Genomic DNA, 115343 nt, shown 5'->3' on the forward strand with positions numbered 1-115343 from the left:
AAACGAGCGACCTCAGCGATCATGAAGCCACCGGCACGGTTGTCCAGCGCACGACCTACATAGTAGCGGTTATTTAATACGGTGAACTCATCTTCATAAGTGATCACACAGCCTACGTGGATGCCCATGGCCTCCACTTCATCCTTACTGGTGCAGCCGCAATCTAAAAAGATGTTCTTTAAGGTAGGAGATTCTTCCTTTTCTCCGCCTGACCGGGTGTGAATGGCAGGCCAGCCAAATACGGCTTTAACCACACCTTTATCGGTATGAATATTCACCCGTTTTGATGGAGCGATCTGGTGGTCGGATCCACCGTTACGGATCACATAGATCAAACCATCATTGGTAATGTAATTCACGAACCACGAGATCTCGTCGGCGTGGGCCTCGATCACCACTTTGTACTCGGCTTTTGGGTTGATAATGCCCACCGCGGTACCGTAGTTATCTACATAATGCGTGTCGATGTAAGGGCGCAGGTAGTCGAGCCAAAGCTTTTGACCTTCCCACTCAAAACCGGTGGGAGAGGGGTTGTTGATATATTTTTCGAAGAAGGATAACGACTCTTCGGTCACCACGCTGATGTGCTGTGGTTTTTCGTCGGTGTTTTCGGCCATGTTTATGGTATATGTAAAGGCAAATATAGAAAAAGATGTCCCCCGCCCAAATCTTATGGCAGTGTGTCACCGAATGGTCGCGTTCAGTTGCGGTATGATGGAGTCAAAGTTCTTACAGAGTTAATATCAAGTTCACAGCAGCGCGGTTACTTTGCCCTGAGTAAAATTTCAGGAGTTAATAGTTTCAAAGACCGGACGGTGCAAGGCCATCCGGTCTTTTTTTATGGTATCGGTCGTTCCAGTATCTCGTAGTCGAAACCATTTTTGGAGAAGAACCGGCCGGTATGAGCAAACCCGGCTTTAAGGTAGAAACCCGTAGCACTCAGCCGGGCATTGCACCACAGGGTGTGCCCGCCGCCTGTAACGGCAAAGTTGATCAGGTGCTTCAGCATCATATCTCCCACCTTTTGCCCCTGCATATCAGCCCTTACCGCGAATTTGCGGAATTGAAAACTATCTCCATCCTGAAACAGTGATACCACGCCAATAAGCTGGTCATGGTAAAAAGCACCAAAGTGCCACCCGTCCAGATCTTCCTCCATTTGCATGGCCGACAGGTGCTCAGTAGGGTACAGGACATCGCGGCGTAGCTGCCAGGTAAGTTGGGGGCGTATCTGCTCTATGGAGACGTCGTTCAGCATTAAAGTGATGTTAAAGAAAAGTAAAGCTTTGTAATTATACTAAATTGCCATCATCGTAGTTCAATAAAAAACGGTATTTTTGTATAGATGAAACTACGGACCTACAAACTATTGGTATGCCTGCTGTTCATGATGATCTTTGTTGCAAAGATGATCATTTCAGTAGCGCCCGTGTTTCTATCGCTCAATAACAAAACGGTAGCTGCGGTGATCATGCAGTTGGAGAACGAGAACAAGAACGATAAGGATGACCTTGAAAAAGAGGCCGCCAAAGAGAAAAAGTTCTTCGACGAGGATATCCAGCACATCTACGAGCCCGTTCTGGTATTGATATCCATCGATAATAAGCTACATATTCAGTTTGGGCATGGCATCTATCAGCCAGGTTATCACTCTACAGTGCCCACCCCTCCTCCCGACGTTGTGCTGGCGTAAGCCGTTCCCGGTCATTTAGTATGTCCATTTAGGTACAGGTGCATCTCGCGCTTTATGCTAAAGTATGCCATATTACTTTGCTCGTCATACCTACAAAACATAGTATGCCCTGTTAGCTTTGACCAAGACAAAGGCCTTTATGAGGCTTGAAGCTTAGTTTATGGCATACGTATGAGACTTGCTCATTGGTGCTTATTGGCAACATATTATTGACCGACACAACTAACGGCTATATGGCTTCCCGGCCTGTCCTGCGTACTCAATTATCCTTAACGGTATAGTGTATCGGGTATTTATAAAAATATTATCATCCCCGCAAACAATTATAATAACATCAATGTCCATAAGCTTTGGAAAACACACCCGAAGTAATTTGAACAAGCGATAGACAATGAAAAAAGAACATCATAAAGGGGTGCTCACGCCATGGCAACGCCTGGTGCGCATACTGCGCTACGAGAGCTCCACTATCAACTATATATTTATTTACGCGATCTTTATTGGCCTTATTGGCCTCACCCTGCCGCTGGGTACCACCGCGGTGTTCAACCTTTTATCTAACGGAGCCATGTACAGCTCCACTTACGTGCTCATAGGTGTGATCCTGATGGGTATAGTGGTGGGTGGTTTGTTGCTCATTGGGCAACTCTCATTAGTGGAGGTGATCGAACAAAAGATATTCGCCAAAATGGCCATCGAGTTCGCCTATCGCTTACCTCGCATTAAAAGAGAGGCTATGGAAGGAGAAAATCCTGCCGAGCTGCTCAATCGTTTCTTTGATATATTGACCATTCAAAAAGGACTGACCAAACTACTGGTAGACATTGTTGCCGCAGCGGTACAGATCTTTTTCAGTGCCATTTTGCTGTCGTTCTATCATCCATTCTTTATCGCTTTCGGTATACTAGTGATCTTGGCCGTGGTGATCATCCTAGCGCTGTATTTCAGGTCAGGTGTCGAGACCAGTATCGAAGAATCAGAATACAAGTATGAACTGGTGGCATACCTGGAAGAGGTGGCTTATGATCTTGAAGCATACCGTTCATCAAGCGCTAAACGCGATGAAGTGATCGAAAATACTGATGAGATCACTTCACGCTACCTGCATGCCCGTAATGATCACTTCTCTATCCTGAAGCGCTTTTTTGCAAGTGCTGTGGCCATCCGTACACTTTTGATGGGCGGCTTATTGTTATTAGGATCTTACTTTGTGGTCACCCGTCAAATGTCATTCGGTCAGTTCGTGGCTGCCGAGGTGATCATCGTGCAGATCAGCTATGCTATCGAAAAGCTGATGACCAATATGAATACCGTGTTCGATATGGTGACCGGCGCCGAGAAACTGGCCGTGGTGACCGATCTGGAACTGGAGGAAGGAGCTATAGATCATGAATAAGGAAGCAAAGCTCTTAGAGAAATTAGAGAACTGGCAGGATATGTCGACAAGGTCGGCAAAAATGGTGATGACCGTGAACGGTGCACGCCGGTTCGGCCGCATATTGATCGGGGTTTTGATCGGCATACTGATCATTTTGATGCTGCCTTGGAGGCAGACCATCCCCGGCCGTGGAACAGTGACCGCCTTAAGACCTGAGGATCGCCCGCAAACGGTGCAGAACCAGATCGGTGGCCGTATCGAGAAATGGGCCGTGCGCGAAGGACAGGAAGTCAAAAGGGGTGATACTATATTGGTAATATCAGAGACAAGCCAATCATACTTTGACCCTGAACTGCCTATCCGTTTAAAGGAACAGCTTGATGCCAAAAAAGGCAGCGAACAAGCCAACGCACGTAAGATCGAGGCTACTAACGCCCAGATAGCCGCGTTGACAAATGGTTTGCGTTTCCAGCTTAGCGCGGCGGAGAACAAAGTTAAACAGGCACAGAACTATGTGGACATTGACCAGGCCGACCTGGTAGCCGTACAGAACTTTTACGATGTAAGTAAAGCACGTTTAGAGCGTTACGAAGCCGGTTACCGTAACGGGTTGTTCTCCCTAACAGATATCGAATCGCGCAGGTTAAAGTTGCAGGAAGACAGGGCCAAGGTGATCAGCCAACAGAACAAGCTGAACAACTCGAAGCAAAATTTGCTGAACGCCCGCATCGACCTGGATAACATTAAAGCCAAATACCAGGAAACGCTTGCCAAGGCACAGTCTGATCTGGGGTCGGCCATATCCAGCCGCGCTGGCGTACAGGGCGAGATCGCCAAACTGCGTAACGACATCGCCAATATCGATGTGCGCCGTGGATTATACGTTGTACGTGCCCCGCAAAGCGGCTTCGTTGTCAAAACGTTGAAGGCCGGTATAGGCGAGAACATCAAAGAGGGCGAATCTATCGCTACGCTGCAACCAAAGAATCCGCAGGTCGCTGCCGAGATCTATGTAAGCGCTATGGACGTGCCCCTGATCCTGGATACCAGCGATGTAAGGTTACAATTTGAAGGTTGGCCTTCTATTCAATTCTCAGGCTGGCCATCGGTAGCCGTGGGAACATTTGCCGGTAAGGTATTCTCCATAGACAAGGTGAGCAGTTCGGGTGGTAAGTACCGTTTGCTGGTGAAACAGGCTAACCCTGTACCTAAGAACGATGAGCCATGGCCACCGCAACTGCGTCAGGGCTCGGGTGTTTACGGCCGCGTGATCCTACGCTCGGTACCGGTATGGTATGAGATCTGGCGACAGCTGAACGGTTTTCCGCCAAGCCTGGAGAAAGAACCCGATGCTGAAAAAGTAAAGGAGAAGGACAAAGAGTCGAAAAGTGATAAAGAAAAGTAAGGACACAGCAGTATATGAAGATACAACAGATAAAGTATTGCGTAGCTGTGTTGTTTTGGTTGATCTTATTTTGCACCACGGCAACGCGCGCGCAAAACCAAATAAAAGCCGATACTGGTAAAGTATTCTCCATTAATGATCTGCAAGTGATGGTATTCAGATATCATCCGATCATTAAGCAGGCCGCATTACTGACCGATGCGGCACGGGCCAATGTATTGCAGTCGTTGGGGTATTTTGACCCTAACTTAAAGGCCGGATTTGCCCGCAAAGCGTTTGGCGGTACAGATTATTATAACGATTGGACCAGCGAACTGAAAGTGCCTTTATGGCTGGCCGGTGCCGACCTTAAAGTAGGCTACGATCGCAACGTGGGTACATATACTAATCCGCAGACCACCACCGGCACATCGGGCCTTAGTGGTGTAGGGTTGAGCATACCACTCGGCCAGGGCCTGATCATTGATGCTCGCAGGAACACGTTGAGGCAGTCGAGGATCATGGTGCGCTATGCCGAGGCCGAAAGGGTGAAGCAGATCAACGCCACCTGGTACGAGATAGCCAAAGACTACTGGAACTGGTACTACACCTACCGACAGTACGTACTTAACCGCGAGGGTGTCGACCTGGCGCAGCAGCGTTTCAACGCCGTAAGCAAGCAGACCATCATTGGCGACAAGGCCCCGATCGATTCGGTAGAGGCCTACGTGACCGTTCAGGAACGGCAGATCCAACTGGAAAAGAACAGGATCGAGTTACAGAACGCCCGGCTGGTTCTTTCCAACCATTTATGGAACGAGCAGGGCAATCCCCTCGAACTTCCGGAAGATGCCATACCTCAACGCCTGAACGGCATGGTAGATCATGTGGCCAAGAACGTGTTGGATACCCTGGTAGGGCAGGCCGCTCAGCAACACCCCGAACTGGTGAAGCTGCGCACCAAAGGCGCCCAGTTGGATGTAGAGCGTTTATATAGGCAGGAAATGCTCAAGCCCAAGATCAACGTGAGTGGTACGCTGATATCGAACCGGCGCGACTTTAACGGTTACGTGAGCGATAAGTACGATTTCAATTGGAACAATAACAAGGTAGGTCTCGAGTTCGCCTTCCCATTGTTCCTGCGTGCTGAGCGTGGTAAGTTGCGCGAGGTAAAGATCAAACAGCTGGAGCTTGACCTGGACATTAAACAGTCGGGCCGCGAGATCCGCAACAACATCCTGACCTCGTACAATGATCTTCAGGCGTATGAGAAACAGTTGTCGATCCAAACGCAGAGCGTGAATAATCAGAACCTGCTACTTCAGGGTGAGAATCAGAAATTCAGCCTGGGTGAAAGTACCCTGTTCCTCATCAACAGCCGCGAGACCAAACTTATTGATATGCGTATCAAACTAGAAAGCATGATATCGGGTTATCAAAAGACACTGGCCGAGTTATACTACAAAGCTGGTACGCGTCAGGCTTTAGCGGGCCAAAATTAGTATCTGACGTAACGATCACTATATTTGCGCACATCATTTATTAGAATATCATGAGTAAACAAGCCAGTTTAGCTATTCACGATACCAGCCACATCACTTACGAAAGTTTGTTGGAAGGTAACGAAAAGTTCATTGAGGAGGCTTTAAGCGAAGATCCTCAGTTCTTCCAAAAGCTTGCTAATGGCCAAAAGCCACCGGTGCTTTGGATAGGTTGCGCTGATAGCCGTGTGCCTGCCGATAGGATCACCCGCACTAATCCGGGCGAGATATTCGTTCATCGCAATATCGCCAACGTAGTGGTGCATACCGATCTTAACCTGTTATCGGTGCTCGATTATGCCGTTAACGTGCTTAAAGTTAAACACGTGATCGTGGTAGGTCATTACGGTTGTGGTGGTGTGCAGGCCGCAATGGGTAACAAGCAGTTCGGCCTGATCGATAACTGGTTGCGCAACATTAAAGATGTTTACAGCAAACATGCCGAGGAATTAAAAAGCATCACCGATGAGAAACAGAAGTTCGACCGTATGGTGGAGCTTAATGTGATCGAAGGGGTGAACAACCTTTGCAAGACCACCATCGTACAGGGTGCATGGGCCGAGGGTCAGGAGCTGCAGGTACATGGTTGGGTATACGCGCTTGATAGTGGCAAGATCACCGACCTAAAGGTAGATGCTGCCGATCCATCACGTATGGATAGCGTTTACAAGTTCGAATAACTGGTGCGAAACGCACTTGAAAAGCAGGCCAATATTGGCCTGCTTTTTTTATGGGATATTATCGTATCTTTGTAGCAGACACCGACTTAATCTATTCAGCGGTCGTCCACCAACTCATCATGACACTGTACCATCTGTACAGCTTTACAAATACGATACTCATTAAATGTTATTTTCAGAATTAAATTTGATCGGGCCTATCCTTAAAGCGCTTGAAACTGAAGGATATACTCAGCCCACCCCTATACAACAGCAGGCCATTCCCATCGTGCTGCAACGCAAAGACCTTTTAGGTTGCGCGCAAACCGGTACCGGTAAAACGGCCGCCTTCTCGATCCCCTTGTTGCAGATCCTTTACCAGGAGCGTAGCCAGCATAAAGAGCAAAAGACCATCAAGGCGTTGATCCTTACACCTACCCGCGAGCTGGCCATCCAGATCGACGAGAGCCTGGAAGCCTACGGCCGTAACACCGGCCTGAAGCATATGGTGATCTTTGGCGGTGTATCACAAAACCCACAGGTCGACGCCCTGAGACGCGGCATCGACATTCTGGTAGCCACTCCAGGTCGTTTGCTCGACCTGATGAACCAGGGCTACATCAAGCTTGATCATATCAAGTTCCTGGTGTTGGACGAGGCCGACCGCATGCTGGACATGGGTTTTGTGCACGATGTGAAACGCATTATTGCCAAGGTGCCGGTGAAACGCCAAACGTTATTCTTTTCGGCCACCATGCCTAAAGAGATCCAGCAACTGGCCGATACCATTTTGAACAAGCCCGAAAAGGTAGAGGTAACGCCGGTGTCATCAACCGCCGACACTATCCAGCAAGAAGTATATTTTGTTGACAAAAACGACAAAAAAGCACTTTTAGCACACATTCTTCAAGATAAGACCATCGAAACGGTACTGGTATTCACCCGTACCAAGCATGGTGCCGATAAAGTGGTAAAAGATCTGAGCCGCGCCGGTATCACCGCCGAAGCCATCCACGGTAACAAATCCCAGAACGCCCGCCAGCGTGCGCTAAGCAACTTTAAGGACCGCACCACCCGCGTATTGGTAGCCACCGACATCGCTGCCCGCGGTATCGACGTGGATGATCTGACCCACGTGATCAACTTCGAATTGCCTAACATCCCTGAAACGTATGTACACCGCATTGGCCGTACCGGCAGGGCAGGAGCAAGCGGTATAGCTTACTCGTTCTGCGATCAAGAGGAAAAGGAATACCTGAAAGATATCCATAAGCTGATAGCCAAGACCATCCCGGTGAACGAGGCTCATCCTTACCCGATGAAACAGTTGACCGATGTAGAGCGTTTACGTGAAGAATTGAAAGGCAAACCTGCCGGTCAGCAACAAGGCAACCGTTCGGGCGGTGGGCATCGCAACGGCAAACGCCGCAGTGGTAACGGCAACAGCCGTGGCGGTAACCGTGGCAGGGCTACGGCAAAAAGTTAAGATAAGGTATTGACCAATTGCGTTTTAAGCTATAGATTTATCATGAATTTCAAGCCGAACTTTGATATGAAACGTTTGTTGGACCTCGTACGGAATAAGTTCTTCCTCGTGACCGTCGTATTTGTAGTATGGATGCTGTTTTTTGACAAGAACGACCTTTACACGCAGTACGAACACAGGCAACAACTGGCCAAGCTGGAGCAGGAGCGCGACTTTTACACCAAAGAGACCGCCAAGGTGGCCAAGGACCTTGACGAACTCAGTTCCAACCCGGCCAAACTGGAGAAATTTGCCCGCGAAAAGTACCTGATGAAAAAAGCCAACGAAGACGTTTTTGTGATCGTTAAGAAGAGCAAAGACAAAGAATAAAAACATCAGAATATAAGAAAGGCCGCGTGATCATCTCATGCGGCCTTTTTTGTTTGATAAGCATGGCTGTTTACCTCAGCAACGTGATCTGTCCTTGCTGGTTAGCACGTTTGCCGTTGTTGTCTATATAGGTGCTCACCCAGTAATATACGCCCACCGGCATCGGCTTGCCCTGGTACTGGCCATCCCAGCCAAATTTGATATCCTTTGAAACGAATAGCTGTGAACCATTCCGATTGAAGATGCTAAGCTGATATTGCGTGGCCCGGCTATCCTGATTAGGCCTGAACATGTCATTCATGCCATCTCCATTAGGGGTAAAGGCGTTGGGGAATGTGAGCGGATGGCATGGCTGCAGGTTCAGCTTCACGGTCAGTTCGTTAGCTATACAACCATCTTTTTTCAAGATACGAAAGTAATAGCTTCCCGGTATCAGGTCAGTAAAGGTATGCTCATATGAATAGGTATGACCTTTATATTCAATGTCATACAAGGCTGGATCAGTAGTTACTGCCACCCGTATACTACCCAGCAGATCACAAACAGGGTCAACGGTCGATACAAAGTATTTAGGCCTGAGCAGGTCATAATCGGGCACTTCAAGTTCGATCTCTTTTGGTGTGTTACCGCCCGAAGCGGTCACTTTCACCAAATACTTGCCCGGTGCAAGCATATCAAAACGACCGGTGCTGTTAGGGCTACCTCCGTTCAGGTAATAGGTGTACTGTTCAGGTATTGGCCGACCGGTCACCTGGATCACACCTTTACCTAAAACATTACATTCCTGGTTAACGCTGGTGCTTTCTACCTCAATGATACAAGGTTGGTAAGTGAGATCTACAGATACCGAATCGAGTACGCAGCCCGATGGTTTATAGATCACAAAATCATGCTTGCCTGCGGTAAGGTAGTCGAATGCCTTACTGAACGGATACAGAACTCCATCATATTTGACCTGATAGCCGGCAGAACTCACCGGTATGGTAAAGTTAACAACACCTTTATCGGCACAGTAGGGGTCGGTGCTTTTGGTGGTCAAAGCTGGCTCAGTAAGCGTATAGTCAGGTATCACCGCTACCAGGTCCTTCTGGTCTTCTGATGAGGTGATCCTAATGTTGTAAGTGCCCGGCTTTAACGCGCTGAAAACTCCGGTGGTATTGCTTTGCGTGCCATTAAGCGTGTAGGTGTACAGATCAAAATGCGTATTGGTAAGCACCTTGATATTTCCTTTACGGATCATGGCACATTCCTGCGTGATCTGCATGCCCGCATATTGGATCTCGCATTTTTTCTTGTCCAGGGTTATGCCTATCGTGTCGACCACGCAACCCGCCAGGTTCACCACATCAAAATGGTAGTGGCCCGGTGTAAGCAGGTCATACTTGCGGTTAAGGTCAAAAAGCTGACTGCCCTGCTTTACCTTAAAGTTATCATCAGGAGTGGCGGTCATGGTGATGCTACCCGGTTGCGAGCAGGTAGGATCCACCTTTACAGTGGTGATGGTCGGTTTTAACACGGTGAATTTTGAGACGGTAAAGGTCGTATCCTTTTTTTGTGTGGGCGATGTCACACTGATCGCATAGGTGCCAGGGTCGAGTCCAGTGAATACGCCTGTGGTATTGGTCACGCCGTTCAGCGTATATTTATAATCGATCAGCGCATTCTCACAGATCACCTGTACGGTGCCTTTACCAATAAAAGGACAATCGGCCGATTGCTTGATCTGATCGATCTTCATCTCGGCCACACCACCACTTTCTACGTCACTTGCCGCATCGGCTACACTAAAAGGCAGGTTGAACGCGGTACTCACCACTTTGTCATTTTCCAGGTCAAGCTCCAGTACCCGGGTACCCGAACTTATATTATCAAATGCATATATCTTATTCTCGGTACTGCTGTAAGCTATGCTGGCCATACCGAACAAAGAGCCCGACACTGGGATAGCTAACTTGCTCTTGCTTAGGTCAGTGATGTCAATGCGTGCTATACCACCGTTAAGCGAAGCCATGTATAACAAGCCTTTATAGAATACCATGTCTCCTGAGGTGGTAAAGTTGATCCTGCCAAGGTTAGTGCTTGTTTTACCCACAGGGTCGATCTTGTACAACTGGTAATTGGATTCGAGATAAAGCATGCCATCCGTGTTAACCGTGAGGCCGGCTGATGAAGGCACGTTCATGACGAACTGGCAATTAGTAACGGAGTTGCCGATCAGGTCGCCTTTATAAAGACCAAAGCCGTTGCTGTAATACATGACCTTTTTATATACAGCAATGGTGTACAGCCCGGCCAAGTTGCAAGTAGCAAGATCTTGCACTTTATAGGTGCTGGGTCCCGTAACGGTGACCCGTTTGATCAGTGATCCAGAGGTGGTATAAAATTGTTGGGCGAATGACCGAGCTGTTGACAACACGATCAGTAAACATAATAATAGCGGTCTCATTAATTAGGATAAGGCCTTTCGGTAGCTAAAGATAAGCACCAAGAGCCATACCCTAAAATTTATTTTACCCGTCAGATCACGCCATGCAGGCTGCCACCGCTTTCGGCCAACTTATCCACTGATCTTTCGGTGGATGGATCCTTTTCCAATACCGGAGCATGATGCGGCTTGATACGGGCGTTTATGATCATTGGTCCATGGCAGCCCCAATGCTTATGCTCAATAAAACTGTTGATGCCATAAATGTCATGCGATGGATTGCTGCGGGTGAAGGTGACCCATACCAGGTTGTTGATATTTTGAGCAGTGAAGCCGGCATCATCGCAAAGCACCATTAAAGGCAAGCCATTGAGGTCGGTATCGGCCAAGTAGCTCTCTAAAATGCTGATCGCCTGCACCAGGTCATCGTTGTGTACAAATTTAGGTATCTCGATCGCCAGCACGCCGGGCATAGCCATCTTGAAGATGTTGAACGGTCGGGGCAGTTCAAAACCCGCTGGTAGTTCGTGCCAAAGGTCACGTTTTTTTTCACCCGCTGCAGCTATGGCCACCTTGCTGCCGCTGTTAAGTCCGCTGCCGCTGTAATCGAGCGTGTCAATGGTGGTCTTGGTGTAAAAATGCAGGTCGCGGGTAAGGTCTATGCGTTCCAGTACATGCCGCAAAAAGCCTTCTATGTTATTGATATTTAGTGAAGGGTCATCCTCTTTGGCGGCAATGAACAGATATTTGGCCAGGCTTAGCTGATTCTTGCCCAATATGTGATTCGCAATGGTGAGGATCTCTTGCGGGCGGCGTTCTTTTAAGTATGGGGTATAGCGCTCGCTGCCAATAGCAAATAATAGCGGATGCACGCCCGCGGCGTCTACCGCGTTCACCGCATGCAGTCCGGGTATCTCAGCAGGCAGGGCCGACCCGGTGATCTCATGAATGAGCGCTCCAAAACTGGTATCTTCCTGAGGTGGGCGGCCTACCACGGTGAACGACCAAACGGCATCTTTACGATGATAAACGTTATGCACCTTCATGAGCGGGAAGGGATGGGTAAGGCTGTAATAGCCCAGGTGGTCACCAAATGGTCCTTCGGGCTTATTATCATGGGGCATTACCGTACCGGTGATCACAAAGTCGGCATCGGCCGATAAGCAAAAGCCTTCGGCATCGTAAAAATACCGGAAGCGGCGGTTACCCAGTGCGCCGGCAAAGGTCATTTCAGATAATCCTTCGGGTAAGGGCATCACGGCGGCAACAGGGTGCGATGGTGGACCACCCACAAAAATGCTTACCTTGAGTGGCTGGCCTTTGGCGTTAGCCTTGGTTTGGTGTACGCCAATGCCCCTATGCAATTGGTAATGCAGGCCGATCTCGCGGTCGGTCACATATTCATTGCCCGCCAACTGTATACGGTACATACCCAGGTTGGCGTTCATGATACCAGGTTTGTCGGCATCTTCGGTATATACCTGTGGCATGGTCACAAAAGGGCCGCCATCCATAGGCCAGTTCACGATCTGTGGCAAGGCGCTGATATGCGTACGTCCAAAGCTGACCGGTGCGCGCTTGCCTACCTTCATGGGCAAAGCCGATAGCGCATTGAGTGCAACGTTAGCATACTTGAACGGGTTCCTGATCGCACGCATAGGATCGGTCTTGATGTCCACCAAGGTCTTTACCTTTTCCAATGTATCTCTAAAGATAAATTTTGAGCGGTCGAGCGTGCCGAAAAGGTTGGAGAGCGCCGGGAATTTACTGCCCTTCACGTTCTCGAATAAAATGGCAGGGCCCTCATGCTCGAACACCCGCAAGTGGATGGCCGCCATTTGCAGGTAAGGGTCTACCTCTTCTTTGATGCGTATAAGGTGTCCGTGTTTTTCGAGGTCGTTAATGCAGGCGCTTAAACTTGGGTATCCCATTACCGGTATAAATAAAATGCGTGGTCAAAATTACTTAAATAATGTTTATACCGCTATTTTGTTGGTTCAGCTGCACATGAAACAATAAAGTGATATTTTAGACGGTTCAACATATATACTATGCATCAATATCATAAAATAGGCTTACTGGCGGCAATGGCATTAACGGCTACGGTCACGGTGTTCGGCCAGCGTGCTGGTGCCGATGGCGCTAACCTGATCAAGGCCGATAGCTATTGCCGGTATGTAAAGGAGCTAGCCTCCGACGACCTTAAAGGCCGTATGCCATTTACCGACGGCGAAACGCGCACCATCGCTTATCTTGAGAAGCAATTTAAGGACCTTGACCTGTTGCCCGGCAACAAAGGTAGCTATGTGCAGCAGGTGCCCATGGTGGCCATTACCTGCGATCCACAGGAGCGAATGACCATTAATGCGCCTGATAATAGCTTTTCGTTAGATGGTTTCAAGGACTATGTGCTTTGGACCCGCCGTACCGATGCCAATATCGATGTGCAGAACGAGGAACTCGTTTTCGCCGGCTTTGGGATCACTGCACCCGAGTTCAAGCATGATGATTACGCCGGATTGGATGTCAAAGATAAGATCGTGGTGGTATTGGTGAACGACCCTGGATTTTATGATCCCAAACAGTTCAAAGGCAAGACCATGACCTATTATGGTCGGTGGACCTACAAATACGACGAAGCTGCGCGTCACGGCGCCAAGGGTTGCCTCATCATCCATGACACGGCCCCGGCCGCTTACGGCTTTGGTGTGGTGCAGAACAGTTGGAAGACCACCAAGCTATATCTTGACAGCCGCGGTAAGGAAAGCTATAAATGCGCCTTTGAAGGCTGGCTGTCAATGCCCGGTGCCGAAAAGTTGTTACAGGCTACAGGTACCAATTATCAAACGCTTTTGAAGGCAGCTTTGAGACCGGGCTTCAAACCCATTCCTATGGGACTGCGGGCCTCTACCGGCTTAAAGGTGACGCCGGTCTACAAAACATCGAAGAACGTGGCGGCCATGATCAGGGGTGCCTGGCGGCCCGAAGAGTGTGTGATCTATTCGGCGCATTGGGACCATTTCGGCATATCTAAACCTAACGCCAAAGGTGACAGCATTTATAACGGCGCTGTTGATAATGCCAGCGGTACCGCCGCCCTGTTGGAGTTGGCCAAGGCATTTAAAGAAAGCAAAAGCCGCCCTGCCCGCAGCATACTGTTCCTGGCGGTCACTGCCGAGGAACAGGGTTTGTGGGGCTCGGCATATTATGCCGAGAAACCGATCTTTGCCAAAGAGAAGACCGTAGCCGATATCAATATGGATATGCTTTACCCCTATGGCAAGACCAAGGATATTGGTTTGGTAGGATACGGGCAATCAGAACTGGAAGACCTTTTACAGGACGAAGCCGAATCGCAAGGACGATATGTAGCACCAGAAGCTGATCCATCCAAAGGAATGTACTTCCGGTCTGACCATTTCAATTTCGCTAAGATCGGTATACCGGCATTGTATATTGAAAGTGGCATCGACCTGGTAGGCAAAGGGAAGGAGTCAGGCCGTAAACTGCACGAAGAATTTAACAGCAAGCGCTACCACACACCCGATGACCAGTATGATGCTGCCACCTGGGATGTGAGCGGTACTGTTCAGGACCTTCAATTACTCTATAAAGTGGGTTATCGGTTATCATCTACCACCAACTTGTGGCCGCAATGGAAACCGAGGTCGGAGTTCAGAGCGGTACGCGAGAAGTATATGAAGCCGTAATAGCTGCTGGCCGGGACATTGTTCCGGCCTTTTTTTGTTTATCGCTCACACATGACCGCAGGTAAAAAAATATTCCCACCCATATCAACCCCTTGATCAGGAAGAACAGAAAGCCGGCAACGCCTATTCGTTTAAGCCATTTGATCATGCATGGCAAAAGTAATCTTTTACCGTAACCAATTTACAGGTTTAATTAAAGTAAGCTGGTCAATGATATATCATGGCAATATCATTGTATGGTTTTGGCCAAACTGCAACGATTGTAGCCTGTTACTCGCATAAGGTCGAACTACCTGCATTTATAATCAATATGGCGCGACTATTTTCACCACTTCAACTCAAAGATATTCAACTCAAGAACCGCATCACGGTATCGCCCATGTGCCAGTACAGCAGTGACGACGGTTTCGCTAACGACTGGCATTTGGCTCATTTAGGCTCGTTCGCTACCGGAGGCGCAGCATTGATCATTACCGAGGCTGCCGCGGTATCACCCGAAGGGCGCATCACTTACGCCGATCTGGGTATTTGGAAGGACGAACACATCGAAAAGCTGAAGCAGATCACCAGTTTCATTATCCAGCAAGGCGCTGTGCCGGGCATTCAATTGGCGCATGCTGGTCGTAAGGCCAGTCACGAAAAGCCCTGGCTGGGCGGCAAGCAGTTCCCTGCCGGGCACGAAAAAGGTTGGGCTACCGTAGCACCAAGTGCGTTGGCCTTTACCGATAGTGAGGAAGCACCGTTGGAGCTGGATCAGGCAGGTATCGATAAGGTGAAGGCCGATTTCAACGCTGGGGCTAAACGTGCTTTGGAGGCAGGCTTTCAGGTGGCCGAGATACATGCGGCGCATGGCTACCTGTTGCATCAGTTCTACTCCCCATTAAGCAACGAGCGCAAAGATGACTATGGCGGCTCGTTCGAGAACCGTATCCGTTTGACGATTGAGGTGGTTGAGGCCGTACAAGAAGTATGGCCGGCTGACCACCCGCTGTTCGTGCGCATCTCGGCCACCGATTGGACCGACGGCGGCTGGACGATCGAAGATTCGGTTAAGCTTGCCGAAGTTTTAAAGCAAAAAGGTGTAGATTTGGTGGATACGTCCTCAGGCGGTAACGTGCCTAAGGCCGCTATCCCTAACACGCCAGGTTACCAGGTAGGGTTCGCAGCGCAGATCAAAAAGGAAACCGGTATCATGACCGGAGCGGTCGGGCTGATCACTAGCGCGGCACAGGCCAACGCGATCATTGAGCAGGAACAGGCCGATCTGGTATTAATGGCGCGAGAGATGCTGCGCGATCCGCATTTTGCTTTACGGGCAGCGCATGAGCTGGGGCAAAATATTTCGTGGCCGGCACAATATGAACGTGCTAAATGGCATTAATAGTAAAGAGCAAATTATTCAACCTCAAATATTGTAAAACTTAGAAATTATGAAACGTACCGCAACCGCACACTGGAACGGAACATTAAAAGATGGTAACGGCGAACTGACCACGCAAAGCACCACCCTTAACAAGACACAATATTCATTCAAGACCCGTTTTGAGCAAGGTGTAGGCACTAACCCAGAGGAGTTATTGGCCGCTGCACATGCAGGCTGTTTTACCATGGCTGTAAGCGCAGCCCTTACCCAACAAGGCTTCACTCCGGGTAACCTGGATACTGCCGCTATCCTTGACCTGGATATGGCTAACCTGGCCGTTACTGGTATTCACCTCGAGATCAAAGCAAGCACTATCGATGGTGTGAGCGAAGAGGTGTTCAGGACCGTGGCCGAGGATGCCAAAAAGAACTGTATCATCTCTAAAGCACTGAGTGTGCCTTTCACTCTTAACGTGATCTACGGAGCCTAAGCGTAAATTAAACCTTAGGTAAATTAATAACTCTAAGAGCAGACATTATCGGTCTGCTCTTGTTGTTTTACAGGAGTTCCATTTAAAAATATATATGCCGCGTTTACGTACATCGTTATCCTTTATATTTTTCCTGGTCATCATTGGCCTGCTCATAGGTGGATTTTTTTACATGAAGCACGAGTTCAATACCGTGCGCACCGAGGTGAATGAGGATGTGATGGTAGAAAAGATCACCAGTATGGGTAAGCTTGAACTGGTGAAGTACAGTATGAAGGATGTATTGGAGAAGAAACAGATCCACCCCATATTGCCTGACGACCGTATTCTTTTCGTGGCGGTAGGCGAGGTGACCGCCTGCATCGATCTTACCCGTGTGCGTAAGCAGGACATTACTCGTACCGATAGTTTAGTGACCGTTACCCTTCCTCAGCCCGAGATCTGTTACGCCAAGTTGGATCACCAGCGATCCAAGGTGTATGATGTAAGCGGGGTGCTGCTGCCCAGTACCACCAGGGCTATGGTAGAAGATGTTTACAAGATGGCCGAAAAGCGCCTGCTGGACAATGCCCGCCAACAAGACATCACCGGTAAGGCGCGTGAAAATGCGCAGGTAATATTCAAACCATTATTGGAGGGTATCTCTGGTAAGAAGGTGGCTCTGCAATTCAAATAAAATATCGTTTATCGGCTACTTGGCCGTCCACAAAGTGTATTCGCCCGAGAGCTTTCGAGGTGTGAAATCCTTGTATCCTTTAAAGCTGTTCATGATAAAATTGGCGCGGCCATTGGTCGTATAATCGGCCGGTAGTAGGATGTGCAGGGGACCGGCATGGCCCTGGTACACATAATCGGCCGGGTCCATCTTTACATCAAGACCGATCGGTTCGATAGTGATGAAGCGGTTATGTTGTATCTCTAAACCCAGATCGGCGCTTACAAAAACAAATATGGCATCGCGCTCGGTGTCGTCCATATGCATAATGGTATCAAGCGTAGGCTGATCGGCAAATTGCTGTGTGATGCCGGTACGACCATGCACCCCTTCATTTTTGTTGTAATTGTATTCATTATGAATACGCTCGATACTTTTATAAGCGATAAAGATCCAAATCAGCCCGAATGCCACTCGAAAAGCAGGCTTGCTTTTGGCCACGAGGTAGAGTGTGCCGGGAATGATGAGTAGTCCGATGGTGCGGAAATGCCTTGCCTCATAGGAGATAGCCAGTTGTTTAAAGAAAGCATAGCTAAAGAACCCGACCATAATAAGGTAATAAACTATTAAGGCAAGCTTATAAGGTTGATATGGCACGAACCGCAAAATGGCCCAGATCAGCGATAAGCTCAATGCTGCCAATGCGATCAGGATAAGTACCACGCCCGTATGGCTGAAGATCGCACCATCGGGTGAGTACACCAGGCCCTTGGTGAGGTCATCTATTGAGAAGCCCGCTAATAGGGGCGACGCTAACGGAAAGGTGAACGTTTCCCAGATAACACGCCAACCTAACTGGTGGTCGGCGGCAGGGTTATCGCCCTTGCTCAAATAGAACAGGTATATACCGGCAACGGACAGCAAGAACGGGATACCGATGGCCACGCCGTTCTTGATCCAGGCGGCAATGTCTTTACGGGGAAGGGATATATTGATCCACAGGCATAACAGTCCGGCGGCGTAGATCAGCATCATAGATGATTTGCTGAAGAACCCGGCCCAACCGGCCAGCAGTACGAACAGCATCATGCCCGCGCTTATTCGCTTGAACGAGAAACACCCATAAAGGAACCACCCTACAAACGCGAACATGAGTACCTCGCCGCCATTATAAAAGGCATAAGGAATGAAGTAGAACTGCTGACAGGCTATAAAGGCTACGCTTGCGGCAGAGAGGAGCGGGGTAAAACCCAGCCTTTTAAACAAGGCAAAAAAGCCGATCACGCCTATGAGTTCGCAGATCACGCTGGTAAGTACGGCAGCGTGCCCTGTATTCACATGTAAGATGGATCTAAAGAAGTAGGGCATCAGATACTGCCCAGGCGACCACCACGTAAGGAACTGGGCCGAATCTTTGGCGATATCCAACTGGTCGGGACCGATGAGGAGGTTGAACCCGCCACCCTTTTCCATGCTGTGCATTACCTGGAAGCCCCAACTTGGATCAGGGAATATGGCCGGTGGCGCTATATAGCTGAATATGCCGGTAATAACGGTGATCAGCAGGATCATACCGATAATAATGTTAGCCGGCGTGCGATCATTCATCATATGTGGCAAAAATACATATAAAGTTTTAGAGGCATGAGGAGTAACGCCCTTATCGGCTTTTTTGTGTTGGCATGGAGCGTTGATGGTAGCTCGAATCGATGCGATACGCAGCAGTAAAAGTCTACCGACATGCTTGTTGGAAACCATTAATTGGAAGGGCGGTCTTTCGGTTGCCCTCAAATTGCATTACCTTTGGGGCGGCTATTGATCATGATGGTACAGGTTCACCGATTTCTTTTTCGCGCCATTATCAAGGTGTTATTGTTACTCCCTTTGTTAGGTGCCGGAAGATCTGCGTTCGCCCAAACCGATACCGCAGATGCCGTTACCACAGCAGATACCGTTCCGGTAAGGCGTTATTATCAGCCACCATCGGCCGCGGCAACCCTGCTCGATTCGGTAGCCAATGCGCTGGCCAATCGCCAATATCTCATCGGCGATTCCTTGTCCAAGATCTACATTAATAAACCCGACCCCGAACGGCATAACCAGTTCGTGGATACCATGTTCAAGTACAATTTGTACAAAGAGTATGGTTTTTATAAACAGCCTGGCCGTTTCAAGAGCATGTTGCGCGAGGGTAGTGTAAGGCGTACACGTGATCAGTGGGTCATGGTGATCATCGTATCGTTGCTGGTATATATGGGGCTGCTCAACCGGGCCTTGAGCCATGATATCAAGAACGTGGTGCAGTCGTTTTACAACACCCGAATCTTGTCGCAGGTTAGTAAGGAAGAGAACCTCCTTAACTCATGGACCTTTATTGGCCTGTTCGTGCTTTTTGGTTTCACGTTCGGGCTGTTCTTGTACCAGGTCACCAACTATTATGAGATGTTCTACAGCATTAGTGGGGTGCAGCTTTTCGGCTTCTTTTCACTGCTGGTATTCGGCCTTTTTGCGGTCAAATTACTGATCTTGCGCTTCCTTGGTTTCGTATTCAAAGTGGATCGCTTAGTGCGCGAATATATCTCGGTATTGTACCTTACTTATTTCAATATCACGTTCGTTTTTATACCAGTGTCGCTTTGCTTTAGCTTATTGGCAGCCAGATATATACCTTTTATACTGATGCTGGCACTGATCACGGTAGTGGTCATATTTGTTTGGCAATATTTGCGTAGCAGTGTGAATATCATATCCAACTTTAAATTTCATAAATTCTATTTGTTTACGTATCTTTGTGCCCTCGAAATTTGCCCGATATTGATACTGGTAAAGGCGTTGAATAATTAAGGAACTTAGGTAGTTAAAAAAGGCTGACATTGGAAGATAGAAAGAAAAAGGTCAAGAGTATATTGGTTACCTTGCCTAAACCTGAGAACGACAAGAACCCTTACGCCGAACTGGCTAAGAAGCTTAATCTGAAGATAGATTTCAGGTCGTTCATCCATGTGGAGGGTGTTCCGGCACGCGAGTTCCGCAAGGAGCGTATCAACCTGCCCGATTTTACCGCTGTTATTTTCACCAGCCGCAACTCGGCCGATCATTTCTTCCGCATTTGCGAAGAGATGCGTTACGAGGTGCCTGTTGATCTTAAATACTTCTGCCTTTCTGAGACCATCGCGCTTTACCTTCAAAAATACATTCAGTACCGTAAACGCAAGATATTTTTTGGCAAGCAAACCGCTGCCGACCTTGCCGAGGTATTGAAAAAGCATTCTGGCGAGAAATTTCTTTACCCTTGCTCGGATGTAGCGGCCGAAGAGACCCAGCGTTTCCTGGCCGAGAACGGTTATGACTTCACCCCTGCGGTATTGTTCCGTACCGTATGCAGCGACCTGAGCGATCTGGCCGAGGTGTTCTATGATGTTATTGCGTTCTTTAGTCCGTCGAGCATCGTCTCGTTATATCAGAACTTTCCTGACTTTAAACAAAATAATACCCGTATAGCTGCCTTTGGTGCCACCACGCACAAGGCTGTTTTAGAGGCGGGCCTCATCCTTGATATCCCTGCGCCTACGCCTGGTGCGCCATCCATGACGATGGCCATTGAGCAGTATGTGAAACAGGCCAACAAATAATACCCCTTATTTCATTTTTTTGATCCTTAGCGTAACCTTATTGCGCTTTTGAGCGTATAACGCCTTATACTTTGATAATCTACTGTTTATTAGTACATTAGGCAGGGTTAAAGCGTTCTTGATAGGCTGAACTTATAGGCAATATAATGGTCTTATAGTTAATATTGTGTTGTATGCTAAATAGTTACAACTCATCTATTATATTAGCACGCTTATAAACGAAAAAAACTGAGAAGGATCATATAAATGAAGACACGGTACTTTCTTTTATTATTGTTGGTTGGGGGGATATTGAGCAGTTGTAACACAAGCGATAGAGGAGAGGTGCTTGGGGTTCGTGCCCGGTCTTTCAAAGCTGAGTTGCCCGCAGGTATGGTTTATGTACCGGGCGGAACTTTCTTGATGGGACAGACCGATCAGGACGTTACTTTCGCGCAGATCGCGCAAACTAAGCAGGTAACGGTGTCGCCGTTCTTTATGGACCAGACCGAGACCACCAATAGCCAGTATCATCAATTTGTGAACTGGGTGCGCGACTCGATCGCCATCAGCAATTATCTTAATGATGATAAGTATTACGTGAAGCCTAAAGAGGCTTCATCCAACGGTCGTAAGTTCATTAATTGGGAGTACGTGAAACGTAACCCGATCTGGAGAGGTGCATCTAAAAAAGGTCAGTCATCTAACCTGAGCAAACTGGATGGTATGTACTACCAGGGTGACGACCGAGTTTTTGACCGCAATGAGGTAGACGTGCGTATGTTGAAATACAACTATGCTACACTTGATCTGCGTGAGGCCTCTAACCAGCGTTTCGACAAGACCAAAAAACGTGCGGACTTCATCTTCCGTGATACGGTAGCCATTTATCCTGATACCCTGTCATGGCTTAACGATTTCTCATATGCGGCTAACGAGCCAATGGTCGAAAGCTATTTCTCACACCCATCGTATTTAAATTATCCTGTGGTAGGCGTTACCTGGCGTCAGGCTAAAGCTTACGCTATATGGCGTTCACGTTATAACGATGCTTATAAAGATGCGCACAGCATGCCACACCGTGCTATGTACAGCCTGCCTACCGAGGCAGAATTTGAATATGCTTCGCGCGGTGGCCGTTTGGGTACCGATTATCCATGGGGTGGCCCTTACATCAAGAATGCAAAAGGCTGCTTAATGGCCAACTTCAAACCAGGCCGTGGCGATTATGCTGCCGATGGTGGCCCTCAAACGGTGAACGTGCGTTCATACTTCCCTAATGACTATGGTCTGTACAATATGGCCGGTAACGTATCAGAGTGGACCATGTCGGCCTTTGATGAGGCAGCTACTACATTTGTACATGACATGAACCCTACGTTTAACTACAACGCAAAAGAGACCGACCCTCAGGTGATGAAACGCAAGGTGGTACGCGGCGGGTCATGGAAGGATATTGGCTACTTTTTACAGAACTCTACCCGCAGTTATGAGTACCAGGACACTGCCAAGTCATATATAGGCTTCCGCTGTGTAACTCACTTTGTTGGCCGCGACTTTAGAGATAAGCGATAATATCGCAAACAAATCATCAAACTCTCAATTAATATTACATTCATCTAAACACTACTTAAAAAAATCATTAATTATGGCTGGCAAAAGAAAAGGAAAATTCGGCATCGGCAATATCGTGTCATTTGGTGCTACTATTGTGATCATTGGTCTGTTGTTCAAAATTCAACACTGGGCTTATGCTGAATGGTTCATCACTATTGGTTTATTAACTGAGGCTTTCTTATTTTTCTTATTAGGTCTGCAACCAGAAGCAGTTGAGGTCGATTGGACAAAAGCTTATCCGGAACTGGCCGACGATTACGTTGGTGAGCCTGTAAAACGTGTTGCTCCAACTGCACCTGTTGGCATCGGCAGCACCGCTGCATTAGACAAAATGTTGGCTGACGCTAAGATCAACCCTGAACTGATCGGTACCTTAGGCGAAGGTTTGAAGACCTTTGGTGACAAAGTTGCCTCTATCTCTAAAGTGGCTGACGCAGGTGCTGCTACTACTGAGTTCGCAGGTAAAGTTAAAGCTGCGAGTGCAAGCTACGATGGCTTGAGCGTTGCGTTCAGCAAAGCATCAGCTAACCTTGCCGAAATGGCTAACTCAGGTGTTGATTCAAAAGCTTATCACGAGCAAGTGAACAACCTGGCCAAAAACCTGTCGGCCCTTAACGCCGTTTACGAGTTGGAATTGCAAGATTCAAGCGCTCACTTGAAAGCCATGAACAAATTCTACCAGAACCTTTCATCGACAATGAACAACTTCAACGAGTCGTTGGAAGATTCAAGATCATTCAAAGAAGAAGTTGGTCGCTTAGCTAAGAACTTAGGTTCATTGAACGCGATATATGGTAACATGCTTGCGGCTATGAACCAGCCACGTGCCTAATCATCATATTGACCTTATTTCAATCATCTAAGTTAATATAGCAAAGACACATGGCAGGAGGTAAAGAAACCCCAAGGCAGCGGATGATAGGCATCCTCTACCTGGTCCTTTTAGGTTTGGTGGCACTTAACGTGCCCGATAACCTGTTGGACGCATTCAAAAATATCAGCGACAGTTTAAGTTCATCAAAATCTAACGTACAGACCGGTATCGATAATACCTTTGACGCTTTTGAGAAGACCAAATTGAAGGAACAGCCTGATAGGGCTAAGCCGATCTACGACAAGGCTAAACAGGCCAGCGCCGTAGCCAACGAATTGGCTCAATACGTTGAAGCCATCAAGACCGAACTTGCTGAGAAAGCAGGCGGCATTGATGAGAACATCAACGACTATAAGAAACGTGATAACCTTGACCTTTCGGCCCAGATCATGATCAACGGCAAAAAAGGTGAGGAGTTGCGCAAAAAGATCGACGAGACCCGCAATAAGTTGATGTCATTACTGACCGATAAGGAAAAAGTTGGCGTTAACCTTTCCCTGTCTACCGTGGCACCTAAGCCTAAAAAAGGCAAGCCGCAATTGAGCTGGGAAGAAGCTTACTTTGGTGATGGTATCCCGATGGGCGCTGCCATGACCTCATTGATCAAGGTACAGTCTGACGTGAAGAACGCCGAATCAGAAGTAGTGAAAAAGATCCTGGGCGAAGTTGATCAGGCAGTGGTTAACTTGGATAAGTTCGCGGCGGTAGCCGTGGCACCAAGCAGCTACATCATCGCCGGCCAGCCTTACAAAGCCGAGGTGTTCCTTACCGCGTCTGATTCAAAATCAAGCCCTGACGTTAGCGTTAATGGCTCGAAACTGCAAGTGGTTGATGGCCGTGGCCAATACACCACCGGCACCAGCGGCGAAGGTGTACGCACCTGGGTAGGTACTATCCGCGTTCGTCAGAACGATGGTACTATCAAAGAGTACAAAACCCCTGAGCAAAAGTACCAAGTGGCTAAACCATCAGCTGTAGTAGCTGCTGAGAAAATGAACGTATTATACATCGGTGTACCTAACCCATTAGCGGTATCAGCGCCGGGCATCCCTAAAGATAAATTGAAGATCAGCATGAGCGGTGGCTCTATCTCTGGTTCAGGTGGTTCTTTCGTGGCCCGCGTATCATCACCGGGTAAAGTGAACATCACCGTATCAGGTGAGGCTTCTCCAGGCAAAACACAAGTATTGGGTTCAACCGAGTTCCGCGTGAAACGTATCCCTGATCCAGTAGTGATGTTCGCTGGTGTTAGCGGTGGCGCCACTTCTACAGCCAACTTAAAAGGCCAGGACCGCGTGTTCGCTAAGTTAGAGAACTTTGACTTTGATGCCAGCTTCGCCATTAAACGCTTTAACCTGGTGATCTTAAAACCTCGTCAGGATGCGATCGTGATACCTGGTACAGGCGGTAACAGCCTTAACGGTCAAATGCATGCTGCTATGGGTACTATCGTACCGGGCACTAAAGTGATCTTCACTAACGTGGTGGCCGATGGTCCGGGTAATGACACTCGTGTATTAAAAGATATCATCATCAGTGCTAACTAATGCCAGTTCGTTAACGTATAACGTGCAAATTCAATAATATGAGAAGTAAGATAATCGTGATCGTGGGACTATTGAGTTTGGTATACGTGAATACGCATGCTCAACGCAGAAGCGCTGGACGTAAGCGTACCACTAAGCAGGCCACCACCAACAGGCGTAACGAACCGGTGAACACTACGTTCAACGCTCAGTCGGCCGCTGCGGATACAGCAAAGAAGGCTAAGCCTTTTGAACGCCCATTGGATGGCTATTATAAAAAAGCCAATATCCTGAGTGCAAAGGTGACACCGCTGGCCAATCTGCGTGAAGCTGATGTGGTATATTCTAAACGTATATGGCGCGAGATCGATCTGCGCGAGAAGATGAATCAGTACCTTTCGTCGCCTAAATCGAGACTGATCGATGTGCTGATGGAAGCCGTACAGGCCGGTGAGCTGACCGCTTACGACCCTAACCCAAGCAAGGAAGACCCGAACGGCGATGCCTTTGGTGTTCCACTTGATCCGGGTAAGGCCAAGGCACGTATGGCCGATAGCGTTGCGGTAGATAAATTTGACGCGAACGGTAATAAGATCGGTACTTCATTCTCGGCCGGCGATTTCAACCCTGACAGCGTGGTACGTTTCCGTATCAAGGAAGACTGGGTATTTGACAAGCAACGGTCGGTGTTCGAACCACGCATTATTGGCATAGCACCAATGATGAAGATCAAGGCCGCTAACGTAGAGACCGATTACCAGCCGGTGTTTTGGCTGTACTTCCCTGAGGCACGCCAGGTTTTGGCCACCAAAGAGGCAGTAAGCCGTAACAATGATGCCACAGGCCTGAGTTTCGACGACGTATTTATGAAACGGTTATTTGCCAGCGTGATCGTAAAAGTGTCGAATTCGAAGGACGAACGTATAAAGGATTACGCCCAAGGTATTGATAAACTTTACGAATCGGAGAAGGTCAAAAAGTCGCTCCTGGATTGGGAGTTAGGCTTATGGCAATATTGATCCTACACAAGTTATAATGAAAAGGCCTCGCAAACTGCGAGGCCTTTTCTATTTTATGTAGAGATAGCTTTTAATGGTGCCACGTGGTCACCCTTCTTTTTAGCTATTCGCTCCACTAGGTCAGCTAACCGGCTGCTGTAGCCCATTTCATTATCATACCAACCTACTACTTTCACCATATCACCAACAATAGAGGTTAGCTGTGCATCAAATATGCAACTGTGCGGGTTGTCTAATATATCTGTAGATACGATCGGGTCTTCTGTATATTCCAGTATACTCTCAAGCTCCCCGGCTGCTGCTGCTCTGAAGGCTGCATTGATCTCTTCTACGGTCGTGGGCTTGTTTAATAAGCAAGTAAGGTCGGTAAGAGAACCATTGAGCACGGGGACCCTGATACCAGCACCACCGAGTTTACCTTCCAGATGTGGAAAGATGGAAGTGATCGCCTTGGCGGCACCTGTAGTAGTAGGAATTATCGAAGCGGATGCTGCCCTTGCCCGTCGCAGATCTTTGTGCGGTGCATCATGCAGGTTTTGATCACCGGTCATGGAGTGAACGGTGGTAATGTAGCCTTCGGTAACGCCCCAATTGTCTTCAAGCACCTTCACCATAGCGGCCACATTGTTGGTAGTGCATGAGGCATTGGATATCACGGGAGCGGTAAGGTCGATATCCTGGTCATTAACACCCAGCACCACGGTAGGCACCGCTTTGCCGCCAGCAGGGGCCGATATGATCACTTGCTTAGCGCCGGCGTCCAGATGTTGCTGCGCACCACTCATAGAAGCGAACTTACCGGTGGACTCGATCACTAGGTCAATGCCTAACTCTGCCCACGGCAGGTTCACAGGGATGTTTTGAGCCAGCACCTTGATGCTGCGGTCATTGATGTACAGATGACCTTCATCGGCCGTTACGGTGCCTTTAAAGCCTCTGTGCACACTATCGTATTTGAACAAGTGTGCCAGCGTAGCGGTGTCAGTTATATCGTTGATGGCCACTACCTCGATACCGGGGCGGTTGATGATGTTACGCAGAAATATACGGCCTATACGGCCAAAGCCATTGATCGCTATCCTCATGTAGTTTCGGATGAATTAATGGTGCAAAACTATAAATAATAACCGTGAGCCCTTACACCGCAGGGTCATAAATGGAAAGCGCTATGGCAAGCTCTTAAGCGATGGCTTCTCCGTTCGATGAACAATAAGCTATCACTTACATCACGATCGAGGGAGTTAAAAGGCGGTCAGCTTTGCTCAACTACTTCCTCTGGGGCGTCCCCTTGTGTCGCCTGCGGAGCAAAATATGCCTTTACGGCCTGTGCCTGTTTCAGGTTAACTACTTCCTGCAACTCCTCTACTGATGCTTCCCTGATCTTTTTGACCGACTTGAAGTATTTTAATAGCTTCTCGGCCGATAGACGGCCTACGCCGGGTACCAACTCCAATTCGGTAGCTAAAGTTCCCTTATCGCGCTTTTTACGGTGAGCAGTGATGCCAAAGCGGTGAGCCTCATCACGTAACTGTTGTATGATCTTCAGCGTTTCTGAGCGTTTATCAAGATATAACGGGTACTGATCGCCAGGGTAAAAAAGCTCCTCTAAACGTTTGGCGATACCGATCACGGTCATCTGTTTCTCGATACCAAGTAACTTCAAGCTTTTCATGGCGGCAGATAGCTGTCCTTTGCCACCGTCAATAATGATCAGCTGAGGCAGGGGAGTGCCTTCGTCAAGCATACGGCGGTAGCGGCGGTGTACGGCCTCTTCCATGGTGGCAAAGTCGTTGGGGCCTTCCACGGTCTTTACGTTGAAATAGCGGTAATCCCTCTTGCTCGGCTTGGCATCCTTGAACACCACAATTGCCGATACGGGGTATTTACCCTGAAAGTTGGAGTTATCAAAACACTCGATGTGCTGCGGTAGTTGGTTCATGCGCAGGTCTTTCATCATCTGTGTGAGCAAACGTTCCACCCGTACATCAGGGTTCAGCTTTTCATACTGTTCCATCTTTTCACGACGGAAGAAATGCACGTTCTTTTGCGACAGGTCAAGCAGCTTTTTCTTTTCGCCCAGCTTAGGTACTGTGAACTTGATCTTTTCGTCGTCAACCTCTATCTCGAAAGGCACGATGATCTCTTTGGAGTGACTTTTAAAACGGGTACGGAACTCGGATATGGCGAAGGTCAGGATCTCGGTGTCGCTTTCATCCAGCCGCTTCTTGATCTCAAGTGTTTGCGTCTGAATGATCGTACCGTTCATCACCTTCAAATAGTTCACAAAAGCGTGTTTTTCGTCAGAAGCGATGCTGAACACATCCACCTCGGTGATCGATGAGTTCACGACGGTAGACTTATGCTGATAGTTCTCCAGCAGATCGAACTTGCGTTTCAGACGATGAGCTTGTTCAAAGTCAAGGTTCATAGCGGCCGATTCCATGTCGGCTTTCAACCCGCGTACTACGTTCCCGATCTTACCGTTCAGGATGTCCTGGATCTCGTTGATGCTACGGTCGTAATCTTCCTCGGTCTGGTAGTTTTGGCATGGACCTTTGCAGTTGCCCAACTGATACTCGAGGCAAACCTTGAACTTGCCCGCATTGATATTTTGTGGGGTCAAGGCCAGGCTACATGTACGCAACGGATAGGTTTCGCGGATAAGGCCTAAGATGGTATGCATCATGCTTACCGAAGGATAGGGACCGAGGTATTTCGAACCGTCCTTGATGATATTGCGGGTCCAATATATGCGCGGATAGTGCTCCTTTTTGATCACGATCCACGGGTAGGTCTTATCGTCCTTAAGGTCGATATTGTAGCGGGGCTTATGCTTTTTGATCAGGCTGTTCTCGAGCAGCCAGGCATCCACCTCGGTATCAACAATGGTGAAAGTGATGTTACGTATCTTGGATACCAGTACGCGTGTTTTAGCGTTCAGCTGGTTATCCTTCACAAAGTAGGAGGAGACCCGGTTACGCAGGTCCTTGGCTTTGCCAATGTACATCAACTGGTTCTGGTCGTCCCAGTACTGGTATACACCTGGCTTATGTGGTATTTTCTTTAAAGCTTCGCGATAATCGAACATAGAAACCCTCAGAGTCTCCCTAAACAGGGATATTTAATTAAATTAATGTTGAAGGTGATGGTTTTGTTTGTGGGCAGCCCGAGCAATAGTGCGGTCAGGCCGAATTATTTAATACACCTCAGGGGCTACACCAGTGATGATGATAACTTTACTCGCAACCCCTAAAGCGTAACAAGCTTCGCATGACATCGTATTGCCATCATGCCAAACTTGTAAAATATCTGAGCCCACAAACTGATCAAAGCAAAGAGCGCTGCAAACTAACTTAGAGCTCGGTCTTGGCTCTTATCTATTGCCCCTAAAAGCCCAGCTTCTCGTCTACCTCAGTGGCACCCTGTTGCTGCTGGTTGTAAGCGTTGCAATCGAGCGTTATGCCTACACCATTTTTAGGTTGTGCAAAGTCCACGTTCTGCTTAATGCCTAACGAGGCATTGGCGTACACCTTCTTCATGTATAACGCAAATATGGGCAGCGCGGTATTGGCACCCTCACCCAAATTGGTACTGCGGAAGTGTATGGCGCGATCTTCGCAGCCGGTCCAAACGCCGGTCACCAATTGTGGAGTAATGCCAATGAACCAGCCATCGGAGTTATTTTGCGTGGTGCCTGTTTTACCACCGATCGGGTTACGCAGGCCGTATTTGGCACGCAAGCGCCAGCCGGTACCTTCGTCAACCACACCTTTAAGCATATAGGTCATTACGTAGGCAGCCTGCGGGTTCATGGCCTGTACCACACGTGGTTTATTATCATATAGAAGGTTACCGTTCTTGTCCTCTATGCGAAGCAGGTAGGTCGGCTCGGTCCATAAGCCTTCGTTAGCAAAAGCGCTGTAGGCGCCCGTCATGTCATATACCGATGCATCGAACACGCCTAAACAAATGGTAGGATACGGCGGCACCGGCGAAGTGATACCCATTTTTTTGATCAGCTGCATTACCGGGGTAGGCGTCACCTCTTTCATCACGTGAGCGGTCACCCAGTTCTGTGAACGGGCCAGCGCTTTGCGCAAGGTGATCATGCCTGATACCGTCTCCGAAGGATTAGATCCCGGGCACCAAGGCTTGCCGTAACCATAAATGGTATCGGGCACGTTGTTGATCTTCATACAAGGCGACAGGCCCAGATCTTGTATAGCCACAGCATAAGTGAACGGCTTAGCCGTTGAACCCACCTGGCGGGTACCCATCTTTACCTGATCGTATTTAAAATGCTCGTAGTCAATACCACCTACCCAGGCCTTCACATATCCTGTGCTGGGGTCCATACTCATCATGGCATTACGCAGTAACAACTTGCAATAAACGATCGAGTCGATCGGTTTCATGGTAGTGTCAATGTCGCCGTGCCAGGTGAACAGGTTCATCTGTGCAGGTGTATTGAAGTCCTCGCGGATCTCTTCGTCGCTCTTGCCTTGCTGCACTAACGAGCGGTAACGGTCAGACCGTTTCATGCCCTGATCCAGCAGCAATTTAAAATCTGGGATGCTTTTCCATAAGCTGCGGCCGCGCCAATGCTGGTTGAACTGGATCTGCAGCTGCTTCATGTATTCCTTTTGTGCTTCCTCAGCGTAGCGCTGCATCGTATAGTTGATGGTGGTGTATATCTTGAGGCCGTCGCGGTCAAGGTCGTACGGCGTACCGTCAGATTTATGGATGTCGAGCGAGTTAAGCTTTTGCTGAATGTCCTTCTTTAACACGAAGCGGAAGTAAGTGGCCAATCCTTCGTTGTGGTCGGTAGGATGGAAATTCAAGCCAAGCGGTTTAGCTTTAAATTCCTCGGCCTGGCCCTCGCTCAGGTAATCCTCCTCAGCCATACGGCGCAATACGAAATTACGACGAGCGATCGCGCGGTCAGGGTGACGAATAGGTGAATAAAGCCCCGGACCATTGATCATGCCCACTAATAAGGCGGCTTGGTCAGGCGTAAGGTCGGCAGGTTTAGCATTAAAATAAGTTGCCGCTGCCGAGCTGATGCCGAAAGTATTGTACGCGCCAAAATCCACCGTGTTGAGGTACATGGTCAGGATCTCTTCCTTGGTGTAATTGCGCTCCAAGCGTACGGCGATCACCCACTCCTGTAACTTTTGCTTGATCCGGGTAAAACGGTCATGCGAACGCTCAGAGAAAAGATTAAGCGCCAACTGCTGGGTGATGGTACTACCGCCCTGTTTTTTACCGATCAGGTTATAAAAAATGATGGTGAACGCACGACCAAAATCGATACCTGAGTGAGCACGGAAGCGGTTATCTTCGGTAGCGATAAGGGCATTGATCACATTGGGTGATATCTGGCTGTAGGTAACGTTCGACCGGTTCTGCACAAAGTATTTTCCCAGTACCTGTTTATCTGACGAAAGCACCTCTGAGGCCTGATTGCTCTTAGGGTTCTCCAGGTCGCGAAATGACGGTAGCGTGCCGAACACCCCAAATGCGGTGAGCGCGAACACCAGTACGATGAAAACGAAGACGCTTATCGCGACCTTCCAGATCATCCAATTATATCTTTTTATCTCGTGTTGTGTAAGTTTAACGAACATACTTTAAGTTAAAAGTTCTTCTGATAATACTCAATGTAAGCATCAAGTAGTTTTCGATCGGCTAATTTATCCAGATTTTCTTGAGTGCTGATAAAAAAGCTGTATTTATCGGCGGGCACCTTCATGATCTGCGGCATCAGCGGGATGATCTTGCGGGCATACTCTTTGACCTCATCACGGTTCATGAAGCGGCCTACGTAGATAAGCTGGTTATCGGCACCTACCGGTTTAAGCTGATGTTTGATCGGACTGCCCTGGTAAGTGGTACGGTTGAACTGCCCCACACCAAAACGCGACGACGACAGGTTTACCGTTCCCGTACTCACATTGATCACAAAGTAATAATTAGTACTATCGCGCTCACTGAATAAGGATGGAGCCGGTTTAGCCGCCTGAATTGGTTGTGCGACAGGTGCTGGTTTAGGTTCTTGCTTTGTTTCCGGCTTTTTGGTTTCTAGTTTAGTAGCAACGGGTTTTTCCGGTTGTTTCACAGTAGGTGTTGTAACGGCTACTTGCTGCTGTCGTTGCGAAGGTAGTGGCTGTATCACAGGCTGTGGTATGAACGAAGCGGTGTTAGGGTCACTATCAATGATGGCGAAACGGCGCTGGGCCATTTCGGCCTGGTTAGCATCAATGTACGCCAAGTGTTGCCTGATCAACGGAGTGATCAAACCATCGGCCGGGTAACGCTCAGCGATCTGCACCAATTCCGACCTGAATGGAACGATCTTTTCCTGATGGCCTGACGCCAATGCCCGTAGATAGGCTAACTGTGCCGCCAGTTTGCTGTCAGGATACTGCTTCACCAATTCATCGGCACGGGTGATAACCTGCGGATATTGGCGATGCACATACAGATTGTATATCTGGTCATAAAAGGCGTTCAATTCGGCATCCTTATCGTTAATGCGTTGTGCGTACTCAGGGTCGTTGATCACCTTGGCAAAGGTGCTGTTGGGATACTTGCTCAATATCAGTGCACGATAATCATCGCTCTCGGCCTTATCCAGATCAGCATACAAACGGTACAGGTTGTAATAGCTCGATGCCTGGTTAATATCGTTAGGGAAACGCCTGACCAGTTCAAGGTACATTTTGATGGCCTCTTCCTTATCGTTCAACACGTCACGGTAAAAGGTGGCCAGGTCCATGTAAGCATTATAGATGCGCAGGTTGGATCGGGCCAGTAATTCAGGCGTGGTAGGCACATCCTGCAACAATTGTTGTTTATACTCAGTGGCCACCACATCGGCGGTGCTTTTTTGTACGTTGGCGGGGAGCACGCCCGGGTCAACGTTCTGTGTAGTATTGAGTGTATTAATGGCCAGATCGCTGTTGCTGCGCAGATTACGGCGCCAGTTGTCTTCCAGTACCCGGTTACCCCAACGGCGTTTAAAATCTGTATAACCCTGGCTTATGGCCACAGCATTATCGAAGTAAAAACCACTACCGCTATTATTGTTGTTATTGCCCGTGGTAGGTGCACTGATATTGGTAAGCTGGTCAGTGGCGTTAACGGCGGGCGTTGCTACAGATGCTGCAGGCGGAGTGGCGGCTTGTTGCTGACCTGCGCTCAATAAAGCGATGCGTGCAGCGCGGTCGGCTTCGGGAAGCTTGGCGATGGCTTGCAAGGTATCCTCACGCGCAATGATATTCAACCGATCGGACAGTAGTTGAAGGTTGTCGGCCTTGGTGCGGATCAGCTGGTAACCCGGATAATTAGGCGATAGGGTAGTGAGCGTACTGTCGTAATACCGTTTGGCTAAGAGAGGGTCGCCATTGGTCCGGAAGCTTATATCGGCCAGACGCAGGTAACTCAAGCCTTTTTGATTCTGGTTCTTCAGGCTGTTCTTTATGGAGAGCTGATAGTTCTTGATCGCTTCTTCGGTCTTACCATCGGTAAGGGCCAGTTCGCCCAGTTGGTAATAGATCTGATCAATGAACTCGGCGTTATTCTCATTACGTAAAAGGCTGCGCAAACGGTCAGCCCGGCTCATGTGCCGACCATTGGCGTTGTCTTCGATCCGAATACGGTTAAGCTCGGCGTTAAAGGCCATTACAAAAGGGGCATTGCTTTTTACCACCTTTGTGTAACTATCGTAAGCTTCCTGTTTTTTACGGTCAAGTTCCTGCAGTTGCGCTAAGATGAAGGTCCAACGGGCTTTGAGCTGACCATCATGAGCCAGCGGGATGGCCTTTTGAGCCATGTCGATCGCGCTGGCATAATTCTTTGCGTCGATGTAGTACTGCATACCCGCCGCATACACGTGTCCGGCCTCTGTCTTTTCTTTGGGGGTGATGTTGGCAATAGCCGTGTCCAGCACCGCTTTAGCCATACGCAGGTCACCGGCATATAGCAACGACCGGACCTGCCATGACCGCGCCTCCTGCACCATCTTAGGCTCCTTATTAAATGAGCGTATCACATAACCAAAATATTCAATGGCCGTGTAGTGGTCACCGTTGAGGTGAGCGGCTTTACCCAGCAGCATGTATGCATCATCTATATAGTTGCTTTGCTCTTTGATGCTGATAATGGTATTGGCCTTGGTCACTACAGCTTCCAGGTCCTTGTCTGGGCCTTCGAGGTGTGAGGCCGTGTCTTGGTAAACGTTCAGCAGGCGATCGTAATCATCAATAAAAGTGGAAGCGTAGCTCTCCTGCTTCTGGCGTAGCAACTCGTTGGCATTGAACAGGATGTTATACCGTGCGGTGAGGTTTTGCAAGCCCCGGTTAACGGCGCTCTCCTTTTCGAGCGAGCAGCCTGCCAGGAGGAAAAGCAGGATAAGGTAGCGTTCACCGGTTCTAAAAACTTGCGTCAAAATATACGGGTTATAAAAGCATGGCTAATTTACTAAATACTATGCAAGCCGTTTCATAAATTTGCAGCTTATAACTATACCAACAGTTGTATCAGTTATATGGTTGTGTATTAATGAACAAACCCGTAAACAACTATATCAAATATACCGGCATCGCGTTTCAAATGATCGCGATCATTGGCGTGTTCAGCTTTGCCGGTTATTATATAGATCAAAAAGCCCGGCATGATGTGCAGTGGGTAACGGCTATCCTTTCACTGACCGGGGTATTGATATCGCTTTACCTGGTGATCAGATCACTTAAAGATTGAAACGTTTTTTTATAGCTTTTGGCATATGCACTATCGCGATCGCCATCTTGCCGGCACTGGCCGATAATTTGGGCAAGAGTGAATGGCTGGTGCCTGGCTTCTGGCTGTTGTTCCAGTTCTTTTCGTCGCTTACTTTTTTAATTAGCCTTGCGGTAATATGGGCGCAACAAAAGAACGGTACATTAGGTGGACAAGTGTTCCTTGGGGCCACCACTCTGAAGTTGCTTTTGTGCATGACCATTGCCCTGATATATACGCACAGGTACAAGGTAAATGACGTTGTTTTTGTACTCGATTATTTTTATCTGTATTTCTTATACACGGTATTTGAAATTTACGTATTGTTGACTAACTTGCGCGTCCAAAATAAAAAGTAAAAATCTCGTCATAAATGGATTTTAGGCACATTTTGAACTCAAAAAAAAATCTCCTCGGCTTAATTTTAGGTGTCTTTTTTACACTAACTGCGTGTAAAAGTTTCGCTATACAACACGAAACAGGCCCTGCTGAGGTCAAAAACGCAGAACAGGAAGCCTTCAATCCCACAGTTGCGATATTAGAACACATTGCCGACTCACATTACTGGCATGTAGGCGGCGAAGTATCGGTACCGCTGCCGGTGATCTTATTCACTGATAAGGGTACTGAATTTTTCAGCGCTTCGGTGTTTCATCATGGTCACGAAGCTTACCAGGGCAAGTACTATACTTACAAGCTTTGGGAAGACAAGATCCGCGTAGTGAACGCTGCCGGCGAGATCGACAAAGAGGCATCATCACACATCTACGATTTCTCGATCACCAAGAACGTAATGGCCATGTGGATCGCTGGTATCCTGTTGTTCATCATCTTTTTCTCGGTAGCTTCGGCTTACAAGAAACGTGTGGGTAAAGCACCTAAAGGTCTGCAATCGCTGATCGAACCGGTGATCATGTTCGTACGTGATGAGATCGCCCGTCCAAATATCGGTTACCGCTATCAGCGTTATATGCCGATATTATTGACCATATTTTTCTTTATATGGATCAACAACCTGATGGGTCTGATCCCGATCTTCCCGGGTGGTGCTAACGTTACCGGTAACATCCTGCTTACCTTCGTCATGGCGTTCATCGTATTGCTGGTGGTTAACTTTAGCGCCAATAAATATTATTGGAAACACATCTTTATGCCACCGGTACCGGTTTGGTTATATCCGATCATGATCCCTGTGGAGCTTATCGGTGTGATCTCTCGTCCGTTCGCATTAATGATCCGTTTATATGCTAACATCTCGGCCGGTCACATTATCGTATTGAGCTTGATCGCACTGATCTTTATCTTCAAGACCTTGTGGATCGCTCCGGTGTCGATCTTGTTCGTATTGTTCATGGATGTATTGGAATTGCTGGTAGCTTTCCTGCAGGCCTTCATTTTCACGATGCTTACTGCGCTGTTCATCGGCACTGCGGTTGAGGAGCATCACCACTAATAAGTAAATAATTATACACTATATTTAACTTTAAATTCAAACAAACATGACTGGAAGTATCGCTGCATTAGGTGCAGGTTTAGCAGTTATCGGTGCCGGTATCGGTATCGGTCAGGTAGGTGGCAAAGCCATGGAAGGTATCGCTCGTCAGCCTGAGGCTTCTTCGAAGATCCAAACTGCAATGATCATTGCTGCCGCTCTTATCGAGGGTGTGGCTCTGTTCGGTGTGGTAGTTGCTCTGTTGGGTAAATAATTATCCTTCGCAACAAAAAAACAGGGACCTTACTTGCAGCGGTTGGCGGCACGTAAGGTCCTTTAACTCCTGAACCTCTCAACAGTGGCAGGCGTAAGGAAGATAAGATGTATAGTTAAAATAAGTGTTGGTTAAGCTAACGATATTAATAAATGGAAGAATTATTTGAAGGTTTATTGAATGACCATTTAGGGTTTGTGGTTTGGGCCGCAGTAGCGTTCATTATCCTGTTGATCCTGTTAGGTAAGTTTGCCTGGAAACCGATCATGGCAGCTATCGCTGATCGTGAGCGTTCTATCGAGGATGCGTTGTTGAAAGCAGAGGCCGCTAAAGAAGAGATGGCCCGTTTGACCAACGAGAACGAGCAATTGCTTAAAGAGGCTCGCAAAGAGCGCGACCAGATCCTGAACGAGGCTCGTCATTTAAAAGATCAGATCATTAACGAGGCCAAAACAGCAGCTAATGTTGAAGGTGCCCGTATGATCGAGCATGCCAAACTGGAGATCAATAACCTGAAAGCCATTGCCATGGCCGACGTGAAGAACCAGGTAGCTACCTTGTCTATCGAGATCGCCGAGAAAGTATTGCGTAAGCAATTTGCTGATCAGGCCGCACAAGACGAACTGGTAGCCGATCTATTAAAGGAAGTTAAGATAAAATAGTGAATGGTTAAATGGTGAACAGTGAGTTGTTGTTAAGGCCCCTCATTATTCACCGAACACTACTCACCACTCAACAATATGTCTGAATTAACAGTAGCATACCGGTACGCTAAATCGCTGATCGATCTGGCCCAGGAACAAAATTCTTTGGAAGCCATTAAGGATGATATGACGTTCTTTGTGCAAACATTGAAAAGCAACAGCCAGTTAGCGGCTGTATTGCGTAACCCGATCATAGCGCACAACAAAAAAGTGAATATCCTTGACGGTCTGTTCGCTGGTAAAGTGAACAAGGCGACCGTTTCGTTCTTCAATATCATGGTGAATAAAGGCCGTGGAGGTATACTTTACCCTACCGCTCAGGAGTTCATCAATCTTTACAACCAAAAGAAGAACATCGTTACTGCCAAGGTTGTATCTGCAACACCGTTATCAGATGCCAACAAACAGCAGATCATGGCTGAGATCAAAGCATCTACAGGTGGCGAGGTGATCTTGAAGGAGAGCGTTGATGCCGATCTTATCGGTGGTTTTGTTTTGACCATAGGTGACCGCCAGATCGACACTTCGGTAGCGCGTGACCTGCAAAAGTTAAAGAAAGAGTTCACCGAGAAGGTGATATTATAATTATTACACACTTACACTAAATACAAGTAAAAAATGGTAGAGGTAAGACCAGACGAAGTTTCGGCCATCTTGCGTCAGCAATTGTCGGGCTTTAAGTCAGAATCTGAGTTAGAAGAAGTGGGTACCGTGCTCCAGGTGGGTGATGGTATCGCGCGCATTTATGGTTTGACCAAAGTACAATACGGCGAGTTGGTCGAGTTCGATAACGGCTTGCAAGGTATAGTACTTAACCTTGAAGAAGACAACGTAGGTGTGGTATTGCTAGGTGCTTCGGAAGGTGTAAAAGAAGGAGATACAATTAAACGTACCGGCAAGATCGCTTCACTTAAAGTGGGTGAAGGCATGCTGGGCCGTGTGGTAAATACATTGGGCGAACCTATCGATGGTAAAGGCCCTATCGCTGGCGAGACCTATGAGATGCCATTGGAGCGTAAAGCACCAGGCGTTATCTACCGTCAGCCGGTTAACGAGCCGTTACAAACAGGTATCAAAGCTATCGATGCGATGATCCCGATCGGCCGTGGCCAGCGTGAGTTGGTTATCGGTGACCGTCAGATCGGTAAAACTGCGGTTTGTATCGATACCATCATCAATCAAAAAGAGTTTTACGAAGCAGGTCAGCCTGTTATCTGTATATACGTTGCTTGCGGTCAGAAAGCTTCTACCGTAGCTAACATCGTGCGTACGCTGGAAGAGAACGGCGCTATGCCTTACTCTATCGTTGTAGCTGCAAGTGCTGCTGAGCCTGCTCCAATGCAGTTCTTCGCTCCATTTGCCGGTGCAGCTATCGGTGAGTACTTCCGTGACACCGGCCGTCCTGCGCTGATCGTTTATGATGATCTTTCGAAACAAGCCGTTGCTTACCGTGAGGTGTCATTGTTACTGCGTCGTCCACCGGGCCGTGAGGCTTACCCTGGTGACGTGTTCTATCTACACAGCCGTTTGTTAGAGCGTGCGGCTAAGATCAACGCTAACGATGATATCGCTAAAGCGATGAACGACCTTCCGGAATCGATCAAACACCTGGTAAAAGGTGGTGGTTCATTGACCGCGCTTCCGATCATCGAGACCCAGGCAGGTGACGTATCAGCATACATCCCTACCAACGTGATATCGATCACTGACGGTCAGATCTTCCTGGAGTCGAATCTGTTCAACGCGGGTGTTCGTCCGGCCATTAACGTAGGTATCTCGGTATCACGTGTGGGTGGTAACGCACAGATCAAATCAATGAAAAAAGTTGCTGGTACCTTGAAACTAGATCAGGCACAGTACCGCGAGTTGGAGGCCTTCTCTAAATTCGGTTCTGACCTTGATGCTGCTACCAAGAACGTATTGGATAAAGGTGCCCGTAACGTAGAGATCTTGAAACAAGGTCAATACTCACCGGTGTCGGTAGAGAAACAAGTTGCGATCATTTACCTAGGTACCAAAGGTTTGATGCGTAACGTACCAGTGAACAAGGTACGTGAGTTCGAAAGCGAATTCACCAGCCAACTGGAACTGCGTCATCCTGAAGTACTGGCCGCCCTTAAAGCAGGCAAGTTCGATGATTCATTGACCAGCGTACTGGAGACCGTAGCCAAAGAACTGGCTGGAAAATATTAATTTTTAGTAGCAAGTACTTAGTATCAAGTATCAAGTATCGGTGATGTAACGCATCTTGATACTTGATACCAGATACTTGATACTCCAACAAGAATGGCGAATTTAAAAGAAGTAAGAAACCGTATCGCGTCTGTTAACTCAACGCAGCAGATCACCAAGGCCATGAAAATGGTTTCGGCGGCCAAGCTGAAGAGAGCTACCAATGCTATTGTTCAACTACGCCCTTATGCTACCAAGCTGAAGGAAATGCTGAGTAACCTTTCGTCGAGCCTGGAAGATGGTGCATCGCCATTTTTGCGGGAACGCGAACCGGTACGTGTGTTGGTGGTGGTAGTTACCTCGAACCGTGGTTTGGCAGGTGCGTTCAACACCAATGCTATAAAGACCGCTAACAACCTCATTTCTGAGAAGTATAGCGAGCAGTATGCTGCTGGTAACGTATCTATCGTAGCCATTGGCCGTAAAGCTCAGGATTACTACAGCAAACGCAGATACAATGTGATCGGGGATAACAACGAGGTGTATGCGAATCTTGACTTCACCAACGTGTCGAAGATCACGGAAGCCATCATGCAGGGTTTTCTGGATGGTCATTATGACCGTGTGGAGTTGGTGTACAACCACTTCCGTAATGCGGCCGTACAGGTGTTGGTAAGCGAGCAGTTGCTGCCAGTGCCAAAGATCGTTGAGGAAAGCAACATCAAGTTGAAAAAGGATGATGCTCAGCAAACGGATTATATCCTGGAGCCTTCGAAGAAGCACATCGTTGAGCAACTGATCCCTAAAAATATCAAGATCCAACTATACCGCGCCGTATTGGATTCGCATGCTTCAGAGCATGGTGCTCGTATGACCGCTATGGACAAGGCTACTGATAATGCCGGTGAGTTGTTGCGTAGCCTGAAGCTATCATACAACCAGGCCCGCCAGGCAGCCATCACCACCGAGCTTACCGAGATCGTGAGCGGTGCGGCAGCTTTATCGAACGGATAATTATAAACTTGAATCGTATATACCAAAGCCCCGGCGCCTGCCGGGGCTTTTTTGTTTTGATATTAATCCATACATTCATTGCTTCTTTGCTCCCCTGTTCAATGTATAAATCCACCGATCTCACCTCCAACGATAGCTTTTATAAAAGTGACCGGCTTTATAAGGCCGCTATCGGGTTGATATTACTTTTTGGTATAGTGATCAGGCTCTTCCATTTTTTTTATAACAGGTCGCTGTGGGAGGATGAGATCTATCTGTCGGCAGGTATCATTGATATGGACCTATGGCAACTATTGACAAAGCCGCTGCCTTACTTTCAAAAGGCGCCCATCGGGTATCTGTTGATCTCAAAGCTAATGGTGATGTTGTTCGGCAAGAACGAAATGTCGCTCAGACTCTATCCATTAATGAGCGGCATTATATCTCTTATTCTCTTCTACAGCATCACTCGTAGATACCTGAAGCCGGTAGGGGTGATCGTAGCGCTATGTATCGTCGCTTTTGCACCGCCACTGATCTACTACCATACCGAAGCCAAACCTTATGGTACCGATATGCTGGCCACCTTGATGGTCTTGAGCTTATACCATAAGTACCAACGTTTGACGACGCCCCGTGAGGCTTTTTCGTTGGGCTTATTAGGCGCTATCATCATCTGGTTCGCTTATCCGGCTATATTCGTTTTGGCAGCAGCGGGTATAACCATATTGATCGTCAAGATCAGGCAAAAAAATAAACAAGGCATACAATGGTTGGTGTTAGTCGGCGCTGTGTGGATAGCAAGTTTTATCGTTAACTATATCTTTTTTACACGCGACGGGTCAAGCAGCCAATGGCTGGTCGATTTTTGGGAGAAGCATGATGCCTACATGCCGCTTCAACCAGTTGCTGGGTTTATCTGGCTTTTTCATCATATTTCTTCTTTTTTTCTGCATCCACTTGGATTTAGTTGGTTCCATCAGTACGAGCAGCCAAATATGTTCTTACAGTTGTTGAACCGGTTGTTCTTTCTGCCACTGATACTGTCGGCACTGGGTGTTATTTATTATTGGCTAAATAACAAAAAGCTATTGTTGTACTGCTCGGCCGTCCTATCAATAGCGTTCGCGGTCGCGGCGTTACATCAGTATCCATTTCATGAGCGGCTTACGGTGTATCTGGTACCGTTCATGGTTTTGTTGATAGCTGGTGGCGTCCAATTTTGTGTAGATAGAGCAGGGGCTGTAAAATGGCTGGGATATGTAGCGGGTATCTTCATCATATCTGCATTGCTTAAGAACAGCGTAGAAGAGGTGGTTCACCCTGCATTATTCGGCGGTTACAAGCGTTCTTATCAGCGGGATGCTATGGCTTTTATAGGTAAACACTATCAGCCCGGTGATCTGGTTTACGTGTATTACAATGAACTGCCCAATTTTCTCTTTTATCAAAAGATGTACCCGCAGCCATTCAAGAAGGTGATATTAGGTGCAGACCATCGCCGTCACAGCAATAACTTCAGTGAATATTTTTCTCTTGTTGACCGTGATATTCAAAATGCCGGAAAGGATAAGCGCATCTGGGTGATATATAACGTGATCGATGCTCCGCTTGGCGAATACCTAGGCGATCCGGCCTGGTATTACCACGACAACGATGCCGTTAACCGATTACACAAACATCTGCGTAGCGAATACAAAGTGCTTACAAGCTTCGCACCCAAAGGCAAGGAGGCGACGCCTGACGTGTTCGTAGACCTGATAGAAAAATAGAACTCAATAGGTGGTCACTACATGCGGCTTATAAGTGTCGGTCTTCACCCGTGCTTTCAGCTCATGCAAAATGTTATATAGGCCGAAGTTGGTGCGGTTCACATAAATGAAATGTTTTACCCCACGTGCCTGCTTGAATTCTGGCATACGCGATATTTGCTCACCAAAGCCATATAACTCTTCAAAATATGCTGTTTGACCAAAATCGAAAGTGCTATCCAGATACGGTTTAGCAAATAGGCTGATCATTTGGTGATAGGTGCGGTAATAGAAATCGATCTGCTGTGGAGTATCATTAGGTAAGATCATCTCCAGTTTTCGGAACGCCTTGATCGTTTCGTCCTTATTATCAAGCAGGTCGCCCGACGTAAGAGAGAAGAACGGTGTGTAAAAGTCCTCAGGCATTTCTTTGATGCAGCCGAAATCGATGATACCAAGATCGCCTTGCGGTGTGATCAGGAAATTGCCTGGGTGCGGATCGGCGTGCACGGCGCGTAGTTCATGCTGTTGGAAGTTGTAGAAATCCCATAACGCCTGCCCGATCTGGTCGCGCAGCTCCTGCGAAGGGTTGGTTTGCAAGAACTCTTTCAGGTGCTTGCCATTGATCCAACTCATGGTAATGATGCGCTTGCTCGATAGCTCTGGATAGTAGGTAGGGAAAACGATATGCTCCAAACCTGCACAGGCCGTGGAGAACTCCACCGAACGCCGTACCTCCAGCTCGTAATCGGTCTCTTCCAGCAGACGTTCTTCCACCTCCCGCATATATACATCCAACTCTTTCTCGCTCATGCCAAGCAATCTGAACGCGAAGGGCTTTACCAGTTTAAGGTCTGACGAAATTGAATCGCCCACGCCGGGATATTGTATCTTGACGGCCAGTTTTTGACCATTCAGTTCTGCACTGTGCACCTGACCAATCGAGGCGGCATTGGTCGACCGCAGGTCGAACTTATCGTATATCTGCTCGGGCGATTTTCCAAAGTACTTGCGGAAAGTTTGCACGATAAGTGGTCCCGAAAGGGGAGGGGCATTATACTGCGACTGAGAGAACTTATCTACATAGGCCTTAGGCAGTATGTTCTTATCCATGCTCAGCATTTGAGCCACCTTGAGTGCGCTACCTTTCAATTCGCTTAAAGATTCATAGATATCGGTCGCGTTGTCCTCGTTCAACTCGCTGCGGTCAAGGTCGGGGTTAAAAAGCTTTTTGGAGTAATGCTTAATGTAATTACCACCTACCTTAAATCCGGTCTTCACGAATTTGGCACTGCGTTCTACCTTGCTGGTGGGTATGCTGTTCTGTTCTTTGGCTCTCTCGTCGCTCATGATCTTCACTCTTCAAATAAGGCCGCTAAGCGGCGTTCGGTAAGGCTCGTATAATCAGATATGGTCAGGCTTGTTGGTCGTAACCGCTCGGGCGGATGCGTGGTGGTTATACCTACAACTTTCATACCTGCGGCGTTGCCAGCCTTCACGCCCGATAAAGAATCTTCAAATACCACACAATCATGTGGATCAACCCCCAGATCAGCGGCCGCTTTCAGGAATATTTGTGGGTCAGGTTTGGCACGGCTCACCCGCGGTCCATCAATGATCACATCGAACAGCTCTTTAAAGGGTAATTTATCCAGAATGAAGTTGATGTTGGACAATGTGGCTGAGGAGGCTACGGCTGTTTTGATACCACTATCCTTTAATTCGGTAAGTAATCGCTCAAGGCCGTTAATGGCCGTGATGTAAGGCTCATACAGGATGCGGTAGTTCTGCGTTTTTTCATCGAACATTTCACGCATTTGTTCTTCGGTATGGTCATCACCAAAGAACTCCCGCATGATCACCATTCCGGGTACACCGCTTAGCTTATCGTTATAAAGTTCGGTGGTCAATTCTACACGGCCATATCGCTCAAAAAGCTCTTTCCAGGTTTTGAAATGATACTGGTCATTATCCACAATTGTACCGTCCATATCAAATATGGCAGCTTTAAAACTCATAGGTAGGTAGATAGGCAGGCGATCGCCGTCTGCTGATATTAAAATATTATGTGAAATGAATGCAGCGACGTCATAGCCGCTGCATTCACATTTAAAATCCCAGTTTCTCTTTGAGGTTGCCGTTCTTGGCCAGAAACTTACCATAATCAAGCAGGTTATCGATCGGCGAACGCTGGAACAGGTCGAACGTCACATTAACGCCTTTCTCGATCGCCTCGTCGGTCTTTTCAAAACCGGCCGAGTTATCGGTTATCCAGAACCTCAGCACAAAACCGAACTGCATCCAAAGGCCGTCCTTGTAGCGTTTAGAGAAAAACTTACGGTCGGTCAGTTCGCCACTATCCAAACCCTCGTTCAATATCTCTTCGGCAAAACCCTCGAACACTACTTTAAGCGTATCCAGCACGCGTGGTGAGGCAAGTACGCGGTCATGTTTCTTCAGGCTGTATACCGCAAAGCTGCGGCTACCTTTCAATAATTCAAAAAAACTGTAAAAGAATGATAAGGCCTTTTCGCGAGCAGTGTATTGCGGCCATACCTCCTGCGTTTTGATCTGCGTGATGGTGGTACGGGCCAACTCCGCCCATATATTCTGTTCTACGGCCTCAAACGAGCCAAAAAAGCGATAGAACTCTTCTTCGCTCATATCATTGTTCTTGGCAAATACGTATACTGACCGTGGTTCACTTCCCTCGGTAAGTACATGGTCTATATAGGCCTTTTGTATGCTCTCGGTGGTTGCCATGTTGTTGCTTTATGGTTATATATAAAAGTACGCTATATTTAACGAGATAGTGTCATGGCCGATCAAAAAAGGCCGCCCCGTTAGGTATGTTGTACCCATGTCAAATAAAATGCCGACGTGCGTATTTATAGCAAATTATTGCCATTTTTGTTTACCAATTTGGAACGAGTATAAACAATGAGTGATAGAACGATACTGGTCTGGTTCAGGAATGACTTACGGTTGCATGATAACGAGATATTGCTCGAAGCTACCCGTAAAGCCGACCGCATCCTGCCGGTATACGTGTTCGACCCACATTACTTTACCGCTACGCCCAACGGAGGACATAAGACTGGCAACATCAGGGCCAAGTTCCTGATCGAGAGTGTGGCCGATCTTCGCAACAACCTGCGTGCCGTAGGCTCTGAATTGCTGATCGCGCATGGCGATCCAGCGGTCATTTTACCCAAGCTGGCCGAGCAGTATCACGTTAACGAGGTATACCATCACCGCGAGGTGGCCTTGGAGGAGACCAACATATCTGAACAGGTGGAGGCCGCTTTGTGGAAGATCAAGCTTAACTTGAAGCACTTTATTGGCCATACGCTTTACCATAAAGAGGATCTGCCATTCCCTATCAAAGATATTCCTGACAGCTTTAATGCGTTTAAAAAGAAGGTTGAACGTGACAGCGATGTGCGCCCAAGCCTGCCTCTACCTGAGCACTTTAATACGCCCGAAATCACTGACGCAGGCGAACTACCTACATTGGAACAACTGGGGCTTACCGAGCCTGTTAGCGATGTGCGTGCCACATACAGCTTTAAAGGCGGCGAGACCACCGCTTTGCAGCAATTAGACACATTCTTTGCGGCCAAAAAGGCAAGCGCTGGGGGAAAAGCCGATCGTAACGCGGCCGGAGCCAGGATATCGCCATGGCTGGCACTGGGTTGTATATCGCCACGCCAGGTGTATTGGGAGGTAGTGAAACATGAGCAAGCCACTAAAGAGCATCCTTTGATGCTGGAGCTTTTATGGCGCGACTATTTTAGGTTCATGTTCAAAAAGTATAGTCACAAATTTTTTGATCCCAATGGTTTTAGAGCCGATGCACCTGAAATGGCTGCCGACCAGGACGAACTGTTCGATCAGTGGCGTTCGGGCCATACAGGCGTTCCTTTTGTTGATGCCACTATGCATGAGTTATGCGCTACCGGTTTTATCAGTAACGCCAGCCGGCAAACCGTAGCCGCCTATCTGGTGAAGGAAATGAAGGTTGACTGGACGCGTGGTGCACAGTGGTTCGAAGAGAAACTGATCGATTACTCGCCAGCAAGCAACTGGGGTAATTGGGCCTACATAGCCGGTGTGGGCAACGACCCACGCGAGAACCGTTATTTCAACCCCCGGTCGGCGGCCGAACTTGATCCTAAAGGAGAGTACGTGAAGACCTGGCTTCCGGATGCAGAGAGGATATCGGCTTAAGAGCAAGTTTAAAATTCAGCATATAAAAAAAGAGCTTATCATATTGATAAGCTCTTTTTTTATATGCTTTTATCTGAATGTTATTTGGCAGCAAGTATAGCGAATACGCCTTTTAAAGCGATCAGGATACCGATCACTAAAATGATGTTCGAAACGCTGGTGAAAATAAAACCATGACCGAACACCTCATCAAGGAAACGGAAGAACACACCCACTGTACCTACTATGGTAGCAACGGTCAGTATAACATAAAGATTGGTAGCGTTAGCTTTTTGCATCGAATCCATGGTGATCTTTTATTTAATGGAGGCAAAAATAATAATGTTCGGTTAATATACACCATTTGACCGCACATTTTTAAATATTAGCTGCAGGCACCGCTGGCTTGCGACGGTAGTGTTTATGTACCGCCCACCAAAGCGCGGCGCCTATCACAATGAATACCCAAAGATTGGCCAAGCCTATCATGAAGCTCATGAATATACTCCAGCCATTGGTGAGGGCGAAAGCCAAACGCTTAAAAAGAGTTAACTCGTAAGCACCCGGATCACCATTGGCGATACGCTCGACGATCACACTCTGGCTTTGATCAAGGCTCAACTTCAATGTGCTCATTCGGGCGGCCATTTCTATGCGTTGGTTATTGATATGATCATCCACGATCTTGTCCCTCAACGCTAATGCCTTATCTGCCTCTACAGATGCTTGGTTCTTTGGTCTGTATGAACGTTGCTGGTCGGCGATCTCGATACGGTTATTCAATTTAAGTTCAGATGCTAACAGGTCAAGCGTTCGGTTCTCGATGTCCATACGGCGCGAGCTGACATAAATGCCCATCTTACTGATGTTGGTCATCAAGCGGTCGAGGCTGTCTGAAGGTACTTGCAAGGTCATGTCGGCTGTAGTGTGAAATATAGTAACGCGTTGCAACGAATCGCTGCTAAAGGCCATCTCTTTTGAGCCCACTTCCTCTGATCGCAAGTAGTGATTGGTCACTTTGCCATGGTAGGCTGTGGTCAGATCAGCTATTTTTTCAGCCACTTTCGAAGCGTTCTTCACCTTCATGCTCATCTCGGCTGTGATGATCAATTTTTGCGCTTTAGGGTCGTTGGCTATACTGTCTATAGCGGCGGCCACATCCTGATCCTGTTCCTTGAAAGTGTTAGGACCTTTACAGGCCGAGAAAAGGCAAAGCGCGGCCAGGAGTACTTTTAAGACTCTAATTTTCATGATAATAAGTGTTTTGGAATTTATTATTGATACGCTCGGAAGCCTCAAGGTAACCGTTGCTAACGGTGTGTGACGAACTTGTTACACTTTATGGCTGTGCCCTCTCTTTGTACCGCTATTAACGGGCATCGTATAAATTATAATTTAAAACTACCGGCCTGTTCCGTTGTTGGTGTAAATTGTATGAACGTATTACTCACAGGCGCTAATGGCTACATAGGGGCAAGGCTCATCCCGGCACTGCTCGAAAAAGGCCATCAGGTCATATGTTTGGTACGGGATCCCAAACTTTTTGCAAAACAAAGCCAGTACGTTGATCAGGTGACCGTGATCAAAGGCGACCTATTACGCGGTCATAGTATCGACGAACTTCCGCAAGATATCGATGCCGCTTACTATTTGGTGAACGCCCTGCCTCAAACCTCGGGTTTTGCCGGCTTGGAGGCACTATCAGCAGATAACTTTGTATCCGCCATCAATAAAACCCGTTGTAAACAGATCATCTCGCTGAGTGAGATAGATGACCATTTGAGTGAAAGCGGTCTGTCTCGTCAGCACGTAGAAGAGGTTTTGCGCACGGCTAATGCGGCCATCACCATCCTCAAATCGACCATGATCATTGGTCCGGGCAGTATAGCACTGGAGCTGATGGAAGGCTTGACCCGCAAATCGCCGATCATGATCGCCAGCAAGTGGGCAAAAGCTCAGGAAGAGCCGATAGCTACCGGTAACGTGATCGAATACTTGGTAGGGTGCCTGCTCAATGAAGATACTTTTAATAGCGAGTTCCACATCAGCGGTCCTGAGGTTTTGACCTTTAGGGAAATGCTGATGACCTATGGCGACATCTGCCGCCAGCGTAAGGTCAAGATCATGACGTTGCCTGAAGTATCGGCAGCACTTTCATCATACTGGCTCAACTATTTGACCCCGATCAGTTTCTCCCATGCTAAAACGCTGGTGGAGAACCTGAAATATGATGTCGTATCGCGCGATAATGCCATCGAGCATTTGATACCGCTCAAATTACTCAACCTCAAGGAGACCCTGCTCGACATCGTTCCGGTCAACGGTTGTTAAGCTCACCATTCATTCAAGCACTCATCGATCATGTCAAGATACGTACTAATAACAGGCGGCACCGGGCTCATTGGTAAGCCGCTTACCAATGCTTTATTATCACAAGGCCACCAGGTTGCGCATTTAAGCCGTAGCTCCGGTAAGGATCCCCGCGTAAGGACATTTTTATGGGACGTCAAGAAAGGCGAGATCGACCCGGCATGTATCATCGGTGTGGATACCATCGTGCACCTGGCCGGTGCCGGCATAGCCGAAAAGCGCTGGACCAAAAAACGTAGAAAAGAACTGATCGACAGCCGAACACGTTCTATCGGTTTACTGTATGAACTGATCCAAAGAACACCCGACCATCAGATCAAAAGAGTGGTGTCAGCCTCGGGTATAAATATATACGGTAGCCATGGTGACCAGTGGCTTACTGAGCAACATCCACCTGAGCATGATTTTTTGGGCGACTGCTGCGTCCAGTGGGAAGCTGCGGTGGATCAGGGCGCAGCCATGGGGTTGTCCGTAACCAAGTTGCGTACCGGTGTGGTGCTAACCACTAAAGGAGGTGCGCTCAAGCCATTATCGTTACCGGTAAAATTTGGATTTGGTGCACCATTAGGCAACGGACGTCAGTATGTGCCGTGGCTGCATATGGATGATGCTGTTGATATTTATTTAAGATCCATTGACGGCTCGATACCCGAGGGCGTGTATAATATGCTGTCACCCGAACCGGTCACTAATGAGCAGTTGACCAAAGCGATCGCCAGGCAACTTAAGCGGCCGTTATGGTTGCCTAAGGTCCCTGCTTTTATGATCAGGCTGGTAATGGGCGAAATGAGTAAGGTGGTTTTGAGCAGCGTGAGGGCGTCTGCCCAAAAACTTACCGATGTGGGTTACCGATTCAAGTATAATGTTATTGCTGATGCGTTAAAGGATATTTATGAGCAAAAAAGATCCAGTTAGTATATTTTGGTTAAGGCGTGATCTGCGCTTGCATGATAACGCCGGTCTGTACCGCGCACTTAAAGGACCTGACCCCGTACTGTGTCTATTTATTTTTGATAGTGATATCCTGGATAAATTGGAGGACAAGGACGACGCCCGGGTGACCTTCATCTACAATGCCGTTACCGATGTTGACCGCGAGTTGCAAAAGCACAAAAGCAGCTTGCTGGTGAAGTACGGAAAGCCTTTAGAGGTTTGGGAAGAGATATTGAAAGAATACGATGTCAAAGCTGCTTTTACCAATCGCGACTACGAGCCCTATGCCAAAGAGCGCGACCACGCTGTTTATGATCTGTTGAACGAAAAAGACATTCCTTTCAAAGGATACAAAGACCAGGTCATCTTCGAGCGGCAGGAGGTGGTAAAAGATGACAAGACGCCTTATACCGTTTATACACCATACAAAAAGCGATGGATGAACACAGTGAACGACTTTTATCTGCGTTCATATCCTACCGAAAAGTATCTGGAGAACCTCTACCATATCGATAAACTAAAGAAGGGCACCCTGAAGGAAATGGGATTTGAGGAAAGCTCAGCCAAATTCCCGGATCAGGAGTACAAGAGCGTGATCGACCACTATGCTAAAGATCGTGACTTCCCCGCTCGCAAGGGTACCTCACATATAGGGCTACACCTGCGTTTTGGTACGGTGAGCATACGTGATCTCGCGCGTGAGGCCATCAAACATGAACATACCTGGTTAAGTGAACTGATCTGGCGCGAGTTCTATATGATGAACTTCGACTTTTTCCCCGATACGCAGAATAAAGCCTACCGCCCGGCGTACGACAGGATCAAGTGGCGACACAGTGAAAAAGATTTCAAGGCCTGGTGTGAAGGCCGTACGGGTTACCCGCTTGTGGACGCCGGTATGCGCGAAATGAACGCTACCGGGTATATGCATAACCGTGTACGTATGGTGACAGGCTGCTTTTTGGTGAAACACCTGCTGATCGACTGGCGCTGGGGGGAGCATTACTTTGCCCGCAAATTGCTGGATTATGAAGCGTCGACCAATGTAGGGAGCTGGCAGTGGGTTGCTGGTTCGGGAACGGATGTAATGCCTTATTTCAGGATATTCAACCCCGAGGCGCAGCTTCAAAAATTTGACCCCAAGCTGGAGTACGTAAAAAAATGGGTCCCGGAGTATGGTACTGACCAATATCCGGAACCCATTATAGGTAATAAAGAAGGTAAGGAACGCGCCCTGAAGGTTTACAAGGACGCCGTTGCCAAGTAATATATTAGTTAGTTACGGTCAATAGATTGATCTCGAAACGTAATGTGCTGAATGCCGGTAGACCATTACGGGACTGCGGAAGGCCATAACCCAAAGTGGATGGAATGAACACAGACAGCTGTGAATTAGCTGTTCCTTTTTGGATCGCCTCACTGTAGCCTTTGATCAAATTAGATACGTTCGCTTCAAAACCTGTAGTGCTTTCATTGCCCGAAATATCGAACTGAGTATCATTCAAAAGTGTTCCGGTATTCTGTAAAGTTATGGTGGCGTTAGGGCTGGGGTATACCGTACCTGTGCCAGCCTTAGTGATCTTGTAGAACGCGCCCGAAGGGGTACGAGAATAGGTACTGATATCGATACCTTTCGATTGCGCATACTTACGAATGCTGAACTCGTCATAAGCCATGATCGCGCGATCATCAAGTACGTTCACATACATATCAAGGCATTGGTTGCCACGCAAACGTGAACTACCGGTACCCAGGCCATTGCGGCCGTAAGCTAAACGTGATGGGATCAGCAAGTGTACTCGGGTACCTTTGGTTTTCACGATGTTCAATACAGCCAGCATCAAACCGTTAGGAGCAAGATTGCCCACATAGCTATAGTTGCGGATCTGGTATAACTGGTCAGTAGTGGCACTCGCTAAAGTATCGGTCACGTTGTACAATCCATCGAACGACTTGAATGACGACAACCACAATACTTTGTCTGAATAATCAAGCTGCTTGGTGCTGGTGCCTTTTGAAAGTATCTCATAGTAGATGCCGGTGGTGTCACCACTGCTTACATCGCGTTTCATGTTGTTAAGGCCATTAGCCTTGATGTACGCTTCGATCTGTTGTTGATCGTAGGTCTTGATATCGATGTCCACACCATCTTTGCGACAAGAGCAGAACGCCAGGGTGATCAATAAGAAAAGAGAAAGATATAGCTGTTTCATTTATAAATTGTCAGTTCGTTACATCAAAGATGTTTATCGTAAAATCGAGCACCGAATTTGCCGGTAACCCTTTAGTGCCCAGGTTAGGTTGTGCATAAGGACCATAAGCATACCGCGATGCGATTAACAACCGTATGGTACTTCCTTTATTTGGCCGCGCATTGGGTATGGCCAATTGCCATCCTCTAATGGTCTCGCCAAGGCGATAGGCCGGTTGAAAATTATCTGTTATTGCTATCACCTCGCCGGTGGTCAACGCTTTAGCCACATAACTTACGGTTATATAGCTTGATAGACTGTACTGCGCCACTGTAGGGCCTTGTTTCTCGATCACATACCATATGCCGGTAGTATCCTTATTGCCCAATTGAACCTTCACCGCTTTTCCGGTCAATCCGTTAGCAGCTATGTAATCGCTGATCAGCTTATCATCTATAGCGGATTGGTCCTTGTTAAATACAGCAGGATCGTCCGCTTTTTTGCAAGCTGTGAACAAAAAAAATAAGCAACCGCATAAAAGCAATAACCTGTTCATCACTTTATTACCGAACGGCAAATTTACCGTTTTAAAGTGTAAAATAGCAGGGTTAACAATTTTTAACATTTGTGTCGCGTTCGCGCGAAGGTGTGGGTCAATAAATTGCGCTATTTATTAGCAACGCATTATTGCGGGTCATATTCTAAGGTGAGCTGATTTATTTTTTTGAGTGTGTTGGTAAGTTGCGTCTTCTCCTTATCGGTCAAATGTTCATTAAGGTATGCATTGAACTGCTTGACGATCGTACGGGCCATCTGGCGTTTTTCTTTACCCAGGTCGGTCAAATAGATCTTGACCGAACGCTTATCGCCCGCGTTACTTTGCCGGTATATCAGGTCCATCTTTTCGAGCTGGCTCAACATGCGCGATAAACTGGTGGACCGCAAACCCAATAGTGATGCCATTTGCGATACCGTCGTACCTTCTTTCTCATCTATATTGATGAGCACATAACCGATAGATTGTGTGATGTCAAAACTGGCCACTAATTGGTTGTAGCGGTTGGCCATATTTTGCCAAACGATCTTGAGCAAATAGTCGATGGTCTCGTGGTTGTGTTTCACAGCAAGTGCATATACGTGCCTCCAAAAGTAATTAAAAATGCATGTGAGGCAAACGTTACGGTAGCTTTAACGCTGATAGCTGACTTTCAGTATTGCATTACCATCCCGATTTGGTATCATCTCCTCTTGGATCGGCCCCACCCATCAGGTAACCTTGTGGCGTCACTACGATGGCATCCACACGGCCGATGCTGCCACGCGGAACGATCTTATATCCCTTTTGTTGTAATTTGGTGGTCACATCATTGGTGAAAGCGTTGATCTCGGGAGCCACTTCATCGGGTAGCCATTGATGGTGGAAACGTTTGCTGGTCACCGCTTGCTGCGCGTCCTGACCGAACTCCAATACGTTCAATATGGTCTGGAAAACCGATGTGATGATCGTTGAGCCGCCCGGCGTACCGACCACCATAAACAGCTTTCCATCTTTTTCAAGGATAGTAGGCGTCATGCTCGATAACATGCGTTTACCCGGCTGAATGCTGTTCGCTTTGCCACCCACCAAGCCATACATGTTAGGTACGCCCGGTTTTGAGCTGAAGTCGTCCATCTCGTTGTTCAGCAAGAAGCCTGCACCGCTCACGAATATCTTATTGCCAAATGAGCCATTCAGTGTGGTCGTGATCGATACCGCGTTACCCTGCGCATCAACGATCGAGAAATGGGTGGTCTGGTCGCTTTCGTAACCGGCAAAGCTGCCCGGCTGGATAGTGCTGCTCGGCGTGGCCGCTGCCCAGGTAAAGTTCTTCATGCGGCTTTCAATGTAGGCGGGGCGCAACAAGCTATCGGTCGGTACCTTGAAAAAGTCGGGGTCGCCTAAGTATTTAGAACGATCCGCGTATACGCGTCGCTCGGCCTCCACGATCAGCTGCACCGTCGAATCCTGATTGTGGCCCCAGCGGCTTAGTGGGTAAGGCTCAACGCTATGCAAAAGCTGTAACAAGGCTATACCACCGCTTGATGGCGGTGGCATGGTGATCACTTTATATTGTTTGTACTGGCCTGTTATGGGTTTGCGCCAAACGGAATGATAGTTATCAAGGTCGGCCTGGCTGATCAATCCGTCGCCACGTTTCATTTCTGTAATGATCTGCTGTGCTACCTTGCCCGAGTAAAAACCGGCACGGCCTTTATCGCGGATCAGCGTCAATGTGTTGGCCAGATCTTTTAGGACAAGCAGGTCGCCAGCTTTCCAGGGAGTGGTCCTGGCAAAATAATTGGTCCCGCCATTGTTCAGGCGGGTAAATTGCTCTTGGTTGCGGTTAAGATCATTGGCCAGGCGTTCGGTCACCTTAAAGCCTTTTGCAGCAAGGTCGATGGACGGTTGTACCACGTCGGCCCATTTCAATTTGCCATATTTTTTGTGGGCTTCGATCATGCCATCCACCGATCCGGGAACGCCGGCCGCCTGATGCGTGTACAGGCTTTTTTGAGGTATCACCTTGCCATTGGCATCCAGATACATATCAGTGGTAGCTTTGCCAGGTGCTTTTTCCCTATAATCGAGCGTCGCTGTTTGTCCGTTCGATGACCGGTATACCATAAAACCACCACCGCCAATGTTACCCGCCTGAGGTAGGGTCACGGCAAGCGCGAATTGAACCGCTACGGCTGCATCTACCGCGTTACCGCCTTTTTTTAGTACAGAAAGTCCGGCTTGAGCGGCATCAGGATAGGCGCATACCACCATTCCTTTTTTGTATCGAGGCGATGCTTCTTGTGCAAAGGCCGGTGCGGTAAGCGTGCTGCCGGCAAGCAGAATGATAAGGGGATAGTTAAGTGTATCGCGGAGCGTGAGTTTCATGAATTGGTTTTTAAGTTTCACTAAATTAAATGATCTGGACAAAAAGACACTGACCGAAATTTCGGAAATTTTATGTCTTGATATCCAATAGAGTACCCTGATCGCTTTTAGGACCGTCTTTGGCCGGGTCATAAAAACAAATAATTAACGTTAATAACAAAACATCGCTCATGAAAAAACTTACTTTACTACTCTTAACGTCGGCTTTCGTAATTGTAATTCAGCAAAAAGCCAGCGCTCAGTTATACAAAGCTGCCGCCGGACTTAAGTTCACCGGTTACGAGAATGGCGTTTCGGGAAAATACTTTTTGAACGAGAACAACGCCGTAGAAGGTATCCTCGGTATTCGCTCACACGGAGTAGTACTCACCGGGCTTTACCAGATCCATCAAACCGTTTTTGATGTGCCAGAGCTGAAGTTCTATTATGGCTTTGGTGCTCACCTGGGAGCTATCGGAGACGGGCATTATCGCCGGTTCGTTAAAGATGATGACTATGGCGACGCCGGCATCCTGATCGGTGCTGATGGAGTGGTAGGCATGGAGTACCTTATCCCGGAAACACCGATCGCCATCAGTTTCGATCTAAATCCCCGCCTTGAGTTAGGCCGTGGTCCCTTTTTTGATCTTTCGCCCGGCTTAGGCTTAAAGTATACCTTTAAGTGGTAAATAAAACGCCTCATAACATTACGGTTATGTGGCGTTTTTATGATACGCTACAGATGATATGCTTTATTTGGCAACGATGATCTTAGCGGTGTAAGCCTTTGATCCCAATATCACCCTCAGCACATAAGTACCAGGCGGTAAGCTGGCCACGCTCAGGTTGGTCACATAGTTGCCAGCCTGAATGCTTGACCGGTTGCTGTATACCGTTTGTCCCATTAAATTAACGAGTGAGACAGTAAGGTCACCCGCCTGCGGCGCTACTAGGCTGAGGTTAAGCTGGGTACTCGCCGGTACCGGGAAAGCTGATAGCTTAATATCTGAAGCTACGTTCTCTGCCGAACCTGGCTTTATGTAGGTGTAGACAGGCGATATAGCCGTACAGCCTGTGGTCAGCACATTGCGCAGTTGATAGTTCCCGCTTTGTGCAGGTGTGTAGGTCTGTGCGGTTGCGCCGCTAATGGCCACACCATTCAGATACCACTGATTGTTATTGGCAAAGTTAGACACCAACGTTGCGCCATTTTGAGTGATAGATATCGTGCTCACAGTGACCGGAACACGGGCGGTAGACGAACATCCGCCACCAATCACCTTCATATCATAAAAGAAATAATAGAAGTTACGATAGTAAGACGTGTCAGCCGGATTGGTGGATGAGGTAGCGTTATTGCCCCTGATATTGAATACATCGGTACCGTAAGGATAGCGCGTGTTGCCATTGTTGCTGCGATAAAGTGTAGCACCATTAGCATAGGTCACATTAAGGCGATAGCTGCCAGCTTGTGGAAGCAACAGGTTAAGGTCATACACACGGCCCTGATCGTTGGCATCGTCAGTGGTTCCTGGCGTGCTACGGCTCTGGGTAACGTCGATAGCGGTACGGCCTACTTCTTCGCCAGCCGCATTGGTGGCGATCACATTGATGCGGCCTGTATTGCCCACATACAAACGTGCGCTTTGCAGGATCACCGGCAGCTTGGTGGTCAGGTATACACTCTGCCCGTACTGACCGTAAGCGCCTGTAAAACCGCTTTTAGTTGCCGGGCCAACGCTGGTGTTCAGGTCATTTACCCCCGCGTAGAAAATATTGTTGATCGGTGTGGCCCTGGTTAGTGCGGTGGCTCCGGTCGTCACAGGGTCGCCGCCAGTGGGTGTAGTATACCAAAGTACCTGCCCGTCGGCATTGGCGGTCAGTAAGTATTGTCGAGTGTCATTACAGTAACTGGCCGTAAGGTCAGTAGGCGCAGGGTTAGCCGCAATGCTTATGGTAGAGCTGACTTGGTTATTGCTGCTTACCGGATCATTAGCCAAGCTGGTCACGGCAGTAAGTAAATAGCTGGAACCTGCCGTGGCATTGAAAGTGCCGTTGAGTATGAGGTCATCTTCGGCATTGGCATTAAGCGTGCCGGTGTAAGTTTGGTTAAGCGTAATGGTAGCACCACCACCTACCGGCGTAATGGTCACAGTGACCGGTATGTTGGTGATAGCGGTACCGCCAAAGTTCTTCAACCTTACACTTACCCGGGTAGGGCCTGCGCAGCCGCCAGTGGCCGAGCTATTGGTAACACTAATAGCACCTACATCGCGCGATGATTGGGTGAACTGTACACGGTAGTCCTGCGTTTCCCCTTTGTTATATGTTCCGCAAGGCTGTATGGCGGCTGCATCACTGGTCTCTACCAAAACGATCCGCATCAAGCTGTAATTGCCGGGCGTGACGGTACCAGGTACAGCAACATCGGCCGTAAAAGTGCCTGTTGCGTTGATCACGCCACTGGTGGCGGCCAGTTCGGTCACCGGGTCAAAGGTACCGTCGTTGTTCCAGTCGATGAATACCTTGGCACGTTTGTTAAAGTTGGCGCCGCAGGTGCCTAAGGTTAGGCTAAGCGGATAGGTGCGGCCTTGTTCCAACTGTACCGGCGTGAGGTTGGTCAGGTCGGTATAAGTGGTGCATCCGGCAGGCGGCGTATTATTTAGGTTAGAGATGGTCACGTTGTTGATCCGTGAATCGGCGCTGGAGGTTGGTACCGACGCACAATACGCTGCACCGCCCACCCCGGTAACGATCATGGAATAAGCCTGAGGACCAGAAGTAAGCGTGCCTTTGTGCTTCACGGTGATGGTATACGTTCGGCCGGGTATAGCGTTATCGATATAAACCTGCTCAATATTATCCCGCACGTTATCGCCACGGGTAGCCGCAGCCGCAGGAGATTGAAAGCTCAACACCCAGGGCTGATAGGTGGTAGTACCATCGCTGATGCGAATGTCGAGGTCATTCACCAGCTTAGGCGTGCGGTCGTTAAGTGTCCCGTCAGGACTTACTGTGCCCTGGGGGTCGGTCCAGGCTATGGTGGCGATCAGCGTGCCGTTGCCTGAAGCCACCACGGTGGTGGTGTTGGTTTGCCCTTGCGCCAGCGTACTTTCATTCATCAGGCTTTTGCCGCCTTTATCGGTGATCACTTGTGCGGCACGGCCTGCATCCAGCACACCCCATCCAAAGGTATAATCGGGACCTACGTTACCGGCATCGAACGCGGTGTGGCATACCAACGCTTTTAAGGTGGCTGAGCGCATGAACGCATTACCATTCTTTTGCGCGTAGTATTCCTGCAACAGGTATAGCGAACCGGTCACGTTCGGCGCCGACATAGAGGTGCCCGAAAGCGTGGTATATGCGGTAGGGCTGCTGCTACTGGTCGATAACACCTGGTCACCATCGGCGCAAATGTCGGGTTTGATACGGCCATCATCCGTAGGTCCTTGTGAACTGAAAGGAGAGATGGTGACATCGCTGCGGGATGAAGGTCCATAAGGCAGTTGGCTAATGGCGCCTACGGTAAGGATGTTCTTGGCGTTGCCAAAGGTCGATATCACATCAAAACCGTTATTGCTGCTGATAGATGCATCGCGTGTTTTCGAGATCAGCGTGCGGTCGGTGCGGCTCGTGTAACCAAAGTACGTTCCGCCCACCGCCGGACCCACCGAGGTACGGTTATTGCCGGCCGATTTAACGGGCAGGTAATAAGGAGCATTAAAGGTTATTCTATCCGCATCACGTGCGTCGCTGTCGTAATAACCAAATTTGTAGTCCTCAGTATCGCCCGGTATCCCGTACCACTCCCAGCGGAGTTCGTCCTGGTCGTAATTCCAGCCCGCTACGGTCCCGTAAGAATGGTTCGATAGCAAGAGTCCTGAAGCCGCCGAAGACATCTCCGCGAGGTCACTATCAAAGTCATATACCTGCAGCGTACTTGCATTGAACGACATGCCCTTTGCAGGAGCATATACCCCTTTGGCGATCATGGTACCCGCTACGTGCGTACTATGCAAGTCAACGGTGATGCCTGGGTTTCGCAGGGTCACTGTTTTGCCGGCAAATTCCTGGTGGGTGCTCAACACGGCACCGCCATCCCACATGCCCAGTTTGTTGGCCAGTACCGCGCTGCTGCCTGATAGGTTCAACCCTGATGTGCCGCCCGGTTGTAGGGTATTGGTGCGGGTAGTGGCCGCAGCAATGGTGTTGTTATAAGTACGATAATATACTGGGAAACCCAGTGGTGTAAGTCTTTGTAGTGCGATAACTGAACCATCCTTTAGCTTTTTGCGGACGTTCCAGTTAAAACGAGGGGCCAGATCAAATGCCTGCTGTTGACTGGCGTTCAAGGTAGTGCGAAGGTCGGCTGAGAGTTGGTCAAGCTCCGCTTTTTTGGCAGCGCTTACTAACGGTTGCTGAGCCATTGAGGTAGCGGCCAACAGTAAAAGCAGCGAACTGCATAAAATGATCTTGTTTATCTTGGAATACATATTGCAGTACGGCCGCCTTACGGCTTGGCATTTACGTGACCAATTTAAGTAATAATCACAATATTTGTGAGCATGTATATCGAGTAGGATCTTTTGTATAAATGAACATATCATGAAGAATAAGAACATCGCCTTTCTGCAAATATCCTTAGCTATGATCATCACCGGAATAGCACTCACTGCCTGCGTAGCAAAGCGGCCTAAAAGCCTTCAACAGGGTGCTGAAGGCATGATCACTCAGCTTACCGGCAACCAAATGCCCATGGTAGGTAAACCTGCTGCCAAACCAAGACCTTTAGCAGCTGAGGTATTTTTTTATGAAGCAACTACTGTACAACAGGCTCAAGGCACGATACCCGTATTCAGCAAAGTGAACACCCGTATGGTCGCGAAGGTAAAGAGCGATGCTACCGGCCATTATGAGGTTGCCCTGGCGCCTGGCACCTATTCTATATTTATTAAGCAGGGTGCTGAACTATTTGCCTCTGAGACCGATGGAGCGGGTATGCTGACACCTGTGACCGTCGTTGCCGGTCAGGTTAGCCAGCGCAACGTGACCGTAACGTTGGGCGCTGCTTTTTAAAGGTTATTGCAGCATCAGTTTTAGGTTGACGCCAAAGTTAGTATAGGCCGTATTGAACGTTTGCGACGTATAAGGCCTGGTGATATTGGAATCGTAGAAGAGGTTGAAGTTGAAGCGCTGGTTGATCACATAATCGATAGATGGCCTGAACGTGATGTTCTTGGCACCTGACGATATCTCGGCCGACCGTACATCTGCGCGGTAGATCAGTATCTTATTGTCGCGCATGGCCAGGTCAAGTTTAAAGTTCACATCGTTCTTGAGGTTGAAGTTACTGAACAGGCCGAATGGCATGTGCAGGTTGCGCGTGCGGTATCCAAATCCGAACACCATGATACGCTCGTTCTGCTGAGCCAATTGGCTGTTAAGCAAGCTTAAACTCATGGTGCGACTCTGACGGTATTCGGCATTCATGGTCATGCTGTTCTTAAAGCGAATGTCGGCACCTACCAACGGCACGAACTGCTCGAACAACGTCACTTGTGTGAACTGGAAGAGCGGCAGGAAGTCATTGTTCACATCCCGCTGAACCGACGCGCCGTTGCGTTCCTGGTAGCGGATGAGTGAATTGTAACTATTCACACTGTAAGTAGAACGATAGCCATGACGCAGGTCAAAAGAGTCAAATAACTCCTTGAACCAGCTGATGCGGCTTAAGCCATTGTAGGTAAGCTGCCAGTTAGGAACGGGTATCTTAGGAAAGCTGTTCAAGCTGATGCTTCCTGCATCCTTACCTGTGTAGGCAGCCAGGAAAGAGGCTACCAATACATCCTGCTGGTTGGGGCCATAACCATCGCGGTATCCATTAACACTTGGGCCGCTGGCGTTAGGGTTCTGTTGTGCTAAACGTTGTGATATAATGCTGCGGTTATCCAACAACGCCTGAAAGGTAGACGAATAATTGTTGACGCCGGTGTTCTTGCTAAAGGCTGTACCTATAGATAGAAATGACACGCTATATGTACCGGAAGTGATCGGGCTTAAACTCCTGAAACCGCCTACTGCATCATCATATTTAAAGTTGGTCTGGAAGTTACGGTCCTGCGTACGGAACGCCAGCAACTCGATATTCAGGTCAGGTATCGGGCGAATGATGCCACGCAGGTGCAGATCCTCGTTCAGTGTGGTAGAGTACAACTGATTTTGCAAAGTGTCGCGGCTTAACCAGCCGTTCCTTACCGCACGGTCACGTATATCGGCCTGGCTACCCAGCAAAAAACCTATACCAGGTGCATTATAAGTGAAATCCTGACCTGCCCAGTTGGTTTGTGGCAAATAGCCTGGTAGGTACGTGCCCTCACTCCGGGTATAAGTGGCGCCCAAGTTCTTGATACTCGTGAGCAAACCGACCAACAAGCGTCCGGCTGTACTGGTGCCCTTAGGGTCGGCATTGTTGTATTTACGCAGCCCCGCGAATTTGTTGTAAAGGCCCGATACATTAAGCGTAGGATTCAGTTGAACCGTACGGGCGTTCTGAATGGTGTTACCCACGTTGAGAGCGGGGTCATCTAATGAGAATTTGGGCTGCGTTTGCCAGTTGAAGTTAGTGCTGTAACGGGCAATGGCGCTTACCCAATCTAAACCAGGCACCTTGTTGATCGGCACGGTATAGTTAAAATTGAGCGTATGGTTGTAGTTGGTGGTACGGCCTAACCTTTTCAGGTTATCCCAAAGAGTATCACGTTTCAAACCGTTCACACGCCCGGCAGGCTCATCCACCACCGATAGGTTAGTGGCATCGATGTCCATCTGTAACGACTTGCTGATGTTCCAGCCAATGCCGTACACACGGGTGATGTTGAAATTCTTGTTGAAGTTAGTGGTCGGTACCGGCAAAAAGTTATTAGGGTCGTTATTACGCAGGGTATTCTCCGAATAAAAACGATCAAAGCTGATGGCCACATTCAAACGGGTAGGCAGCAGGCTAAAGTTCACATCGCGCAGCAAAGCCAGCATGTTCTTTTTGATCACCTTTTCAAGCGGGCTGTAGTACTTGGGCGTATTGGTGTAATTATAGGCTAACGCTACCTTGTACAATCGTTGAATGTCGTTTTCGGTCACAAAATCATGGTGCTCATATTCCGAGTAAGCATAAGTACCGGTGAAGTTCTCCACGTCCCAAACGTGAGGATTGGCGCCGGGATTGCTCTTGGTCTTGTGCACGTTAGTGAAGTTGATGCTTTTGCGCATGGTATAGTCTTGGGCAATGCGCTTGATCTCGTTCTTCTTCTCTTGAGTAGGGGCATTGTTCACAGCGTCCTTCAGCTCCACGTCGGGTTGAGCCGGGTTGTACTGCGGGTTAGCCACCTGCTGCGATACATTGACATACATAGGCACATGCATACCGGTCTTGGCGGGGAACAATTTACCTAACTCGACACTACCAGCCGCATCGATGGTATGGCTATCAGCACGGCTGCGTTCGCTCACGCGTTGTTCGATCGAACCGAAACCGATGGTGGTCTTGCTGCCGGCAAGGGTGATGTCGGCAAAGTCGGCCAGTTTGGCGTTCAGGCGTGCGGTAGCGGCCCAGCCACCGCGTTGGTCAAAATCGGTCAAACGCAATTCATTGAACCAAACAATGGCCGAACGGTCGAACCCGCCTGTTGCCTTGTATGGATTCCGTACACCTAACATGATCGCACGCAGACGGCTTAGGTCGGGTTGACCTTTAATGGTGATCTTGTTATTGCCATCCGTTACCACGAACGGAATGTTGATCGAAGTTAGTTGACCTGATGCGATAGCATTGTCGCGAGCCAGCTTGGCACGTGTCAGGGCGGCTAATTCAATATCGAGGTTGTTGGCGCTTGGCCAAATGGCGTTAGGGTCTGATGTGCCCGGGCGAGTGACCTTTAACGGTAGCTCATATTCGTAATAGCTGTCCTGGTAATCGACACCCAGTCGGATGAACGCGTGCAGATCATTATCATTCAGTTGGTCGCCCTCAGCGTGGATGAACATTTGCAGGCGTTTGTAGGCACGCAGGTCATTATAAAAAGTACGGTAGGCGGCACGTGAGTAGCCAGTACGCAGGTTAGTAACGTTCAGTGCCAGTGATTGCTCGTTCAGGCGGGTGTCGGTACGAAGGTTGTTATAATCGCGCTGGCGGTCGATACCCGGAGGAAGTACATAAGGTATAGGACTGCGCTTGCCATTGGCCTCAATATTAACGGCTTGTACGTTAAGTACCGAACCATCTACAGGTGGGTTCACCAATGCAGGGTCAGCGATCACTTTGTTGGTGCTGTTCTCCACGTTGTAACCGCGCCATTCGCCCCTGATCAGCTGTAAACTTCCTAAACGGAGAACAGCGGTATCGGCAAAATTGGTCAGGAACATACGCATGAAACGGATGGCCTTAAAATCTTGGATGTTGCCCTCACGTGAGCTGTAGCCTGCTATAGGTACTCTGAACTGGTACCAATTAACGGTCTGCGTGGTACCATCGGCCAGGCGAACCTGGGCGGATACCTTATCGTTCACGAAGTTCTGACCGATCACGAGGTCTCTTGGGCGAATGGATACCTTGTATTGGAAATACTCATCGGCCTGGCTCATGCTGTTATCACGATTCAGGTCCTCGCCGTCGGGTAGTGAGGTAGATGCCGAGTTAGATACTCCCAGTTCGGCTTGTGATTGCTCGGCCGTTTTGGAGTTGCCTTCGGTGCCGTTGTATTTGCTGTAACGTTGTAAGATGCTGGCACGGGTCTGGTCGAGCTGTGGCCCTTGATAGTACTGAAAGTTATCTGATGAAGGGTCGGCGGCCAGAGTATTAGCGGCAGTAGTGTTCAGTTGGCTGCGCATCTGCTGCACAAATGTGCCGAACTTGGTCTGCTCGCCATTATCATTCAAGCCATCTAAACCAACGTCCTGTAAACGGCGTGCATCGGGGTTGCTGTCAAAAGCGTTGATCACCGGTTGTAGGCGTGGCACACGGCCCCAAACCGTTTCATCAGTATTGGTGTTCGAGCCATCGGCCGGCAAGCCGTTCTCTACCGATTTACGGCCGTCTTTCAATATGTCTTCCGTGATGCTACCTAAGTTAAAATAAAGGTCGCCACCTTGTGAGTTAGGCTTGTAGATGAATGGGTCCATCATCCAGAACTCGATATATTGAACGTTGAGTGATTCAAAGTCGTTGGTCTCCAGCTTGCGGAACATGCCACCCCAGCGGTTGCGCGGATTTTGCAGCGTACCGTCAGGATTGATGCCCGTGGTAGAGTAGTTGTACTGACCACGCACGTTCGGATAGTAGGCCAGATCGAGCGTAGGCAGGATCAGTGGCTGACCGGTAACCGATTGGCGGTAGGGTAATACTTCGGTCTCCAATACCTGCCTTACATAATGATTTGACAGGTCAGAACGTGAGATAGCCGCGTTGTTAGAAGTATAAAATATAGGGTCGATGTTGTAGAAGGCCAAACGGGCACGGTTGTAGCCATAGCTCAGGTCATTGAATAACCTCGACTCAGAAAATAGCTGCGGTGTTCCCGAGATCTGCCAAGCCAGTGCGCTTTTGAGGTCGATGATGGATTGGCTGCTCTCGAAATCGTCGAGGTAGGTGGTGCCGTTCTTTGAACCGGCGAAATTAAGCGCGCTTGGGCTACCGGGGATCAGTCGGGCCATCTCACCCGAAAAGTTGATGTACGATGGCGCCTTGGTATTGATAAGCGGCAAGCGGTCGATGATACGGGTCAACCAGCGCGACTCTGAGCTATAGTTAACATCAAAGCCCATGATGGTATTTGATATCGATTCCTCGCCAACGATCTGTTTTTGAGTTAGCGGCTGCTCACTCAGGTGCATGATGGTACCACCCAAAGCTAATTTAGGATTGGCCCGGTAATCGAACCTTGAACCGTAAAGCGTTTTCTGCTGCACACCAAAAAGTTCATTATTCTCGATGTTGACCGTAAGCGGTGTACCCGACGATAATACCGATTGGTTCAGCACGCGTATACGACCGATGCTGTAATCGACCGTGAAATCGCTACCCTCAACCAAACGTAATGCACCTGCGTTTACCACCACCGAACCCTGAGGAATGTTCACGGCGTTGAGCTGGAACTCGGAACCTGACTGTGATGAGTAAGTTCCTTTAATGAGGTAGCGGTTGAGATTAGGGAAATATTGCTGGGCGATGGTACGTACCGAATCATACAACGGTTGGAAAACGTAACGGCTTTGCAGGCTTGGGTCGTTCTGCAAGGCCCGGGCCATGTCGCTACCGAACGGTTCGATCACCGGGAACACGATACGCCCATTCTGTGGGTCGATGGTCAGGCCTTCCAAAAAATCGAAATAACCGTCGGGTATCTTGGCGTTCTGCTGGTTGAGTCGGTCCAATCCGGTCAATTGCAAAAAAAGCTTGCCTTTAACGGCATCGCTGCCCTCGGTCAATGATGGCTTTTCAATGTTCGACTGGTCATCAAGGCGGGTGATGCTCAACCTGAAATTCACCGGGCTTACCTGATAGGCGCCTAACGAGTAGATGTTCTTCATCATCAGGTCCCAGGTAGGCAGGTTGGTCTTCAGTATCTCGTTCTTCAAAAGCTTTACGTACAAAGCTTTCGGGTTGGCAGCATCTACCGGTATGTCATTCGAGAACTCGCCCACCTGGTATTCAACGCCATTGTAAGTATAGCGGTAAGCAACGGCCAGTACCTCGTCATTATTGAGTGGGTAGTTGAGCGATATGTAACCCAATTGCGGGTTAAGGGTGTACTCCTTGCTGGTCAGCTTACGGGCGTAAGGAAGTTTGGCGTAGTTATCTACCCCACCGGCCGACTGGAAGAAGGTGGCCACATCATTGGAGTTGGTCAGGCGACCGCCGTTCGGCAAACTTTGCAAGCGGTTCATCAGGTTGTTGGATTGCTGCGTAAAACCAGGACCAATGAAGCCTGCCGGCAAGCCTGAAGTGCCACCTACGATCAGGGTGCTATTGTACGGGCGGTTCTCGCCAAGGTCTAATAGACCAATAATGTCGCGCGAATCGGTGGTGGAGTTGGTACGATTGGTGGTCCAAACCTCGATGCGGGTAATGGTGACGTTAGAGCTGATGATAGGCAGGTTGGCCAGTGCCTTGTTGTAATTATCTCTGAAGTATTGCGCCAAAAAATAGTGGCGATTGGCTTCGTAGTCGGTAGGCTGTAATCGGAACTCGCCCTGTTGCGACCCATTGGTGATCGTGATTGTTTTGGCTTGTGAGCGCTGTTGCGAGAAGATACTCGTTACATCCAGTTTACCGAATTTCAGCTTGGTCTTTAAACCGAACAAAGCCTGGCTGCCACGGATCAATGAAGTATTGAGCGGCATGCTTACCGTACCGGCTTCTATCTTTTGAATGATCTCGTCGGGGTGGCCGGTATAATCCAGCTTTACCTGGTTCTCGAACTGGAATTGTGCGTCAGTATTGTAGTTAGTGGCCAGCTTCAATTTATCACCTATGGTTCCGGTGATGTTCATCTGGATCCGTTGGTCAAAATTAAAATTGAATTGTTTGCGCTGGTTGGTGTTCAGTAGCGGGTTTTGGTTGCTGTTCACCTGGCCGGCAAAGATCAATTGCGCCGAACCCTGTGGACGGATATCGATCGTGTTACTGCCAAATATCTGTTCGAAAGTACGGCTACGTATCTTGATCTGCGGTATAAAGCCAGGCTGTTGCGACTGATAAGCATAATTATCGGCCAGTTGCTTGAAGTACTCGCGGCGTTCCTGCTTTTGGGTGAGTTGCAGGTATTCTACAAAGGTAAGATAGCGGGGCGCGCGATACATCAGGTTACCCACCTTCTCGATCAGTATGTAGCGGTTGGTGGCAGCATCATATTGTATGGTGCGTTGCAGGTTAGGTGGATCATTCTCGAACTGTCCCTGGCGCAACTCCGCCGCTTTTGACCGCTTCCCCTTGTAGGGGATGGTCACCGTCAATGAATCTTTACCGGCTGGCCGTTTTTGCGCATGAACTGCCGAGAGACCCACCAACAGAAGGCAGATCAATAAAGGTAGAGCACGTGAGATAGCAAAATTGGTTACCCGATGCACGATAAAGTTCAAGCGGTATAATTATAAGCTTTTTAATGCAGATTTAATGAGTTGTTCCACGGTGATATCGTCCGTGTTCTTACTGATCTCGGCGTCGATCACCTTCTCGGCCGCGTTACGGGCGAAGCCCAGCATCACTAGGGCTGATAAGGCTTCGTCCTTAACCGAGTTGTTGGCAGGTGCCGAGCTGAGAGTATCCAGTCCTTCTTTGCGCAGTTTATCCTGAAGTTCCAAAATAAGGCGCTGGGCCGATTTAGGGCCAATGCCTTTAATTCGCTGGATCTGTGATACGTTACCTTTTACGATAGCGGCCTGTACTTCCTCGGGGGTAATGGAAGACAGCATCATACGGGCGGTGTTGGGGCCGATGCCTGATACCGAGATCAGGTGAAGGAACAGGCGTTTCTCCCCCTCATCGGCAAAGCCGTAAAGGGTGTGGGCATCTTCTTTTACGTGCAGCCAAACGTGCAGACGACTGCGTTCTGCATCGCCCAGTTTCGAAAAAGTGTTGAGTGAGATGTTGATATGATAGCCTACGCCTCCTGCCTCGATCACCACATAAGCCGGTCCTTTAAAGGTCAGCTTCCCGTCAATATATGCGTACATGTTTATTCGATATGTTTGTATCTTTAAATGAAATATTGGTTAAAAATACAAAAACATACGCTTATACGCAGGCCGCTGCAAAAAGATATAGGCCCGCTTTTGGAGCGGGCCTATATGACAAATATTTGATGGAAATGATCGCCTGATCAGGCAGGTTTACAGCTTGCCATCCTGTGCTTTTTGCTGTGCATCTACCACAGCGATGGTGATCATGTTCACGATCTCACGTACCGAACTGCCTAACTGCAACACGTGTACCGGTTTTTTCATACCCAGTAATATCGGTCCAACGGCTTCGGCACCGCCCACTTCCTGTAATAACTTATAAGCAATGTTGCCTGATTCCAAGTTAGGGAAAATCAGTGTATTGGCTGGCTTGCCGTTGAGTGTAGAGAATGGGAAGTTATCAGAAAGCAACTCCTTGTTCATTGCAAAGTTGGCCTGCATCTCACCATCGATCACCATATCAGGGTACTGCTCGTGCAGTATCTTAACGGCCTCGCGAGTCTTTTCAGGTACCTCGCCATCGTTAGAGCCAAAGTTAGAGTACGATAACATGGCGATGCGCGGATCAACGTTGAATTGCTTCACCGAGCGCTCTACCAACACGGTGATATCCACCAGGTCTTGGGTGCTTGGGTTAACGTTAACCGTCGTATCGGCAAAGAACAATGGTCCTTTTTTGGTGATCATCATGTACATGCCGGCTACGCGTTTAACGCCAGCCTCGGTACCAATGATCTGTAAGGCCGGGCGTACGGTGGTCACGTAGTTCTTGGTCAAACCTGATATCAGCGCATCGGCATCGCCAAATTGCACCATGCTGGCACCGTAATAGTTACGGTCACGCATCATCTTCTTGGCCTCATAAAGCGTGATACCACGGCGTTGACGTTTTTCGTACAGGTGCTTGGCATACTCTTCCTGGCGCTCGCAAGGCAAAAGGGTATTAATGATCTTAACATCATTCAGATCAAGTTTATGATCGCTGATGATCTGCTTTATCTTTTCGGTATTGCCTAACAGGATCGGGATGGCGATACCCTCATCTTTAACGATCTGCGCTGCGCGAAGGATCTTATAGTTATCAGCCTCGGCAAATACTACGCGTTTAGGGTCTTGCTTGGCCTTGCCGCTCAGGTTACGCATCAGCTTGTCCTCAGCACCAATGCGGGTACGCAGCGTCTCATGATAAGCCTCCCAATCAGTGATCTCGGCACGGGCAACACCTGACTCCATAGCCGCTTTGGCTACGGCCGATGATACCTCGGTAATGAGACGCTGGTCCATCGGTTTAGGGATGATATAATCTTTACCGAAGCGCAGGTTAGTGGTATTGTAAGCTAAGTTAACAGCTTCTGGTACTGGTTTACGGGTCAATTCGGCAATGGCATGCACGGCAGCGATCTTCATTTCCTCGTTAATGGCAGTTGCACGTACGTCCAAAGCACCACGGAAAATATAAGGGAAGCCCAACACGTTATTCACCTGGTTAGGATAATCGCTACGGCCGGTGGCCATAATGATATCCTGACGTGCTGCAACGGCAACGTCATAAGATACCTCTGGCTCCGGGTTAGCCATGGCGAAAACGATCGGGTTAGCCGCCATGCTCTTCAGCATATCGGCGTTCACCACGTTACCGGCCGAAAGACCGATGAAAACATCGGCACCTTGCATGGCACTGGCCAGATCGGTAACATCGGTACGGGTGCTGGCAAATTCCATGCGGATATCATCCAGGTCGGTACGGTCAGGTGTGATCGGTCCGTTGATGTCGAACATCACAAGGTTCTCTTTTTTAACACCTAACTGCAGGTACATTTTAGTACATGATACAGCGGCCGCACCGGCGCCGTTCACTACCAATTTGATCTCGTCAAGTTTTTTGCCTTGTATCTCGCAGGCGTTCATCAGCGCAGCACCCGATATGATGGCCGTACCGTGTTGGTCATCGTGCATCACCGGGATATTCATCTCGGCCTTTAAACGGCGTTCGATCTCAAAGCAAGTAGGAGCAGAGATATCCTCGAGGTTAATACCACCAAAGGTAGGCTCAAGCGCTTTTACGATACGCACGAACTCGTCCACATTTTTGGTATCAAGCTCAAGGTCAAATACGTCAATGTCAGCGTAGATCTTGAACAGGAGGCCCTTACCTTCCATTACTGGTTTGCCGGCAGCAGGACCGATATCGCCTAAGCCCAGAACGGCCGTACCGTTACTGATCACGGCCACCAGGTTACCCTTTGCGGTGTACTTATATACGTCATCAGGATTTTTAGCGATCTCGCGGCAGGGTTCGGCCACACCAGGCGAATAGGCCATGGTGAGGTCGCGTTGCGAATTGGTCGGTTTGGTAGGTATCACCTGTATCTTACCCGGACGGCCTTTGGCGTGATAGCTCAAAGCATCCTGGCGGCGCTTGTTCGCGCTGTTGTTATTCGTATCCATTCTTCTCTAATTCAGGCCAGCAAAATTACAATATTTACCTAAAGGCCAAAAGTTTAATGGATAACAGCACATAAACTGCTTGATAAGCGTATAAAGCGTGTGTGCACTTGGTGATCTCCGCCGGTCAGACGAACTGCCGTTCGAACTACCTTTTCACGGCTCGTTCAAGTGCCCGGCGCTGCTTACGCAAGGCACGTTTTTTTTGACGTTTCTGCTTGTCGGCCGCATGTTGGGCAATGTGGCGTTTCACTTCCTTCTCGGTGGCCTCATCATAACCGGCACTGTTGCGTATCCCTTGCAGCATGGTCTTCCACATGGCCTTGAAAAATGGGGTATCAGGCTGTCGAGTGTAACTTACATCAACGCTTCGCGGGAGGCTGATCAGATTGTCGGGGTTGTTGTGTTTAACGATCAGGGCATTGGCCAATAATGAAGGTATAGCGCGATGTTTGTACACATCGGTCACGGTATCCATTTTAAGCAGGTGCACTTTAAGGTCGTGGTAAAGCATGGTCATCTTACCGGCCGATGTGCGGCTGTTTCCCTTGATATCGAAGCTTAACTTATCAAGCCATCCCGAAGTGATCTTGACCAGTGCGAACGGCATCACCGCCTTGTTCAGGTCCTCCATATCCATCGGGCCTAAAAAACCTTTATAGTCATAGTTTAGGCTGGGAGAGGAGAGGTCGAAATTCAGGTCGGCTTGTAGCGGCCCGCTATCCATTAGCCTCGAGTTGAGCTTGATGCGGGTTACGTGGTCGCGCTTCAACGCATCCTCGTTATTGGTCAGGTTAAGTAAATAACCATTAGTGCTGTTGAACGATATAAAACCTGGCTTGCCTGAGCGGCGTCCTTTGGCCCTGTAGGTCACATTTAGGTCGTGCAATTCCACGGTATCGAGCGTGAGGTTGGCCGGCAGGCGCTTGATCGCCAGTTGCGGGAAGGTATTTATGCGGTCTCCTTTAACCTCTATAGCTCCGGGTTTAGGCCTTTCGGTGTTCACCACCAGGTCGCTATGCCTGAAAGTAAGCTTAGAACCATGGATGAGGCGGTATTTGTTATAATTCTTGAAGTTGAATCCATCCAGTTGCAAACTATCAACATTGAAGTTGTACCACGTGCGGATCTTTCGGTTGATGAAAAGGCTATCTGCCAATGGCTGCAAGCCAACGTTGTAAGCCTGTAACTGCTGACTCAGGGTGGAGTACTTCATCAGCCCTACCTTGAACTGGTATAGCCCATTGGAAGTTGGTCGGCTAAAATTGTTTAGCTCGATCTGGATATCCTTAAAATAATAAAAGCGTGAATTATCGAACTGGGTGGTAGAGTCGATCAGGAGTTCATTACCCGTCAAATTCATCTCCTTCAGGGCCGAGATCTCTACATGGTTGCCCGAGTGGTCTTTGTACATCAGCTTCACATCATTCAGCATCACCTGTTTAATGTGGATAGAACTTAATGAGCTTCTGATCCGTTGCCAGGCGGTCAATCGGCTTTTGGCGGTAGTGTCTTTTTTGTGATTGAGCTGGTAGTTCACCTGCAATTCAGGAGCGCTCAGTACGATCTGGCCAATGTTGAGTTGATGCTCAAAATAAAGTTTAAGCGGATGCATGCGCCGTATGGCTATGCGCTTTACTTTAAGCGTGTACAAGTTGTTAGGGGCGATGCCTTGCGCCAAACGCTGGCGATACACCGCCATATTAGGCCTCAAGGTAAGATTGTGTATCACCAGTTTTCCTTGCACGATGTGGAACTCGGCATCGTTAAAGTCCGCTTGGTAGAGGCTGTCGGTACTGATCAACACAGTGCTACGCACCTTACTGGCTAAAATAGGCGACCAGTAACGGTTGATGAAGAAGGCTACGATGGTGATCACTAACACCAGCGCCATTAACGATAAGAACAATTTGCTTTGCCATCTGGGCTTACACTTTTCCCTCATTATCCAATATCTCCTCGGGCAGAAAAAAAGTAATGCATGTTCAGGTGTTGTACCATCGTCGCCCTAAAATAGCTATTTATGTGTGTAATGGCAAATCCACTGTACACCGATAATTACGAGCTTTGGAAAATAAATAACTTTTGAAGGTCAAATTTTTAGGTTCGCTGCCAATATGTCACGTATTAGAATGATTATTTGTATTTTTGCGCTCCCTAAAATTCGAAACGTATAATGGATCTGCTGATACCGGATAAGACACATGATGAGAGCAGGCAAGGTGAGGCGTTAGTGCTTGATCAGATACCTGAAAAAAATAACGGCCGCAAGCTGTACATCGAGAGCTATGGCTGCGCCATGAATTTTTCAGACAGCGAGATCGTTGCCTCCATATTGGCCGACCGTGGTTTTGAAACAACCAAGGATTACAGCGAGGCAGATGTGGTGTTCATCAACACTTGCTCCATTCGTGAGAATGCGGAGCAGCGCGTACGTAACCGCCTGAAAGAATTCACCGTTGCCAAGGTAAAGAACCCTGGTATGGTGGTAGGGGTGTTGGGCTGCATGGCCGAGCGGTTGAAAGCCAAATTCCTAGAAGAAGAAAAACTGGTGGACGTAGTGGTTGGCCCCGATGCCTACCGTGATCTGCCAAACCTGATCGACCAGGTAGACGATGGCCAAAAGGCGGTCAACGTATTGCTTTCGCGTGAGGAGACCTACGCCGATATCAACCCGGTACGTTTGAATAGCAACGGCATCAATGCCTTTGTATCGATCATGCGTGGTTGCGATAATATGTGCTCGTTCTGCGTGGTGCCGTTCACCCGTGGTCGCGAACGCAGCCGAGATCCGTTCTCCATCGTAAAGGAATGTACCGACCTGTTCAACCAGGGCTACCGCGAGGTGACCTTATTGGGCCAGAACGTCGATTCATATAAATGGAATACCTCGCCAAAGGCCAAAGCCGATGATCGCCGTGCAGAAGGTCTTACTGAAGCATATATATTGGAAGAGGCTGAAGCTACCGGTTCTACGGTGGCTCTCGCTGGTGCCGAAGGCGTATGCGGTACAGTCAACTTTGCGCAACTGCTGGAGATGGTAGCCGCCATAAGTCCTGACCTGCGTATCCGTTTTTCGACCTCGCATCCTAAAGACATCACCGACGAGGTGCTTTATGTGATGGCCAAGCATGATAATATTTGTAAATACATACACCTGCCGGTGCAGTCGGGCAACAGCCGCGTACTGGATCTGATGAATCGTACCTACGACCGCGAGTGGTATATGAACCGGGTAGAGGCCATACGCCGTATCATACCGGGTTGCGCCATCTCGACCGATGTAATCACCGGTTTTTGCACCGAGACAGAGGAAGAGCACCAGGATACCCTGAGCATGATGGATTTTGTGGGTTATGATTTTGCTTACATGTTCAGCTACTCGGAGCGCCCGGGCACTTTGGCCGCCAAACGCTACGCCGACGATATACCGGAGGCCGTGAAAAGCCGTCGCTTAAAAGAAGTAGTGGCCAAGCAACAACAGCACTCGCACGCACGCCTGCAACAGCAATTAGGCAAGGTGCAAAAGGTGCTGATAGAAGGCTATTCCAAAAAATCGAACCTTGACTATTGCGGCCGCAGCGACCATAACGCCATGGTGGTGTTCCCGGTAGGCGAAGGTTACAAACCTGGCCAATACGTTAACGTACTGGTCGACCGCTGTACCACAGCTACGCTGATTGGAACAGTAGTAAAGTAATTAGAAGCAAGAGCTAAGAAGCCAGATGCGAGAGAAATTCGACATGTGCAAGGGTATATCAGTATGACCAGGCATAATTTCAAAAATCTAAAGATTTGGCAGAAGGCGATGGACCTTACGGATATGACCTATGAGTACTGTAAGCAACTTCCGACCGAAGAACGCTTTAATCTTATCGATCAACTTAATAGGTCTTCTTGCTCGGTTCCGAGTAATATTGCTGAGGGTTCAGGAAAGCGAACGAATATTCATTTTGCCGAGTTCTTAACAACATCGTTGACCTCATGTTACGAGTTGGAGACTCAACTGTTGATCTGTGAACGAAGAAAGTATGGCAAACCGGAGAGTCTAATGCAATGCCTTGAAACGGCAGAAGAATTGCAAAGGATGATCTTTGCTTTCAGAGAACACGTATTGAACAGGTAGAGTGGGCTATTGCTCTTGATTCCTGGTTCTTGTTTCTAAAAGTCTATTTCTATGAACGTACAAGAGATCAAACAACGCTTCGGTATCATCGGCAATTCGCCGTTGCTTAACCGGGCTATAGATATTGCCAACCAAGTGGCGCCTACCGATATATCGGTGCTGATCACCGGTGAAAGTGGAAGTGGTAAGGAAGCTTTCTCGCACATAATTCATCAATTGAGTGCGCGTAAGCATGGGCCTTTCATCGCGGTCAATTGCGGTGCCATACCTGAAGGTACCATCGACTCGGAACTTTTCGGTCACGAAAAGGGAGCTTACACAGGCGCCATAGGCGAACGCAAAGGCTATTTTGAAACCGTTAACGGCGGTACCATCTTTTTAGATGAGATAGGGGAGATGCCGTTGGGAACCCAGGCGCGCTTGTTGAGGGTATTGGAGTCGGGGCAGTTCATCCGTGTGGGCTCATCCAAAGTTGAAAAGACCAACGTGCGCGTGATCGCCGCTACCAACGTTGATGTTTATGAGGCGGTGAAGGCAGGCAAGTTTCGCGAGGATCTTTACTACCGATTGAATACCGTACCACTACGCATACCTCCGCTGCGCGACCGCAAGGAAGACGTTTATCTGTTGTTCCGTAAATTTTCGGCCGATTTTACCGACAAATACCGCACGCCGGCCTTACAGTTGGACGAAGAAGCGCAGCAAGTGCTCACCAACTACAGCTGGCCGGGTAACGTACGCCAGTTAAAGAACGTGGCCGAACAATTGGCCGTGTTAGAGCGCGACCGCGTGATCACCGCGCAAACGTTGCTCAATTACATGCCGCAGGAGGCGGGTCGCAGCAACCTGCCCATGCGCCTCAACAACCAGCAGCAGGGAAACGACCTGTCGGAACGTGATATATTGTATAAGGTGCTTTTTGATATGAAGCGCGACATGGTAGAACTGAAAAAGCTGGTAGCCGAGATCATTGAGCATGGTGGCGTACCCGCCAGTTATGCCAACAACCCGCAGCAACTGGATCAGCTATACCATGATGTGAACTTGCCGGTAAGGCAGGAAACGCCACAATTTACTTTGCAGCCGCCCGTTGTAAATACGCACAGCCATCATGGTAACGAACCCGTTTTTACCCCGCATGAAGAAGAGGTGGAAGAATCATTGTCGCTTGTGGAAAAGGAGTCGGACATGATTCGTAAGGCCTTAAAGAAACACAAAGGTAAACGGAAGCTGGCCGCCAATGAACTGGGCATATCTGAACGTACCCTATATCGTAAAATAAAAGAACTGGACCTATAATGATAAAAAGATCTGTCCTGAGTGCATTAGTGTTGGTCATGAGCATGTTCTTCTCGGCTTGCTCGGTGACCTTGAGTGGTGCATCGGTGCCTTTAGAAATGAAGACCATCAACGTAGGATTTTTCGAAAATAACGCGCCCCTGGTAGTTAGTAACCTGAGTACCTTGTTCACCGAGGCGCTGAAAGATCGTATCCGTTCACAATCTCGCCTCAGCATCGTACGTGGAGAGGCCGATGCTATTATGGAAGGTACTATTACCGGTTACTCGATAGCGCCGGTATCTATCCAGGCCACTAACAACAATACAGCGCCTATCGCTACGGCATCACGCCTTACGATCACCGTGAGCGTTAAGTATGTGAACAATACTAAGGACAAAGCCAAATCGCCCAACTTTGAGCAATCATTCTCCAGGTATACCGATTTTACGGGCGATATCAACTCGCAGGAGCAGGCGCTGATCAGGATCGTTAACCAGCAGCTTACCGAGGATATTTTCAACAAAGCTTTTGCTAACTGGTAATGAATTTATTACTTTCAACCACGTGCAACATCATATGAATAATAGTCCGGCTCAACTCTTCAGGCACGTGCTGGCCAGCGGACCCACGCTTACCCAGGAACAGACCGATAGCTTGCAGACCTTGCTTTCCGCTTTCCCGCAAAGTGGTGTGCTGCATGCTATAAAGGCCCGCACAGGTTTAACTGTTGATGTTAACCGGGCAGCAGCATGGTTCGGCAATAGCGAAGTGCTGCAAAAGATCGTTGAGGCACCCGACGGCCTGGCCGAGGTGAACCCAGTACAGGTGATCGTTCAAAGGATCAAGCACGTTGTTGTGGCAGAACCTGAGCCCGAGCAAGCGATCGTGATCGATGAGCCTGAACCATTGGAGACCGAGGCTCAACATTCCGCGCCATCGACCGAAGATGATGACGAGATGCCAGGTGATATAGCAGGTGGTCGCAACTTTGCCCGCTTTAGGGAGGTACAGGTAGACGACACCGAGAAATTAGTGTTCGAGAACCTGGCGGCCAACGATTACTTTATGTTCGACAAGGCGGTCAACCGCGATGAGAGCCTAACAGATCAGGCAACACCAAAACGTGATGCTTATCACACACCACGCCAGCAACCTGCGCCGCAACCGCAGGAAGCCGCCCCGGCACCTGAAGAACCGGTGAACGTGACCCGCTACCATGACGATCAGCTGCCTTACAGCTTCTTATGGTGGCTTGATAAAACGCGTAATAAACATAGCGGCGTGTACCAGCCATTCGCTGATCCTAAACGGCATTACCGTAACCCGCCGCCGGGGTATTATCAGCCCGAGAGTATACCGGTACCGCAGGAAAATAAAAAGGAAGAACTGCTCGACCGTTTCATCGAGGTGGAACCTCAGCACATCAAACCACCTACCAGTGATAAACTGGCCAATGACGACAAAGCCAAGCAAAGTGCCGATGATCAGGAAGGACTGATCACCGAAACGCTGGCCCGCATTTATGCCGACCAGATGCTATACTCCAAAGCTATAGCGGCATATAAAATATTAATGTTGAAAAATCCGGAAAAAAGACGTTACTTTGCCGGTCAGATCGAGGTCTTAGAAAAGAAAATCAATTAACATAAAGAAATGTACTTAGTATTACTGATCATTGCCATCATCGTTTGCATTTTATTAGGCGTTATCGTGTTGGTGCAAAACCCTAAGGGTGGCGGTCTTTCTTCAAATTTTTCAAGCTCTTCGCAACTTTTGGGTGTGCAAAAAACAGGTGATATCCTTGAAAAAGGTACCTGGATCTTAGCGATCACTTTAATGGTGCTTTCATTAGCGATCAACGTAGCTATCAAAAGCGGTAGCAGTACTTCGGCAGGTTCACAATACCGTGACCAGATACAAAAGGCGTCTAAGCCAAGCGGTCCGGTAGGTAATACGACCGCTCCTTTGACCACTCCGGCCAAGCCAGTGGATACTACAAAAAAATAAGCATCATACACTACATGATATTCAAAGCCGGACGAGCGATCGTCCGGCTTTTTTATTTCTTATAATTTCAATACGCTTTACCATCGGTTAACATTAAATCGCGTATCATTGCACCGTTCGCTGACATCATGGCACTGTCATGCCATTGTAAGCTGACGCCAAGGGCGTTTTGCAAGTAGCGTTCAGCAGGGCACTGACAATAAAACAGCCATAACGCTGTCACCTTAGCCTTGGCACAGTTAGTGATGATTAGAGGACAGAAAAATTCAACATTAATTCAGTTTTAAAATATGTCATTGAACATTAAACCTATTGGCGACAGAGTAGTAGTAGAAGCTGCTCCTGCCGAAGAAAAAACAGCATCTGGTATCTTTATCCCTGATACTGCTAAAGAAAAACCTCAACAAGGTACAGTAGTAGCTGTAGGCGACGGTAAAAAAGATGAGCCACTGACCGTTAAAGTAGGTGACAAGGTTTTATACAGCAAGTATGGCGGTACCGAGATCACGATCGAAGGTAAAGAGTATTTAATGATGCGCGAAAGCGACATTTACGGCATCCTGTAAGTAATGAGGGATCGATAAGGGAAACAGAAGCAAAGAGGCATTAGCCCTCCTGATAGCTGATCCTGATTATCCGTTACTCATTTGTTCAACATTCAATCATTAAAATAGACATGGCAAAACAAGTAAAATACAACGTAGAAGCCCGCGACGCACTGAAACGCGGTGTAGATATTTTAGCTAACGCAGTTAAAGTAACCTTAGGTCCTAAAGGCCGTAACGTGATCATTGATAAAAAATTTGGTTCACCAGCGATCACCAAAGACGGTGTTACCGTAGCTAAAGAGATCGAATTGAAAGACTCCTTAGAGAACATGGGCGCTCAAATGGTGAAAGAAGTAGCTTCAAAAACTGCTGACATCGCCGGTGATGGTACCACTACTGCAACTGTATTAGCACAAGCTATCGTTACAGCAGGTATCAAGAACGTAGCTGCAGGTGCTAACCCAATGGACCTGAAACGCGGTATCGACAAAGCTGTTGCTGCTGTGGTAGCAAACCTGAAAGAGCAATCACAAACCGTAGGTGAAGACAACAACAAGATCAAGCAAGTAGCTACCATTTCGGCTAACAATGACGAGGTGATCGGTGCGCTGATCGCTGACGCTATGGGCAAAGTTGGTAAAGATGGTGTGATCACTGTTGAAGAAGCTAAAGGCACCGAGACCGAGGTGAAGACCGTAGAAGGTATGCAATTCGATCGTGGTTACCTTTCTCCATACTTCGTGACCAACGCTGATAAAATGGAAGCAGAGTTAGACAATCCTTACATCCTGATCTACGACAAGAAGATCTCATCGATGAAGGAATTGCTGCCTATCCTGGAGAAACAAGTACAGACCGGCAAACCATTAGTGATCATCTCTGAGGATCTTGATGGCGAAGCTTTAGCTACTCTGGTAGTTAACAAGATCCGTGGTTCACTGAAAGTAGCTGCTGTTAAGGCTCCTGGCTTTGGTGATCGTCGTAAAGCTATGTTAGAGGATATCGCCATCCTGACCGGTGGTACCGTTATCTCTGAAGAGCGTGGCTACAAATTAGAGAACGCCGACCTGAGCTACTTAGGTACTGCTGAAAAAGTGGTTATCGACAAAGACAACACTACTGTGATCAACGGTTTTGGCGACGCAGAAGGTATTAAAGCCCGCGTTAACCAGATCAAAGCACAGATCGAGACCACTACTTCTGATTACGATAAAGAGAAACTGCAAGAGCGTTTAGCTAAATTGTCTGGCGGTGTGGCCGTACTTTACGTAGGTGCTGCTACTGAGGTTGAGATGAAAGAAAAGAAAGACCGTGTTGACGATGCTTTGCACGCTACCCGCGCTGCCGTTGAAGAAGGTATCGTAGCTGGTGGTGGTGTGGCCTTCATCCGTGCGGTAGCTTCGTTAGGCGACCTGCAAGGTGCCAATGAGGACGAGAAGACCGGTATCCAGATCATCAAACGTGCTATCGAAGAGCCCCTTCGTCAGATCTGCGAGAATGCAGGTATCGAAGGTTCTATCGTGGTACAAAAAGTTAAAGAAGGCACTGCCGACTTTGGTTACAACGCTCGTGCCGACAGATATGAGAACCTGATCGGTGCAGGTGTTATCGATCCTACTAAAGTATCACGTGTAGCTTTAGAGAACGCCGCTTCCATTTCATCAATGTTGTTGACCACCGAGTGTGTGTTAGCTGATGATCCTGAAGAAGCTGCCGCTGGTGGTGCAGGTGCTCCTCCAATGGGCGGTATGGGCGGCATGATGTAATACATCACCGTCTATAATAATAGATAATAAAGAAGCCTGTCCGCAAAAGCGGACAGGCTTTCTTGTTTTTAAGACCATGTTTTTGTCAAGAAAGCCGTTTAAAGTTATTTCCAGTTAATCAAATGAATAACAAATGACACTATCCGTGTGTGGCCGTGTTAATTTTGTATGAAATATCAAATAAGCCTTTGGCAGGCATATCATTTGATATGTAGCATGTATTATGAGACTAGTAGCGCCTAAAAGGAAACAATTGCAGAGCAGGATATTTGAGTGGGTGATGATCAAAGGGCCTGAATTATTTGTTAGTTTAATGTCCTAAGCTTAAACTTGCCGCATGTTATTACGGCAATTAAGTTATATATATATTCCGTTGGTGGCACAAGCCTCCGTTGCTCCTTCACTTACCGATGTTTATAATAAAGCTTACCTCTGGTTAGCTGAACGTGGCCCCAAGATCGTTTTAGCGGCCATCGTTTTTTTTGCAGGCCTTTGGCTCATCAAAGCGCTTCGCAAACGCATGACAGCACGAATGCTCAAAAAGCAGGTGCATTCTTCCTTACAACCCTTCTTTTTAAGTTTGTCCATCACGGCCCTTTACATGGTATTAGTGATCGTTGTGATGGAGATATTGGATCTTCAGCTCACTATTTTCACGGCCATCATTAGTGCCGCTACCGTAGCTGCCGGTCTGGCGTTATCAGGTACACTACAGAACTTTGCTGGTGGTATCATGATCCTTTTGCTCAAACCCTTCGAGATAGATGATAATATCATTGCACAGGGCCAGGATGGCAAGGTGGTTTCTATACAGCTATTCTACACTGTGATACGCACCTTTGATAATAAAACGGTGATCATTCCTAACGGGAAACTGTTCAACGAGGTCATCGTCAACGTATCACGAGAGGGAAGTCGCAGGTTGGATATCGATTTCAAACTGGGCTTTATTGTTGATCCCGATGCGGTGATCGCTACGCTTGAAAGATCGGTAAAGGCGATCCCAGACGTGTTGCCCGCACCGGATAAGTATATCGGTATCTCACAGATCGATTTTGACGGCATCGTATTCACGATCAGGGTGTGGGTCAAACCTGGCAATTTTGGCACTACTAAACTCAAGCTCAATCAACGCATCATTAGTGATCTTAGAGATGCGGGTGTCAAATTCCCGGGTACCTGATCGTTTTGCATTATTATTCGATAGTTTTGCCTTATGAACAACAGCGGCATCATGCAGCGGGAGCAGATATCAGTATTTGATATATTTAAGATCGGTATCGGGCCGTCAAGCTCGCACACGCTCGGCCCCTGGCGTGCCGCTCAGCAATTTGTTCATTCGCTCCAACAACAGCAGGAGCTGGATCATGTGGTGCAGGTCAAGATATTACTCTATGGCTCGCTGGCCAAAACAGGCAAGGGTCATGGCACCGACATTGCCATCCTGCTCGGGCTCGACGGACACGACCCGGTCACCTTTGCGGTGGACCAGTTGGACGGTACCGTTGAGCACATCAAAAATGCTCATCGCCTCAACTTAGGCGGCAAACATGAAGTGAGTTTTCATTTCGATGATGACCTGATCTTCCTTTTCAGCGAGAGTTTGCCTTATCACCCTAATGCCGTTACTTTCCAGGCATTCTTAAGTACCGGCAAGGCCATCAGCGAAACGTATTATTCTATAGGCGGTGGCTTTGTGGTTAAGGAGGGCGCGGATAACAGCAAACATACAGAGGTTGATCTTCCTTTCCCAATAGACACCGCTAACGACCTGTTGCACTGGTGCCGCAAGACCGGTCTCAAGATATCAGAAGTGGTAATGGAGAACGAGCAGGCCTGGCGCCCCGAGATAAAGACACGTGAAGGCGTGCTGCAGATCTTCAGGGTGATACGGGAGTGCATCTACCGTGGTTGCCATACCACGGGCTATCTGCCCGGAGGCTTAAATGTGGCCCGTCGTGCTGCCCGGCTTAACCGCCGCCTCACTGGCGACAGGGGCTACCAGAACTTTACCGAATGGGTAGACGTGGTACGCCAGACCGGTAACGGCTTTCAGAATATTTTGGACTGGGTCAGCTGTTTTGCATTGGCGGTGAATGAAGAGAATGCTTCTTTTGGTCGTGTGGTGACCGCACCGACGAACGGTGCTGCCGGTGTGATCCCTGCCGTACTCATGTACTATATCGCCTTTTGCGATGGCTTCGACGATGATAAGATCGTCCAATTCGTACTGACCGCCAGCGAGGTGGGTAGCATATTCAAAAAAGGTGCTACCATATCGGCCGCTATGGGTGGTTGCCAGGCCGAGATCGGTGTTTCGTCAGCTATGGCGGCGGCGGCACTCACCGAATGTTTAGGCGGATCGCAGCGCCAGGTACTGATGGCTGCCGAGATAGCTATGGAACATCACCTGGGCCTCACCTGCGACCCGATCGGAGGATTGGTTCAGGTTCCCTGCATCGAACGCAACACCATGGGGGCCATTAAAGCGATCACCGCATCGCAATTGGCCTTGCAAACCAACCCGGATAATGCCAAAGTGAGCCTGGACGCCGTGGTGAAGACCATGTGGCAGACAGCCCTTGACATGAACTCTAAATACAAGGAAACCTCAGACGGTGGTCTGGCGATCAACATCCCGATCAGTTTGCCTGAGTGCTGATCAACTGATATGACACTGCTATGGTACGCTCCTCATACCAAAACGGCGGGTCCTTACGTTCAATATTCATTTTTAATAAGTATGTTCAAAAACATCATCCCCTATATCATTGCTTTTTTGCCTGCGATAGCCGTTGCTCAGCAACCTGACGCATTCACCATAAGCGGAAAATTGAACACGATCAAACAGCCTTTAAAGGCTTATTTGGTTTACCAGTCAGGCAATAGCCGTAAGGTAGATTCTACCGCTTTGCACGATGGTGCTTTTACCTTTAAAGGGCAGATTGCGACACCTACCAGCGCTATGATGATCATTGACCACCGGGGTACCGGCTTTACGGGCTTTAAAAGGACAGATGATGTATTGAATCTGTATTTAGAAAAAGGCAATATCTTCATCACCGGTACCGATTCGGTCTCACAAGCCAAGATATCGGGCTCCAAGATCAACGAGGATAATGAAGAGATCACGGCTATGATCGCGCCGCTTTATGCACAGTCAGAAAAGTTGTATGCCGAAATAAGGTCGGCCTCACCAGAACAGCAGCGTTCGCCGGTATACCAAAATACCATGCAAGATCGGTTCAAGGTTCTGCAAACCAAACGTGAGGCGCTGATCAAGGAGTTCATCGTATCGCACCCTTACAGCTATTTGAGCCTGATGGCGCTGAGCTCTATGGGCGGTCCTTCGGCCGATGTGAACGTGATCGAGCCACTTTATAATGGCCTGTCAGACGAATTGAAGAACTCACCGGCAGGTTCGCAACTTAAAGCTTCGTTCGCTGTCTTAAAAGCTACGGCGATCGGTTCGGTAGCTCCAGATTTCACCATGAATGATACGGAAGGTAAACCGGTCACCTTATCTAAATTTCGTAAAGACAATTACGTGCTGATCGATTTTTGGGCATCATGGTGCGGCCCTTGCCGCCAGGAGAACCCGAACGTGGTAAGGGTGTACAATAAGTACAAGGATAAAAAGTTCACCATTTTAGGGGTGTCCCTCGACCGCCAGACCGGCAAGGATGACTGGTTAAAAGCGATCAAAGATGATGGACTGACCTGGACCCATGTGTCAGACCTTAAATTCTGGAACAACGAGGCCGCAGCACTGTACTTTGTGCAAAGCATCCCGCAGAACTTCTTGATCGACCCGAACGGCAAGATCGTGGCCAAGAACTTACGTGGTGCCGACCTGGAGAATAAGTTGATCGAGATCTTTGCCGGTCATGCCGCTAAAAAGAGCGAGTAGATAGTATACTGCCGTCATCGCGAGAAACGAAGCGATCTCTGAATAGGATGCATCTCAGAGGTCGCTTTTTATTTGAATAAAAGCTTTTTCTTACCTTTATGTACGCAAAGGCGATGGTGTTCCGCCTAATTGAACCGCTGTAAAAAGCTGATGACGCCTGCCCGATAAATATTCATTTATTAAATTGCAGGCTCATGTTCAAGAACTTCACTACTCAAAAATTTTCTATCCTTTTTTACCTCCTGCGCTGGACGATGGTGATCATCCCGGTGGCGATCGCGGTAGGCAGTGCAGTAGCGTTGTTTCTGGCATTGCTGGGCTGGGCCATCCATTACCGGTTTGCACATCCCTGGCTACTATACCTGCTGCCACTTGCTGGTGTGGTCATTCATTTCCTATACCGCTGGTACGGCGCCTCGGCCGAAAAAGGCAATAACCTCATCATCGACGAGATACATCGACCCGGTGCAGGCATACCTAAACGCATGGCCCCGCTGATCTTGATCACCACAGTGATCACGCACCTATTCGGTGGGTCGGCAGGTCGCGAAGGCACCGCGGTGCAAATAGGCGGGAGTTTAGCCAATTGGATCGGTAGCCTTTTCAAACTGAACGAGGCCAATACACGTGTAGTACTTACCGCCGGGATAGCCGCAGGCTTTGGAGCAGTATTTGGTACACCGCTGGCAGGTGCCGTGTTCGCTATGGAAGTGCTTACCATAGGACGCATACAATACAATGCTTTGTTGCCCTGCCTGATGGCCGCCCTCATCGGCGATGCCACTGTGGCTGCCTGGGGCGTTCAGCATACGCATTACCATATCAACTTCACCACCACCGATCAGTTGATCTATGGGCATCACATCCCGGTCAACCTATGGTTGCTGTGCAAAGTGGTATTAGCGTCGGCACTGTTCGGACTGGCTGCCTACACATTTGCCCAATGTGTGCATGGGGTTAAAAGGTTTACCACTGCCTTCATTAAAACACCTTGGCTGATCCCGGTAGCCGGTGGTGTGACCATTATTTTGCTAACGCTGATCATAGGCCGCCCTGACTATTTGAGCTTAGGTGTCGATGCCGAGTATCCAGGCGCGGTCACCATCGTTTCGGCCTTTGAGCAGGGCGGCGCACATTTTTTCAGTTGGTTATGGAAGCTGATCTATACTGCCATTACTTTAGGTACCGGTTTCAAAGGAGGGGAGGTGACGCCATTGTTCTACATCGGTGCTACGCTGGGCAATACGCTGGCCGGTATCCTCAACGCACCTGTCAGTCTGTTTGCCGCACTTGGCTTCATTGCTGTATTTGCAGGAGCGACCAACACACCACTGGCCTGCACTTTAATGGGTATCGAACTTTTTGGCAGTGAGTACGCCTTGCTTTTTGCCGTAGCTTGCTTCACTGCTTTTTATTTCAGCGGCGATGTGGGTATTTACAGTTCACAACGACGACTCACCCAAACCCTCCCCAAGGGGGAGGGCTCTTTAGGTAAGGGTTTGTGGTGATCGTTCTGCGAAGACGATAACACTCCGGTACTTATTTGATATCCAGGTCGCCAATGTATACGCCTCCTTTGGCGTCCTTTTTCATTTGAAGCACAATGATCTCTTTCTTCTCTTGCGCAGTGCCATAGTGGGTATATAATTCAGCCATCACCGTGGTCGGTCCCGAAAGGGTGACCTGCGTATCACCGTAATAATCGATCTCGATCTTGTACGTGCCTTTGGTCGCCTTCTTCAGCACAAACTGTTCCGGACCGAAGCCGCTGGTCATATCATCAGAGATGCGGCCACCTGCAGCAGTTTGACGATGGGAATAATAGCATTTCTCCCCATTAGGGTCAGTGACCCAAAGGTCGATGTCCGTGTTGTTCTTGTTCCAGTTCATCACTATGCGCGCATCTACCGGCATGTTCCTGATGAGTTTGCGGTCGATCTGGCTAAGGTTCAGCTGGCCTTTATGTGCACTGATCAGGCGATCGATCTCGAACAGGAGCACTTCCTGTATACCGTCATACATGCTGTCGGCATCCTCAGTGTAAAACCTGGTCAAGGCATCGTAAAGCACGTCCAATGCTTGTTGATGCTGTCCCGCATCCTCTAATGCCAGGCCATAGTCGCGGTAGCTCTGGGGGTCCATGGGGCGTAGGTCGGCCACTTTTTTGAAGGCATACAAAGCACCCTGATGATCCTTAAGCTCTTTCAGTTTGTATCCAAGCATTTTGTATAGCTCGTAGCTGCCCAGGTCCAACTCGGCAAGGTTGCTGAGAATGCGCAGTCCCAGTTCACGGTCGCCTGTTTTAATAAATACATCGGCCATATCGAAGTAGAATACAGGATCACCGTTAGTGCCCTTACGTAACTCGAGGTATTTTTGATAGCGTGCCGCCGGTGCTGCCGCCCTGATCTGTTTTACATGATCGGTAGCCGTTGCCTGGTAATTGATGTTGATCGGGTTGCTCTTGACGGTGTCTGCTTGAGTTGCCTGACCTTTTTTGGTATTGATGATGACCACACCATTGGCTGCCTTTGAGCCATAGATAGCTGTGGCCGATGCATCTTTTAGTACCTGGGTCGAGATGACGTCATTGCTGTTAATGCCTTCAATGTCGCTAACCTGTTTGCCATCAACGATGTAGAGCGGTTGCGAAGTAGTAAGTGATGATACACCTCTGATCCGAACGACCGAGCTGGTAGCGGCCATTGTGCTTGTTGTTATGGCAAGGCCTGGCACCCGGCCTTGCAGGGCTTGTGTAACGGGCGCTGTTAAGGTCCGTCTTTCGGTACCGTATCCGGCCACTACAACGTCGTTCAAATTTCTTTGGTCTGCAGATCGTTCGGCTACCCGTCCTTGAACTACCGCTGGACTCGCCGATGCATTGCCCACAGGCTCATCTATTCTTACGGTCGGTGTTTGATACCGTTGTGAGTGAGCCGCCTTTGCTTTGCGCTTTTGAACCGGTTCTACCTTGGTGTTCCACCATTTTTGTAATTCGTCGGACATTTGATAAGCAGCATCTTTATTATCGCGCTTTTGTGCAATGCTTCGGTCGCCGCGATGTTTCATGATCGCATCATACTGTTGGCGTAGCTCGGCAGGTGGTTCTACCTCATATTGTATATAGTCATTCACGGTCTCCAGCACGATCAGGGAGGTGTTGCGCGTGATGATGCTGTAGCGTTTACCCAGACCCTCGATCACGGCACGGTTAGCTTCATAGTTCAGGTCCAATTCATTGATCTTTTTCTGCGCCCAAAGCTTACTCACCTCCACGCTTTCAACCTGATCTTTAGCAAGGTCAAGTGTTACTGTCTTCTCATAAGTGACCTTGTTACCATAGCCAAACCGGAGCGTGATGTTTTGGTTAGCGCTGCGAGTGATGCCGGCTATGGAAAAGCTTTGGCCTACTACTACCGGTAGCGATGGGTAAGTTTCCTCGGTAGTTCTATCACTCTTAATGCCCATAAACCGCAAAGGTTGATTGGTTAGTTTTTCTAATGCGTCCGTAGTTTCGGTAGTGTTGAGGTCGATCATGTCGCCGCCGCTCTTCATGGCGATCATATTGAGGTTGCTGTGGTTGGCCGTGAGCGAGGAGTTGATGCAATAAATGGGCTTACCTGCGCTGAGGCTTATACCTGCCTGGCCAAAGGTTTGAAGGCCATCGCTCATCAACAAAAATTCATCGGCCTGATAGCTTCCAAGTTTTAATTTGCCCAGGTCAGTAGCGCCATCGTAGACCGTTTTCTCCAGATCATGTTTTAAGGCCGACCAATCACCGGAATTGATCGGGTACTTCTTTGTTCGAAGGACGGTATTGCTGAACATCACCAATTCAACGGTCGCACTTTTCAGCTTTCTAAAATAGGCATCCAGCAGAGCCATGTCCTTTTTAACATCGCGCGAAGCGGCACTTAACGAAGCATCCCATAACAACCCGATGCGGGCCGGCAACGGTTTACTGATCACCTTTGGTTGTAGGGTAGTGCTCACATAATAATAGAACTTGTTACCCAACTGCTGCATCATAACTTCGGCGGCATTGGTCGCCTTAGGCATGCTGAACGTTATGGCATGGTCAGGAATGTAATTGCTTTTCTGAAGAGATGCTGTGTAAGCGTTCTGATGCTTATCGAACTGTAATTGATCAGGGTCATTGGCGGTCACGGGCGCGGCACCGTCCTGGATCACGGATGCTTTGAGCGAGAAGCTTTGCACGGTATCTTTAATGTTAAGGGGCAAAGTGAACTGCAGCTCGCCTTTTTTATTGGTGGTGATCTCTTCCTCATAACCAATGATAACTGTGCGGGTTGCATGCGGGTTAAGCGGATAAATGCGAGTGCGGAAGGTATTGCCTTCCACCTTTTCCAAAAGGCCCGGGTCTACGCGCCGGCGTTCTATCGATTCGAATACCACAGCTCCTTTGCCACGATCCACCGGAACTGCCTCCCGCATTTTGCCGTTGATGTCGAGCCCATAACGGCTAACGTTCACGCCGTCTTTAAGTGGGAAAAGCAGGTTGCCTTCCAGTATTCGGGAAGTGTTGTTGTAGAAGGTCATTTGCCACGTGGTGCGGCTAATATTGCCATAGATGGCGACGTCGATCTTCAGCTCTTTTAATTTGACGCCGCTATTAGTGTTCCCGTTCACCGTCAGTTGAGGCGACTGGCCGAACGCAGCGGTGAAGCTTAAAAAGACGATTTCAAAAAGGATGGTTAGGATGAAGAATGGCTTATTCATTGGTCTGTATTTTCCAATAAGATGCACGTGATCGCCAGATCCCATAAAGCAATTTAACTTTTTTAAGGACAACAAGCAGCTACAGCAAAGCAAGCCGTAAATGATGAGGAACCAGTTAAGGTTTTCTCTCGGGAGCGGAAGACCTATTTCAAACTCTTAGCTACCGGCGCGATGAGTTGTTGTACCCAGTTGGCGTACATTTTTCCTGATGGGTGCAGCCCGTCGGATGCGATGAGGCTGGCATCATTGAGTGCGGCACGGGAGGCGGGGGTAATGTCAATAAAACTCACGCCTGCCTTTTGGGTCTCCTCGCGGGCTATAGCGTTGTACCGGTCTATCTCAGTAGCGATCTGCTGACGGTCGCGGCCGCTGGCAAAAGGTGTAACGCCCCAGTCGGGAATGGACACCACAAAAACGCGTTGCTTATCGTTGTTGGCATATTTGAGCGCGGTGTTCAGCAATTGCACGAACTCAGTGCGATAGGTGTCGATATTGTAGCCGCGATACTGGTTGTTCACCCCAATGAGTAAGGTCACGATGTCGAACTTGCGATCGATGGCGCGGGTACTGATCTCGCGCATCAGTTCGTCAGTGGTCAAGCCGGTTCGGGCAATGATCACGGGTGCTTCGGCCTTGTAGTTGTTCTGGTTGAGGGCAGTGCTCAGTTGATGCGGGAACGATAACTCCTGAGGTACCGCCTCACCGATCGTGTAGGAGTCGCCCAAAGCAAGGTAGCTTACTTTTTGGCCATTGCCTTTGTAAATGGTATCCAATTTTGCCTGCGGAAGGCTTGTGGTCACGTCGTCCATATTCTTACCTGAGCAGCCTGCCAGGGCCGCAATGAACATAAATGCAAAGCTTATCGTTCTCATCCCAACATCTCCATACCAAAAAGTACGGAAATGTGGTGTTTAAGGATGTTCTTCACTTCATTTATATCTACCGGGTGCCCCAACTCACGCTGCATGGAGGTCACATCCTTATCATCTATACCGCATGGCACTATGTAGCCAAAGTAATCTAAGTTGGCGTTCACATTAAAGGCAAGCCCGTGCATGGTGACCCAGCGGCTGCAACGTACGCCCATAGCGCAGATCTTGCGGGCACGCTCATTGTCGGGGTCCAGCCAAACGCCGGTGTAGCCGGGGTAGCGGCCTGCGGTGATGCCATAGTGAGCCAGGGTCTGTATCACGGCCTCTTCCAGTGTGCGCAGGTAGAGGTGTATATCGGTAAAGAAATTGTCGAGGTCAAGGATCGGGTATACCACCAGCTGGCCCGGGCCATGATAGGTGATATCGCCACCGCGCTTGATGGGGTAGTATAGGGCGTTCTTTTCTTTCAGCCCGGCCTCATCCAATAATAAGTGATCGGGCGTGCCGCTGTTACCTAAGGTGAATACATGTGGATGTTCACAAAAGATCAGGTGGTTTGGGGTTGCAGTGTCCTCCACCGGCTCCTCGCCCGCAGTGGCCGCGGCCTGTCGGTTACGCAGTTCGCCCTTCAGCTTTACCGTGGCGTTGAATATCTCTTCCTGGCGGTCCCAAGCCTCTTTATAGTCGGTCAGTCCCCAATCGCTGAAATGTACTTGTTTGTTCTTCATGGTTCAAGCCTTTACGTAACCGATCATGTAGTCTTCGTAATGCAAATGGTGTACCTGGTACTGCTCCCTTACCTCATCCTTTTTTAGATCAACCTCGAAAGTTCCTTCAGGTGAGTAATCGAAAGGTTTGATGCGGATGTCATCCAGGAACGATACCTCTTTTTGGCCGTAGCATTTGTATACCGCTTCCTTGGCGCACCAGCAAACGTATAGGTGCGGTATCCGGTGATCAGGGTCTATCATATCCAGCTCTATGGGCTGCAAAAATTTGCCTGCTATCCGTTCTACCTTTTCTTTGATCAGCTCTATATCGATGCCTACGGGTCGGCTTTTACTGATCATGACGGCCGCGTAATCAAATGAGTGGCTTAGCGAGATATGATAGGGCAGGTTGACCAGATAAGGCTTGCCATGTGCGTCAACCTTACAATCGATGTACTCGGAGGTGTCGAGCATGGTGCGTAACAGCACCCTGGTGCCCAGCCAATGCAGGTGGCGCTTACCGTTCGATAGTCCTTCCAGGAAAGCCTGTTCCGCGTCATCAAGTTGCAACTGCTGATAAAGCGTATCAGCATCCTCTTCAATGCGCCAGAGGGCAAATTCAGTATCGTGATCTACCTGCTTACGGTATGCTATTGCCATAATTAAATTACAAAAACAGAGCGCAAAATTAGGTTAAATAATTATAATTTAGGCCGTGTAACCCGTCACCTGAAAATGATCTTATCAGATAAACGCATATTGGAAGAAATAGAGAAGGGCAACATCATCATCGAGCCTTTCAAGCGTGAGTGTTTGGGTACCAACTCCTACGATGTGCATCTGGGTAAGTACCTGGCCACTTACCGCAACCGCGTGCTTGACGCCAAAGTGCATAACGAGATCGACGGGTTCGAGATCCCTAAAGAAGGTTACATTTTACAACCAGGCGTACTTTACCTCGGCGTCACGGTCGAATATACTGAAACGCACAAGCACGTGCCTTTCCTGGAAGGTAAATCAAGCACCGGGCGTTTGGGCATCGATATACATGCTACCGCCGGTAAAGGCGACGTAGGTTTTTGCAATACCTGGACACTGGAGATATCAGTAGCGCAACCGGTAAAGGTTTACGCGGGTATGCCCATTGGCCAGCTTATCTATTTTGTGGTGGAGGGCGATATTGAAACCCTGTATAACACCAAGGGTAACGCTAAATATAATAACCCCACCACGCGCCCTGTCGAGAGCATGATGTGGAAAAATAAATTCTGATCTTCGGTTAAACTATTGGCCATTGGATGGTCTAACAAACACTTGCCTACCTATTATGATCAAAAGAACTGCCGCTGTACTGATGTTCGTGGCCTTTGCTTTAGTGGCCGCTGGTTTTGTTGCTGCTGATGACGACCCCATCATTCAAAAGATCGTATCACAATTAGAAAAATGGACCAACGACCGACCGCAGGAGAAGGTCTACCTGCAATTCGACAAACCTTACTACGGCATTGGCGATAACATATGGTTCAAGGCCTACATCACGGTGGGGCCTAAGCACCAGCTATCGGCCATGAGCGGTGCGCTCAACGTGGAACTCATCAACGAGCGCGACTCCATCAAACAATGGATCAAACTGCCCGTGACCAGCGGCGTTACCTGGGGCGACTTTGCCCTGGCTGATTCACTGAAAGAAGGCAACTACCGCATACGTGCCTACACCAACTGGATGCGCAACGCCGGCGACGATTACTTCTTTGAAAAAGCGATCACCATCGGTAATGGTGCTACTACTTCCGTATTCACTAAAGCCACATACAACTTCACTAAGGCCGCTACCGGCCAGCAGGTGAACGCCAATATCAATTATACCGACCTTGAAGGCACCCCGTTGGCCAACAAAGAGGTGAGCTACAACGTGAGGATGAGCGATAAGCAGATCCTGAAAGGCAAAGGAACCACCGATGCAAAAGGTGACCTGCAGGTCAATTTCGTTAACGCTACTCAGGCGCCGCTGAATACCGGCCGCATCAACACCCAGATCAAACTTGACGAAAAGCATTCGGCCACCAAAACGGTCTCGTTAAAGGCAGCTTCTGGTCAGGCCGATGTGCAGTTCTTCCCTGAGAGTGGCAACCTGGTGAACGGCGTACGCTCGCGTGTGGCCTTTAAGGCTGTAGGTCCTGACGGTTTGGGCATCGCGATCAAAGGTAGCATTAGCGATAATGATAATACCGATGTGGCTATTTTGGCCACCCGCCATTTGGGTATGGGCAGCTTTGCCTTTACACCTCAAAGCGGCAAGACCTATAAAGCTAAGATCACTTATCCTGACGGCTCACAAAGTACCGTTAACCTGCCGGCAGTAGTGTCAGAAGGCTATGTACTCACCGTGAACAACTCAGACACCGCCAATATTGGCCTGCGTGTTACCGGTAGTGCAGGCAGTGCACCCCAGCAACTTTACATTGTAGGGCAAAGCGGAGGGGATGTCCGCTATGTGGCCCGCAACAAGCCCGGCACAAATACCTTTAGTGCCATGATCCCCAAGAACAAGTTCCCGTCGGGTATCGCACAATTCACGTTGTTCAATTCGGCAGGGCTGGCGCTTAATGAGCGCATCGCCTTCATTCAAAGGGCCGATGATATGCTTAAGCTTACTGTAAACGCCGATCAGGCCACCTCGGGGCCACGGCAAAAGGTAAAGATCAGCATGAGGGCCACTGATCATGCCGGTAAGCCAGTAGTTGGCGCCTTTTCAGCCGCAGTGATCGATGTATCGAAGGTGCCCGTGGACGATGCTGCGGATATCAGTATCCAGTCGCAACTATTGTTAAGTTCAGACCTGAAGGGCTACATTGAGCAGCCTAACTATTACTTCACCAACCCTAATGAGGAAACGGCTGCTGACCTGGATATACTGATGCTTACGCAAGGTTACCGCCGTTTCGAATGGCGCTCGCTAATGGCCGATCAATTTTCACCCATAACTTTCCAGCCCGAAAAGACCTTGCAGGTATCAGGTGTGCTGAAGACCTCGGGCGGTAAGCCGATACCTAACGGAAAGGTCACCTTGTTCACCACGGCTGGTGGCGCTACCATATTAGATACCGTGGCCGATGCGCAGGGACGCTTCGCGTTCAAGGATCTGATCTTTAGGGATAGTACTAAATTCGTACTACAGGCCCGTACGGCCAAAGGTGGTAAAAATGTGGATATCGTGCTCGATAATCCGCCTACGCAAACCATCAAGACCAGGAACATCCCGGCCAGCGAGGCGGCTAATTCGGCAGCGTTGCTTACTTACTTAAGGTATAACAAAAAACAGTATGATGAAGAGGCCAAATATGGCATGGGCAACCACACCATTATGCTGAAAGCCGTTACCGTGACCGAGAAGAGAGTGAAACCGGGCCTCGAGAACTCCTCGAACCTGAACGGCGCCGGTAACGCCGACCAGGTGATCACCAGCGATTTTTTTGATAAGATGGGCTGTCCTACCATTGATATGTGCTTACAAGGCCGTTTGTTAGGCGTGATATTCAGGGGCGGGGTACCATACTCAACACGTAGTCAGAACACCCCGATGCAGATCATTGTGGATGGCGTTTATGTGGATCAGGATTACCTATCGACCATACCACCCATGAACGTGGCCAGTGTGGAGATACTGCGCACCATTGGCAACACCGCTATTTACGGTATGCGTGGCTCTGGCGGGGTAATGATCGTGAACACCAAACGCGGTGGCGAGTATAATGCCAATGCGGCACAGATCTACTCACCGGGTATATTGACCTATACGCCTAAAGGCTACTACTCGGTACGTGAGTTCTATTCGCCGGTATACGGCGACCCTAAGACCAACACCGCCGTGGCCGACCTGCGTACCACCATTTACTGGAAACCGAGCATCGTGACCGATCAGGATGGACGGGCATCGTTCGAGTATTATAATGCCGGTACCAGCGGTACTTACCGTGTACTGGTAGAGGGTATTAATGAAGATGGTTATTTAGGCAGGCAGGCCTACCGCTATAAAGTAGAATAAACAAGAAAAGGTCCGGCAAAGTTGCCGGACCTTTTCTTGTTTATACATCAACCTTTGTTAAGATAGAAGCGCTCCCAAAGATCTTCTGACTTGCTTAACGCGCTGCGGTCAAAGCCTTGGTCGCCACCGGGCATATTGCCGCCCCGGCCCATACCTCCGCCACGGCCGCCTCTACCGCCACCCATGCCTCCGCCCATACCACCACGGCCCATACCGCCGCCCATGCCGCCACGCCCACCGGGCATGCCGCCAACCTGACCATTGCCGCCTGAGGGGCGTGTGATACCGTTGATCTTAAAATTAAAGGCCCATTCGTTCTTGGTAATATCAGCACCATCAAAAAACCTTAGAGGGATCACCGCCTCGTAAACTAAATTGCCATCAGGGTCAACATCTAAGGCCGCTTTAAAACCTAAAGTATTGGTGCTGGTCAGTATATCATAATCAATATCCTTAAAGCCGGTCACCTTGATGTTCTTTAAGCGGCTCATGCGGGCCTTCCGCATCTCTTCACGGTCGGGAGCATCGCCGTTGGTTTGGGCTGCCTGTATGCGTTGGGCCATCATTTCGGCATTGTCCTTTTCATCAGCGACCGGGAAGGTCATCGTGTATTCGTTCTTCTTTTTGCCCCTGGTATTGATGCCTAAGGTGAGGCCGGCCATCAGTACACGTTCCTGTTCGCTGCGGTCATTAAAGTGGATGGCCACGTACAGGTTCTGTGCATCATTGGCCAGGGTATAGTTTAGTTTCTTATCGGCGTTGTAATAATACAAGCTGTCGCCCCAATCGTTAAGCTTTCCATCGATACGCACTGTAGATGGTGGCTTACGTAAGCTGTTGTGTTCTTGTGCGTAGGTGGTGCTGCTTAGCGCGGTGCAGGTCAATAAAAAGGCGCTGCAAAGTGATGTTCTCAACATACAGATCGGTTGTAATTAACTTGTTTTGTTTAGTGAAAAAAGCGAGAGTATGTTGTTGAAGAACGATAAATAAACAACATTTTAGCAGTTTTATTATGGTGATCTTAGTAACTTTGCAGTTATACTATTATGCCAACAGAAGTACAGGAAGAAACGCTCACACTGGAAGAGATACTGGCGAGCCTGAAAGAGATGCACCGCCTTATTTTGTGGAACGATGATGTGAACACCTTCGAACACGTGATCCATTGCATGATGAAATATCTCGATTACACCGAGACACAATCAGAGAAGATCGCCTGGAAAGTGCATAACGAAGGTAAGTGCGCTGTACTGGAAGGTTCCTTTACCGAAATGGAAGTTTACCGCAAGATCTTGCAACAGGAAGGGTTGACCGTAACGGTCGACTAAGCCAGCTTTTCTATACACGCCGGTCTTACTGGTGCCAATAAATCCTTACGCTAATTTTTGATAGGTACGCCACCACAGGTCAGGCATCTCGCCATCTATGGCTGTGGTGTAGTCCTCGTACTTGCAAGGTACTAAGTGATAACGCTCATTGGCCGACCCGCCGGTAGGGTAGGGTACCTGCATCCACCATCTGTCGCTCTTTTTGCTTTTGATGAACACGATCTCGTGCTCCTGGTGCTTAAGCGTGGTCTTGTAGATCAGATATTGCGCTCGTGGCTGTAAAGGTACGTCGTTCTTGCGGTTATAAAAACCATCGATGAAGTACCATACCATCTCGGCCAGCAGCATAGCCGTTTGCCCGTTATTGTCGTAAGCCGGGTTGAACTCGTAAAAACCTATCGAACTCAATTTATCATTAAAGCCTGCATAGCGGCACATCTGGCAGGCCTCTTCACCATAAAAACCGTTAGGCGTGGCGTTGGCATTGCCCCCGGCATCTGATGAACGGATGGCGCCCATATCAAAGCTGATCATGCTGGCATTACGTATCGTAGGTTCGGTCACTTCTACCTTACCCATCAGTTCGCCCAGGCGGTGCACATCAAAGAACAGGTTATCCATTACCCGCAAACTGTCCTGACTAACAAAATAGGTTTGGTAACCCAGGTTGCTAAAGTTGAACAGGTAGTTAGGCTCGTATAAAAATATCTTATTAAGGTACGAGGTGGATGTGGTAGCATCGTCGGCATCCATCTCGGCCTGTTCGTCAAGGTCAAAATGCGAGTCGATCACCACCAGGTCTATCTTCTGCTCCATTTCCTCGTAGGCAAGGTACTGCGCGTAGGTCAGGTCCTGCCCGCCACCTAATATCACCGCAACAATGTCTTTTTTTACCAACTCGGCCACCACGGTGCGCACGGCAAAGTAAGTGTCGTTAATGGTAGCACCTTGTTTAATGTTACCCAGGTCGAATATATTGGAGGTAAAGCCGCCCTCATAAAGGCTGTACAACTTTTCGCGCACATAGTCGGGGCCTAATGCACAACCCGGATTGCCCGTGGCATTGCGATCTTCCTGCACGCCAAAGATGGCCAGGTGCGGGCGCTCATCATCAAGTTCGGGGAACTGGGCGGTGTAGGCTTGTATCTTGTTACCCAATTGACTGGCCTTGAAGCCTTCTGCGGGAGTGATCCTATCGAGGTCGATCGGGGTGAAGAAATCGGCTAATGACATATACGTGCTTACAGGCTCCAAATATCCATTTTTTAAATTAAATTGCGCTGTTTTTATCAAACTTACCCGTTCAAATGATCCTTGTTACCGGCGCAACAGGTTTTCTTGGTGCTGTACTGACGCGTCAGCTGGCAGGGCAAAATATCCGCATCAAATGCCTCCGGCGCAGTGGTTCGTCCACTCCTGATATCCTGTTACCGTATGAACATCTGATCCAATGGCACACTGCCGATATACTGGATATGCCCGCCCTTGAGGAGGCTTTTGACGGTGTTACGCAAGTGTATCATTGCGCGGCCTGGGTGTCGTTCAAACAGGCTGATAAGGACCCCATGATATATACCAATGTGACCGGTACGGCCAACATCGTTAACCTGTGTTTGGAGAACGACGTGCGCCTGTTACACGTAAGCTCCATAGCGGCCATAGGCCAGGGTAAGCCCGGCGAGCTGATCACCGAGAAGCATTATTTGGAGGAGACGCCCGTGAACAACATCTACTCCATATCAAAACTGGAGAGCGAGATGGAGGTTTGGCGGGGCATAGCCGAAGGTTTGGACGCCGTGATCGTGAACCCATCGCTCATTATCGGGCCCACCGCAGGCACACACGGCAGCGGCAAGCTATTTGAGACCATACGCCGGGGCATGCGCTATTATTCGCGCGGCAGCTGCGGACTGGTGGATGTGGAGGACGTGTCACGCTGCATGATCATGCTGATGAACAGCGATGTTACCGCCGAGCGATACATCATCAACGCCACTAATATGAGCTATAAAGAGCTGATCGACAAGGCCGCTCAATGCTTTGGTGTCAAAGCGCCAGAGAGTGAGGCCAAACCCTGGATGCTCGAACTGGCCTGGCGGTTCTCGGCCGTGGCAGCTGCGGTCACCGGTAAAGACCCTGCTTTGGATAAGATAGCTGCCCAGGCCGCTACTACCGAGCAGAACTATGATAACCGCAAGGTGATCCAACAGACCGGCATCACTTTTAAGCCGATCGATACTACAGTCGCCGAAATATGCGTAGCCCTAAAAAGATAGCCGGTTGAAGAACTTATCACCCGCTTGGCTACGTATACTTTCTATCAACATTCAATTGAACGTTCATCTCGCTAAATGAAGATCAAGACCAAGCTTCGTATCGGATTCGGCTTCCTTTTCATGGTGATCCTGTTGTTCGGGGCGATGTCGCTTTTTTACATCAAGGAAATAGCTCGGAACGCCAATGTGATCCTGAAGGACAACTACGAAACGCTGAGCTACACCCGCGAGATGCGTGCCCTACTGGACGAACATGAGCTACCTTTGTTGCCGAAGGTGGCCGACACCTTTGCCCGCCAGCTACAAAAAGAAGAGCGCAACATCACCGAACGAGGGGAACGCGAAGCCGTACAGCGGTTGCATCAGGCCTTTGATGAGTTGGTATCACTGAACCATTCGGACCTCGCCAAACTAAGGCAAGCCGAACGCCAGGTACGCCAGCAATTAAGATACATAGAGACGCTCAACATGCAGGCCATCATGCGCAAGAACATAGCCGCCCGACGGTCGGTGGACCGTGCCGAATGGATACTGGGTATCGCAGGGGCATTGGCCTTTGTGGTGCTGTTAAGTTTCAGCATCGGCTTCCCGGCCTTTATAGCGGAGCCGCTACGTGCGCTGGCGGCAGGTATACGCGAGATCAGCCAAAAGAACTATAGCGAACGAATCCACTTTGACCACCAGGACGAATTTGCCGATGTGGCCACGGCCTTCAACAAAATGGCCGACCGGCTCAACGAGTGGGAGAATAGCAATCTTGCCACTGTCACCTCTGAGAAACGGCGTATCGAGGCCATTATTGACCAGATGCATGATGCCATTTTTGGGGTGAACGAGGTCAACGAAGTAGTGTTCATGAATGATGCCGCACGCCATATCCTGCAGATAGGCGAAGAACACATCGTTGGGCAGCACATCGGACAACTATTACAGCATAATGAACTCCTGCGCGAGGCCATAGCCCAGGGAGCGGTGACCGACCCCTTCAAAATGCGGGTAGACGGCCGCGAAGCTTACTTTCAGTTATACAGCCGCAACATTACCGTGCCCGACCTGAACAAGAGCCGTACTCCCGATGCGGCTACCCGCCCCGCAGGCAAGGTGTACATGCTGCGCAATGTGACCGAATTTAAGGAGCGTGATGAAGCCAAGACCCATTTCATCGCTACTATATCGCACGAATTGAAAACGCCTATCTCGTCCATCAAAATGAGCACGCAGTTGCTTACCGATGACAGGGTAGGTGGCATGAACGAGGAACAGCGACAATTGGTAGCCCATATACAGGATGATACCACCCGCCTGCTCAAGATCACCAGCGAGCTGCTCGAACTATCGCAAGTGGAGACCGGGCACATCCAGCTTGAAATGGCTGCCGTATCGCCTGCCCAGATCATCAGCTATGCTGTAGAAGCGATAAAGTTGCCGGCCGAACAAAAGGGCGTCACCATAGACCTCGACATAGCCCACGACCTGCCCAACGTAAAGGCCGATATGGAAAGAACGGCATGGGTGCTGGTCAACTTCCTATCCAATGCCCTGCGCTACAGTTCAGCGCGCTCCAAGGTGGAGGTGTCGGCCAGGGTGCTTGGGCCACAGGTCGAATTCTCGGTGCGGGATCACGGTAAGGGCATTGATGAGCAGTATCAAAAACGATTGTTCGACCGCTACTTCCAAGTGCCTACCGATGGGCAGAATCGTTCGGGCTCAGGCCTCGGACTAGCCATCTCCAAAGATTTCATAGAGGCCCAACAAGGCCGTATATGGGTCAAAAGCGCTTTGGGCGAAGGCAGCCGTTTTTCGTTTACCTTGCCGGTAGCCTAACGGTCACGTTATTTTGAGCCGACGCTTACAAGCTCGGTTGCTCACTTCCATACTCCATACTCAATCCTCATACCTCATACCTCTCACTTCAATACCTCAGCTCAAATTGAAAAAATATTTTACCAATTGGTCATTTTAAAATATATTTGTCTACTTAATCTATAGACTTTATTTGAATCGCTTTTGAGAATTGATCAAGTAAAAAGACAAGAACGAAAAATGATACCGATGATACTTTGACATACACCCGGAGTAGGAATCGAAAAAGGCCTTTTTATAAGAATGTTTACTTTAGTTTCGGAGAGGGAGAGGCGCGAGGCTTCTCCTTTTTAAACATCATAGAGGCTGGCCAACGTTGATAGCTACAGGCCTAACTTTTACAAGAAAAAACAAGATAAATCTGTAAAAAGCATACAGATGTCTGGGATCACCTGATCAAAGTAACAGCCGCAACGGCATTCACTGTAAAAACGACGAAAGCTTTTGACAATTCGTTGAAATAAATAAATGTAGTAACACGTAATTTTACGGTCTACTTTGATGCGCGGGTCGCTGCAAAAAAAATAGCGGTAGGTCCGTTACAACCTCCGCTATTCTCAATTTAACTAAACTAAAAGTATAAAGAACGTGTGTGTTCGATGTTAAGACACAGCGGCCCGCAGCATCAAAGCACCTACCGTAACGTTGGTTCGGCTATCAATAATGATAGCGCCCCCGTTGGCCTTGTTGTCCTGATAAACATCAAAGGCCAGTGGCTCGGCGGTCTTTATAATGATGCGTCCAATATCATTCAACTTGAACTCCTCGTCTCCCTGCACTTTATCTAACGTGTTGATATTGAATTTGTAAAGCACTTCCTGTATGCGGCAGCGCGTTACTTTGCTATTGTGTTGTATTAAATAGGTCATGGTGGTATCCAGCGCGCGGGTGTCCATCCAGCACAGGTCGGCCTCGATCAGGTTGGACACTTCTGGTTGTGCGGCACTGTTCACCAGCACATCGCCACGGCTAATGTCGATTTCGTCCTGCAGGTGTATGGTAACTGATTGTCCTGCAAATGCTTCCTCAAATTCCTGGTCGAGTAACTCTATCTTGGTAATGGTGGAGCTGAAGCCCGATGGCAGCACGGTCACCTTATCGTTCACTTTAAAGTTACCGCTTGATACACGACCCGCATAACCACGGTAATCATGTAGTTCTTCGGTTTGCGGCCTAACCACCCATTGCACCGGGAAACGGGCATGAGCGCGGCTATCGTCAACGGTGATCTCGACGGTCTCTAAATGGTCTAACAGGCTTTTGCCGGTATACCAGGGCATATTGGTGGAGCCATTAACGATGTTATCGCCTTTAAGGGCGCTCACCGGTATGTAGGTCACATTTTTTAAACCCAGCTTACCAGCCAGTACCTGGTACTGCGCCACGATCTTGTTAAAAGTATCCTGGTCGTGGTTCACCATGTCCATTTTGTTCACGCAAACCACTACCTCAGGTAAGGCCAAAAGCGATACCAGGAACGAATGACGATTGGTTTGCTCGATCACACCTTTGCGGGCATCGATCAAAATAATGGCCAGGTTAGCATTGCTGGCACCGGTCACCATGTTGCGGGTGTACTGGATATGACCAGGCGCATCAGCGATGATGAACTTACGGTTCTCGGTCTGGAAGTATTTGTAGGCCACATCGATGGTGATGCCCTGCTCGCGTTCAGCCTTCAGGCCGTCGGTCAATATGGCCAGGTCAATGGTGCCATCGTCATTCTTGCGGTTAGAGTTGTGTATGGCCTCTAACTGATCCTCCAATATGGCATCGGTATCGTACAGCAAGCGGCCGATCAGGGTACTTTTACCATCATCAACACTACCTGCGGTTATAAATTTTAGTATCTCCATTACTTTTGTATATCCTTCACGTCATTGCGAGGAACGAAGCGATCTCTGGACTATGATTGTCCGGTTGCTCGTCCTCCGCAGAGATCGCTTCGTGCCTCGCGATGACGTATCTCATAAATTAAAAATATCCGCCCTTCTTTCTATCCTCCATGGCCGCTTCCGAAACTTTATCATCCATACGGGCGCCGCGTTCGCTGATCTTGGAGGCGCTGATCTCGTTGATGATGTCGTCGATCAAAAAGGCATCCGACTCCACAGCAGCGGTACAGGTCATATCGCCCACGGTACGGAAACGTACGTTGCGGCGGGTGATCACATCTTCTTCATCCATGTTCAGGAACTCCGCAGCGGCCATTAATTGACCATTACGAACGATCGTGTCACGCTCGTGCGCAAAGTAGATAGATGGTAAAGCGATGTTCTCGCGGCGAATGTAGTTCCAAACGTCTAACTCGGTCCAGTTGCTGATCGGGAACACGCGAACGTTCTCGCCTTTGTGGATCTTGCCATTATACAGGTTCCAAAGCTCGGGGCGCTGGCGTTTAGGGTCCCATTGGCCAAACTCGTCACGTACCGAAAAGATACGCTCCTTGGCGCGGGCCTTTTCCTCATCGCGGCGGGCACCACCTATGCAGGCATCAAAGCCGTTGGCGGCAATAGTATCTAACAAAGTAACGGTTTGCAGGGCGTTACGGCTGGCGTTCTTGCCTTTTTGTTCTACTACCTTACCCTGATCGATCGAGTCCTGTACATGACCAATGATCAGTTTTTCGCCCAAACGGGCCACCATGTCATCACGGTATCGGATGGTCTCCGGAAAGTTATGGCCGGTATCGATATGTACCAGCGGGAACGGGAACTTACCCGGACGGAAAGCTTTCTCGGCCAGCCTCACCAGCGTGATCGAGTCCTTTCCACCCGAAAATAGTAGTGCCGGCTTTTCGAACTGGCCTGCCACCTCTCTTAAAATATAAATGGCCTCTGCCTCGAGTTCATCGAGGTAATCCAAGTGATGTTTACTCATTTCTCTGTTATTATCTCCTGTACCGAATGTAAGCCGCATTCTTTTTTCGACTGGTCCTCCCACCACCAGCGTCCGGCCCTAAAGTCCTCGCCTGGTTGTACGGCGCGGGTGCAAGGCTGGCAGCCAATGCTCGGGAAACCACGGTCATGCAGGCTGTTATAGGGTACGTTATTCTCTTTGATGTACTGTTTTACTTCATCAAGCGTCCAATCAAATATAGGGTGGAACTTCACCAGCTGATTGCCGGCATCCCACTCCACATTTTCCATGTCCTGACGGTTGGGGGATTGCTCGGCCCTGATGCCGGTTATCCATACCGTGTTGCCGCTCAATGCGCGCTTCAACGGCTCGATCTTGCGTATACCGCAACACTCCTTGCGGTTCTCCACCGACTCATAAAAACTGCTTGGGCCTTTGGCGTTCACCATGCGTTCCAATGCTTCCTGTTGAGGGTAGTAGGCATGTATAGGGGCCTCGTACATTTCCATGGTACGGTTCCATACGTAATACGTTTCGGGGAACAGGCGGCCGGTCTCGAGGGTAAATACCCTGATCGGCAACTTGTTCTTAAATATCATATGCGTGATCACCTGGTCTTCCCAGCCAAAACTGGTAGAGAATACCACTTTGCCCGGAAATTCATCAGCCAGCCAATGCAAGGCACTCAGAGGGTCTAAACCCTCGGTGCGTTGCTTGATATGTGGTGAAAGTGTTTCCATTATTATAAGATCTTGGTGGCAAAGCCCCAAATGCTTTTAAGGCTCACCAATATAACGATTATACCCACAGCCACCATGATCACTTTTACCGATATGCGGTTAGAGATACGTGCGGCTATAGGTGCGGCCAGCGCGCTGCCAATGATCAGCCCGGTAATGGCGCTCCATGGAGCCCCGTTCAGCATGATCAAAAAGGTAAGCGAGCCCATCATGGCGATAAAGAACCGTGTTAATTTAACGGTGCCCAGCGAGAACCGTGGATGACGGCCACCGGCGATCAGTGATGATAGCACGATAGAACCCCAGCCACCGCCGCCCACTGCGTCAATGAAACCACCGCCTAAACCTAACAGGGATATGCGTTTGATCTTTTCGCCTGAGCGCTTTTTGCCTGTTTTAAATGCTTTGGATAAGATGACAGAGCCCAATATCAGTGTATACACCGATACCATTGGCTTGGTGTACATGGAATAATGCTCTAACGACGACACCAAATAAGCACCTACCAACGCACCGGCTATACCGGGCAAAATGAGCAGTTTGAACATCTTCCAGTTCACGTTGCCCATGCGGTAGTGCATCCAGCCGGCTATACCGTTGCTCATGATCTCAGACAAGTGTACCGCCATGCTGGCGGACGCTGGCGTGATACCCATAGAAAGCGAGAATGCGGTAGAGGTGACCCCATATGACATGCCAATGGCGCCATCGATCATGGCGAACACGAACCCTGCCGCCAGGAACTTGTAGAACAAACTATCGATACCCTCTACGTAGGTCTTGAAACCCGGTTCATTATACCATAGCGAGGCGAAGGCCACACCTAACGATATCACGATGGTAAGCCAGATCAGCCACTTAAAGTTCTTTTTGCGGACCGGCTTAGGGTCTACAAGTATGGCTGTAGCCTTATTGAGGGCCGTTACCTTGCTGGCAAAGTCGCCGGTCAGGGTATTGCGTAACGCACTGAGCTGTTGTAGTGTAGTATCTAACTCGTTCGGCAGCGCTTCGGCCAGTACTTCCTTTAATCGTTTGGCCACCGTTGGCGACTTGCCGTTGGTAGAGATAGCAACTTTAAGGTCGCCCTTTTTGACGATGGAGCCCAGGTAAAAATCGCAAAGCTCGGGCTTATCGGCCACATTGATCAGTAGTTTGCGTTGGTGGGCGGCCTGGCGGATCTGCTCGTTCAGCACATTATCTGCCGTGGCAGCGATCACCACATCGGCCTGGTCCAGGTCGGTATCGGCAAAGCGCTTTTGTACGATGGTCACCCGCGGATAGCGGGCTGCCAGCTCCAACACTTCGGGCAATATCGCTTCAGCTACGATGGTCACCGTGGCTAACTGGCTATTGTTCAGTAAAGCTGTAAGCTTTTCAAGACCGACATTGCCTGCGCCGATCAATACCGTGCGTAGTTGGTTCAGCTTCAAAAAAACAGGGAATAGCTGGTTACCATCCGCTGTTGCGGTGGCAGGTACTGGGGCTATATGTCCATTTTTAGGCAAGGATGCCATAAAGGTTCTTTACGGTATTGAACGCCGGATGTAAGGATACCACCTTGCCAAATATCATCATGGCCGGGGCTTTCACCTGGTTGGCCGCAGCCAGTTCTACCAAAGTTTCTACGGTACCGATCACTACTTTCTCTTTGTCGGTAGATCCACTTTGAATAATGGCGGCCGGCAGCTCATGTTTGCCTTCGGCCTTGAATATCTCGGTGATCTGTACCAATTTGTGCAGCCCCATCAATACTACTACGGTAGCATTGCTGCGGGCAGCATCATAAAGATCTTTTGATATTTGCTGATCGGCAGTGGTACCGGTGATCACCCAAAAGCTCTCGCTGGCGCCACGGTGCGTTACCGGTATCTGCTGTAAGCCGGGTACACCGATCGAGCTGGAAATGCCGGGCACTACCTGGGTAGGGATCTGGTGCGCCGCCGCAAATTCGATCTCTTCATACCCACGACCAAAAACGAACGGGTCGCCGCCTTTTAGACGAACCACGTGGCCGTAGTTCAAGGCATAATCCACCATCAACTGGTTAACAGCATCCTGCGAATAGGAGTGCTCGCCCGAGCGTTTGCCTACGTATACTTTTTGTGCAGTTGCCGGTGCCAGGTCAAGCAGGTCATCGTTAACCAAGGCATCGTACAATACCACATCGGCGGTTTGTAAGGCTTTCATACCTTTAATAGTGATCAGGTCGGCATCACCCGGGCCAGCGCCCACTAACGTTATCCTGGGCTCTTTATGTTGTGATTTCGTTTCGTTGTTCAATTTCATGCTTTAAGCCCCTCGCGCTCGGCTTTCATTTCGGTCAAAAATTCTTCGGCGCTTTTCATGTATGCGGTAGCAAAGGCCTCTGATGGTTCGTTCTGGTTGATCTGCAATACCAGGTCATTAAATGACACCGGTAGTTGTACCAACCCGGTACTCACATAATTAGTATCGAACTCTTTGATCACACCGCTTTGGGTGCTGGTATTGATATTCTTATCTAACAACAATGCTTTAGCACTGCTGATGAAGGTATTGTAACTATGATAAATGGCATCGGCCCAACGACCTTCGGCAAAGGCCTCCTTGCCCCAGCCCAGTTTTTCTTCAGCCTCGAACAGTAGCGTGGCCACCAGATCGATTATCACGCCGGCACACTCACCAACGCCAATGGCGGTGGCAAAGGTCTCTTCATGACCCCAGTCCACAAATTCATCATCGGTAAGAGTGGTCAGATCGGCCAGTGGCTTCAATAGCTGGTAAAAATAGTCCTTACCTTTGCTGTCATAATAGTTATGGAAGGTCTCCTGGCTTACAGCGTTGGTTTGATAATCGTCCAGAACGGCGCGCAATACATGCGTTGCACGCTTGGCAGGTATCTTGATCACCTTTTCGGCAGCACGGCCAATGCCGTCGCCCACGGTGCCCCCGCCCAATAAAACCTGTACAGAAGGCAGCACACGTTTATCGGCCTTTAACGAACTGCCGTGAAAACCTATATGCGCCAAACCATGCTGACCGCAGGAGTTCATGCAACCACTGATCTTGATCTTGATATCGCGGTTGTAGATCAGGTCCTCATATTCGTTATAGATCACATCTTCCAACACGCGCGATAGCGTCATGCTGTTAGAGATGCCTAAGTTACAAGTATCTGTACCAGGGCAGGTGGTCACATCGGCCACGCTGTCAAAACCCGGTTCGGCCAGTTGCAGCTCGTTCAAGGCATTGAATAATGCAGGTAACGCCTCTTTACGAGCATACTTTAATAACAAGCCCTGATTTTGGGTAACGCGTATCTCGTCGGCCACCAATCCGCGGATACCATCCACCAAACGGCGGGCCTCAGGAGTATGAATATCGCCAACGGGCACTTTTACGTACACGCCGTAAAAACCACTTTGCTTTTGCTCGAACACGTTGGTGGCCAACCACTGCTCATATTTAAGAGGGTTGGCAATGCTTACGTCCGCTACCTGGCCGGTAGGTGGGGCAGGTTGAGGAACGGTATCGCGGTCGATCTTAAAGGTCTTGACCTTGTTAGCCGTTTTTTCGATAGCGGCCAGGCGCAGCAACTCATCGATGCCTATCTTGGCCACCAGAAATTTAAGGCGGGCCTTGTTACGATTATTGCGTTCGCCATAGCGATCGAACACACGAATGATCGATTCAGTATAAGGAATGATCTCGTCCTCAGGTAGAAACTCATGCACGATGTGTGCTAAGGCCGGTTGGGCACCAAGTCCGCCGCCTAACATCACTTTAAAACCGCGCTGATCGCCTACCAGTTTAGGGATAAAGCCCAGATCGTGTATATAACTGAAACCGGTATCGGCCTCGCTCGAGGAGAACGATATTTTGAACTTACGACCCATTTCCTGACAGATCGGGTTACGTAAAAAGTATTCGAACATGGCTTGAGCATACGGCGAAACGTCAAACGGCTCGGCCGGGTCAATGCCCGAAGCAGGGGAGGCCGTCACATTACGTACGGTGTTACCGCAAGCCTCACGCAGGGTAATGTCATCCTGCTCCAGTTTGGCCCAAAGCTCAGGGGTGCGGTCCAAACTCACATAATGTATCTGGATGTCCTGGCGGGTGGTGAGGTGCAGGTTGCCACTGCCGTACTCGTCGGCAATATCGGCAATGCGTAATAACTGTTTAAAGGTAACTTTGCCGAACGGCAGCTTGATACGTACCATTTGTACTCCGGGCTGGCGTTGGCCATATACACCGCGCGCAAGGCGCAGGCTTCTGAATTTTTCGTCGTGGATCTTACCCTCGCGAAAGGCCCTGATCTTTTTCTCAAGATCAATGATATCCTTCTCTACGATCGGGTTCTCCAATTCGGTCCTAAAACTCTGCATACTCAGTTTCGAATTCAAAAAAAGCCTCTGTTGGTGGTTTGACCGCAAGAGGCTTTTTGCTAATGATCACTTTAATAACTAAATGAGCCCCCGGTCATGATGACGACCGCAGCAGCAAATGAACATCATTTTACGTGCTTTCTTACTCATATAGTATTCAAATATATATACTATATAGGAATAGTAGGAATTTATTTGGAAAAAAGATCTTCACATTACAATGGGAATGGTAGATGAGTGATTGGTCTGTCAAGATGGACCTTGTGGAAAATTGTTAAGAAAAAACAGTTAACAGTATTTGGACTGCTTCTAAATAATGCTAATTTTGCGCTATCGATATGGCCGGAGTTAAAACAGCTACTGCATCAAGTTACACCGAAGTGTTCGCCAATAAGGCGGGTACTGTATACCAAAGCGACCGCGAAGGTTGCTGGTATATTGACTTTGATGGTAAGCTGGTACGCTTTGATCACCGCGGTTTGTTGAAACTTAAGAACTCGATCTGCAGGGTAGACATTGAAGAACTACTGCTGAACAGCGACCGGTCACCTGAGATCGAGATGGTGTTCATTTGCGCCTGCAACCATTGTTATTTTTTGAACCTGCTGCAGATCATCTCGTTAAAGCAGCTTTTGGAGGGCACCTTCGTGATGCTGGAGCTGAACCAGATCATTCGCGACAGGCTGCACCGCTTACCTTTCTGATCAGATATTCTTTTCAAAATGATGCTATTTGCCTGATAGTCTCTAATTTAGACTTATTTCGAATTGTTTATATATTGGGTAACTACCACTTATAGCACTATTTTTGTTCGTATTACAAAGTATACGATCCCATACCTATATATAACATGAAAGATATTATGCGAGTGAAGTGCCTGTTATCTGCCGATATAGAGACACTTTTGAACCAACAGATAAAGAAAGAGGCCCATTCATCAGCTATGTACCTGGCCATGGCCTCATGGTGTAACCAAAACGGTTTTGATTATTCATCTGACTACTTTTTTAAACAGTCGGACGAGGAGCGTTTTCACCAATTAAAGCTTTTCAAATATGTATTGGATATGGGCGGCAGCGCCATATCACCAGATGTGAGCGGCATCAGGCAAGAATACTCTTCATTGCGTGAGGTATTTGAAGAGGCTTTGGAGGCCGAGATCGCCATCACTCAATCATTCAAAGTGATCGCTGCCAACTGCTTAAAGGAGCAGGATTTTGTGACCTTTGAATTCCTGAACTGGTTCATGAAAGAGCAACGCGAAGAGGAATACAAAGCCCGTCGTGCGCTGGAACTGTTCGAGGTTATTGGCGAAGAAGGCACCGGCCTTTGGGAGATCGACAAGCACGTCAATAAGATCAAATACGACAGCGAGACCGCCGGCGAATAATTTGGTCGATCTATATCATTCAAGAGCCCTTGCTGATCAGCAAGGGCTCTTTTGTTTTACAACTCGTTCAGGTTATTGAGGTAGGTCTCGGCCTGCAGCATGGTCTTTTCTTTTTCGTCGGGTTTCATCTTTTTGAGGGTCACGTAAGCCATACCGATGCGCGGGTTCTTTTCCAGCTTGTCGGCATTGCGGTCAAAAAAGTTCCAATACAGGCTATTGAACGGGCAAGCTTTCTCGCCATGTCTTGCCTTATAATTGTAGTGGCAATGCTTACAGTGATCGCTCATCTTGTTAATGTAAGCCGCTGAGGCCACATAGGGCTTTGACCCAACGATGCCGCCATCGGCAAATTGGCTCATGCCCCGGGTGTTGGTGACCTCCACCCATTGTATAGCGTCGATGTAGATACCCAGGTACCAGGCGTCCACGTGGTCAGGGTCTATGCCCGCCAGCAAGGCAAAGTTACCGATCACCATGAGGCGTTGGATGTGATGCGCCCAGGCCTCATCCAATGACTGGGTAATGCACTTGTTCAGGCAGTTCATCTTGGTCTTGCCATCCCAAAACCAGTGGGGTATCTCGGTCTTGTGGCCAAAAAAGTTCTTTTGGTCATAGCCAGGCATGTGCGCCCAGTAAACGCCCCGCATAAATTCGCGCCAGCCGATCACCTGCCTGATGTAGCCTTCTACCTGGGCCAGGCTGATCTTGTTTTTGTTGCTTTGATAATGGCTGATCACCTTACCCACGATCTCGGCCGGTGATATCAGCTTAACGTTCTGCGCGAACGATATCCGCGAGTGGAACAAACTGCTATGCTCCTGCAGCATGGCATCTTCGTAAGTACCAAAGTGGGGGAGCAGATGTTCGCAAAAATATTCCAGCACCTTTAAAGCCTCCTGCCTGCTGAGCGGCCAGGGCAGGTGCTCTTCATCAAAGCCGCCAAAGTATTTCACGCCCATCTTATCGATCATCTTTTTGAGGGATGATACATCATGGTCAAATCGTAAGGCGTCTTGCAGCGGCACCTTACCATCATACTTGTTACGATTATCGGCGTCAAAGTTCCAGCGGTCGCCCTCGGGTTCATCGCCATGCATCAGGATGTGGTTCTTGCTGCGCATGTGGCGGTAAAAGTTCTCCATTAGGTAACGTTTTTTGCCGCCAAAAAAATCATGCACCTCCATGCGCTCCGTCAAAAAGTGCTCGGTATCGGCTACGCCGGTATTGATGTTTAAGCCTTTGCAAATATCCTTGAGCTGCTCATCCAGCCGGTATTCATCAGGCAATTGATATTCAAATAGCTCGATCTTCTCTTTTTTGATGATCTTTTTGATGTTCTTTTCCAGGTCCTGCTCGTTGCCTTGATCATCTAAATTCAAGTAGATCACCCGGTGACCGGCTTTGGTGAGGTGGTGGGCAAAGTTGCGCATGGCGCCAAAAAATGCCAGGATCTTTTGCACGTTGTGCATTACGTACTCCTGCTCCTGCATGATCTCGAGCATGAGGTAGGTCGCCTCATCGTTGGTATGTTGCAACCAGCTGTGGGCGCTGTTAAGCTGATCGCCTAATATTAACCGTAAAGTTTTGGGCATGCTGTAGTTAACAACAAGCCGCCTTAGAGGTTTCTTAAATATCGGTACTGGAAGGCGATAATGGGAGAGCAGAAAGGTCCGGCTTTTGGGAATGCCTTGGGCGGCTGAGCCGGACCGTTGATATGGTGAGCTTATTAGCTGGCTGTTGTTGCGTCGGAAGCCTCGGCTGGTGCTTCAGCTGGTTGGTTAGCGGTCAATGTGCTTTTATCGATCTTCAGATCTTTAGCTAACCTTTTGGCTAATTGTTTAGCACCTTTTCTGATCTTCTTGTCCAGCTTTTTTGATGGTTGGCTCAGTTTGCCGGTCACTTCGGTCAACTGGGTGATCAAGCTTTCTTTTATCTCGTTCTCTGCGTTCTTTTTAGCGGCCTTGATAAGTGTTTTAGCGTCATTCTTTTTCATATGGTTCGGAGCTTGCTATAAGCCACAAAGATATGTTATCACATAGTTAATGTAATGTTATCATTGTGTTAACCACATGGGCATCATATATATGTTGTGACCGCCTTCTTAACACAAAAAGCCGTTATTTTGACCTCCCCAGCCACAATAATGCATTAATGATGAACTGATCCTGCTCCTTATTGCTAAAGGTATGAGAGAGGGTTCGGTTGGTGTTATCATACTTATGCTCGTAGTCCATATCGTTATGGCCCATGTTCACGTAGATCATCCGGTAGTTCTTGTTGGTCCATACCACGGGGTAGTAGCCGCTATGCCATATCTCGTTTGGTTTAGGACCAGTGCCCAGCGGAAAGCTGGTGCTATCGATGGCAAGCAATATCCTGATATCAGGGTTCGTGCGCAGGTCGTTCTGCCAGCGGTACCACTCATTTGGCGATGCCTTGAACGTGCGGGGCAGTGATCGTGTGGTCGGGTGTTGGTCCTCCACCCTTAATACGGCCGATGTTGGCCTCCACGTATTACTACCATACTGTCCCGACCCTAAAAAGGTGTTATGATACCAATCCCAGTTTTGTGGTATGGCCGAAGGGGAAAGCGCAAAGGCCGAAAAGTGGAAACCCATCCAGGCGCCGCCGTGCTTCATGTAATGTTCAAAGGCCTTGCGCTGGTCAGGGTCTTCGGGCCGGGTATCCAGGAAGAGTACCACCTGGTAGTTTTTAAGGAAAGCGGTGTCGAGGTTCTTCCAATTATTGGTCGAGTCGTAAGTGAAGTGATACTTTTTGGCCATTTGCGGGAACCAGCGGTTGGCCTCGTGCACAAAACTGATGTGTGCCAGGTCGGCCTTGGCCGTGTAAAAGGCGATCACCTTAAATGGTTTGGTTTGGGCAAAGCTCAAAACGGCTAAGCTCCATAACAGACAGCACAAGGCGGCCCGCCTGAAAGTTGGGATAACTAAAAGCATGGGGTATAGATATATAATGGTATGTTAACACTACATACACCATCCGGCACAACAGCAAGGTGGGGGCAATGCTGATGAAGCAGGCACAAAGGCCTGATCATGGGCAGGATCTAAAACGGCAAGAATATAAAAGTTAAATTCAACAAATGCAAAAAATAGAAAACCAATTACAAATTAAACCGTGTAGTTTACATCTTATATTCTTAGTTTTGTACCGTTTTACAGATTGGTATTCAGATGGATCGTCTCACTTATGTTAATAGCGGAAACGCGGCCTATATAGATTCTTTATACGAAGCATATAAACAAGACCCTGACTCGGTAGAGTTCGGTTGGCAAAAATTCTTCGAAGGCTTTGACCTCGGTCAGGAAAAAGGCGCCGGCGCTGCTGCCGGAGCCGAAGGGGGCGCCGCTCCCGAGCACGTGTTGAAAGAGATCAACGTGCTTAATATGATCAACGGTTACCGTACCCGCGGTCACCTTTTCACCAAAACAAATCCCGTTCGCGAGCGTCGCAAATACTATCCGGGCAAAGAGCTGGAGACCTTCGGTTTGACCGAGGCCGATATGGATACCGTATTTAATGCAGGCGTTGAAGTAGGCTTAGGTCCGGCTAAACTGCGCGACATCCGTCAGCTGTTAGAAGATACTTACTGCCAGGCCATTGGTGCCGAGTATAAATACATGCGTAACCCGATCAAGACCAAGTGGTTCGAGGAGCGTATGGAAAGCAAGCGTAACAAACCTTCTTTTAACAAAGAAGAGAAGACCCGCATGCTGAAAAAGATCAACCAGGCCGTTGGCTTCGAGAACTTTTTGGGTACTAAATTCCTGGGTCAAAAACGTTTCTCACTGGAAGGTGCCGAATCACTGATCCCGGCGCTTGACTCGGTGATCGAAAAAGGTTCAAAACTGGGTATCGAAGAATTTACCATTGGTATGGCTCACCGCGGTCGTTTGAACGTGCTGGCCAACATCATGGGTAAGACCTATAAAGAGATCTTTGCTGAGTTTGAAGGCAAGAACTACGATATGGAATCATCATTCGGTGGCGACGTTAAATACCACTTAGGTTTCTCCACCGATATCGAGACCTCTAACGGTAAAAAGGTTCACCTGAGCCTTTGCCCTAACCCTTCGCACCTCGAGACCGTTGGTCCGGTGGTAGAGGGTATCACCCGTGCCAAGATCGATGGTAAATATGAAGGTGATCATGACCGCATCGCACCGATCCTGATCCATGGTGATGCTTCGGTAGCTGGTCAGGGTATCATTTACGAGGTTCTTCAGATGGAGAAACTCGACGGTTACAAGACCGGTGGTACCGTGCACCTGGTGATCAACAACCAGATCGGTTTTACCACTAACTTTAAGGATGCCCGTTCGAGCACTTACTGTACCGATATCGCCAAAACGGTATTGTCGCCGGTGTTCCACGTTAACGGTGATGATGTTGAGGCATTGGCCTACGTGATCAACCTGGCCATGGAGTACCGTCAGGAGTTCAACGAGGACGTGTTCATCGACATTTTGTGCTACCGTCGTTACGGTCACAACGAGTCGGATGAGCCTAAGTTTACCCAACCAACATTGTACAAAGCGATCGAAGCGCACCCTAACCCGCGCGAGATCTATTATAAAAAATTACTGGCCGAAGGCAGCATCGACGAGGCCAGCGCCAAAGCCATTGAAAAGGAATTCAAAGAGTTGCTGCAAAAGCAACTGGATGAGACCAAGGCCGAAGCCCGTGTACAGGCCAGCAATGTGATGTTCGCCGGTTCATGGCAAGGTTTGCATCTGCCTACTAAAGAGGAGGTGTATGCCACTGCTGATACCGCAGTAAGCGAAAGTGAACTGTTAGAGATCGGTCAAAAGATCACTGAACTTCCGGCAGGTAAGACCTTCTTCAAGAAGATCGAAAAACTGTTCGAAGATCGCCGTAAAATGGTTAACGAGACCAAGACCTTTGACTGGGCCATGGGCGAGTTACTGGCCTACGGTACCTTATTAAAAGAGGATCACCCGGTACGCCTGAGCGGTGAGGACGTAAAACGTGGTACTTTCTCTCACCGTCATGCGGTGGTGACCCTGCCTGATACTGATGAGGAGTACACTCCGCTACAAAATATCGGTGCTGATGCCAAATTCAGCATTTATAACTCTTTACTGTCAGAGTATGGTGTGTTAGGTTTTGATTATGGTTACGCTTTAGCTAACCCTAACGCCCTCACCATCTGGGAAGCTCAATTCGGTGACTTTGTGAACGGTGCACAGATCATTGTGGATCAGTACCTGGTAAGTGCCGAAACCAAATGGCAACGTGGTAACGGTTTGGTGATGTTATTGCCACATGGTTACGAAGGTCAGGGTCCTGAGCACTCATCAGCCCGTATCGAGCGTTTTATGGAAGGTTGTGCCGATAACAACATCCAGGTGGCCAACTGTACCACCCCGGCTAACTTCTTCCACATCCTGCGCCGCCAGTTGCACCGTCACTTCCGTAAGCCATTGGTGATCTTCTCGCCAAAAAGCTTGCTGCGTCACCCCGCCTGCGTGTCAAAGATCGAGGAGTTCACTCAAGGTGGTTTCCAGGAAGTGATCGACGATAAGTTCACTACCGACACCAAAAAGGTTAAACGCGTACTGTTCTGCAGCGGTAAGATCTATTACGAATTGCTGGAGAAACAACAAGCTGATAAGCGCAGTGATGTTGCCATCGTACGTGTTGAGCAACTATATCCTACACCGGTACTGGAGATGCAAGCCATCAAGACCAAATACAGCAACGCTAAAGAATTCGTTTGGGTACAGGAAGAGCCTGAGAACATGGGCGCATGGCCTTACATGCTGCGCAAGTTCCGCAAGAGCGAGTTGCAGCTTGACGTGATCTCACGCAAGGAAGCTTCGAGCCCGGCCACCGGTTACGCCAAGCAACATGCTTCACAGCAGCTGTACATCATATCAAAAGCTTTTGAAACTCCGGTAAGCGACCAGCAAAAGGAGAAAGTAAAAAGCACCGCCAAAAAAATGGCCGAAACTAACGCAGACTAAATAGTGGTGCGGGTTATGTGTTGCCAGTTGCGGGATCTGATCCTGCAACATAGCAACGCCTAACCCGCAACTCATAACACATAACCCGCAACTTAAAAAACATGAGTTTAGAGATCAAAGTTCCGCCGGTTGGCGAATCTATCACAGAGGTAACCCTTTCACGCTGGATCAAACAGGACGGCGATGCGGTTGAAATGGATGAAGTAATTGCCGAGCTGGAATCAGACAAGGCTACTTTTGAATTGACTGCTGAAAGCGCCGGAACTTTAAAGACCGTTGCTGCCGAAGGCGATACACTTGCCATTGGCGCCGTGGTAGCCAGCATTGAAGCTGGTGGCGCTCCTGCTGCTGCGCCTGCCGCGGTAGACAAGAGCAAAGCACAAGCTGCTGACGAGAGCGCACCGGGCCAACGTGCCGAGCGCCCTGAAGCTGCTGCTGAAGCACCTGCTGCACCAGCCGCTGAAGCTAAAACATTAGAGATAAAGGTTCCTGCCGTTGGTGAATCGATCACCGAGGTAACCCTGTCACGCTGGATCAAGAAAGACGGCGAGCAGGTAGAAATGGATGAGGCCATTGCCGAACTGGAATCAGATAAAGCCACTTTTGAGTTGACCGCCGAAAGCGCTGGTACTTTAAAGACCATCGCTAACGAAGGTGATACCCTGGCCATTGGTGCTGTGGTTTGCTCGATCACCGGTGGTGGCGCTACTGCTGCTCCTGCATCGGCCCCAAGCGCTCCTGCTGCTGCTCAGCCAGCTGCTGGCAATGCACAGTCTGCATCAGCAAATGGTTACGCTGCCGGCACGCCTTCACC

The 115343-nt window shown here is 48.8% G+C and carries 91 protein-coding genes and 1 riboswitch (2 of these 92 cut by a window edge); of the genes, 53 read left to right on the forward strand and 38 right to left on the reverse strand.

The window, feature by feature from the left end:
- Together LLH06_RS04785 and LLH06_RS04790 are read right to left on the reverse strand one after the other, a co-directional pair.
- Positions 1-617: the 5' portion of a M42 family metallopeptidase gene (locus LLH06_RS04785; protein ID WP_228172124.1), read on the reverse strand. Its footprint begins 499 nt before the window's first position; 617 of the gene's 1116 nt are visible here — the first part of the coding sequence; its start codon is at positions 615-617; its stop codon lies off the left edge, out of view.
- 221 nt (positions 618-838) lie between these two features.
- On the reverse strand, positions 839-1258 hold the full coding sequence (locus tag LLH06_RS04790; protein ID WP_228172125.1) for a GNAT family N-acetyltransferase: 420 nt from the start codon (positions 1256-1258) through the stop codon (positions 839-841).
- An 87-nt stretch (positions 1259-1345) separates the two neighbouring features.
- On the opposite strand from LLH06_RS04790, the gene LLH06_RS04795 reads away from it, so the two are divergent.
- The 7 genes from LLH06_RS04795 to LLH06_RS04825 all read left to right on the forward strand — a co-directional run bounded on the left by LLH06_RS04795 (position 1346) and on the right by LLH06_RS04825 (position 8510).
- A complete protein-coding gene (locus tag LLH06_RS04795; protein WP_228172126.1) occupies positions 1346-1693 on the forward strand; it encodes a hypothetical protein in 348 nt (115 codons plus the stop codon).
- A gap of 391 nt (positions 1694-2084) precedes the next feature.
- On the forward strand, positions 2085-3089 hold the full coding sequence (locus tag LLH06_RS04800) for an ABC transporter transmembrane domain-containing protein (protein WP_228172127.1): 1005 nt from the start codon (positions 2085-2087) through the stop codon (positions 3087-3089).
- The gene (locus LLH06_RS04805) at positions 3082-4476 is read left to right on the forward strand and encodes an HlyD family secretion protein (protein WP_228172128.1); all 1395 of its coding nucleotides are present in this window, start codon (positions 3082-3084) and stop codon (positions 4474-4476) included. Before LLH06_RS04800 ends, LLH06_RS04805 begins: the two co-directional genes overlap by 8 nt.
- A 14-nt stretch (positions 4477-4490) precedes the next feature.
- Positions 4491-5957, forward strand: a complete 1467-nt coding sequence (locus tag LLH06_RS04810; protein ID WP_228172129.1) for a TolC family protein — start codon at positions 4491-4493, stop codon at positions 5955-5957.
- A gap of 50 nt (positions 5958-6007) precedes the next feature.
- Positions 6008-6676: a carbonate dehydratase gene (gene can, locus LLH06_RS04815; protein ID WP_228172130.1), complete on the forward strand. Its 669-nt coding sequence runs from the start codon at positions 6008-6010 to the stop codon at positions 6674-6676.
- A gap of 166 nt (positions 6677-6842) precedes the next feature.
- Positions 6843-8141: a DEAD/DEAH box helicase gene (locus tag LLH06_RS04820; RefSeq protein WP_228172131.1), complete on the forward strand. Its 1299-nt coding sequence runs from the start codon at positions 6843-6845 to the stop codon at positions 8139-8141.
- Positions 8142-8183: 42 nt separating this feature from the next.
- The gene (locus LLH06_RS04825) at positions 8184-8510 is read left to right on the forward strand and encodes an FtsB family cell division protein (protein ID WP_317206718.1); all 327 of its coding nucleotides are present in this window, start codon (positions 8184-8186) and stop codon (positions 8508-8510) included.
- Between the two features lie 70 nt (positions 8511-8580).
- Here LLH06_RS04825 and LLH06_RS04830 read toward each other — a convergent pair whose 3' ends face one another.
- Both LLH06_RS04830 and LLH06_RS04835 read right to left on the reverse strand, forming a co-directional pair.
- The gene (locus LLH06_RS04830; RefSeq protein ID WP_228172132.1) at positions 8581-10956 is read right to left on the reverse strand and encodes a gliding motility-associated C-terminal domain-containing protein; all 2376 of its coding nucleotides are present in this window, start codon (positions 10954-10956) and stop codon (positions 8581-8583) included.
- Positions 10957-11027: 71 nt separating this feature from the next.
- On the reverse strand, positions 11028-12866 hold the full coding sequence (locus LLH06_RS04835) for a UbiD family decarboxylase (protein ID WP_228172133.1): 1839 nt from the start codon (positions 12864-12866) through the stop codon (positions 11028-11030).
- Positions 12867-12986: 120 nt separating this feature from the next.
- On the opposite strand from LLH06_RS04835, the gene LLH06_RS04840 reads away from it, so the two are divergent.
- The 4 genes from LLH06_RS04840 to LLH06_RS04855 all read left to right on the forward strand — a co-directional run bounded on the left by LLH06_RS04840 (position 12987) and on the right by LLH06_RS04855 (position 17174).
- Positions 12987-14645 carry a M28 family metallopeptidase gene (locus tag LLH06_RS04840; protein WP_228172134.1) on the forward strand — a complete coding sequence of 553 codons (1659 nt, stop codon included), beginning with the start codon at positions 12987-12989 and terminating at the stop codon, positions 14643-14645.
- Between the two features lie 310 nt (positions 14646-14955).
- On the forward strand, positions 14956-16026 hold the full coding sequence (locus LLH06_RS04845; protein WP_228172135.1) for an NADH:flavin oxidoreductase/NADH oxidase: 1071 nt from the start codon (positions 14956-14958) through the stop codon (positions 16024-16026).
- A 49-nt stretch (positions 16027-16075) separates the two neighbouring features.
- Complete coding sequence (locus tag LLH06_RS04850) at positions 16076-16498, forward strand: OsmC family peroxiredoxin (protein ID WP_228172136.1); 423 nt, start codon at positions 16076-16078, stop codon at positions 16496-16498.
- Between the two features lie 94 nt (positions 16499-16592).
- A complete protein-coding gene (locus LLH06_RS04855; protein WP_228172137.1) occupies positions 16593-17174 on the forward strand; it encodes a DUF4230 domain-containing protein in 582 nt (193 codons plus the stop codon).
- Between the two features lie 15 nt (positions 17175-17189).
- Here LLH06_RS04855 and LLH06_RS04860 read toward each other — a convergent pair whose 3' ends face one another.
- Positions 17190-18764, reverse strand: a complete 1575-nt coding sequence (locus LLH06_RS04860; RefSeq protein ID WP_228172138.1) for a hypothetical protein — start codon at positions 18762-18764, stop codon at positions 17190-17192.
- A gap of 210 nt (positions 18765-18974) precedes the next feature.
- On the opposite strand from LLH06_RS04860, the gene LLH06_RS04865 reads away from it, so the two are divergent.
- The 6 genes from LLH06_RS04865 to porN all read left to right on the forward strand — a co-directional run bounded on the left by LLH06_RS04865 (position 18975) and on the right by porN (position 25800).
- Positions 18975-19997 carry a DUF4271 domain-containing protein gene (locus LLH06_RS04865; RefSeq protein ID WP_228172139.1) on the forward strand — a complete coding sequence of 341 codons (1023 nt, stop codon included), beginning with the start codon at positions 18975-18977 and terminating at the stop codon, positions 19995-19997.
- Between the two features lie 23 nt (positions 19998-20020).
- Complete coding sequence (locus tag LLH06_RS04870; protein ID WP_228173266.1) at positions 20021-20785, forward strand: uroporphyrinogen-III synthase; 765 nt, start codon at positions 20021-20023, stop codon at positions 20783-20785.
- 246 nt (positions 20786-21031) lie between these two features.
- A complete protein-coding gene (gene porK / locus LLH06_RS04875; RefSeq protein ID WP_228172140.1) occupies positions 21032-22339 on the forward strand; it encodes a T9SS ring complex lipoprotein PorK/GldK in 1308 nt (435 codons plus the stop codon).
- Positions 22340-22412: 73 nt separating this feature from the next.
- The gene (gene porL, locus LLH06_RS04880; RefSeq protein WP_228172141.1) at positions 22413-23213 is read left to right on the forward strand and encodes a type IX secretion system motor protein PorL/GldL; all 801 of its coding nucleotides are present in this window, start codon (positions 22413-22415) and stop codon (positions 23211-23213) included.
- Positions 23214-23263: 50 nt separating this feature from the next.
- The gene (gene porM / locus LLH06_RS04885) at positions 23264-24802 is read left to right on the forward strand and encodes a type IX secretion system motor protein PorM/GldM (RefSeq protein ID WP_228172142.1); all 1539 of its coding nucleotides are present in this window, start codon (positions 23264-23266) and stop codon (positions 24800-24802) included.
- Positions 24803-24840: 38 nt separating this feature from the next.
- Positions 24841-25800, forward strand: coding sequence for a type IX secretion system ring subunit PorN/GldN (gene porN / locus LLH06_RS04890; RefSeq protein WP_228172143.1), 960 nt, complete (start codon positions 24841-24843; stop codon positions 25798-25800).
- 53 nt (positions 25801-25853) lie between these two features.
- On the opposite strand, the gene gap is transcribed toward porN, so the two are convergent.
- The 4 genes from gap to porW form a co-directional block, all read right to left on the reverse strand.
- Positions 25854-26885 carry a type I glyceraldehyde-3-phosphate dehydrogenase gene (gene gap, locus LLH06_RS04895; protein ID WP_228172144.1) on the reverse strand — a complete coding sequence of 344 codons (1032 nt, stop codon included), beginning with the start codon at positions 26883-26885 and terminating at the stop codon, positions 25854-25856.
- A 167-nt stretch (positions 26886-27052) separates the two neighbouring features.
- Positions 27053-28888 carry an excinuclease ABC subunit UvrC gene (gene uvrC / locus LLH06_RS04900; protein ID WP_228172145.1) on the reverse strand — a complete coding sequence of 612 codons (1836 nt, stop codon included), beginning with the start codon at positions 28886-28888 and terminating at the stop codon, positions 27053-27055.
- A 298-nt stretch (positions 28889-29186) separates the two neighbouring features.
- Positions 29187-31427 carry a penicillin-binding protein 1A gene (locus tag LLH06_RS04905; protein WP_228172146.1) on the reverse strand — a complete coding sequence of 747 codons (2241 nt, stop codon included), beginning with the start codon at positions 31425-31427 and terminating at the stop codon, positions 29187-29189.
- Positions 31428-31435: 8 nt separating this feature from the next.
- The gene (gene porW, locus LLH06_RS04910) at positions 31436-34249 is read right to left on the reverse strand and encodes a type IX secretion system periplasmic lipoprotein PorW/SprE (RefSeq protein ID WP_228172147.1); all 2814 of its coding nucleotides are present in this window, start codon (positions 34247-34249) and stop codon (positions 31436-31438) included.
- A gap of 113 nt (positions 34250-34362) precedes the next feature.
- On the opposite strand from porW, the gene LLH06_RS04915 reads away from it, so the two are divergent.
- From LLH06_RS04915 to LLH06_RS04955, 9 genes are all read left to right on the forward strand, one after another.
- Positions 34363-34560, forward strand: a complete 198-nt coding sequence (locus tag LLH06_RS04915; RefSeq protein ID WP_228172148.1) for an AtpZ/AtpI family protein — start codon at positions 34363-34365, stop codon at positions 34558-34560.
- Positions 34557-34937 (forward strand): hypothetical protein, encoded by a 381-nt coding sequence (locus tag LLH06_RS04920; RefSeq protein WP_228172149.1) that lies wholly within the window; start codon positions 34557-34559, stop codon positions 34935-34937. The genes LLH06_RS04915 and LLH06_RS04920 overlap by 4 nt, the downstream gene beginning before the upstream one ends.
- Positions 34938-34951: 14 nt before the next feature.
- Positions 34952-36031, forward strand: a complete 1080-nt coding sequence (atpB, locus tag LLH06_RS04925; RefSeq protein WP_228172150.1) for a F0F1 ATP synthase subunit A — start codon at positions 34952-34954, stop codon at positions 36029-36031.
- 46 nt (positions 36032-36077) lie between these two features.
- On the forward strand, positions 36078-36284 hold the full coding sequence (atpE, locus tag LLH06_RS04930; RefSeq protein WP_157540113.1) for an ATP synthase F0 subunit C: 207 nt from the start codon (positions 36078-36080) through the stop codon (positions 36282-36284).
- Positions 36285-36436: 152 nt separating this feature from the next.
- Complete coding sequence (gene atpF, locus LLH06_RS04935) at positions 36437-36946, forward strand: F0F1 ATP synthase subunit B (RefSeq protein ID WP_228172151.1); 510 nt, start codon at positions 36437-36439, stop codon at positions 36944-36946.
- A gap of 78 nt (positions 36947-37024) precedes the next feature.
- Positions 37025-37573 carry an ATP synthase F1 subunit delta gene (atpH, locus tag LLH06_RS04940; protein ID WP_228172152.1) on the forward strand — a complete coding sequence of 183 codons (549 nt, stop codon included), beginning with the start codon at positions 37025-37027 and terminating at the stop codon, positions 37571-37573.
- Positions 37574-37606: 33 nt separating this feature from the next.
- Complete coding sequence (gene atpA / locus LLH06_RS04945) at positions 37607-39181, forward strand: F0F1 ATP synthase subunit alpha (RefSeq protein WP_228172153.1); 1575 nt, start codon at positions 37607-37609, stop codon at positions 39179-39181.
- A gap of 93 nt (positions 39182-39274) precedes the next feature.
- On the forward strand, positions 39275-40174 hold the full coding sequence (gene atpG, locus LLH06_RS04950; RefSeq protein WP_228172154.1) for an ATP synthase F1 subunit gamma: 900 nt from the start codon (positions 39275-39277) through the stop codon (positions 40172-40174).
- A gap of 101 nt (positions 40175-40275) precedes the next feature.
- Complete coding sequence (locus LLH06_RS04955) at positions 40276-41925, forward strand: glycosyltransferase family 39 protein (protein WP_228172155.1); 1650 nt, start codon at positions 40276-40278, stop codon at positions 41923-41925.
- A 3-nt stretch (positions 41926-41928) separates the two neighbouring features.
- Here LLH06_RS04955 and LLH06_RS04960 read toward each other — a convergent pair whose 3' ends face one another.
- The 3 genes from LLH06_RS04960 to LLH06_RS04970 form a co-directional block, all read right to left on the reverse strand.
- Positions 41929-43254, reverse strand: coding sequence for an ABC1 kinase family protein (locus LLH06_RS04960; RefSeq protein WP_228172156.1), 1326 nt, complete (start codon positions 43252-43254; stop codon positions 41929-41931).
- Positions 43255-43259: 5 nt separating this feature from the next.
- Complete coding sequence (locus LLH06_RS04965; protein WP_228172157.1) at positions 43260-43922, reverse strand: HAD family hydrolase; 663 nt, start codon at positions 43920-43922, stop codon at positions 43260-43262.
- Between the two features lie 91 nt (positions 43923-44013).
- Complete coding sequence (locus LLH06_RS04970; RefSeq protein ID WP_228172158.1) at positions 44014-44667, reverse strand: TetR family transcriptional regulator C-terminal domain-containing protein; 654 nt, start codon at positions 44665-44667, stop codon at positions 44014-44016.
- Between the two features lie 177 nt (positions 44668-44844).
- On the opposite strand from LLH06_RS04970, the gene LLH06_RS04975 reads away from it, so the two are divergent.
- On the forward strand, positions 44845-46134 hold the full coding sequence (locus tag LLH06_RS04975; protein ID WP_228172159.1) for a DASH family cryptochrome: 1290 nt from the start codon (positions 44845-44847) through the stop codon (positions 46132-46134).
- An 80-nt stretch (positions 46135-46214) separates the two neighbouring features.
- On the opposite strand, the gene LLH06_RS04980 is transcribed toward LLH06_RS04975, so the two are convergent.
- Together LLH06_RS04980 and LLH06_RS04985 are read right to left on the reverse strand one after the other, a co-directional pair.
- Positions 46215-46421 carry a hypothetical protein gene (locus tag LLH06_RS04980; RefSeq protein ID WP_228172160.1) on the reverse strand — a complete coding sequence of 69 codons (207 nt, stop codon included), beginning with the start codon at positions 46419-46421 and terminating at the stop codon, positions 46215-46217.
- A gap of 70 nt (positions 46422-46491) precedes the next feature.
- Entirely contained in the window at positions 46492-47364 is an 873-nt protein-coding gene (locus tag LLH06_RS04985) for a DUF4349 domain-containing protein (protein ID WP_228172161.1), read from the reverse strand.
- A 183-nt stretch (positions 47365-47547) separates the two neighbouring features.
- Here LLH06_RS04985 and LLH06_RS04990 point away from each other — a divergent pair, with 183 nt between their 5' ends.
- From LLH06_RS04990 to LLH06_RS05000, 3 genes are read left to right on the forward strand one after another with little or no spacing between them, the layout of a single operon-like run.
- Entirely contained in the window at positions 47548-48444 is an 897-nt protein-coding gene (locus tag LLH06_RS04990) for an NAD(P)H-binding protein (protein WP_228172162.1), read from the forward strand.
- Between the two features lie 30 nt (positions 48445-48474).
- Positions 48475-49398 (forward strand): TIGR01777 family oxidoreductase, encoded by a 924-nt coding sequence (locus LLH06_RS04995; protein ID WP_228172163.1) that lies wholly within the window; start codon positions 48475-48477, stop codon positions 49396-49398.
- Entirely contained in the window at positions 49376-50683 is a 1308-nt protein-coding gene (locus LLH06_RS05000; protein WP_228172164.1) for a cryptochrome/photolyase family protein, read from the forward strand. The genes LLH06_RS04995 and LLH06_RS05000 overlap by 23 nt, the downstream gene beginning before the upstream one ends.
- A gap of 4 nt (positions 50684-50687) precedes the next feature.
- On the opposite strand, the gene LLH06_RS05005 is transcribed toward LLH06_RS05000, so the two are convergent.
- From LLH06_RS05005 to ggt, 4 genes are all read right to left on the reverse strand, one after another.
- Positions 50688-51629 (reverse strand): FKBP-type peptidyl-prolyl cis-trans isomerase, encoded by a 942-nt coding sequence (locus LLH06_RS05005; protein ID WP_228172165.1) that lies wholly within the window; start codon positions 51627-51629, stop codon positions 50688-50690.
- 10 nt (positions 51630-51639) lie between these two features.
- A complete protein-coding gene (locus LLH06_RS05010; protein WP_228172166.1) occupies positions 51640-52125 on the reverse strand; it encodes an FKBP-type peptidyl-prolyl cis-trans isomerase in 486 nt (161 codons plus the stop codon).
- Between the two features lie 167 nt (positions 52126-52292).
- Positions 52293-52730: a MarR family winged helix-turn-helix transcriptional regulator gene (locus LLH06_RS05015; protein ID WP_228172167.1), complete on the reverse strand. Its 438-nt coding sequence runs from the start codon at positions 52728-52730 to the stop codon at positions 52293-52295.
- A gap of 97 nt (positions 52731-52827) precedes the next feature.
- Positions 52828-54534 carry a gamma-glutamyltransferase gene (gene ggt / locus LLH06_RS05020; protein ID WP_228172168.1) on the reverse strand — a complete coding sequence of 569 codons (1707 nt, stop codon included), beginning with the start codon at positions 54532-54534 and terminating at the stop codon, positions 52828-52830.
- 170 nt (positions 54535-54704) lie between these two features.
- On the opposite strand from ggt, the gene LLH06_RS05025 reads away from it, so the two are divergent.
- Positions 54705-55202: a hypothetical protein gene (locus tag LLH06_RS05025; protein ID WP_228172169.1), complete on the forward strand. Its 498-nt coding sequence runs from the start codon at positions 54705-54707 to the stop codon at positions 55200-55202.
- 63 nt (positions 55203-55265) lie between these two features.
- On the opposite strand, the gene LLH06_RS05030 is transcribed toward LLH06_RS05025, so the two are convergent.
- Positions 55266-59009 carry a S8 family serine peptidase gene (locus LLH06_RS05030; protein ID WP_228172170.1) on the reverse strand — a complete coding sequence of 1248 codons (3744 nt, stop codon included), beginning with the start codon at positions 59007-59009 and terminating at the stop codon, positions 55266-55268.
- 112 nt (positions 59010-59121) lie between these two features.
- On the opposite strand from LLH06_RS05030, the gene LLH06_RS05035 reads away from it, so the two are divergent.
- Positions 59122-59592, forward strand: a complete 471-nt coding sequence (locus tag LLH06_RS05035; protein ID WP_228172171.1) for a carboxypeptidase-like regulatory domain-containing protein — start codon at positions 59122-59124, stop codon at positions 59590-59592.
- 3 nt (positions 59593-59595) lie between these two features.
- On the opposite strand, the gene sov is transcribed toward LLH06_RS05035, so the two are convergent.
- The 4 genes from sov to LLH06_RS05055 all read right to left on the reverse strand — a co-directional run bounded on the left by sov (position 59596) and on the right by LLH06_RS05055 (position 71638).
- On the reverse strand, positions 59596-66648 hold the full coding sequence (gene sov / locus LLH06_RS05040; protein ID WP_228172172.1) for a T9SS outer membrane translocon Sov/SprA: 7053 nt from the start codon (positions 66646-66648) through the stop codon (positions 59596-59598).
- A gap of 9 nt (positions 66649-66657) precedes the next feature.
- Positions 66658-67242, reverse strand: a complete 585-nt coding sequence (ruvA, locus tag LLH06_RS05045) for a Holliday junction branch migration protein RuvA (RefSeq protein WP_228172173.1) — start codon at positions 67240-67242, stop codon at positions 66658-66660.
- A 156-nt stretch (positions 67243-67398) separates the two neighbouring features.
- The gene (locus tag LLH06_RS05050; protein WP_228172174.1) at positions 67399-69696 is read right to left on the reverse strand and encodes an NADP-dependent malic enzyme; all 2298 of its coding nucleotides are present in this window, start codon (positions 69694-69696) and stop codon (positions 67399-67401) included.
- Between the two features lie 145 nt (positions 69697-69841).
- Positions 69842-71638: a hypothetical protein gene (locus LLH06_RS05055; protein ID WP_228172175.1), complete on the reverse strand. Its 1797-nt coding sequence runs from the start codon at positions 71636-71638 to the stop codon at positions 69842-69844.
- A 231-nt stretch (positions 71639-71869) separates the two neighbouring features.
- On the opposite strand from LLH06_RS05055, the gene LLH06_RS05060 reads away from it, so the two are divergent.
- The 12 genes from LLH06_RS05060 (at position 71870) to LLH06_RS05110 (ending at position 84839) form a co-directional block, all read left to right on the forward strand.
- Complete coding sequence (locus LLH06_RS05060) at positions 71870-73393, forward strand: MiaB/RimO family radical SAM methylthiotransferase (protein ID WP_394800308.1); 1524 nt, start codon at positions 71870-71872, stop codon at positions 73391-73393.
- A 63-nt stretch (positions 73394-73456) separates the two neighbouring features.
- The gene (locus tag LLH06_RS20755; RefSeq protein ID WP_394800309.1) at positions 73457-73819 is read left to right on the forward strand and encodes a four helix bundle protein; all 363 of its coding nucleotides are present in this window, start codon (positions 73457-73459) and stop codon (positions 73817-73819) included.
- Between the two features lie 51 nt (positions 73820-73870).
- Complete coding sequence (locus LLH06_RS05065) at positions 73871-75118, forward strand: sigma-54 interaction domain-containing protein (RefSeq protein WP_228172176.1); 1248 nt, start codon at positions 73871-73873, stop codon at positions 75116-75118.
- Positions 75118-75642 carry an LptE family protein gene (locus LLH06_RS05070; RefSeq protein WP_228172177.1) on the forward strand — a complete coding sequence of 175 codons (525 nt, stop codon included), beginning with the start codon at positions 75118-75120 and terminating at the stop codon, positions 75640-75642. Before LLH06_RS05065 ends, LLH06_RS05070 begins: the two co-directional genes overlap by 1 nt.
- Positions 75643-75676: 34 nt before the next feature.
- Positions 75677-76744: a hypothetical protein gene (locus LLH06_RS05075; protein ID WP_228172178.1), complete on the forward strand. Its 1068-nt coding sequence runs from the start codon at positions 75677-75679 to the stop codon at positions 76742-76744.
- Between the two features lie 9 nt (positions 76745-76753).
- The gene (secG, locus tag LLH06_RS05080) at positions 76754-77107 is read left to right on the forward strand and encodes a preprotein translocase subunit SecG (RefSeq protein WP_228172179.1); all 354 of its coding nucleotides are present in this window, start codon (positions 76754-76756) and stop codon (positions 77105-77107) included.
- 290 nt (positions 77108-77397) lie between these two features.
- Positions 77398-77673, forward strand: a complete 276-nt coding sequence (locus LLH06_RS05085; protein ID WP_228172180.1) for a co-chaperone GroES — start codon at positions 77398-77400, stop codon at positions 77671-77673.
- Positions 77674-77783: 110 nt separating this feature from the next.
- Positions 77784-79421, forward strand: coding sequence for a chaperonin GroEL (gene groL, locus LLH06_RS05090; RefSeq protein ID WP_228172181.1), 1638 nt, complete (start codon positions 77784-77786; stop codon positions 79419-79421).
- Positions 79422-79758: 337 nt separating this feature from the next.
- Complete coding sequence (locus LLH06_RS05095; protein ID WP_228172182.1) at positions 79759-80604, forward strand: mechanosensitive ion channel family protein; 846 nt, start codon at positions 79759-79761, stop codon at positions 80602-80604.
- Positions 80605-80655: 51 nt separating this feature from the next.
- Positions 80656-82083, forward strand: a complete 1428-nt coding sequence (locus tag LLH06_RS05100) for an L-serine ammonia-lyase (RefSeq protein WP_228173268.1) — start codon at positions 80656-80658, stop codon at positions 82081-82083.
- Positions 82084-82164: 81 nt separating this feature from the next.
- Positions 82165-83331 carry an AhpC/TSA family protein gene (locus LLH06_RS05105; RefSeq protein ID WP_228172183.1) on the forward strand — a complete coding sequence of 389 codons (1167 nt, stop codon included), beginning with the start codon at positions 82165-82167 and terminating at the stop codon, positions 83329-83331.
- 100 nt (positions 83332-83431) lie between these two features.
- Positions 83432-83498: riboswitch (Fluoride riboswitch) on the forward strand.
- A 27-nt stretch (positions 83499-83525) separates the two neighbouring features.
- The gene (locus LLH06_RS05110) at positions 83526-84839 is read left to right on the forward strand and encodes a voltage-gated chloride channel family protein (protein ID WP_228172184.1); all 1314 of its coding nucleotides are present in this window, start codon (positions 83526-83528) and stop codon (positions 84837-84839) included.
- 31 nt (positions 84840-84870) lie between these two features.
- Here LLH06_RS05110 and LLH06_RS05115 read toward each other — a convergent pair whose 3' ends face one another.
- The 4 genes from LLH06_RS05115 to LLH06_RS05130 form a co-directional block, all read right to left on the reverse strand.
- The gene (locus tag LLH06_RS05115; RefSeq protein ID WP_228172185.1) at positions 84871-88071 is read right to left on the reverse strand and encodes a VIT domain-containing protein; all 3201 of its coding nucleotides are present in this window, start codon (positions 88069-88071) and stop codon (positions 84871-84873) included.
- A 143-nt stretch (positions 88072-88214) separates the two neighbouring features.
- On the reverse strand, positions 88215-88943 hold the full coding sequence (locus tag LLH06_RS05120; protein ID WP_228172186.1) for an SGNH/GDSL hydrolase family protein: 729 nt from the start codon (positions 88941-88943) through the stop codon (positions 88215-88217).
- A complete protein-coding gene (gene lipB / locus LLH06_RS05125; RefSeq protein WP_228172187.1) occupies positions 88940-89671 on the reverse strand; it encodes a lipoyl(octanoyl) transferase LipB in 732 nt (243 codons plus the stop codon). Before lipB ends, LLH06_RS05120 begins: the two co-directional genes overlap by 4 nt.
- Before the next feature lie 3 nt (positions 89672-89674).
- Positions 89675-90313: a 4'-phosphopantetheinyl transferase family protein gene (locus LLH06_RS05130; protein ID WP_228172188.1), complete on the reverse strand. Its 639-nt coding sequence runs from the start codon at positions 90311-90313 to the stop codon at positions 89675-89677.
- 75 nt (positions 90314-90388) lie between these two features.
- Here LLH06_RS05130 and dcd point away from each other — a divergent pair, with 75 nt between their 5' ends.
- Together dcd and LLH06_RS05140 are read left to right on the forward strand one after the other, a co-directional pair.
- Positions 90389-90925 carry a dCTP deaminase gene (gene dcd, locus LLH06_RS05135; protein WP_228172189.1) on the forward strand — a complete coding sequence of 179 codons (537 nt, stop codon included), beginning with the start codon at positions 90389-90391 and terminating at the stop codon, positions 90923-90925.
- Between the two features lie 55 nt (positions 90926-90980).
- Positions 90981-93698: a TonB-dependent receptor gene (locus tag LLH06_RS05140; protein ID WP_228172190.1), complete on the forward strand. Its 2718-nt coding sequence runs from the start codon at positions 90981-90983 to the stop codon at positions 93696-93698.
- A gap of 47 nt (positions 93699-93745) precedes the next feature.
- Here the strand turns inward: LLH06_RS05140 and LLH06_RS05145 are convergent, their stop codons facing one another.
- On the reverse strand, positions 93746-94615 hold the full coding sequence (locus tag LLH06_RS05145; RefSeq protein ID WP_228172191.1) for a hypothetical protein: 870 nt from the start codon (positions 94613-94615) through the stop codon (positions 93746-93748).
- Between the two features lie 129 nt (positions 94616-94744).
- Between LLH06_RS05145 and LLH06_RS05150 the strand changes: the two genes are divergently transcribed.
- Positions 94745-95026 carry an ATP-dependent Clp protease adaptor ClpS gene (locus tag LLH06_RS05150; RefSeq protein ID WP_228172192.1) on the forward strand — a complete coding sequence of 94 codons (282 nt, stop codon included), beginning with the start codon at positions 94745-94747 and terminating at the stop codon, positions 95024-95026.
- A gap of 45 nt (positions 95027-95071) precedes the next feature.
- Here the strand turns inward: LLH06_RS05150 and LLH06_RS05155 are convergent, their stop codons facing one another.
- Positions 95072-96259, reverse strand: coding sequence for a formimidoylglutamase (locus LLH06_RS05155; protein ID WP_228172193.1), 1188 nt, complete (start codon positions 96257-96259; stop codon positions 95072-95074).
- Positions 96260-96333: 74 nt separating this feature from the next.
- Here LLH06_RS05155 and LLH06_RS05160 point away from each other — a divergent pair, with 74 nt between their 5' ends.
- On the forward strand, positions 96334-97302 hold the full coding sequence (locus tag LLH06_RS05160) for an NAD-dependent epimerase/dehydratase family protein (protein ID WP_228172194.1): 969 nt from the start codon (positions 96334-96336) through the stop codon (positions 97300-97302).
- Between the two features lie 75 nt (positions 97303-97377).
- Positions 97378-99126, forward strand: a complete 1749-nt coding sequence (locus LLH06_RS05165) for a HAMP domain-containing sensor histidine kinase (protein ID WP_228172195.1) — start codon at positions 97378-97380, stop codon at positions 99124-99126.
- 641 nt (positions 99127-99767) lie between these two features.
- On the opposite strand, the gene LLH06_RS05170 is transcribed toward LLH06_RS05165, so the two are convergent.
- The 6 genes from LLH06_RS05170 to LLH06_RS05195 form a co-directional block, all read right to left on the reverse strand.
- Positions 99768-101021 carry a sulfate adenylyltransferase subunit 1 gene (locus LLH06_RS05170; protein ID WP_228172196.1) on the reverse strand — a complete coding sequence of 418 codons (1254 nt, stop codon included), beginning with the start codon at positions 101019-101021 and terminating at the stop codon, positions 99768-99770.
- A 118-nt stretch (positions 101022-101139) separates the two neighbouring features.
- Entirely contained in the window at positions 101140-102045 is a 906-nt protein-coding gene (cysD, locus tag LLH06_RS05175) for a sulfate adenylyltransferase subunit CysD (RefSeq protein ID WP_228172197.1), read from the reverse strand.
- On the reverse strand, positions 102042-102764 hold the full coding sequence (locus LLH06_RS05180; RefSeq protein ID WP_228172198.1) for a phosphoadenylyl-sulfate reductase: 723 nt from the start codon (positions 102762-102764) through the stop codon (positions 102042-102044). The genes cysD and LLH06_RS05180 overlap by 4 nt, the downstream gene beginning before the upstream one ends.
- 2 nt (positions 102765-102766) lie before the next feature.
- Positions 102767-104278, reverse strand: coding sequence for a TSUP family transporter (locus LLH06_RS05185; RefSeq protein WP_228172199.1), 1512 nt, complete (start codon positions 104276-104278; stop codon positions 102767-102769).
- Complete coding sequence (cobA, locus tag LLH06_RS05190) at positions 104262-105050, reverse strand: uroporphyrinogen-III C-methyltransferase (protein ID WP_228172200.1); 789 nt, start codon at positions 105048-105050, stop codon at positions 104262-104264. Before cobA ends, LLH06_RS05185 begins: the two co-directional genes overlap by 17 nt.
- Positions 105047-107131: a HEPN domain-containing protein gene (locus LLH06_RS05195; protein WP_228172201.1), complete on the reverse strand. Its 2085-nt coding sequence runs from the start codon at positions 107129-107131 to the stop codon at positions 105047-105049. The genes cobA and LLH06_RS05195 overlap by 4 nt, the downstream gene beginning before the upstream one ends.
- A gap of 338 nt (positions 107132-107469) precedes the next feature.
- On the opposite strand from LLH06_RS05195, the gene LLH06_RS05200 reads away from it, so the two are divergent.
- Both LLH06_RS05200 and LLH06_RS05205 read left to right on the forward strand, forming a co-directional pair.
- A complete protein-coding gene (locus LLH06_RS05200; RefSeq protein WP_228172202.1) occupies positions 107470-107835 on the forward strand; it encodes a hypothetical protein in 366 nt (121 codons plus the stop codon).
- 146 nt (positions 107836-107981) lie between these two features.
- Positions 107982-108521 carry a ferritin gene (locus LLH06_RS05205; RefSeq protein WP_228172203.1) on the forward strand — a complete coding sequence of 180 codons (540 nt, stop codon included), beginning with the start codon at positions 107982-107984 and terminating at the stop codon, positions 108519-108521.
- Between the two features lie 56 nt (positions 108522-108577).
- On the opposite strand, the gene LLH06_RS05210 is transcribed toward LLH06_RS05205, so the two are convergent.
- The 3 genes from LLH06_RS05210 to LLH06_RS05220 form a co-directional block, all read right to left on the reverse strand.
- Positions 108578-110113: a cryptochrome/photolyase family protein gene (locus tag LLH06_RS05210; protein ID WP_228172204.1), complete on the reverse strand. Its 1536-nt coding sequence runs from the start codon at positions 110111-110113 to the stop codon at positions 108578-108580.
- Between the two features lie 134 nt (positions 110114-110247).
- Positions 110248-110514, reverse strand: a complete 267-nt coding sequence (locus tag LLH06_RS05215; protein ID WP_228172205.1) for a hypothetical protein — start codon at positions 110512-110514, stop codon at positions 110248-110250.
- Positions 110515-110638: 124 nt separating this feature from the next.
- Positions 110639-111478, reverse strand: a complete 840-nt coding sequence (locus LLH06_RS05220; RefSeq protein ID WP_228172206.1) for a ThuA domain-containing protein — start codon at positions 111476-111478, stop codon at positions 110639-110641.
- A 237-nt stretch (positions 111479-111715) separates the two neighbouring features.
- Between LLH06_RS05220 and LLH06_RS05225 the strand changes: the two genes are divergently transcribed.
- Complete coding sequence (locus tag LLH06_RS05225; protein ID WP_228172207.1) at positions 111716-114529, forward strand: 2-oxoglutarate dehydrogenase E1 component; 2814 nt, start codon at positions 111716-111718, stop codon at positions 114527-114529.
- Between the two features lie 101 nt (positions 114530-114630).
- Positions 114631-115343, forward strand: the beginning of a protein-coding gene (gene odhB, locus LLH06_RS05230) for a 2-oxoglutarate dehydrogenase complex dihydrolipoyllysine-residue succinyltransferase (protein WP_228172208.1). The gene runs 877 nt beyond the window's last position; only the first 713 of its 1590 coding nucleotides appear in the window; its start codon is at positions 114631-114633; its stop codon lies beyond the right edge, outside the window.

Source organism: Mucilaginibacter daejeonensis, from assembly GCF_020783335.1.
In the GTDB taxonomy this organism is placed as follows: Bacteria; Bacteroidota; Bacteroidia; order Sphingobacteriales; family Sphingobacteriaceae; genus Mucilaginibacter; species Mucilaginibacter daejeonensis.

Bases quoted from the DNA above. Each gene is read 5' to 3' on its own strand.
- LLH06_RS04845 (WP_228172135.1), top strand. From the start codon at position 14,956: ATGGCGCGACTATTTTCACCACTTCAACTCAAAGATATTCAACTCAAG.
- LLH06_RS04795 (WP_228172126.1), top strand. From the start codon at position 1,346: ATGAAACTACGGACCTACAAACTATTGGTATGCCTGCTGTTCATGATG.
- LLH06_RS05060 (WP_394800308.1), top strand. From the start codon at position 71,870: ATGGATCTGCTGATACCGGATAAGACACATGATGAGAGCAGGCAAGGT.
- LLH06_RS04840 (WP_228172134.1), top strand. From the start codon at position 12,987: ATGCATCAATATCATAAAATAGGCTTACTGGCGGCAATGGCATTAACG.
- LLH06_RS05075 (WP_228172178.1), top strand. From the start codon at position 75,677: ATGAATAATAGTCCGGCTCAACTCTTCAGGCACGTGCTGGCCAGCGGA.
- LLH06_RS04975 (WP_228172159.1), top strand. From the start codon at position 44,845: ATGAGTGATAGAACGATACTGGTCTGGTTCAGGAATGACTTACGGTTG.
- LLH06_RS05130 (WP_228172188.1), bottom strand. From the start codon at position 90,313: ATGGCAATAGCATACCGTAAGCAGGTAGATCACGATACTGAATTTGCC.
- porM (WP_228172142.1), top strand. From the start codon at position 23,264: ATGGCAGGAGGTAAAGAAACCCCAAGGCAGCGGATGATAGGCATCCTC.
- LLH06_RS05115 (WP_228172185.1), bottom strand. From the start codon at position 88,071: ATGAATAAGCCATTCTTCATCCTAACCATCCTTTTTGAAATCGTCTTT.
- LLH06_RS04830 (WP_228172132.1), bottom strand. From the start codon at position 10,956: ATGAGACCGCTATTATTATGTTTACTGATCGTGTTGTCAACAGCTCGG.
- LLH06_RS05000 (WP_228172164.1), top strand. From the start codon at position 49,376: ATGAGCAAAAAAGATCCAGTTAGTATATTTTGGTTAAGGCGTGATCTG.
- lipB (WP_228172187.1), bottom strand. From the start codon at position 89,671: ATGAAGAACAAACAAGTACATTTCAGCGATTGGGGACTGACCGACTAT.
- LLH06_RS04915 (WP_228172148.1), top strand. From the start codon at position 34,363: ATGAACAAACCCGTAAACAACTATATCAAATATACCGGCATCGCGTTT.
- LLH06_RS04860 (WP_228172138.1), bottom strand. From the start codon at position 18,764: ATGATGAATGATCGCACGCCGGCTAACATTATTATCGGTATGATCCTG.
- atpE (WP_157540113.1), top strand. From the start codon at position 36,078: ATGACTGGAAGTATCGCTGCATTAGGTGCAGGTTTAGCAGTTATCGGT.
- porK (WP_228172140.1), top strand. From the start codon at position 21,032: ATGAAGACACGGTACTTTCTTTTATTATTGTTGGTTGGGGGGATATTG.
- LLH06_RS05185 (WP_228172199.1), bottom strand. From the start codon at position 104,278: ATGGCATCCTTGCCTAAAAATGGACATATAGCCCCAGTACCTGCCACC.
- LLH06_RS04865 (WP_228172139.1), top strand. From the start codon at position 18,975: ATGATGGTACAGGTTCACCGATTTCTTTTTCGCGCCATTATCAAGGTG.
- LLH06_RS05165 (WP_228172195.1), top strand. From the start codon at position 97,378: ATGAAGATCAAGACCAAGCTTCGTATCGGATTCGGCTTCCTTTTCATG.
- ggt (WP_228172168.1), bottom strand. From the start codon at position 54,534: ATGAAACTCACGCTCCGCGATACACTTAACTATCCCCTTATCATTCTG.
- LLH06_RS05180 (WP_228172198.1), bottom strand. From the start codon at position 102,764: ATGGAAACACTTTCACCACATATCAAGCAACGCACCGAGGGTTTAGAC.
- LLH06_RS05205 (WP_228172203.1), top strand. From the start codon at position 107,982: ATGAAAGATATTATGCGAGTGAAGTGCCTGTTATCTGCCGATATAGAG.
- LLH06_RS05070 (WP_228172177.1), top strand. From the start codon at position 75,118: ATGATAAAAAGATCTGTCCTGAGTGCATTAGTGTTGGTCATGAGCATG.
- atpB (WP_228172150.1), top strand. From the start codon at position 34,952: ATGGATTTTAGGCACATTTTGAACTCAAAAAAAAATCTCCTCGGCTTA.
- LLH06_RS05005 (WP_228172165.1), bottom strand. From the start codon at position 51,629: ATGAAACAGCTATATCTTTCTCTTTTCTTATTGATCACCCTGGCGTTC.
- atpF (WP_228172151.1), top strand. From the start codon at position 36,437: ATGGAAGAATTATTTGAAGGTTTATTGAATGACCATTTAGGGTTTGTG.
- LLH06_RS04960 (WP_228172156.1), bottom strand. From the start codon at position 43,254: ATGAGCGACGAGAGAGCCAAAGAACAGAACAGCATACCCACCAGCAAG.
- LLH06_RS05140 (WP_228172190.1), top strand. From the start codon at position 90,981: ATGATCAAAAGAACTGCCGCTGTACTGATGTTCGTGGCCTTTGCTTTA.
- ruvA (WP_228172173.1), bottom strand. From the start codon at position 67,242: ATGTACGCATATATTGACGGGAAGCTGACCTTTAAAGGACCGGCTTAT.
- LLH06_RS05110 (WP_228172184.1), top strand. From the start codon at position 83,526: ATGTTCAAGAACTTCACTACTCAAAAATTTTCTATCCTTTTTTACCTC.
- LLH06_RS20755 (WP_394800309.1), top strand. From the start codon at position 73,457: ATGACCAGGCATAATTTCAAAAATCTAAAGATTTGGCAGAAGGCGATG.
- LLH06_RS04965 (WP_228172157.1), bottom strand. From the start codon at position 43,922: ATGAGTTTTAAAGCTGCCATATTTGATATGGACGGTACAATTGTGGAT.
- LLH06_RS04985 (WP_228172161.1), bottom strand. From the start codon at position 47,364: ATGAAAATTAGAGTCTTAAAAGTACTCCTGGCCGCGCTTTGCCTTTTC.
- LLH06_RS05120 (WP_228172186.1), bottom strand. From the start codon at position 88,943: ATGAGAACGATAAGCTTTGCATTTATGTTCATTGCGGCCCTGGCAGGC.
- LLH06_RS05155 (WP_228172193.1), bottom strand. From the start codon at position 96,259: ATGTCATTAGCCGATTTCTTCACCCCGATCGACCTCGATAGGATCACT.
- LLH06_RS04835 (WP_228172133.1), bottom strand. From the start codon at position 12,866: ATGGGATACCCAAGTTTAAGCGCCTGCATTAACGACCTCGAAAAACAC.
- LLH06_RS05215 (WP_228172205.1), bottom strand. From the start codon at position 110,514: ATGAAAAAGAATGACGCTAAAACACTTATCAAGGCCGCTAAAAAGAAC.
- groL (WP_228172181.1), top strand. From the start codon at position 77,784: ATGGCAAAACAAGTAAAATACAACGTAGAAGCCCGCGACGCACTGAAA.
- atpG (WP_228172154.1), top strand. From the start codon at position 39,275: ATGGCGAATTTAAAAGAAGTAAGAAACCGTATCGCGTCTGTTAACTCA.
- LLH06_RS05105 (WP_228172183.1), top strand. From the start codon at position 82,165: ATGTTCAAAAACATCATCCCCTATATCATTGCTTTTTTGCCTGCGATA.
- LLH06_RS05055 (WP_228172175.1), bottom strand. From the start codon at position 71,638: ATGAGGGAAAAGTGTAAGCCCAGATGGCAAAGCAAATTGTTCTTATCG.
- LLH06_RS04805 (WP_228172128.1), top strand. From the start codon at position 3,082: ATGAATAAGGAAGCAAAGCTCTTAGAGAAATTAGAGAACTGGCAGGAT.
- dcd (WP_228172189.1), top strand. From the start codon at position 90,389: ATGATCTTATCAGATAAACGCATATTGGAAGAAATAGAGAAGGGCAAC.
- LLH06_RS05225 (WP_228172207.1), top strand. From the start codon at position 111,716: ATGGATCGTCTCACTTATGTTAATAGCGGAAACGCGGCCTATATAGAT.
- LLH06_RS04980 (WP_228172160.1), bottom strand. From the start codon at position 46,421: ATGGATTCGATGCAAAAAGCTAACGCTACCAATCTTTATGTTATACTG.
- LLH06_RS04855 (WP_228172137.1), top strand. From the start codon at position 16,593: ATGCCGCGTTTACGTACATCGTTATCCTTTATATTTTTCCTGGTCATC.
- LLH06_RS05160 (WP_228172194.1), top strand. From the start codon at position 96,334: ATGATCCTTGTTACCGGCGCAACAGGTTTTCTTGGTGCTGTACTGACG.
- LLH06_RS04820 (WP_228172131.1), top strand. From the start codon at position 6,843: ATGTTATTTTCAGAATTAAATTTGATCGGGCCTATCCTTAAAGCGCTT.
- LLH06_RS05050 (WP_228172174.1), bottom strand. From the start codon at position 69,696: ATGGATACGAATAACAACAGCGCGAACAAGCGCCGCCAGGATGCTTTG.
- LLH06_RS04905 (WP_228172146.1), bottom strand. From the start codon at position 31,427: ATGTTCGTTAAACTTACACAACACGAGATAAAAAGATATAATTGGATG.
- LLH06_RS05220 (WP_228172206.1), bottom strand. From the start codon at position 111,478: ATGCTTTTAGTTATCCCAACTTTCAGGCGGGCCGCCTTGTGCTGTCTG.
- LLH06_RS04825 (WP_317206718.1), top strand. From the start codon at position 8,184: ATGAATTTCAAGCCGAACTTTGATATGAAACGTTTGTTGGACCTCGTA.
- LLH06_RS05200 (WP_228172202.1), top strand. From the start codon at position 107,470: ATGGCCGGAGTTAAAACAGCTACTGCATCAAGTTACACCGAAGTGTTC.
- LLH06_RS04850 (WP_228172136.1), top strand. From the start codon at position 16,076: ATGAAACGTACCGCAACCGCACACTGGAACGGAACATTAAAAGATGGT.
- atpH (WP_228172152.1), top strand. From the start codon at position 37,025: ATGTCTGAATTAACAGTAGCATACCGGTACGCTAAATCGCTGATCGAT.
- LLH06_RS05150 (WP_228172192.1), top strand. From the start codon at position 94,745: ATGCCAACAGAAGTACAGGAAGAAACGCTCACACTGGAAGAGATACTG.
- LLH06_RS04955 (WP_228172155.1), top strand. From the start codon at position 40,276: ATGTATAAATCCACCGATCTCACCTCCAACGATAGCTTTTATAAAAGT.
- cobA (WP_228172200.1), bottom strand. From the start codon at position 105,050: ATGAAATTGAACAACGAAACGAAATCACAACATAAAGAGCCCAGGATA.
- LLH06_RS04790 (WP_228172125.1), bottom strand. From the start codon at position 1,258: ATGCTGAACGACGTCTCCATAGAGCAGATACGCCCCCAACTTACCTGG.
- LLH06_RS05035 (WP_228172171.1), top strand. From the start codon at position 59,122: ATGAAGAATAAGAACATCGCCTTTCTGCAAATATCCTTAGCTATGATC.
- porL (WP_228172141.1), top strand. From the start codon at position 22,413: ATGGCTGGCAAAAGAAAAGGAAAATTCGGCATCGGCAATATCGTGTCA.
- LLH06_RS04800 (WP_228172127.1), top strand. From the start codon at position 2,085: ATGAAAAAAGAACATCATAAAGGGGTGCTCACGCCATGGCAACGCCTG.
- LLH06_RS05065 (WP_228172176.1), top strand. From the start codon at position 73,871: ATGAACGTACAAGAGATCAAACAACGCTTCGGTATCATCGGCAATTCG.
- LLH06_RS05145 (WP_228172191.1), bottom strand. From the start codon at position 94,615: ATGTTGAGAACATCACTTTGCAGCGCCTTTTTATTGACCTGCACCGCG.
- atpA (WP_228172153.1), top strand. From the start codon at position 37,607: ATGGTAGAGGTAAGACCAGACGAAGTTTCGGCCATCTTGCGTCAGCAA.
- LLH06_RS05030 (WP_228172170.1), bottom strand. From the start codon at position 59,009: ATGTATTCCAAGATAAACAAGATCATTTTATGCAGTTCGCTGCTTTTA.
- LLH06_RS05085 (WP_228172180.1), top strand. From the start codon at position 77,398: ATGTCATTGAACATTAAACCTATTGGCGACAGAGTAGTAGTAGAAGCT.
- LLH06_RS05170 (WP_228172196.1), bottom strand. From the start codon at position 101,021: ATGGAGATACTAAAATTTATAACCGCAGGTAGTGTTGATGATGGTAAA.
- LLH06_RS05100 (WP_228173268.1), top strand. From the start codon at position 80,656: ATGCAGCGGGAGCAGATATCAGTATTTGATATATTTAAGATCGGTATC.
- LLH06_RS05025 (WP_228172169.1), top strand. From the start codon at position 54,705: ATGAAAAAACTTACTTTACTACTCTTAACGTCGGCTTTCGTAATTGTA.
- LLH06_RS04970 (WP_228172158.1), bottom strand. From the start codon at position 44,667: ATGGCAACCACCGAGAGCATACAAAAGGCCTATATAGACCATGTACTT.
- LLH06_RS05095 (WP_228172182.1), top strand. From the start codon at position 79,759: ATGTTATTACGGCAATTAAGTTATATATATATTCCGTTGGTGGCACAA.
- LLH06_RS04990 (WP_228172162.1), top strand. From the start codon at position 47,548: ATGAACGTATTACTCACAGGCGCTAATGGCTACATAGGGGCAAGGCTC.
- LLH06_RS05210 (WP_228172204.1), bottom strand. From the start codon at position 110,113: ATGCCCAAAACTTTACGGTTAATATTAGGCGATCAGCTTAACAGCGCC.
- can (WP_228172130.1), top strand. From the start codon at position 6,008: ATGAGTAAACAAGCCAGTTTAGCTATTCACGATACCAGCCACATCACT.
- porN (WP_228172143.1), top strand. From the start codon at position 24,841: ATGAGAAGTAAGATAATCGTGATCGTGGGACTATTGAGTTTGGTATAC.
- gap (WP_228172144.1), bottom strand. From the start codon at position 26,885: ATGAGGATAGCGATCAATGGCTTTGGCCGTATAGGCCGTATATTTCTG.
- LLH06_RS04995 (WP_228172163.1), top strand. From the start codon at position 48,475: ATGTCAAGATACGTACTAATAACAGGCGGCACCGGGCTCATTGGTAAG.
- uvrC (WP_228172145.1), bottom strand. From the start codon at position 28,888: ATGTTCGATTATCGCGAAGCTTTAAAGAAAATACCACATAAGCCAGGT.
- cysD (WP_228172197.1), bottom strand. From the start codon at position 102,045: ATGAGTAAACATCACTTGGATTACCTCGATGAACTCGAGGCAGAGGCC.
- secG (WP_228172179.1), top strand. From the start codon at position 76,754: ATGTACTTAGTATTACTGATCATTGCCATCATCGTTTGCATTTTATTA.
- LLH06_RS04810 (WP_228172129.1), top strand. From the start codon at position 4,491: ATGAAGATACAACAGATAAAGTATTGCGTAGCTGTGTTGTTTTGGTTG.
- LLH06_RS05195 (WP_228172201.1), bottom strand. From the start codon at position 107,131: ATGCAGAGTTTTAGGACCGAATTGGAGAACCCGATCGTAGAGAAGGAT.